Origin of the sequence: Xanthomonas floridensis (assembly GCF_001642575.1) — a bacterium.
GTDB classification, from domain to species: domain Bacteria; phylum Pseudomonadota; class Gammaproteobacteria; order Xanthomonadales; family Xanthomonadaceae; genus Xanthomonas; species Xanthomonas floridensis.
Genome location: NZ_LXNG01000023.1, coordinates 57672 through 173014, shown reverse-complemented (window position 1 = coordinate 173014; position 115343 = coordinate 57672). Strand labels below are relative to the sequence as shown.

Here is a 115343-nt window from a genome sequence, read left to right as displayed (position 1 = left end):
CCGAACTCTCGGGCGGCGAGGCGCAGCGCATCAAGCTGGCCACCGAACTGCAACGCGCCCAACGGCGCGACACCGTCTACGTGCTGGACGAGCCCACCACCGGCTTGCACCCGTCCGACGTGGATACCTTGATGGCGCAGCTGCAGGGGCTGGTGGAGGCAGGCAATACGGTGATCGTGGTCGAACACGATATGCGCGTGGCCGCCAGCAGCGACTGGGTGCTGGACATGGGGCCGGGCGCGGGCGGTGCGGGCGGCAATGTGGTGGTTGCCGGTACGCCGGCTGTGGTCGCGCAACAGCGCGCCAGCCGCACGGCGCCGTTCCTGGCGCAGGCGCTGGCCGGGGAGTAGCACGCAGCGACAGCCGATGCGTGGCGGTTGTCGCGCATTGGCAACATCAGCCAGGCCGGCCGCACTATTCGCATTGCGCATGCACGCCACCGGCTTGCGCGGACGGCGCGAGCCAGAGATCGAACAGGCCCGGCTCCACGATCGGGGTCATCGCCTGTCCGACAAACGTCAGATGCGCGCGACGCAGCTCGAACTGCATGGTGACGCTGCCGCCAGCTGGCACCCTGCGCTTGCGCAAGTCCTTGGGCTCGCGCACCGGACGCACGATGCTGGCAGTGCGGTCGCGCCTCGTCGCAGCTGACGTCGAGTGGTGCACGCAGGCAGACAGAGCCTTGCCGGGCGGAAGATGCGCTCACGCTACATCGGCGCGGTGGCCAGGCATGCGGGTCCGGTTCGCATGCGACGTGGTGGCTTCGGCAGGGTGTGGCGCGTGCTTCGGGCAGAGGTGGCAACGCACGGACGCAATGCCGACACGCGCACAGGCCGCGCCGGCATCGCAGCGAGGCCGGTTACAGGGCCGATGCCTGCATATCGATCACAAAGCGGTAGTGCACGTCGTTGTTATGGATCCGCGCGAAGGCAGCGTTGATGTCCTGCAGCTTGATCACTTCGATATCGGCCACGATGCCGTGCTGTTGGCAGAACGCGAGCATGGTGTGGGTGTCGGCGGTGCCACCGGTGCCGGAGCTGGTGACCTTGCGGCGGCCCATGGCCAGCAGCACCGGGCGGAAATCCAGCTGGTCGGGCAGGCCCAGCGTGCATAGGGTGCCGTCGAGCGTGACCGCCTTGAGCATGTCGTTCATGGGGTAGCTGCGCGAGACGGTGTCCAGGATGAAATCGAAGCGGTAGGCCTGTGCCTGCATCTGCGCCGCATCGGTGGAGACCACCACTTCGTGCGCGCCCAGGCGATGCGCTTCGGCGGCCTTCCTTGGCGAGGTGGTGAAGGCCACGACATGCGCACCCATGGCACGGGCGAACTTGATGCCCAGATGGCCAAGCCCGCCGATGCCAACCACGCCCACGGTATGGCCAGAGCCGATGCCGTAGCGGTGCAATGGCGCAAAGCAGGTGATGCCGGCGCAGAGCAGTGGCGCGGCAGCGGCCGGGTCCAGGCCGTCGGGCAATGGATAGACGAAACGCGCGTCGGACACGTAGTACTGCGAATAGCCACCGCGCGTGCGGCTGCCGTCCACGCGATCCACGCCATCGAAGGTCAGGGTAGGGAAGGCATGGCAATACACTTCGTCGTGCGCCTGGCATGGCGCGCAGTGCCGGCAGGAATCGACGATGGTGCCGATCATCACGCGTTGGCCCAGCGTAAAACCTTCGACATCCGCGCCCAGCTCGATGACTTCGCCAACGATTTCGTGGCCGGGCACCAACGGGTATTCGCTGGCCCACTTGTTTACCGAGTGCAGGTCCGAATGGCAGACGCCGCAGAACAGCACCTTGATTGCGACATCGTTGGCGCGCACCGCGCGGCGTTCGAACTGCCACGGCACCATGGCGCCTTCTTTCTCGAGCGCCGCATAGGCGCGGGTGGTGCGGCTGGCGCCGCCGGAGTGCGGATTGGCAGAGGTCATGGCAGTCGCTGTGCTTTACAATTGGCGGAACGTGTAAGATTTACGTATTTACAGACAATGTCAAGTGTAAAGTCATCGAAAGTGGCTGCTGCGCCTGTCGCCGCGCCCGCCGAACCCAAGCAGACGCGCGTCATGGAGACCGCGCTGCAGCTGTTCTTGCGGCATGGCTATCGCAAGGTGAGCATGAGCGACATCGCCCAGGCTGCGCAGATGTCGCGGCCGTCGCTGTATGCCGCGTTCCCCAACAAGGAGGCGATCTTTACCGCGCAGGTGGTGCGTCAGCGCGACATTTGCATGGCTGCAACGGCGCTGCGCGTGCGCGACACCCAGGATCTGCAGACCCAGCTACGGCATCTGTTCGATATCTGGGTGCTGGAGCCGGTGGCGGCGGTGATCGATTCCGAAAACGGGCTGGATCTGCTCGCCAACTGCGGTGTGTACGCGCCCGACGCGTTGGATGCGCTGTACCAGCAGATGGAAGACACGCTGGTGCAGATGCTGCGCCCGCATGTGGGCGACGACAGTGCCATGTCTGCAGCCGATCTTGCTTACATCCTGCGGCTAGCCACCACCAGCCTCAAGGCATCGGCGGAGAACGAAGCGGTGCTGCGCCGTTTGATCGCCGGTCTGATCACCATGGCCTTGTCCACGGTGCAGGCGGGGAGTGCGCAGACGCCGAGCAAGAAGAAGTCCTTGCGAGGACGCTGATGCCTGGTGTGTGCAGGTGAGATGGTTGCACGCGTCTGCGGTGCGGTGGTTTGGTGCAGTGATGACGTCTGAAAGTCGGTGGCCAGGCGCCGCCGCTGCGCGTGATCAAACGCAAGGCCGGTGATGTCACGCGCCGGATGTCGGCAAGCTGGGTCGCCTATCTCCCCAAACTGGTCCGGCCGCAGTGGTTTGCGGACCCGACATCGTGCGATGCCGGGCCGCTCACCAGATGCCATTGCATCGCGCTGCGGGATCCGCCGATCCCGCCGTCGCGCGCTCAGTCCGCCATCACCGTGTCCGGCGACATCGGCGTGCTGCGGATGCGCTTGCCGGTGGCGTGGAAGATGGCGTTGCAGATGGCTGCCGACACGCCCACCTGGCCGATCTCGCCCACACCTTTGGCCCCCAGGCTGCTGACCACGCGGTCGTCTTCGTCGGCAAAGATCACGTCGATGTCATGGATGTCGGCATTGGCGCAGACGTGGTACTGCGCCAGATCGTGATTCATGAAGCGGCCGAAGCGGTGATCGGCCTGGGTGTGTTCGTGCAGGGCCTGGCCGATCCCCCAGACCACACCGCCCACGATCTGGCTGCGCGCAGTGGTCGGGTTGAGAATGCGCCCCGCGGCAATTGCGCTGACCACACGCGTTACCCGCACGGTGCCCAGTTCTTCGTCCACGCGGACCTCCACAAACACCGCCCCGTGCGTGGCGCGGGTGTATTTGCGCTGCTTGAGCACATTGGGCAGCAACAGGAACTTGTCTTCGATCTGCTCCAGTGCGGCCACGCGCAGCAACTCCGGCAATGCAATGGCGCTGCTGGCATCGGCACGCAACGCAAGCGTGCCGTCGGCAAAGACCACATCGTCCAGTTTGACCCGTGCAAAGCGCGAATCGGGCAAGGCCTGGGCCAGGCGCAGCAGCCGCGTGCGCAATTTGCCGCACACCCCATCCACCGCCGAGCCGATCGTGGCGACATGCGAGGAGCCGCCTTCGATGGGCGCGACAGGCAAGGTGGAGTCGCCGAGCTGGAAGCTCACCTGTTCCAGAGGCAGGCCCAGTGCTTCGGCAGCGATCATCGCCATCACCGTGTAGGTGCCGGTGCCGATATCGCTGGCGGCACTGCTCACCACCAGTCGACCATCGGCATGCAGCACCGCATGGGCGCGCGCAAACATCTGCATCGCATCCCATTGCGCGGTGGCCATGCCCCAGCCGACCCACTCGCGGCCTTCCTTGCGCGCGCGCGGCTGCGGTGGGCGGTTTGCCCAGCCAAAGCGTTCTGCACCTTGTTGGTAACACGCGCGCAAGGCCTTGCTGGAAAACGGCTTGTCGTCGGCAGGATTGACCTCGGCGTAATTCTTCAAGCGCAGCGCCAGCGGATCGATGCCCACCTCGTAGGCCAACTCGTCCATCGCCACTTCCAGCGCATGCATGCCATGGGTCGCGCCGGGCGCGCGCATGTCCATCGGGCTGTACTGGTCCAGGCTGACCAGGTTGTAGCCCAAATGCACGTTGTCGCAGGCATACAGCTGCCCACTCCAGTTGACCACGACCTCGACGTAGTCCTCGATGCGCGAGGTTTCGGCGATGGCCTCGTGCCAGATGGCGCGCAAGCTGCCATCGCGGTCGGCACCGAGCTTGAGCCGCTGCACGGTTTCCGGGCGGTGGCCGAAGGTAAACATCTGTTGCCGCGTCAGCACCACACGCACCGAGCGGTCCAGCAGGATCGAGGCCATCACCGCCAGCGCCAGCTGATATTGCGGGCGCAGGCCCGAGCCGAAGGCGCCGCCGACATACGGGTTACGTACGGTGACCTTGCGCTTGCTCAGGCCGAATACATGCGACACGTACCAGCGGCTGTTCTGCGAGCCCTGGGTCTTGTCGTAGATGGTGAAGTGGCCGTCTTCCTCGCGGATCACGGTCGAGGCGAACAACTCCATCGGATTGTGATGTTCCACGCCGCTGTAGTAGTCGGCCTGTACCTGGCAGGGAGCATCGGCGAAGGCGGTGTCCGGCGTGCCCTTGTCCTTGGGGGGCGGCGTAAAACCGGCCCGCATGCCCTTGGGAGCATGCGCACGGTCCAGGTTGGTCCTCAGGTCGGTGTCGTGCGGTTGCTGGGCATACTCCACCTGCACCAGGTGCGCGGCATGCCGCGCCGCTTCGAACGTGTCGGCCACCACCAGCGCGACGGGCTGGCCGCTGTAGAGAACGACGTTGTCATACAGCGGGCGGAATGGCGAGCCCGGGGGAGCGGTCATGTCCTTGTAGAACAGGTCCATGCCACGCATATGCGGGCGATTTTCGTGGGTGACGATCTCCAGCACACCCGGTACTGCGCGTGCGGCAGCCAGATCGAAGCCGACGATGCTGCCTTTGGCGATCGTGCTGCTGACGACCACGCCAAAGGCCAGGTCCGGCACCGGCCACTCGGCGGCATAGCGCGCCTGGCCGGTGACTTTTGCACGCCCGTCGATACGCGGCACAGCGGTGCCGGTAGGGCGAAAGCCGGTGCCTGGATCGGCGACCGGTGGCGTCAATTGGCGGTTGGGTAGATCCGTGCTGCGTGCGTTCATGGGGATTCCTCCAGCGCAGTGGTGCGCCCGCGGTTGTCGGTGGTGCCCTCGCGCGCGACCTCCAGTGCGCGCACGATGGCGCGGCGTGCCAACGGCAGCTTGAAGGCGTTTTCGCCCTGCGCCTGTGCGCCTTGCAGCAGGGCGTCTGCCAGACGCGCAAAAGTGTCCGCAGTGGCGGGCGACCCCACCAGCTGCGCTTCTGCGTCGGGATTGCGCCACGGCTTGTGCGCCACCCCGCCGAGGGCAACGCGCACCTCGCCGATGCTGCCGTCGTCCTTCAGGTCGAGCGCGGCAGCCACCGACACCAGCGCAAACGCATACGACAGACGCTCGCGGATCTTCAGGTAAGCGCTGTGCGCGACAAACCGCTGCGCGTCGGGCAGATCGATATGCACGATCAGTTCGTCCGGCGCCAGCGTGCTGTCCAGTTCCGGATGATCGCCAGGCAACCGATGAAAATCGGCAAATGCAATGTCGCGCTCGCCTTGCGGGCCCTGCACATGCACCACCGCGTCCAGCGCCGCCAGGGCCACGCACATATCCGACGGATGCGTGGCGATGCAGTGCGCGCTGGTGCCAAGGATGGCGTTGTATTTGGTCAACCCGCCAATGGCCGAACACCCGCTGCCCGGTGCACGCTTGTTGCAAGGTGTGGCGTGGTCGTAGAAGTACATGCAGCGCGTGCGTTGCAACAGGTTGCCGCCGTTGCTGGCCATGTTGCGGATCTGCGGCGAGGCGCCGGCCAGGATCGCCGCGCTCAGCAACGGGTAGCGCATTTCGACGTCCGGGTGATACGCGGTGTCGGCGTTGCGCGCGAGCGCGCCCAGGCGCACGCCGCCCTCCGGCAACGCGCTGATGCTGTCCAGCGGCAGGCGGTTGATGTCGACCAGGCTGCTGGGTCGCATCAGTTGCAGCTTCATCAAATCGGTGAGATTGGTGCCGCCGGCGATCAGCCGCACGGGCGCATCCGACGGTACCGGATGCGGGCCGTTGCCGCGCGATGCGATGGCAGCGAGCGCGGCATCCACGCTGTCCGGGCGCGCGTAGTTGAGCGGGATCATGCCGGCACCGTCCCGGGCGTCCACGGCGTGGCAGCGCTGTCGCTGTTGTCGCCGCGCTTGCCCATCACCTCCATCACCGCATCGGTGATCTGCGGGTAAGCACCGCAGCGGCACAGATTGCCGCTCATCAGTTCGCGCACCTGGTCGCGGTCGTGCGCCTTGCCTTCCTTGAGCAGGCCGACCGCCGAACACAGCTGGCCCGGCGTGCAGTATCCGCACTGGAATGCATCGTGCGCGATGAAGGCGCGCTGTAGGGGATGCAGTTGTTCGCCATCGGCCAGGCCTTCGACGGTGGTGATGTCGGCACCGTCCTGCATGACCGCAAGTGTCAGGCAGCTATTGATGCGGCGGCCATCCACCAGCACCGTGCATGCGCCGCACTGGCCGTGATCGCAGCCTTTCTTGCTGCCGGTGAGATCGAGCCGGTCGCGCAGCAGATCGAGCAGGCTGACCCAGGCTTCCAGTTGCAACTGATAAGGCTGGCCGTTGATGCGCAGGTTGACCGGGTAGGTCGGCGCAGCGGTGGCGGTGGCTGGCGCCGTGTGATCGGCAATGGCGGGCGTGGCATTCATGCGAACCCCGTGGCGATGGCTGGGAGGAGGGCCCTCACCTTGACCCTCGCAGGGTCAAGGTGCGGTGTAGGGACGGTGTAGATGTAGCGATGCTGCGATCGCGCTTGCGCGGGCAAGCAACAGCGCTGTGGCGTTCGCTCGGCTGCATTGCAGTGTCGCGCGATGGCGATCGGTTGCGCGACGCAGCGGCCTGCAGTGCAGGCCGGGATGCGTCGTGCGTCATCGTGGTGTCACCTGAATTGGCCAGGCTAGCGCGCCCAGCGCAAGGGGAGCGCGCACGATGAAAGCCACTGCCACCCGCGCGTGGACCCAGGTGTTCACGCAGCACGGATCGGTGCTGCGCGGTTTCTTTGTGCGCCGCGGCGCCAAGGAAGACGCCGAGGACCTGGTGCAGGAAACCTATCTCCGCCTGTTGCGTGCGCAGCAGGACCAGGGCGAGGGAATCGCCAACCCGGAAGCCTATCTGTACACGGTGGCGCTGAATCTTGCGCGCGAGCAGGCGGTGCGCCGCAAGCAGGCGCCGTTGCAGATCGAAGAAATGGAACAGTTTTCGCAGTTGCTGGCCGCCGGCGAGGATGTGGAAGATGCCGCGCATCGTCAGCAGCGCCAGCAACGTCTGCAGGCCTTGCTGGCGACCTTGCCGGAGCGCACCTGCGCGGTGCTGGTGATGCAGTACCGCGATGGACTCAGCTATAAGCAGATCGCCGAGCGCATGGGCGTGTCTGCGCACATGGTCAAAAAACATGTGGTGCGTGGGTTGTCGGCTTGCAGGCAGGCCGTTGCCGACAGCGGGGAGAGCTGGTGAGCACGCGCATTCTGGCCACCCGTAGTGCTGCCGGCGAAGCCGCGCACTGGCATGCACTGCACCGCATGCAGGCGCTGGATGCGCAGCAGCAAGCCAGCTTCATGCAATGGCTGACCGCATCGCCGCTGCATGTGCGCGAGTACATGGCCGTGCTGCGCGTCGCCGGCGAGCTGGGCGATGTCTTGCGTGGCATGGAGCTGGATGTGGAGGCCTTGCTCGAGGGCGATCGCCGCACGCGTGCGGCTGCAGCGTCGCCCAATGTGATCGCGTTGCCGTTGCCGTCGCGATTGCCGCAACCACGACCGCCTCGGCACGTGGCACCTGCGGGCCGTCACGATGGCCAGCGTGGCGTGCGTGGACGTGGCTGGAGCCTGGGCCTGGCCGCGGCGTTGTGCGGCGTGGCGGTCTTGACCGGCTGGGCCTGGCCGCGCACCCAGACCTATGCCACCGCACATGGCGAGCAGCGCCGCGTGCAACTGGCCGATCGCAGCGTGGTGCATCTGAATGCGCTCAGCAGCGTGCGTGCGACCATGACGCCGTGGAGCCGTCGCCTGCAATTGCTGCACGGTCAGGCCAGCTTTGAGGTGGCCCAGGACCGCCGTCGGTTGCAGGTGTATGCCGGCCGCCTGCGTGTGGAAGATATCGGCACCACCTTCGATATCGCGTTGTATCGGCAGCAGGCACGCATCGAGGTCACCGAGGGGCGCGTGCACGTGTGGCGCGAAGACCGCAAACGGCAGCCGATGCTGGCAAACCTGGGTGCCGGGCAGAGCGCACGGATCGATGCGGTGTCCGGCCGGGTCGACGTGTCCAGCGAGGATGTCGACGCGATGCATGCGTGGTGGCAGCGGCGCATCGTGTTCCGCGATGCGCCGCTGACCACCGTGGCGGAGGATTTCAATCGGCTCAATCGCACCCGCCTGCTCATCGACGATGCCGCCGCCGGCGCGTTGCGGCTCACCGGCAACCTGCGCGGCGACGATGTCGCCTCGCTGCGCGCGTTTCTCGACGACCAACCCAACCTGCGCGTGGTCGATGCGCCGGGCGTGCTGCGCGTGAGCAGCCGGCCAGCGCAGGGCGCCGCCGCGCACTGACGACCGCGGCGTGAATGACACCGTCACTGCCCAGGTGACATCTCCGACATGGGCGCCACCGCCGGGCGGCATCGTGTGCGCCGCGCTCTGCCATCAGCCATGACTCTGTGGCGACCGGCCGACGTGCGCACGCGTGCAGATGCACCCGCATCGTGCAGGCAGCGTGGCACGCCTGCTTGCATGTGCGCTGCCGGCGCCCACGTGTCACAGAAAATTCATCAAAAAACGGTGCCCGATCGTCGCTGTCGTCCCTCGTAGTCCGGGTACACCGCAGCAATGCCGCCCGTGCGTGGCGCTGCGCATTGCTTCCTCCCCTACTGGATTCCACGATGCGTCGTACGTTGGTTCTTTCGATTGCTCTCGCGTTGCATGCCGGTACTGCCGGTGCCCAGACCACGCCTGCGGCGGTGTCGGTCGATGCGATTCCCGCACAACCGCTGGCACGGGCACTCAACGCCTTGTCGCGTCAGACCGGCCTGCAATTCGTGTATGCCGCAGGCGTTGCGGGCAACCCGCAGACCCGCGCCACCACGGCCGGCATCGCACCGGAGCAGGCGTTGCAGCAGTTGCTTGCCGGTACCGGCCTGCGCTATCGCTATCTGAACCCGACCACGGTGACCATCGAAACGGCGCAGGACCCGGCTGGCGCGCAGACCCCGCTTTCCGCGACGTCGGCGGCCGTGGCGAATGCGCCAGTACCGCGCGCAGACGCACCGGTGCAGGAGCTGGACAGCATCCAGGTGCTCGGCAGTTACGCCGGCAGCCTCAGCGCTGCGTTGCGCCAGAAACGCTACGCCGACAGCGTGGTGGATGTGATTGCCGCAGAAGACATCGGCAAGTTGCCGGCACAGAACGTGGCCGAAGCGCTGCAGCGCGTGCCCGGCGTGTCGATCGTGCGCGACCGCGGCGAAGGCGTGTACGTGCGCGTGCGCGGCCTGGGCCCGAACTTCCAGGTCACCACGCTCAACGGCCAGACCATGGCAGTCAACGAGAACGTGCGCACCTCCGGGCAGACCGGGCGGCAGTTTCGCTACGACACGCTGCCGGCCGAGCTGGTTTCCGGGCTGGACGTGATCAAGAGCCCCACCGCCGATCTGGATGAAGGCGCCATCGGCGGCATCGTCAATGTGCGCACGTTCCGCCCACTGGAACTGGGCAAGACCCTGGCCAATGTGTCGCTGGAATCGAGCCAGGCACAACGCACGCATGCCAACGATCCGCGCGTGTCGGGCCTGTTCAACTGGATCAACGCCGAGGGCACCTTCGGCATGCTGATCTCTGGCGCGTATGCGCAACGCAGCTTGCGCCAGGACCGCGTCAACGAGGTGAGCTGGGACTACTACCGCAACGGTGTGCCGGGCGTACCCGGTGCCAGCTATGTGCCGACCGGCCTGCGCCCGACGCTGGAACTGGAAGAGCGCGAACGCACCGGCGTGGCCGCCTCGCTGCAGTGGAAGCCGAGCGCGCAGTGGGAGACCAATCTGGATCTGCTCTACGCCAAGCAGACCGTGCACTACGACGAATACAGCATGGGCGTCGGCTTCGACAGCCTGGCCAAGCTGAGCAATCTGCGGGTGGAAAACGGCGGCATCACCGGCTTCGATTACCGCAACGGCCAGGTGCAGATCTCGCGCGAGACCTCCGGCATCACCGACGACAATCGCAGTGCACGCCTGTCCAGCACCTGGAGCGGCGACCAATGGACGCTGGGCGCGGTGGCATTCCACTCGCAGGCGCACAGCTACGATTCGGCCCCGATCCGGCGCACCCGCCTGCGCAGCGGCACCAACCTGTCGATGCGTGTGGACATGCCGCAAGCCGATGGCGAGAACGTGCCGGACTGGGGCTTCACCAACGGTTTCGATCCGACCAACCCGGCGACCGTGGCGGGGCGCCGGCTGGAATGGCGCGAAATCGATGCGCGCGACAAGGAGGACGCGCTACAGGTCGATGCCAGGCGTACGCTCGACGGCAGCTTCTTCCGCGACCTGAAGGTGGGCGCCAAGTATCGCGAGCGCTCGCGCACCTACGATCGCGCCGACCTGCTGCTCAACAGCATCGCCGGAGTGCGCTTTCCGGGCAGCAACTTTACCGCGCTGCCGGTGAACGACATGCTGGCCGACGCCAACGGCACCATGCCGCGCCAGTGGCTGGCACCGATCGAATCCACGTTCTGGGGCACTTGGCCCACCAGCGCCGACCTGCGCAATACACCCAATAGCGCGGATCTGCAGAATTCCTATGAGGTGCAGGAGAAGATCGCCTCGGCCTATGCCATGACCGATTTCGGCACCGATCTGGCCGGCCGCGAGCTGCGCGGCAACCTGGGTGCGCGCGTGGTGCGCACCGAGCAGGCCACCGATGGTCATGCCGACGTCAACGGCAGCGCGCGGCCAGTCCATTTCGAGCGCAGCTATACCAACGTGCTGCCGTCGTTCAACGTGGCCTGGGATGTACGCGAGGACATGGTGCTGCGGACCTCCGCGGCCAAGGTGATCACGCGTCCGGACCTCACCGACCTGTCGTCCAAGCTCACCTTCAATTCCAGCGGCGAGATCCTCACCGCCAGTGGCGGCAACCCTGCGCTGCAGCCGTTCGAGGCATGGCAATACGACCTGACCTTCGAGTGGTATATCGATGGGACGTCGGCACTGACCGGTGGGCTGTTCTACAAGGATATCTCCAGCTTCATCCAGACCCAGATGTCCAACCTGGTCTACGAAGGCCAGACCTATCTGCTGTCGTCCAAGACCAATGGCAGCAAGGCGATGGTGCAGGGTGCGGAAGTGGCGTATCAGCAGGTGTTCACCGGCCTGCCGTCGCCGCTGGATGGCTTGGGCATGCAACTCAACTACACCTGGACCGACAGCAAGGCGACCTATCACGACGGCACCAGCAGCTTTACCGACAGCCTGGAAGGGGTGGCCAAGAACACCTACAACGCCGTGCTGTTCTACGAGAAGGGGCCGTTGATGGCACGCGTCAGCTACAGCTGGAGCGACGAGATTCTCAACGCGGTGGGCACCGCCAATGTGGCCACGCTCAACAGCGACAAGTTCGGCAGCCTGGATGCCAACGTGGCCTACAAGGTCAACGACACGCTGTCGGTGTTCGTCAATGCGATCAACCTGACCGGCGAAGTGCAGCGCCAGTTCGTCGGCGATCACCTGTTCGGTGGCTATACCGACTACGGCCGCACCTGGTCGCTTGGAGTGCGCGCGCGGTTCTGAGTGGGATCAAGGCAAGCAGGTCGGCGGGGATCCGTCGGTCGAGGACGGTGCGCTCCATCTGGCACGCGTGCAGCGCGGCATGCTGCAACCGCGGTCTTTTGGGAGATGGCCGTTGCGATAGCCGCTCCAACGTTGCCGACAACTGCCAGGGCCACAACCGGGCGCCTTCCAACAGCGCGTCATTTGCACCTGCAACGGCGCCCGCTGTGGCGTTGTTGCCAACTGCCGGTCGCGCCCTGCCGCAATGCAGGGCGACGCCATGATCGAGATCGAATGCATGTCATCACTACCGCGTCTGTGTTTTGGATTTTTCGCTTCTGTCGTTGTTGCGCTGATTCCGCCGGGAACGGCGCGCGCCGCCGCCGCAGTGCCTGACACGCTTGAGAAAGTCGTCATCCTCAAGCGCCACGGCGTGCGTGCGGCGATGTCCAGCCCGGAAGCGCTGGGCAGGTATTCCGCACATCCCTGGCCACGCTTCGGCGTGCCTGCCGGTTACCTCACCGAGAACGGCGCACGTCTGGAGGCCTTGTTCGGCCGCTACTATCGCGCCCATTACGCGCCGCTCGGCCTGTTCGATGGCGATGCGTGCGACAAGGCGTATTACTGGGCCAACCGCACCCAGCGCACCATCGCCTCGGCACAGGCGCTGGCAAGCACGCTCACGCCCGGCTGCGCGAACACGGTGCATCACGTTGCCGACGATGCATCCGATCCACTGTTCGATGGCGCGCCGGCATTGCACCAACCCGCTGCCGCCGCATTGATGCGCGCAGCCATCGCCGGCCGCGTCGGCGGCGATGTTGCGAGCTGGAATGCGGCGCAGCGCGATGCCATCGACAGCTTGCAGCAACTGCTGTTGCAGTGCACGCAACGGCCGTGCCCGGCGCAGGCCGTTGCCGACAAGCAACGCCTGGATGCGGTGCCTGCACGCATGGGCGATGCGCACCACGGCATTGCCGGAGTCGAAGGCCCGGCACCGGCCGCATCGGGCATCAGCGAGAGCCTGCTGATGGGCTGGGCCGACGGCCAGGACTTTGCCGCACTGGGGTGGCAAGGCCTGGACGAAGCCAGCCTGCTGCGCGCGTTCGCACCGCACCAGGCCGAGTTCGCGCTGCGCCTGCGCGCGCCGACGGTGGCGCGGATGGCCAGTTCGCCATTGGCGGCGCAGCTGCTGGCAACCTTGCAGCAAGGCAGCCAGGCCAACGGCAGTGCAAACACCAACGCGGCGCGTGCGATGCCGATCGGTGGGGATGCACGCCTGGTGGTGCTGTCCGGGCACGACGGCACGCTGACCTTGCTGGCCGGCATGTTCGACCTGCACTGGCAGTTGCCCGGTTACCAACCCGACCAGACCGTGCCTGGTGGCGCCTTGGTCTTCGAGCGCTGGCGGCGTGCCGACGGGCAACGCGTGATCCGCCTTCGCTACACCGCGCAGACGCTGGCGCAACTGCGCGAACGCCGCACGCTGACAGCGCAGGCGCCGCCACCGTCATCGCCGGTGTTCATTCCCGGCTGCAGCAGTGCGACCCCGGAGTACGACTGCCCGCTAGCAACCTTGGCGAGCGTGATCGACGCGGCGATCGACACGCATTACCTGAGCGAATGACGCTGCGCGCGCCGGCCGCGGCCGGCGCGTGCGGTTGCATCGGCGCTTGAGCGCCGTCTCCCTGGCCGCCGTGCCAGCCGCTGTTTCCCATCACTGCAAGAGGCGATTTATGCTCCACCAGCCACGTACTCTCGTCAGTCTCGGAACCGCTCTGAGAGCAACTACCAAAACTACTGCGCGTTCGCCAGGCGGGCGCGGCCGGTGCTCGGAATCGGCATGTACCACTCGTACACTGCGGTTCCTCCGCGCCGTCCGCACCCACCTGACAACCGCTCGCTACGTTTTGTTAGCTGCTCTCACACTTGCCTGTGCAGGCAGCGCCCAGGCGCAAACAGACGTCGGTGTACTCGACGTGTTGACCTACAACATCGCCGGTCTACCCGAAGGGCTGTCCAGCGGAACGCCGGCCACCAACACCGCACTGCTGGCGCCGAAACTGGCACCTTATGGCCTGGTCAACGTGCAGGAAGACTTCAACTACCACGCCACGCTGTACGCCGGCGACGCGCATCCCTACCGCACCGCCACCAGCGGCGGTGCCGCGTTCGGCGACGGGCTCAATACGCTCAGCAACTACCCCTTCAGCGACTTCACCCGGATCAAGTGGAACCAGTGCAACGGCACCGACTGCCTGACCCCGAAGGGTTTCAGTTACATGCGCGTGCGCCTGGCCGACGGCGTGTTGCTGGACGTCTACAACGCGCACCCCAATGCCGGGGTCGAAGCGGGCGATCTGTCCGCGCGTCGCGCCAATATCGGTCAGCTCTCGCAATTCATCCAGACCTGGTCGGCCGGCAACGCGGTGCTGGTGATGATGGATTCCAATACGCGCTACACCCGCAGCGACGACAACATCCGCGAGCTGATCGCCTCCAATGGGCTGACCGATCCGTGGGTGGAACTGATCAAGGGCAGCGCACCGGCGGCCGGCGCCGCGCCGCTGCTCTGCGGCACGCCGCCCACCAATAGCTGTGAGGTGGTCGACAAGATCCTGTACCGCGACGCCCCGCAACTGACCCTGGTGGCCAATCGCTATCAGCTCGATGGCGGCGGCTTCTACGACAGCGCCGGCAAGCCCTTGTCCGATCACTACCCGCTGTCCACGCAGTTCGGATGGGCGGTGGGCGATCGCCTGCGTACCAGCGACCAGTTCGGAGGTCCGCATGGCATTCCGTTCAACGATCTGGCCGGCAACCCCGGCGTGCGCCGGTTCAGTGGCGTGACCCTGCGCGGCGGTGCGCGCCTGGATGGCGTCGGTGTGATCCTGGACAGCGGCAAGCTGCTCGCACATGGGGGCAGCGGTGGGCAGGCGACCACACTGTCGCTGGGTGCCAACGAAACGCTGTCCTCGGCCACCTTCAGCGTGGGCAAGTACAACGACCGCACCCGCCTGTTCTCGCTGAGCCTGCGTACCAATACCGGCCGCAGCGTGCAGGTGGGTAGCCCGACCAGCGAGAGCTACACGCTGAGCGCTCCCAGCGGCTGGCACATCGCCGGTTTCACCGGCCGCGCAGGCGATGAGATCGATAAGTTGGGCGTGGTGTATGCGAAGGATTAGGCGCTGGCGCTAAACCTCATGCAGCTTCATCGTCGGTTCGGTGATAGCTGTAGGGCAGCGATGTTGGCCAAGGATGGCCATTGCGCACATTTTTTTCTAGCGTACGAATCACCCATGCGTGGGCGCTGATTCGTGCACGCGATCTGGATGCCGCACTTGCAGGCGTGAGCGCAACCACGCGGCGCAGGCCGCTTCATCGAGTGAGCCATCGGCCAGACCGATGTAGAAGCCGTAGAGTTCCAGATCATCGGCGACCAGGGTCGCACCGTTGAGCACGATGAAGGTTTCGCAGGCAACCGCCGCAGTGCGCTTGTTGCCATCGACAAACGGATGGTTACGGCCCAATCCATAGGCAAGACTTGCCGCCAGCGCAGCCAGGTCCGGTGGTGGCTCGCCGTAGGACAGCAGTTGCTTTGGCCTGGCAAGCGCCGAGTCGAGCAAGGCGTCGTCGCGCACACCGCTGCCGCCGCCGTGTTCGGCCAGTTGACGATCGTGGATGGCCAGGACAAGCGGCCGCTCGATCCAGATGATCATGGGCGAGCCTTATTGCGCCAGTTTATGCAGCAACGTGCGGCGGTTGCGCATCACCTGCTCGGCCACCTCCATCTGCGCGGCCAGAGTGGGGTCGAACGCGGTCAGCTTGATGCCGTCGGGCGTTTCCAGCGCATACAGTTCGTCGCCCTTGCCCAGGCGCAAACGGGCGAGCAGTTCCTTGGGCAGGATGACGCCAGCAGAATTGCCGATGGCGGTGATCTTGAGCTTCATGGTGATGCCTCACGTTAGTACGTAAGTTATAACTCTGTCGTCAGCCGGTCGCAAGCGCTGTGCTGAAGCGACTCAGCAAGCCAGTCTCGTCTGCTGCGATTGAAAAGTGTACAAATGTACACCTCGCCCTGTCGGCCGTCGCATGCTCATGCAACCTCTCTCTTCCAAACGCCTGGCGGTGCTGGCCTTCCTGCAGGAGCAGGCCCGCGCTGGTGTCTCGCCCAGCCTGGCCGAGATCGCGCAGGCGTTTGGGTTCGCCTCGCGCAATGCCGCGCAAAAGCACGTGCAGGCGTTGGCCGAGGCGGGCTTGATCGAACTGCGCCCCAATCAGAAGCGCGGCATCCGCATGCCGGGCGGTGGTGGGCGCGATGCCTTGCTGGCGTTGCCGGTGCTGGGGCGGGTGGCGGCCGGTGTGCCAATCGGCGCCGATATCGGCCTGGACCGGCAACTATGGCTGGACCGCGCGCTGTTTTCGCTGCAGCCGGACTACCTGCTGCAGGTGCAGGGGGATTCGATGATCGACGACGGCATCCTGGACGGCGACCTGGTCGGCGTGCACCGCAGCAACGAGGCGCGCGATGGGCAGATCGTAGTGGCCCGGGTGGATGGCGAAATCACCATCAAGCGGCTGGAGCGTGGTGCCGAGCGTATCCGCCTGCTGCCGCGCAACCGCGCGCATGCGCCGATCGTGGTGGCGGCCGATGCCGACTTCGCGATCGAAGGGCTCTACTGTGGCCTGATCCGGCAGGGCTGAGATGAGCGAGCCGGTGCAACTGCGACAACACGGCAATGCGGCGGTGGCCATGCCGCTGGACGCATTGCTGGCGGCGCGCACGGTGTGGCGGGCCGGTCACGGCACGGCCACCGTCACCGGCGGCGAAGCCACCGGGCATGCCGGGCTGGATGCAGTGCTGCCCGATGGCGGTTGGCCGCGGCGCGCGCTGACCGAACTTTTACTGCCCGCCCACGGCGTAGGCGAGATCGCCTTGCTGCTGCCCACGCTGGCGCGCATGACCGGCGCCGGCAGCCGGGTAGTGCTGGTGGCGCCGCCGTTCATTCCGTATGCGCCGGCCTGGCAGGCAGGTGGAGTGGTGCTGCAGCAGCTGGAGGTGGTGCAGGCCGAGCCACGCGAAGCACTGTGGGCGTTCGAGCAATGCCTGCGCAGTGGTGCCTGTGCGGCGGTGCTGGGGTGGCCGCAGACCGGCGATGCCCGCGCCCTGCGGCGCCTGCAGGTAGCGGCCGACAGCGGCAATTGCTGCGCGTTCGCGTTGCGCGACCGGCGCCACGCGGTGAATGCTTCGCCGGCGGCCCTGCGGCTGGAATTCCTGCCCGAGCGCGATGCCTGGCAGGTGCGCAAGTGCCGCGGCGGCCAGGTGCCGTCGCAGCCGCTGCGGCTGGCGCATTGAGGCGCGCGCATGTTGTGGGCCTGTCTATTGCTGCCGCAGCTGGCGCTGGACGCTGTCCTTCGGCGTCTGGAAGAACCGCAGGCGCCGTTGGTGCTGGTGCAGGGGCCGGCGCAGCTGCGCAACCTGCATTCGGTCAATGCCGAGGCCGCAGCGGCCGGCTTGAAAGCGGGAATGCGGCTGTCGGCGGCGCATGCGCTGATGGCGCAGGTGCGTACGGTCGATTACGACGCGCAGAACGAAGCGCGCACGCAGCGGTTTCTGGCGGCCTGGGCATACCGGCATAGCTCGCTGGTAAGCCAGCAATGGTCGCGCGCCATCGTGCTGGAAGCTGCGGCCAGCTTTCGCCTGTTCGGCCCCTGGCCACGCTTCGAGCGCCGCTTGCGCGATGAACTGCAGGCGTTGGGCTTCCAGCACCGGCTTGCGCTGGCGCCCACGCCGCGCGCGGCGCGCGTGCTGGCCGGCCTGCGCGATGGCATGGTGGTGACCGAACTGCAGGCCTTGCACCGCACGCTGGACAAGGTGCCGGTGCGCCGCGCGGCCTTGCCGGGCGATGCCGGCGAGCGCCTGCAGCACATGGGCGTGCGTACGCTCGCCGCAGTCCGTGCGCTGCCGCGCGACGGACTGCGCCGGCGTTTCGGGGCCGACCTGCTGGAACATCTGGACCGTCTCTACGGCGATGCCGATGACCCGCTGGACTGCTATGCGCCGCCGGACCATTTCGACCAGCGCGTGGAGCTGGGCTACGAGGTGGAAACGCACCCGGCCTTGCTGTTCCCGCTGCGCCGGTTGATCGGTGACCTGTGCACCTATCTGTCGATCCGCGATGGCGGCGTGCAGCGTTTCCTGCTGCGGTTGGAGCACGAAGAAGGCGCCACCGACGTCGAGATCGGCCTGCTCACGCCCGAGCGTGCGCCTACGCTGTTGTTCGAGCTGGCCCGTAACCGGCTGGAACGGGTGGAAATTCCGCGGCCGGTGGTGGCGATGCGCCTGCTGGCCAAGCAGCTGCCGCCGTTCGTGCCGGCCATGCGCGACCTGTTCGATCAACGCGCGCAGCAGTCGGTGGACTGGCCGCAGCTGCGCGAGCGGCTGCGTGCGCGGTTGGGCGATGAGGCCGTCTACCGTGTGTTGCCCGCCGACGACCCGCGCCCGGAGCGTGCCTGGCGCCGTGCCATCGGCGATGCAGTACGCGAAGCCGCAGCGCCGGCGCGTCCGCCGCGGCCCACCTGGCTGCTGCCGCAACCGGTGCCGCTGCACGATCCGCAGCTGCGCATCGTGTCCGGCCCCGAACGCCTGGAAAGCGGTTGGTGGGACGACGACGAGGCGCGCCGCGACTACTACGTGGTGGAAACCGCGCGCGGCCGGCGCGCCTGGGTGTTTGCCGCACCCGGCCACGTGGACGGGTGGATGCTGCACGGGTGGTTTGCGTGAAGTCGGGTACTCCGAGCCCGTGGGCGGTAGTGCATCGCTGCGCCTGTGGCCACGCGGCATACCGGCCGCAGGCGGCGATGCAGGCCTGCGACCAGCGCTTGCCGTCTGCGGCGGGCGATCATGCAAGGCACGCATCTGCCAATGGCCATGGCCAGGGACTGGAAGGCGGCGCATGTCGGTTCGGCATGCCGGCCACCAGCAACCGGCAACGATGCAACCGGCAACACTGCAACCGGAAGGCCGCCCGCTCCGTCGGCGGCCCAATGTCCCGGGTCTTGCTGTCTGCTTCGCCCATGCCGGTGGATCGACAGTGGCCAATGCTCTGCTTGCTTCAGGTGCTGCGCTGCGCGCGATGCTCGGTTCCAGCGCCTGACCGCGCCGCTGCAATGCGCCGCTGCAGTGCCGCGCCTGGCGATGGCCGCGATGCAGGGCACGATCATCCGGCATCCAGGGCAGACGTCCATGAGCTGGGATGACGCCGTCGACGGGGTGGACCGCGATACGCCCGGCGGGCGCATGCCGCGTGCCTGGAATGTGGCTGCACGGCTGCGCGCGGCCAACGACGACATCGCCCACACCCAGGATGCCGATGGCCTGCCGGCGTATGCCGAGCTGCATTGCCTGTCGGACTTTTCGTTTTTGCGCGGTGCGTCCAGTGCCGAGCAGCTGTTTTCCCGCGCGCACCACTGCGGCTACAGCGCGCTGGCGATCACCGACGAATGCTCGCTGGCCGGCATCGTGCGCGGCCTGGAGGCCTCACGTGCCACCGGGGTGCGGCTGATCGTCGGCAGCGAATTCACCCTGGTCGATGGCACCCGCTTCGTGCTGCTGGTGGAACATGCACAAGGCTATCCGCAGCTGTGTGCGCTGATCACCACTGCGCGGCGCGCGGCAGGCAAGGGCGACTATCGATTGGGGCGCGCGGAAGTCCAGGCGCAGTTCCGCGAGGGTGCGCCAGGTGTGTTTGCGCTGTGGTTGCCTGGCGCGCAGCCGCAGGCAGAGCAGGGCGCGTGGTTGCAGCAGGTATTTGGCGAGCGTGCGTTTCTGGCAGTGGAACTGCATCGCGAACAGGACGACGCCGCACGGCTGCAGGCGCTGCAACTGCTGGCCCAGCGGCTGGGCATGACCGCACTGGCCAGCGGCGATGTGCACATGGCGCAGCGCCGCGAGCGCATCGTGCAGGACACCTTGACCGCCATCCGGCATACCCTGCCGCTGGCCGAATGCGGCGCGCACCTGTTCCGCAATGGAGAGCGGCATCTGCGCACGCGACGCGCGCTGGGCAATATCTATCCACCAGCCTTGCTGCAGGCCACAGTGGCGCTGGCGCAGCGCTGCACCTTCGACATTTCCAGGCTTGAATACACCTATCCCAGAGAACTGGTGCCGGAGGGGCACACGCCTGCCAGTTATCTGCGTCAACTCACCGAGCAGGGCATGCGCAAGCGGTGGCCGGAGGGTGCGCCAGAGAAAATTCGCGAAGACATCGAGAAAGAATTGGCACTGATCGCCGAACTGAAATACGAGGCGTTCTTTCTCACGGTGCAGGATGTGGTGCGGTTTGCGCGTTCCAAAGGCATCCTGTGCCAGGGGCGTGGGTCTTCAGCAAATTCGGCAGTGTGCTATGCACTGAACATCACGTCGGTTGATCCAATCAAGACGCGATTGTTGATCTCGCGCTTCTTGTCCAAGGCACGCAACGAGCCGCCGGACATCGACGTCGACTTCGAGCACGAGCGCCGCGAAGAAGTGCTGCAATACGTCTATAACAAGTACGGCCGGGAGCGCGCCGCGTTGGCCGCCACGGTGATCTGCTATCGCGGCAAGAGCGCCGTGCGCGATGTGGCCAAGGCCTTCGGCCTGCCGCCGGATCAGATCGCGCTGCTGGCCAATTGCTACGGCTGGGGCAATGGCGACACGCCGATGGAACAGCGTATCGAAGAAGCCGGGTTCGATCTGGCCAATCCGCTGATCAACAAGATCCTTGCAGTGACCGAGCATCTGCGCGATCACCCGCGCCATCTGTCGCAGCATGTCGGCGGGTTTGTGATCTCCGACGAACCGCTGTCGCTGCTGGTGCCGGTGGAAAACGCGGCCATGGCTAATCGCACCATCATCCAGTGGGACAAGGACGATCTGGAAACCATGAAACTGCTCAAGGTCGATTGCCTGGCACTGGGCATGCTCACCTGCATCCGCAAGACGCTGGATCTGGTACGCGGGCAACGTGGTCGCGATTACACGCTGGCCACGTTGCCGGATGAGGACAAGGCTACCTACAAGATGATCCAGCGTGCCGACACCGTGGGCGTGTTCCAGATCGAGTCGCGCGCACAGATGGCGATGCTGCCGCGGCTCAAACCTGCAGAGTTCTACGACCTAGTGATCGAAGTGGCGATCGTACGCCCAGGCCCCATCCAGGGCGACATGGTGCATCCGTATCTGCAACGTCGCAAAGACAAGAGCCTGATCAGCTATCCCTCCGAAGGCGTAGAGAAGATTCTCGGGCCGACATTGGGGATTCCGCTGTTCCAGGAGCAGGTGATGGAGCTGGTGATCCACGCCGGCTACGACCCCGACGAGGCCGATAAATTACGTCGCTCGATGGCAGCATGGCGCCGCGGTGGCGATATGGAATCGCATCGCGTGCGCATTCGCGCGTTGATGGAAAAGAAAGGCTACGCCGCCACCTTCATCGACCAGATCTTCGAGCAGATCAAGGGCTTCGGCTCCTACGGGTTTCCGCAGAGCCATGCCGCCTCGTTCGCCAAGCTGGTGTATGCCAGCTGCTGGCTCAAGCGTCACGAGCCGGCGGCGTTTGCCTGCGGCCTGCTCAACGCGCAGCCGATGGGGTTTTATTCGGCCAGCCAGATCGTGCAGGACGCGCGCCGCGGCAGCCCGGAGCGCCAGCCGGTGGAGGTGTTGCCGGTGGATGTGCTGCATAGCGACTGGGACAACATCCTGGTCGGCGGGCGGCCGTGGCGCAGTGATGCAGATCCTGGCGAACAACCGGCGATCCGCCTTGGCATGCGCCAGGTCAGCGGCTTGTCGGAACAGGCCGCCCTACGCATCGTCGCCGCACGCGCGCAGCGCGCCTTGGCCGATATCGGCGATCTCTGCCTGCGCGCCGCACTCGATGAAAAAGCCCGCCTGGCACTGGCTGAAGCCGGGGCGCTGCAGTCGATGGTGGGTAACCGCAATGCCGCGCGCTGGGCCATGGCCGGCGTGGAGGCGCGGCGCCCGCTGTTGCCGGGCAGCCCGGCCGAACGCCTGGTGGAGTTCGAAGCACCGCGCGCGGGCGAAGAAATCCTGGCCGATTACCGCGCGGTCGGCCTGAGCCTGCGCCAGCACCCGATGGCGCTGCTGCGCCCGCAGATGCTGCAGCGGCGCATCCTGGGCCTGCGCGAGCTGCAGGGGCGCCGCCACGGCAGCGGCGTGCACGTGGCCGGGCTGGTCACCCAGCGCCAGCGGCCGGCCACCGCCAAGGGCACCATCTTCGTCACCCTGGAAGACGAACACGGCATGATCAACGTCATCGTCTGGGCCCATCTGGCGCTGCGCCGCCGCCGCGCGCTGCTGGAATCGCGCCTGCTCGCGGTGCGCGGCCGTTGGGAACGCGTGGACGGCGTGGAGCACCTGATCGCCGGTGATCTGTACGACCTCAGCGACTTGCTCGGCCAGATGCAGCTGCCCTCGCGCGATTTCCACTAACCACAACCAACCCGATCGCTCTCTCCTGCTGCATGGGCGGCGAGGGCTGACGCAGCCCGTGCCCCGAGTCGGCATGCAACACCTGACGACCAAGGTGACTGCACGCTACGCGCATCCACCGGTGGCCGCTTGCAAGCCGTTATTCGCCGCTCTAATCCCAACCACCAGCAGTCAGGCGCGGCCAGTGCGCCGACTCCGCAGGTTTTGCTCGTGCCTTCTCCATAGACCGGCTTGTTCCAGCGAGCCTGCACGCAGCGCCCCGGCACCGGGCAGCGGCGATCACGCACAGGCCGGTAATCGGTCAGCCCGTGCGCCCGTTCCGCACTGGCGCGGTGCGTCGCGCATTGCCGCCGATCGCACGCCGCAGCAGCACCGACCCCACTGGCCATGCGCCTGTGCGCTCCGGTCCTGGGTAGTGGGTGCCACATTCGCACACCAGGCAGCGCGAGCATTTCGCGCCAACGCGGTGCGGTGCGGCATTGCCGCCAGTGACCCAGCGCGCCATCATCGAGTGTCGGTGCCGATGACTTCCGGCTTTCCATAGACGGCCGAGCTCGCCAATGGGAGGACTCTCGGCACATCCGCCTGACAATGCCTCGATCGCGCCCCTGCGCCTCACGCGCAGGTGAATCCGGCCATGCCCGAGTCACCGGGAACCAACCGGTCTGTGCTACACCATGCACTCCCGCGCGCCCGCGCGGCCTGTTCCTTCACCCACGAGGCGATCATGAAGTTGGAGGCGTTGTTCGACCAGTTGCACACCTTGCCCACCGTGCCCAAGGTGGCGCAGGACCTGATCCGTCAGTTCGACGATCCGGACACCAATATCGATACGCTGGCGCACACCATCGAGCGCGATCCGGTGATCGCCGCCAAGGTGCTGCGGCTGGCCAATTCGGCGCGCTTCCATGGCCTGCGCGATTCCACCAGCGTGGAAGATGCCGCCATGCGCCTGGGCTTCAATACGCTGCGCACGCTGGTGCTGGCCTCTGCGATGACCGGTGCCTTCCGTGCCGGCCCGGGTTTCGACCTCAAGGCATTCTGGCGCCACAGTTTCGAAGTGGCCGGCATCTGTCGCCTGCTGGCGCGCCAGCACGGGCTGGATCCGGAGACCGCCTTCACCTGCGGCATGATGCACAACATCGGCGAGCTGCTGATCCAGTCCGGCGCACCGGATTACGCCAGCCGCATCAACCACGACAGCTCCTCGGCCGGCCATGCTGCCGAAGAGACCCTGCAACTTGGCTTCGGCTATCCGGAGGTGGGTGCGGAGCTGGCGCGCCGCTGGCAGTTGCCGACCGTGATCCAGGACGCCATCGCCTACCAGGTGCGCCCCGCGGCCGCGCCCGACGGCGCGCGGATGCCGTTGCTGGTCGCCCAGGCGGTGCAGGTCTCCGATGCGCTACACGCGCACGGCGGCGCCACCCCGCAGGCATTGGACGCGCTGCGCGGACCGCTGATGGACGGTGTGGACCTGGATGCCTTGTTCGCGGCGCTGCCGGATGTGATCGAGGCCGATCGCGCCTTTGCCGAGTTGCTGCACTGAGCAGGGCTTGCCGCTGCGTCACTCCAGACGCAGCGGCTCGAACGCGCAGTCCGCCGCGCTCCGGATGTCCTCGTTCCGGGAACAGGCATAGAACTGATCCTGCCCGTGGGCTGGCGCTTGGTCGAGCTGCCAGCGGGATGGGCCCTGCAGGGTGACGATCAGGTTGCGTTGCATATCCGGGGTCTGGCGATCGAAGTAGGCCAGATCCACCTCCGTACCACCGCGTAACGCGTAGCTGCAATTGACCAGCACTCCGGTGCTGGGCGCCGCCACGGCGAGGGTGCCGTAGTAGAGCGCTGATGAAAAATGCCGTGGACTGCCCGCGTTGGGTTGCAGCGTACTGGCCCACACGCCGCTTCTGGAGCCGACGTCGAGCCGGACAGGGGCGCGATAGCGCCCGGCCTCGTCGTGCACCGTTTCAGGTGCTGGGCATCGTGCCATGTCCTGAGCAGGCTGCCTGCCGGATGCATCGACGGCAGCAGGCGGCAGCAGCATGCCGGCCAGAATCAACGGTGTCAGTGGACGGATCATGCGTCTGACCTTCGGCACGCGGCCGCGGTATGCGATGGAAGGGCGATGAGAGAGGCTTGGCGGTCAGCGCACGCCGCATCGGCCGGAGCGGGGCACACAGGCTCTTGTCGACGCTACTGTGCAGGACGATAACGAGCCCCGCGCCCTGACCGGCGCCGTGTGCGAATCCGTGACGGCGGGGGCGCACCAATCCACGCGGGCTGCCGCCAGTTGACGTCGCCATCGCGCCACGCAAGTCTTGCCGCGATGTTGTTTGCGCCACACGCCATACCTTGCACACTGTCACGCCGCGCCGCAGCTGGACTCAGCTGGGCGCAGGCGCTAGCGTGGTGCGGATTTTTTGCCTACAGGGGAATGCCCAATGAGCCACGACGCGCAACCGCGCCAGCTCACCTTCCGCGCCGTTGTGCTGGCCATCGTGCTGGCGGTGGTGCTCTCGGCTGCCAATGCCTATCTCGGCCTGTTCGCAGGCCTGACCATCGCCACCGCCATTCCGGCGGCCGTGGTGTCGATGGGCGTGCTGCGCCTGCTCGGCGGCGGCACCATCCTGGAGAACAACATCGTCCAGACCGGCGCCTCGGCCGGGTCGTCGATCGCCGCCGGGGTCATCTTCACCATCCCCGCGCTGGTGATCATGGGCTACTGGCCGGACTTCAAGTACTGGTGGGTGTTGGGCATTGCCGGCATGGGCGGGCTGCTGGGCGTGCTGTTCTCGGTGCCGTTGCGGCGCTCGATGATCGTCGAAGACCCGCTGCCGTTCCCCGAGGGCAAGGCGGCGGCCGAGGTGCTCAAGGCCGGTGAAAATCCCGGGCCGGGCCTGAAGATCCTGGCGGTGTCCGGTGCCATCGGCGCGCTGGTCAAACTGGGTGCAGCCAGCGGCCTGCGCGTGATCCCCGATACCTGGGCGCAGGCCACCTACCTGGGCAGCAGCCGTCTGGTGGGTTACATCGGCACCAACCTGTCGCCGGCACTGCTGGGCGTGGGCTATATCGTCGGCCTGAATGTGGGCATCGTGGTGCTGTCCGGCTCGATCCTGTCCTGGCACATCGCCATTCCGCTCTACCAGCAGTTCTTCATGGGCAGCGATCCGGCATTGGCGCAGAGTCTGGCTGGTGCGCCGGCGGCCGATGCCGCGTTCGGCATCTGGGGCGCGAAGATCCGCTACCTGGGCGTGGGCGCGATGTTGATCGGTGGCGTGTGGACGCTGTTCTCGCTGCGCAAATCGCTGTTTTCTGGGGTCAAGAGCGGCTTTGCCGCCGCGCGCAAGAGCGGTGGCGGCGTGGTGGCCGACACCGAACGCGACCTGCCGATGAAGTGGATGCTGGTGGCACTGGTGCTGTGCACCTTGCCGCTGCTGGGTCTGTACCAGGCCATCGTGCAGCAGTGGCATGTGTCGATCCCGATGACCATCATCATGATCGTGGCCGGCTTTTTGTTCGTGTCGGTGTCTGGCTATCTGGCCGGGTTGATCGGCTCGTCGAACAACCCGGTCTCCGGCATCACCATCTCCACCATCCTGTTCGCCTCGGCGGTGCTGGTGCTGCTGCTGGGCAAGAGCGGCCTGGTACCGGTGGGCATCGGTGCCGCGCCGCTGGGCGCAGTGGCGGCGATCATGATCGGCGCGGTGGTGTGCTGCGCGGCGGCGGTGGGCGGCGACAACCTGCAGGATCTCAAGGCCGGCTATCTGGTCGGTGCCACACCGTGGAAGCAGCAGCTGATGCTGGGCATCGGTGCGTTTTCGTGCGCATTGATCATGGCGCCGGTGCTGAATTTGCTGGCCCAGGCCTACGGCATCGGCCCGGCCACGCCACAACATCCCAATTCGCTGGGCGCGCCGCAGGCCACCCTGATGGCATCGGTGGCCAAGGGCCTGTTCGGCGGCCAACTGCCGTGGAGCATGATCGCCATCGGTGCGGTGGTGGGTGCAGCCATCATCGCGCTGGACGAATGGTTGAAGGCCACCGGCAAGCGTTTCCGCGTGCCGGTGCTGGCCGCGGCGATCGGTATCTATCTGCCGCTGGAGCTGATGGTGCCGATCTTCCTGGGTGGGCTGATCGCGCATCTGGTCGAGCGCTTCCACAACATCCGCGCTGACGACGAAGACGGCCGCGATCGCGTGCATCGCCCAGGCGTGCTGTTTGCGGCTGGCCTGATCACCGGCGAGGCACTGATGGGCATCGCCATCGCGGTGCCGATCGTGCTGTCCAGCCGTGCCGATGTGCTGGCGTTGCCGGCCGCGCTGCAGCTCAACCAGTGGTTCGGCCTGGCCATCCTGGCGCTGGTTGGCTGGCTGCTGTACCGCGTGGGCAAGCGCGGCGAAAAGGCCGCCTGAGGCCAGCAGCGGCCAACGGTATAGAGCGGGCAGCTGTCAGGTTGGTAGGACGGCGCGCCCGGAATCGGCGTGGACGCGTGTTGTCCATGCCGATTCCGGGCACCGGCCGCGCTCGACTGGCGCCCGCGCAGTCGAGCGCGGGCGCTGAGCTGGAGATGGCGTGCGCGGATTGCATGCGCCATCTCGCTGCGGAAACCGATGCAGGCATGTGGGTCTGCTATGGGGGCAGGGGCGGGCGGTCTCTGCGTTGCTGCGATGTTGAGGTTTGCGGCAGCATGCGTTGGGTGGGTAATGGCACCGCCATCAGACGGCGTCTGCGGCCCATAAACACTCGGCAGTATCTGCCTCACCTTGCGCATGCAAAACGCCACGTTGCGTAGTCATGAGCATGGTGCGTATCGCAAAGGTTCTCATCGTGCTCATCTGTGCTGGCGCGGTTGCGAGTGCTGCTTCATGCGGTCCGCCTTGACGGCGCGATCCATCCAGCGTGACGGGAAAGAATGTTGATCGTGGCCGTCACCTGGTTGCAGGCGGCGCGCTATAACCGCCGTGCGCGCTTGGGTCCTGCCGCCCACTGGCTGCCCGACACTCGGGCAATAAGCTACCAGTCGCTTCAAGAAAAACGCACGCGGCAATAGCGCGCTGCGCGCCGTGCGTTGGCACCTCCACACCGGCAAGCTGAGATCCACCGGCATCTCCGCGCGCAATGCGATGCGGCGGCAGTCGTTGCGGCTTTCATGGTGCCACCTGTGCGCCGTCACGACACTTTGCGCCGGCTTTACGCCAAGCACCGCCGCTGCGGATAGCGACTTTATGCCCCCGCTCCTTATCGTGCCGTCTCTCGCACGGATGGTGCGCCAAGGGGGCTGCATGCTTCGATCAACCCGATGACACAACCCGACGCAGGCCGTCGTTTTCGCTAGCAAAGACTCGTTTGCATATCGCGCATTCCCATCGCACGCCGATTTGCGCGCGACAAACCCGCGACATGCACGATGCGATGCACCCCCGGCCTGCGCGTATGCCGTTTGCCCATCACGGCGGCGGCGCTGCCTTGCGCCGCGATGCACCTTATTTTCCTACTCATTCAAACCCTGGCCGATCTTTCGATCTTCCAGCGGTTCACCCTGGATCACCGTCATGCAAACCCTCGCTTCACGCGCTTCCACCGTAACTCGCCGCCCATTGCTCGCCCTCGCCATCGCCGGCCTGCTGGGCAGTCTTGCCTGTCAGGCCCAGGCGCAGGACGCCACCGAGGCGGCGCTGTGCACCGACCGCCCGACCAAGGCCAACGCCACCTGCACGGTGCCAGCCGGCGATTGGCAGCTGGAAACCGATATCGGCAACTACACCCGCGATACCCAGCCCGGCACGCGCACGGAAACGTCGTATTTCACCAATCCCACGCTCAAGGTTGGCGTAAGCGACCGCATCGATCTGCAGCTCAACTGGGCTCCGCAGCTGCAGGTCAAGAGCGCCGATCGTGCAACCGGCGAGCGCAGCAGCCTCAGTGGCGGTGGCGATATCTACCTGCGCATGAAGGCGCGCGTCTACCAGAGCGAGACCGCCAGCGTGGCGCTGTTGCCGTTCGTGAAGGCACCCACTGCGCGCACCGGGCTGGGCAACGACACCTGGGAAGGCGGACTTGCGGTGCCGATCAACTTCGCGCTGCCGAGCAGCTTCTCGCTGACCTTCGGCCCGGAACTGGACTGGCTGGCCGACAGCGATGGCAGCGGCAAGCACGTGGCCATCGTCAACGTCATCAACCTGGCGCGTCCGCTCACGCCCAGGTTGTCGATGGCGGTGGAGCTGTGGTCCTCGATCAATCGCGACCCTGCGCAGACGATCGAACAATACTCGGCCGACATCGCCGCGGCGTATCTGATCAACCCGCTGCTGCAACTGGACGTGGGCGCCAATGTTGGCCTCAACGACCGTACCCCCGACACCCAGGTGTACGTGGGTCTGTCGCACCGGTTTTGAATCGCCCAGCTTCCCCTGCCGCGTCGAGGCGGCAGGGGAAGCAAGCGATGCGCAGCGTGCATGACCTCAGGCCTTTGCGCGTGCGCCGCAGCAACGCCTACCATCGACGTTTTGCCGTTGCCGGAGATGTCGATGAAGCTGCGTCACGCCGTATTGCTCCTGTGTTTGTTGGCCGCCTTGCCAAGCCTTGCCGCTGCGCGCGGTTTCGATGTGCGCGACATGGTGGCGCTGGACCGGGTGTCCTCGCCCACGCTCAGCCCCGATGGCAGCGTGGTGCTGTTCGCCAAGCGCCAGGCCAAGACCGCCAATGGCAAGCCGGCCACCAGCCTGTGGGTGCGCAATCTGCGCACCCGCGACCTGGCGCCGCCCAAGCGGCTCACCCCGGACGGCTGGAACGTCAACAGCCCGGCGTTGTCGCCGGATGGCAAGACGGTGTACTTCCTCAGCAGCAAGTCCGGCAGCCAGCAGCTATACGCGCAGCCGTTGGCCGGCGGTACCCCGCAGCAGCTCACCGCGTTTGCGGTGGATGTGGACAGCTACAAGCTCTCCCCTGACGGCAAGCGCATCGCCTTCAGTGCGGGCGTGTTCCAGGACTGCGGTTCGGACCTGGGTTGCACCAAGAAAAAGCTCGCCAGCGTCAAGAATGCCAAGGCCAGCGGCGTGGTGTATGACCAGCTGTTCGTGCGCCATTGGGATACCTGGAACGATGGTCGCCGTAACACCTTGTTCGTCTCCGACCTGCCGGCGGCAGGCGCCAAGGCAGTGGTCGGGGCGTCGGCAATCAGCGCCACGTTGGCGGGCGATGCGCCGTCCAAGCCGTTCGGTGGCAACGACGACTACACCTGGTCGCCCGATGGCAGCAGCGTGGTGGCCAGCGTGCGCATCCCGCAGCCGCATGGCCCGGAAGCGGGCAAGAACGCCAAGGCCGGCGCCAAGCCCACCGGCAACGACGAGCCCTGGCAGACCAACTTCGACCTGTACCGCCTGGATGCCAGCGGCAAGTCCGCACCGGTCAATCTGACTGCGTCCAACCCGGCCTGGGATGCCGGCCCGGTGTTCAGTGCCGATGGCAAGACGCTGTACTACCGCGCCATGAAGCGCCCCGGCTTCGAGGCCGACCGCTTCGGCTTGATGGCGATGGACGTGGCCAGCGGCAAGACGCGCGAGATTGCGCCGAAGTGGGATCGCTCGGCCGGCGAAATCGTCCTTGCCGATGACGGCAGCAGCATCTACACCAGCGCCGACGACCTGGGCGAACATCCGCTGTTCAAGATCGACATCGCCAGCGGCGAAGCGACCAAAGTGGTGGGCGAGGGCAGCGTGCATGCGCCGACCTTGGCCGGCAGCACGCTGGCATTCACCCGCAGCTCGCTCAAGAGTGGCGATCAGGTCTTCGTCAGCGACACGCAAGGCCAGGGTCTGCGCGCGATCAGCCAGAGCGCTGGCGAACAGCTGCCGGACGTGCAGTTCGGCGACTACGAGCAGTTCCAGTTCAAGGGCTGGAACAACGACACCGTGCACGGCTACGTGGTCAAGCCGTACAACTACCAGGAAGGCAAGACCTACCCGGTGGCATTCCTGATCCATGGCGGCCCGCAGGGCAGCTTCGGCAATGGCTGGAGCAACCGCTGGAATCCGCAGACCTACGCCGGCCAGGGCTATGCGGTGGTGATGATCGACTTCCACGGCTCCACCGGCTACGGCCAGGAGTTCACCGGTGCGATCAGCCAGCACTGGGGCGACCGCCCGCTGGAAGACCTGCAGAAGGGCTGGGCCGCTGCGCAGAAGCAGTACGGCTTCCTCGACGGCGACAAGGCCTGCGCGCTGGGTGCCAGCTACGGCGGCTATATGGTCTATTGGATGGCGGGGACGTGGCTTGATAAAGACGGGAACCACCCGTGGAAGTGCCTGGTCGACCACGACGGCGTGTTCGACAACCGCACCATGGGCTACGCCACCGAGGAACTGTGGTTCAGCGAATGGGAAAACGGTGGCACGCCATGGCAGAACCCGGCCGGCTACGAGAAGTTCAACCCGGTGCTGCACGTGGACAAATGGAAGGTGCCGATGCTGGTGATCCACGGCCAGCAGGATTTCCGCATTCCGGTCGAACAGGGCCTGGCCGCGTTCACCGCGCTGCAGCGCAAGGGCATCGATTCCAAGTTCCTCTACTTCCCGGATGAGAATCACTGGGTGCTCAAGCCGGACAACAGCATCCTGTGGCACGACACGGTCAATGCCTGGTTGAAGCAGCATATCGGCCAGTAATGCTGTAAAAAAACCGGCATGCCGCCTTGCTGCGGCGTGCCGGTTTTTTGTGTCGCGAGCATCGACCTGCAGCAGGCGGATGCTGCTGGCGATCGACGATTGGGCAACTGCGGATCGTCCGGAAATGCGTCGTCTCGAGTTAGAGCAGCTAATAAAGCGGCCGTGCTCACCGCCAGGCGGACGCGGCCGTTGCCAGGTGTCCGGTGCGGCATGTCCCCCTCGTCCACTCCGGTACTTGCGCCGTCCACACCCGCCTGACGGCTGCGCGCTCCACCTTGTTTGCCGCGCTTAGACAGCTGGAAATGCGGGTTGCTGCAGCGCTCGCTCAAGCAATACGGTGCGCTGCCGATAAGTCCTCAGTCGAGCGCGCTTGTGAGCTGCCGTTGGATAACCGGCGATGAAATGGCCGCTGATCGCGCGCGGGCACCATCGCCCTGTCGTCCTGTCGGCGTGTCAAAATAGCGCTTCTTTAACTTTTCCAATCCCTGCCAGGATCGCAAGGATCTTTTGCATGCGCATAGTCGTCCGCCCTGCTGTCCTGGGGCTTGCTTTGATTTTCAGCCCTGCCTGGAGTGCCGCACCGCGGCCTGCGGCGGCTGTGCCTGCGCGCGCGCCGGTGGCAGCTGCGCCCGTCGCTGCCAACGCGACAGACGCCGACAACAGCGAGCTGCTGGTGCCGTTGCCGACGACCCTCAAGCCGGGCATGAGCTATCGCGCGTTTGCGCAGGCGATTGCCGCGCAGGGCTGGCAGCCGGTCGACCCGCTGGCGGCAGATAGCTGCATGGCCGCGGGCGATTGCGCAATCGAATTCGTGGCGCCCACTGCCGGTGCGCGTCTGCGCGTGCAGGTGGGCTCGCAATCGGGTGCGGCAGTGGTGCAGGCCTGGGCAGCGCGGCGGACGCCGGCCGATCGCATGGGCGCCACCAGCGCGTCCATCGACGCTTCGAAGGCTGCTCCGGCTGCAGTCAGTGGCGCTGTGGCCGAACAGCCGCGCTGAGCGTCTGCAAGCCGAGCGACAGGCGCGGCGTATCATGGGATTGCGTAGCGGTGGTGCGTGCAGACGCCGGTGCGTCACTGCACCGCTGCGCCTCTCCTGGCCCCGAGTCCTTCGTACCGCATGAATCCTCCCGCATGAAGAGCATCGATCCTGCCGATCTGGAAGCGTTGTTCGATGCCGTGCCGGACGTGCTGTTCTTCGTCAAGGATCGCGAGGGCCGCTACACCCACGTCAACCAGACCATGCTGCGGCGGCTGGGGCTGAAGTCGCGCAAGGACCTGATCGGCAAGCGCGTTGCCGAGGTCTACCCGAGCGGGCTTGGGGCCAACTACGCCAATCAGGACGAGCAGGTGCTGGCCGGTGAGGTGATCGACAACCTGCTGGAACTGCATTTGTTCGCCAATCGCGAGCCGGGCTGGTGCCTCACCTGCAAGCGTCCCTTGCTGGTGGAGGGCAAGGTGCAGGGCATCATCGGCATCTCGCGCGACCTGGGCCCGCAGGACGGGCACGAATCGCAGTACGAAAAGCTGCGCCTGGCGCTGGCCTACCTCAACGCCAACTACGCGCAGAACGTGCGCATGCAGGCGCTGGTGGAGATCACCGGGTTTTCGATGTCCAAGCTGCAGCGTTCGTTTCGCAAGGTGTTCCAGCTCACCCCGCAGCAGGTGCTGACCAAGTTGCGTCTGCAGATGGCCATGCATTTGCTGCACGGAAGCAAGAGCCTGACCGAAATCGGCCATGCCTGCGGTTTCAGCGACCAGAGCGCGTTTGCCCGGCAGTTCAAGCAAGCAGTGGGCATGACCCCGCGCGAGTACCGCGCGCTGGCGAATGCGCAGCAACACGTACCATTGCATGCGATCGAATGATGGGTTACGCCGTTGCACGCATGCGCTATCGAGGGAAAAGATGACGCATCTGCAATGGATGGAGTCAGGGGGCGGGCCGCTTGTTCTCCTGCATGCGGCGTCTTTGTCCGACTGGTCGGGAACTTGGCCTTCCTCAAGCCACAGCGGCACGACCGACTACGTGCGTGCCTGCGCGATCGATGACGAACTCGGTCTGGTGACGGCCGGCTGGGGGGACGCGTTGGTATTGGGCGATGAGCCCGATCGGACGTCGCTGCTCGAACGCGATGGAACGGTATTCCTTGTCCGATGGCGCTGGGCGCCGTCGGAAGATGCCTTGCTGTCAGCGTTGTACAGCGCGTTGACTACGCTGGAATTCGCAGCCCTAGGCATGTTTTCCACGCGTCCTGGCGTGCACGTTCTGTTCGATTCCGCGCTGCCTGGTGCGCATGTGGATGCGGACAAGTCCAACGCGCTGGCTGTCAGCCTGGCGGTGCCGCGGCTTTCACTGGCAAGCGCAGCCTTTCAGCCATCCTCCAACATCTGCGCTCTGGTTCATCGCCTCGCGCCCGGCGACACCGGCGCAGCCGGCTGAGGTCGGTCGGGGCGCCTGCTGCGACTGATCGTTCCCGATCGTTCTCAGGTTCCGGATGCGGCATCGATGCCCGAAGAACCCGGTTCCATGCAGTCATACGAACTGCCTGGCGGTTGAATCGTACCGAACACGTCGCACTCTCTGCCGGCTGCCACCAGCTCCTGGACACATGGTGCAGGCTAGCGAAACGGCGATAGATATTTTTCGGCAATACGTCATTGGCGCGAGCGACATCGATGACGTCGCTTGCGCCCAGGGGCGCTATGTGCGCTGGCCCGGTCAAGCCAACATGCGCACCTTCGGCTCGCGCGCCCATTGGCGGGTCTTGGCTGCGGCGATGAAGGCCTTGGTGTCGGCAGCCGGGACGATACCGGCATCCTTGCCGACATTGCCTGCCTTGAGCAGCAGCTGCGCGCCATCGTCGAAGGCAATCGCCTTCAGATGCGCCCAGGCATTGCTGACGAAGTCCAATGCCGCAGATTCGTTGGTCAGCAACTTTGCCGCTTCCGACGACAGCAACACGGCCACGGCATCGAACACGATCGACGGTGTGCCGGCCAACTGGCCATCGGCAGCCAGCTGCTTGCCATCGCTGAGTTTGGCGCCGCCGAGTTTGGGTGCCACGATCTTCACTGTTGCACCGGCTGCTTCGGCGGCCTTGCGCACGGCCTTGATCGCGGCGGCATCGGACCCGTCGTGGATCAGGATGCCTACCGTGCGCCCCTGCAAGGTATCTTTCATCTTGCCGATCAGCTGCAGAGCGGGCGACAGCGGCATGTCGGTGGGCGCGATAGCGGCAGGCGGGGCAGGCGGCAGGCGGGTCATGCCCATCCCGTCGGCCACACGCTTGGCCAGGCTTTCATCGATGTGTCGCAGATGACCGACGATGGCCTCACGCACGTGCGCGGTTTCCACCTTGGACAGTTCGAACACCAGGGCCGAGGCGATATGGGCCTGTTCCGGTGCAGTCTGGCTGCGGAAAAACAGCCGCGCCTGGCTGTAATGGTCCGCAAAGCTCTCCGCGCGCACGCGGCCCTTCGCGCCATCCTCTGCGGGCGTGGCGTGGCTGGGGAAGCCACGCAGCGCTTCGCGCGGCGCATCTGCCTGCAACGAGCTCGGTTCATAGGCCACGCGACCCTTCGGCACGCCCATCTGCATATGCCCATCGCGCTGGTTGTTGGCGAACGGGCACTTGGGTGCGTTGATCGGAATCTGGTGGAAGTTTGGCCCGCCCAGGCGGCTCAACTGTGTATCCAGATACGAGAACAGCCGGCCTTGCAGCAGCGGATCGTTGCTGAAGTCGATGCCGGGCACGATGTTGGCCGGGCAGTAGGCAACCTGCTCGGTTTCTGCAAAGAAGTTGTCCGGCCAGCGGTCGAGCACCATGCGCCCGACAATCTGCAGCGGCACCAGTTCTTCCGGGATGACCTTGGTGGAATCCAGATGATCGAACGGGAAGGCATCGGCCTGCGCTTCGGTGAAGAGCTGCACGCCCAATTCCCATTCCGGGAAGTCGCCGTTCTGGATGGCTTCGAACAGGTCGCGGCGCTGGAAGTCCGGGTCGGCGCCGGCGATCTTTACCGCCTCGTCCCAGATGGTCGACTGCAGGCCAAGCTTGGGGCGCCAATGGAATTTGACGAACGTGCTGTCGCCGGCTTCGTTGAAGAAGCGGAAGCTGTGGATGCCGAAGCCTTCGATCATGCGCAGCGAGCGCGGAATGGTGCGGTCGCTCATCGCCCACATGATCATGTGCATGGATTCGGGCGACAGCGAAATGAAGTCCCAGAACGTGTCGTGCGCGCTGGCCGCCTGCGGGAAGCCGCGATCCGGTTCCATCTTCACTGCATGGATCAGATCCGGGAACTTCATCGCGTCCTGGATGAAGAACACCGGGATGTTGTTGCCCACCAGATCCCAGTTGCCTTCCTTGGTGTAGAACTTCACCGCAAAGCCGCGCACATCGCGCGGCGTATCCACCGAGCCGGCGCCGCCTGCCACCGTGGAAAAGCGCGTGAACAATGGCGTCTTCTCGCCCACTTCGGTGAAGATCTTGGCGGTGGTGTACTGGCTCAACGACTTGGTCAACTCGAAGTAGCCATGTGCGGCACTGCCGCGCGCATGCACGATGCGCTCGGGGATACGTTCGTGATCGAAATGGGTGATCTTCTCGCGCAGGATGAAGTCTTCCAGCAACGTCGGCCCGCGCGGGGTGGCGCGCAGCGAGTTCTGGTTGTCGCCAACGGGAATGCCTTGGTTGGTGGTCAGCTGCGGATGCGTACCGCCGGCTTTCTGGTGCAACTCGTCGCCGGTGCCGCGCACATCATGCGCAGTTGCGGAATTGCCGACAGCGGGCGGCTGTACGGATTTGGGGGACTTGGCCATGGGGACTCCACGTTGGCGGGCTTGAGAGGCGAGCTATCTCGTCGAGCCTGGGAGTGCCGCCGTTAATTGCGCGTGTCTGCATGCGAACGAATACTCACGCGCATGCAGTGCACCGATGCAAAGCGTGCGCTACCGCACGTTGGGTACTCTGCAGACCGTCACAAAGTTGCCAACGAGGCAGCAGCACATCCTGGACTAGGGCGCGAACGGTTTACAACAAATCCAGCGCCTGCTTGCGCGTAGGAGGAGGAAATGCGCGATCCAGTTCTTCCAGATCCTGCGCCTCCAGGTGCAGGCTACAGGCCGCTGCATTTGCATGAACATGCTCGGGCGTTCCGGACTCCGGAATGGCGATCACCTTGCCACTGCGGATTGCCCAGGCCAGCGCGACGGCGGTCGCGGCCACGCCGCGCCGCTGGCCGATGGCGTGCAGCACCGAGTGATCCAATAGGGCACGGCTGCCTAGTGGCGAATACGCCATCACGGTCACCGCCTGCTCCGCGCACCATGGCAACAGGTCGAATTCGATCCCGCGGCTGCCGGCGTGGTACAGCACCTGGTTGACCAGGCAACGCTGGCCACCATCGATGGCCCAGAGGTCTTCCATGTCGTCGACGTCGAAATTCGACACGCCCCAGTCGCGGATCTTGCCAGCATCGCGCAGCGCTTCGAACGCATCCACCACCTCGGCCAAATCGCTGCCACCTCGCCAGTGCAACAGGTAAAGATCCAGGCTGCGCACGCCCAAGCGCTGCAGGCTGGCCTCGCAGGCCCGTGCGATACCGCGTGCGCTGGCGTTGCTCGGCAGCACCTTGGACACCAGGTACGGCGGCTGCGCGGTATCGATGGCCTGGCTGATCAATTGCTCGGAGCGGCCATTGCCATACATCTCCGCGGTATCGATCAGGCGCATGCCCAGCTGCTGGCCGGCCTGCAAGGCGTCGATCTCCTGCTGCGGCGGATGCCGGCCCTGGCCCAGATTCCAGGAACCCAGGCCCAGTGCCGGAGCCTGCCGCCCGTTGCGTAGTTGCACGGTGGGGAAGGGGGATGACGTGGCGGTGGTCATGGAATGCTCCTGTAACGTTGAATGCGATGCACGAATGACAGCCCGTACGAGACACGGACCGAACCGTGCAAACTCCCTGGTCGAACAAATACCATTGCCCATGGCGTGTTATGTGCGGCTGATCCTGATGCGAAGGTCACGGCATTGCCGGTGAGGGCGCGGCCGTGTGCGCATCCCAGAACGCACAGCGGTGACGCTGCACGAAATCCGTGGCGGGCCCGATTCCTTGCGGCGACAATATCAACGGAGCGTCGCCATCGAAGCGCGGCCACGGCGCACGACCACCGCCATTCGGGTCGCCGGTACGCGCAAACGCACCCCAATAGTCCTGCAGGGTCGTAGAGAACGCCTGCTGCTCGGCACTGAACCGCGGGGTGCCGCTCAGCACCCAGGGGCGCTGGAACAGGTACACCAGCTCGGAGGCGTGATAAGCGCCCAGCGGCGGCGAGAACGGCAGGCGGAGCAGGCCGTAGGGCGTCTGTGGATCATCGAACTCATAGGCATACACCGGCGCCTGCGTGCGCAATGCACGCCCCAGTCGGCGGGTGGGGCAGGCGAAGCCGCCATCGGTAACGATGTCGGCATACGCATTCCAGCGCGACTGCGCGGCGATGTCCGCGTACTGCGTCATCACGGAGGTGGAGTCAGGGTGCATGCGCTCCACGCGGGAAGCATAACTGCGACGCAGAGTGAGCCCGCCAACATAGGACAGCAGCTGTGCAAACAGCCGTCCTTCATTGCGATTGGTACCGATCATGACCGGCACCTGCAGCTGTTGCGCGCTGGAGATGGCGGCAGCAGGCGGCATGGGCAGCACGTCGCCACCGCTCATCGGTGCCCAGGAATCACGCCCGGTCAGACCGCGCCGCTGCGGCTTGGCATCGGCCAGGGCTTCGGCCGGCAGTGCGCGCAGGCATGTCGCCGCATCTGCGTTGCCGGCGCATCCCAGCGCTTGCGCCATGCGTGTGCCGCCGTCCTCGGCCGCGTTGCGCGCGACGCTGGAATCGGCAGCCAGGCAGCTGCCGCTTTGCAGGATGGCGCGCTGGAACAGGCCCTTCGCCCCTGGCGACACCAGCTGGTAACAGATGCTCCAGGCCCCGGCCGACTCGCCGAACACGGTGACGTTGTGCGCATCGCCCCCGAAGGCACCGATATTGCGTTGCACCCAGCGCAGGGCCGCCTGCTGATCGAGCAGGGCGTAGGCGCCTTCGCCATCGCCATGCAGCGCCGGGTGCGCAAGAAACCCGAACACGCCCAGCCGGTAGTTGGGCGCCACCACGATCACATCCTGGCGCGCCGCCAATGCACTCAGGTCGTAATCGACATTGCTGCCCAACTGCAGCGCGCCGCCATAGATCCATACCATCACCGCGCGCGAATGCGCAGGGCCGGGCGGAGCATAGAGATTGAGCGTGAGGCAGTCCTCGGAGACATGCTTTTGCCCGAAACGGTAGCGCGGCAGGCAGGCGGGACCGGCCTGCCTGGCATCGCGCACGTCCTTCCATGCCGCCACGGGCTGCGGCGCGCGGAAGCGCAGCGCGCCCACCGGCGGCGCCGCAAACGGCACGCCGAGAAAGACCCGCCCCTGCGCGCTGGCCACGCCGCGCACGGCACCTGCCTCCGTCACGACCACCTCCGGCCGTGCATCCGGCGCGTGCACCAGCGCAGGTACCGTGCCGGGCCGGCGTGGGGCGCAGCCGGTCATCAGGCACGTCGCCAATAGCAGGCCAGTCACCACGGGTGGCCAGAGTGTCTTGTTGAAGTCGATCACGGTTGCTGCGCTTTGCCTTGTGGGTCGGCACATCATCGCGAACCTACGTGTAGGGAAGGCAAACATGCCGCTGGCGGTATGGCGGAGATGGAAGGCATCGCGTTATTGCCGTCACCCTGCTGACGCAATCGCGCGAATGTCGGCCGCCGCGCGTCCGGGTCCCTGCATAGCGATGCAGCAGGACGACGAGGTAAAGCAGAAGCATGAGCGACGATGCGATGAGGGTGGAGCTGCAGCGCTACGGCGGATTGGCGTCATTCCGTCGACGCCGGGCACACCAGAGCCAGCCACGGTCGCGATGGACAGCCTGATCGGCGACAGGCTCAGCTCGACCGCTGATTGAATCCCCTATAGCGTTGGGTGGGATCGATTTTGTCGCGCTGCAAGCTGCGTGGGTGAGGGCTTGATCGTGCCCATCATCGACAGCATCAGCATTGCAGTGCCGAACACCACCACATATTCGCCGGTGTTGCACATCAGCGCACCGGCGGCTTCCGTCGAAGGAACCACGCGTTCACTGCGTGTTGGGCGATCTTTGCGCGCGTGGCGCGTGCGGGCCCCTGATGGCAGCTCAGCGCACAGAAGTTGTAGCGATCTGTCTCCTGCAAGACATCGCAAGCGACGCGATGACTCAGGGGCGCGGTAACGCCTGTGTGCACACCTGGGCATGCCAATAAAAAACCCGGCCACGCTGCACGCGGCCGGGTTTGCGTCGAGCGAGGAGCGCGTTGCGGTGCTTACGCCACCACATCGTCCTTGTACGCATCCACCGGGATGCACGCGCACATCACGTTCTTGTCGCCGTAGACATTGTCAACGCGGCCTACCGGCGGCCAGTACTTCTGCTGCTTGAGGCTGGGCAGCGGGAAGGCGGCCAGTTCGCGCGGGTAGGCGTGGGTCCACTCGCTGGCCGACACCTGGGTTGCAGTGTGCGGGGCGTGCTTGAGCGGGTTGTCCTCGCGGTCCAGGCGGCCATCTTCGATGGCGCGAATCTCTTCGCGGATCTGGATCATCGCGTCGATGAAGCGGTCCAGTTCATGCTGCGATTCGCTTTCGGTCGGCTCCACCATCAAGGTGCCGGCCACCGGGAAGCTCAGCGTCGGCGCGTGGAAGCCGAAGTCGATCAGGCGCTTGGCGATATCCTCCGCACCAATGCCGCTGGTCTTCTCCAGCGGGCGGATGTCGAGGATGCACTCGTGCGCCACCAGGCCGTTGCGGCCGGTGTACAGCGTCTTGTAGTGCGGCGCCAAGCGCTTGGCGATGTAGTTGGCATTGAGCAGGGCCACCTGGGTCGCCTTGCGCAACCCGCCACTGCCCATCATGGTCACGTACATCCAGCTGATCGGCAGGATCGAGGCAGAGCCGTAGGCCGCCGCGCTGACCATGCCGCCGATGCGCGAGGAGTGTCCACTCCCGCTTTCGGAGTTGAGTCCGCCGCCATGGATGGCGGCAGTTTGACCTTCGCCGGCATGGATGCCGGCACGAGGCAGGTATGGCGCCAGATGCGACTTCACCGCGCACGGGCCCACACCCGGGCCACCGCCGCCATGCGGAATGCAGAAGGTCTTGTGCAGGTTCAGATGCGACACGTCCGAGCCCCACTTGCCTGGCTTGGCCACGCCGACCAGGGCATTCATGTTGGCGCCGTCGGTGTAGACCTGGCCGCCATGCGCATGCACCGCTTCGCAGATCGCCACCACGTCTTCTTCGAACACGCCGTGGGTGGATGGGTAGGTGATCATCAGTGCGGCCAGACGCTCGGAATACTTTTCCGCCTTGGCGCGGATGTCATCCACGTCCACGTTGCCGTTGGCATCGCACTTGGTGACCACCACCGTCATGCCGCACATCTGCGCGGAGGCCGGGTTGGTGCCGTGCGCGGATTCGGGAATCAGGCAGATATCGCGATGCGCTTCACCGCGGGCGCGGTGATAGGCGCGGATCGCCAGCAGGCCGGCGTATTCGCCCTGCGCACCGGAATTGGGCTGCAGGCTCACCGCATCGTAGCCGGTGCATTCGACCAGCATCGCTTCCAGCTCGTCGATCAGCTGCGCGTAGCCGGCCGACTGCTCGGCCGGGGCCAGCGGATGGATCGCGCCGAACTCGGGCCAGGTCACCGGGATCATTTCGGCGGTGGCGTTGAGCTTCATGGTGCAGCTGCCCAGCGGGATCATGGTGCGATCCATCGCCAGGTCCTTGTCGGCCAGCGAGCGCATGTAGCGCAGCAGTTCGTGCTCGCTGTGGTGGGTATTGAACACCGGGTGTGTCAGGAACGCGCTGCTGCGCAGCAGGCCGTGCGGCAAAGCGTCGGCGGTGGCGGCATCGAGTGCGTCCACGTCCGCCTGCGCACCGAACAACGCGGCCAGCGCGACCACATCGGCGCGCGTGCTGGTTTCATCCAGGCTGATGCCGACCGCTTCGCTGTCGATCGCGCGCAGGTTGATGCCGGCGGCGCGGGCCTTGGCGTGGATGGCCTCGGCATCGATCGCCTTGACGTGCAAGGTGTCGAAGAACTGCTCGCCCACGGTCACGCCGGCGCCGCGCAGTGCGGCGGCCAGGATCGCGGCCAGCCGATGGGTGCGGCGCGCGATGCGGGTCAGACCCTCGGGGCCGTGGTAGACCGCGTACATCGAGGCCATCACCGCCAGCAGCACCTGCGCGGTGCAGATGTTGGAGGTGGCCTTTTCGCGGCGGATATGCTGCTCGCGCGTCTGCAGCGTCAAACGGTAGGCAGGATTGCCGGCAGCATCGATCGACACGCCGATCAACCGGCCCGGCATCGAGCGCTTGTACGCATCGCGGCAAGCCATGAAGGCGGCATGCGGGCCGCCGAAACCGAACGGCACGCCAAAGCGCTGCGAGTTGCCGACCACGATGTCCGCGCCCCATTCGCCGGGCGCGGCGATCAGGGTCAGTGCGAGCAGATCGGTGGCCACCGCGACCAGCCCGCCTTGCGCGTGCACCGCATCGGCCAGCGCGGCGTGGTCGCCGATGTGACCGAAGCTGTCCGGGTATTGCAGCAGCACGCCGAAGCATTCGGCCTGCTGCGCTTCGTCCGGAGTGCCGACGCGCAACACGATGCCCAGCGGCTCGGCGCGGGTACGCAGCAGTTCCAGCGTTTGCGGATGCACGGCGTCGTGCACGAAGAAGGTGTCGGACTTGGACTTGGCCGAACGCTTGGCCAGCGTCATCGCTTCGGCCGCAGCGGTGGCTTCGTCCAGCAGCGAGGCGTTGGCGATCTGCATGCCGGTAAGGTCGGCGCACAGGGTCTGGAAGTTGATCAACGCCTCCATGCGGCCCTGCGAGATCTCTGCCTGGTACGGCGTGTAGGCGGTGTACCAGGCCGGGTTTTCCAGGATGTTGCGCAGAATGACCTTGGGCGTGTGCGTGCCGTAATAGCCCTGGCCGATGAAGCTACGCTGCACCTGGTTCTTGCTGGCGATGGCGCGGATCTTGGCCAGCGCCTCTTCTTCGGTGATCGCCTCGGGCAGCGCGAGTGCGGCTGGCGACTTGATGTTGCCCGGCACGATGGCGTCGGTCAGCACATCCAGCGAGGCGTGGCCGACCACCTCCAGCATCTGCGCGATTTCTGCGTCGTTGGGGCCGATATGGCGTTCGACGAACGCGCTGTGGTGTTCGAGGTCGCGCAGGGAAGACGTGGTCTGGGACATGGCAGGCATCCGGGGCAGGGGGCAGACGAATGGTTGACAGCCACCGGACCGGCGTGACGCGCGCAGCGCATCACCTCCTGTCGCAGCGACAGTCTTCCTCGCGCCCCTCTGTCCTTTTGCCTGAGAGTTTAAAAACGCGGCCTGGCGCTGGGCCTGCCTGCGTTCCGTGCCCCTTCGGCGCCGGCATCGGCCGGTCTCTCCAGAGTTGTGTTGAAGATGGTATCGGGCCTGAGCGATTACGGGCTGTTGCGCCTTCGGCAGCGGCAGTGCCGCTTCTCCCACCGTGTTGCCGGGGCGATTATAGCGTGGCTGCGCGCCGTGGGGCGGGCCGGCAGGCGCGGCCCTGATCCGGGACCGCACTCGCGTTTGCTTAACCTTGGCACCGCAAGCGCCTATCATCGGCGTCCTTGTGCTCATCCCGGCATTGCGACAGGCGGGTGCCGGCGTGCCTCCCCCGATGCACCACGTTTCGGATCCCTGCATGACCCCCACCACGCCTTCCACCCGACGCATGGCGCTGCTGCTGGCCGGGCTGGCGATGTTCGGCCCGTTTTCCATCGACACCATCTTCCCGGCGTTCTCGCGGCTCAGCCGCAGCCTGGCAGTGGACCAGGTAGCGATCCAGCAAACGATCAGCGTCTATCTGCTGGCTTACGGGGCGATGAGCATCGCGCACGGGCCGCTGTCCGACGCCTGGGGCCGCAAGCGGGTGATCCTGGGTGGGCTGGTGCTGTTCATCGCCGGCTCGATCGGCTGCGCGCTGTCGCAGGACCTGCCCACGCTGCTGGCGTTCCGCGCGCTGCAGGGTCTGTCGGCGGGCGTGGGCATGATCGTCGGGCGGGCAGTGATCCGCGACCTGTTCCATGGCCCGGATGCGCAGCGGCTGATGAGCCAGGTGTCGATGATCTTCGGTATTGCGCCGGCCATCGCGCCCATCATCGGCGGCTGGATCCTGCTCAGCGGCGCCGGCTGGCCGCTGATCTTCTGGTTCCTGGTGGCGTTCGGGCTGGTGCTGTTGGTGGCCACCCTGGTCTGGCTGCCGGAAACCCATCCGGTGGAGGCGCGCACCCCGCTGCAGTTCAAGCGCCTGCTGCAGGACTACGTGCGGATCGGCTTCAATCCGCGGTTCCAGCGGCTGGCTGCGGCCGGGGCGTTCAATTTCGCCGGCATCTTCCTGTACATCGCTTCGGCGCCGGTGCTGATCATGCAGCACCTGCGGTTAGGCGAGGGCGACTTTGCCTGGCTGTTCATCCCCACCATCGGCGGCATGACGCTTGGCTCGTTTCTGTCCGGGCGCATGGCCGGACGGATGGAGCCGGTGCGGCAGATCCGCATCGGGTTCATCTGCTGCGGCGTGGCCGCGTTGGCCAACCTGGGCTACACCATGACGGTGGCGCAGATCGCCCTGCCATGGGCGGTGCTGCCGATCTTCCTGGCCGGCGTGGGCATGGCGTTGATTTTCCCGATCCTGGCGCTGGCGGTGCTGGACATGTACCCGCACCAGCGCGGCCTGGCGTCCTCGCTGCAGGCCTTCACCCAATTGATGACCAACACGCTGGTGGCCGGGGTGCTGTCGCCGCTGCTGAGCGAACATCCGCGGCATCTGGCGATCGGGATGACCGGTTTTTTCTTGCTGGGCTGGCTATTCTGGCGCTGGGAGCGCCGCAGCGGCCGCCGCCTGCGTCGCCGCCAGGCGACCGAGGCGGTCCCGCTGGAACCGGCCGACCACCTTTGACCTGACAGGAGCCTGCATGTCCACCGATTCCAAGCTGCGCCGTGATGCCCGCAAACGCGCCGCCGAGCGCCAGCGCAACCAGGCTGCCGCCAATCCCGCGCCGGTCTCCCCGATCGAGCCGCACGCCGAACTCCGCGACCAGCAACGCACCCTGCTGGCCGGCATCGTCCGCCGCGACGGTGAATGGGTATTGGGTATGGACGGCCGTATTGCCGGTGAGAGCACCAGCGCCGCGCAGGTGCTGGCCTTGATCATGCGCGCGGCCGAGTTGCACGAACGCCAGGGCACGCCGGTGCGGCTGACCTATTCGGACGCGCTCAAGGACGCCGCGCATGCCGAAGCCCAGGCCGACGGCATGGAGTTCGAGCAGTTCAAGACCAAATTGAGCGAGCGCTTGCAGGCAGGTGCCAAGCTCAATTGAGTCACTCTTCTGCGTGCCGTCGCGGGCGCATGAGATGCGCAGCGTTCAGGGCCGATCACAGGCTTGCCGCGCCTGCTGCCAGGGTGTGCAGCAGGCGCTCCTCAGATCTGCTGCACAGGTAGCGCTTTTCAGGGGCGAGGCGCGGCGTCACCGGCTGACCAGCCGACCATCGTTCCCGATCCAGTGCACGCGGCCAACACCGTGGTTGGCCATCCCTGTGATCGAACTCTGCTAATGGAAATTCAGCTGCGACCCCGTGGCGCGTGTTCTCAGCGCGCCTGTCCCTGTCGTTGCGTTTCCTGCTGAGTCTGCTGCGCCTGCGTCGCGGCATCGCGCTCCGTACCGGGTTCCAGGCCGTGGTCCAGCGCCTGCAGGCGCTGCAAGCTGGCCGCCACAGGCGCCTCCTGCACAGCCTTGGCATCAAAGCTGCCCCGCAGATGCGCGGGCGAGTCGAGTGCGCCCTGCACCACGAAGCCACGCGCAGGATCGTTGCCGAGCAGCACGTGATCGACCCGCTGCAAGCCATTCTCGCGTGCGGCCACCACCGAGCCCAAGGCCAGGCGTTCGCTGTCCATCCCGGCTGCCGGGCCCGGTGCCGCTTGCAGGCGCTCCACTGCCGCAGTGCATTGCTGCAGCAGGGCGTGATCCGGGTGCGTTGCATCGCGCGGGTCCGGGAGCGCCGCGGCGGCGTCGGTCGGCCGCGGCAGTACGGTGGCATCGATACGCTGCAGCTGGCCGTCGTAGTTTCCGTCCGCACCGTCGGCGATGTGCTGCAGCCGTTCGGCGAACGCATAAGGCGATCCACCTACGTTGCGGGCCATCGCGATCGCAAACTGCTCGGGCGACTGCGTCGCGGCATTGCGGTCACCCACCAGCGAGGTCAGCGTGCTGCCGCCGATCTTGCTGGCGTCGACGCTGGCGCGGGTCTGTTCCAGCAGCGCCTGCATCTGCGCCTCGTTCAATTCCAGCGTGGTCTTCTGTCCTGGCGCGATTCCGCCGGTACCCGTCATCTCGCCGCGCAACGCGCTGTTGAGGGTCTGCGCGATCGCTTTTTCCTCGCTGGCCTCGTTGCGCCCGCCCAGGCGCTGCAACAAGCCCGGCGCGGCCACGTCGCCATCGATCTCGAAACGGTAGCTGCGCTGCTCCACGCGTTCGGTCTGATTACCGTCGTACTGGCGCACGATCGTCAGCGGCACGTTGTCGCCGTATTGCAGCTGCTGCACCAGGGTGTAGCCCTCCTGGCCCGGCGTGCTGATGCGCACCTGGCTGCCTTGGTTGCGGTTGCCGGCGACATCGGCGCTGAGCGGGCCCAGTTCCAGCTGCAGACGCTGCTGCGAGCTGAAATTGATCCGCTCCAGCGTCTGCATCTCATCGACGCCGGGCACGTCCGCTGCAAGCCTGCCCTCGCGCACGAATTCGCTCATCGCCGCGCGTGCGCGCGGATCGGCCAGGTCGAACTGCGCGCTGTGTACCTGCGACTGGCCCAGGGAGTCGGCGCGTCCGAGCAGGGCCTGCGCCGGTCCGGCCTTGACGCCAAGCGCATTCACCGCCTCGATGGCCGTGTTTGGCCCGGTCACCACGCGCACGTGGCGATCGTCGACGCGTTCAATCATGTAGCTGCGGCCGCTGGCTTCGGTGGTCTCGCTTTGCGCGGTCAGCGAGCGCAGGCTCGCCGAGGATTCGCGCTGCACGAACGTTTGAGTGTCCATTACCGCGCGTGCACCGATCGGCAGACTCTCAGGCTGCAGTGGATTGACCTGTCTGGCGGCCTCAAACGGTTGATCGACACCGGGCAGCGTCAGGACGTAGCGCATGCGCTGCCCGGCATTGGCACCGGCCTCGATGCTCAGCTTGCTGTCGCCGAGCTTGGACTGCAGGCTTTGTTGCTGTCCGGTGTGCGCGTCGGCTTCAAGGCTGAAGGTGGTGGTTTTTGCGTCGGCATCGCTGAGAATGCCTGCGCTCAGCGAGCCGCCGCGACGCAGGCTGGTTTCGCCCAGTGGCTGCGTCGGGCTGCCGCTGCTCTGCTCGCTGGTCTGCGAATACTTGGCCGACTGCTCTGCAGGGGTGGCAGAGACCGTGCCGCTTCCCATCGTTGCGGCGTATTCGCTGTTGGAGCTGCTGTAGGTTGGATCGAACGCACGATCATTCGCATCATCGATGGACTGCGTGTTGCGGTCTGCATCGGGCGCGTTCGGGCCGGTGGAGGCGTTGCTCATCAAGATGCTTCCTGCATGCTGCGCCTGTGCAGCGGGCGCGCAGTATATCGCCGGCGTTTTAGGCGTTTATCAACGGAATGTTATGCGGCAACCTGAGGGATGGCTGCCGCATGCCGCAGCGAGAGCGGCGCGTCACTGCGGCGCTGCAGGCGCCGACGCGTCGCTTGCGGCAGCAGGCGCAGACGCCGACTGCCACCCGCACATCTGCCCCTGGTTCTGCTGCTTGAGCCATTCGCTCATCGGTGCGAAATACTCCAGCATCGGGCCGGCGTCGAGTTTCTCGCTGCCGGTGAGTTCCTTCAGCGTGGTCTGCCATGGTTGGCTGGAGCCGCGTTGCAACATCGACCAGAATTTTTGTCCTGCATCCTTGTTGCCGTAGAAGCTGCACTCGTACAGCGGGCCCTGGTGGCCGGCCGCCTGGCACAGGCCCTTGTAGAACTGGAATTGCAGAATGTGCGCAAGGAAGTACCGCGTATAGGGCGTATTGCCCGGAACATGGTATTTGGCGCCGGGATCGAAGAACTCCTCGCCGCGCGCGCTGACCGGCGCCACGCCCTGGTACTTGGCCTTCAGGTCCCACCAGGCCTGGTTGTAGTGCTCCGGCGTGATCGAACCATCGAACACGCCCCAGCGCCAGCGGTCGATCATCAGGCCGAATGGCAGGAATGCCACCTTGCTCAAGGCCATGCGCATCTGCGAGTTGATCAATGCTTCGCGGCCGGCTTGCTGCTCGCCCACCAGACCGATCGACTGCAGATACTTCGGCGTCATCGCCAGCACGATGGTGTCGCCGATCGCTTCGTGGAAGCCGTCGTTGGCGCCGTTCTGGAACAGCGGCGGCAGCGGGTTGTAGGCCAGGTCGTAATAGATGTGGCCGAGCTCGTGATAGATGGTGGTGAAGTCTTCTTCGGTGGGCTTGATGCACATCTTGGTACGCACATCGGCACCGATGTTCTGATTCGGCTCGCCGCCCATGTTCATGTCCCAGGCGCTGGCATGACAGACCACGTCGCGGTCCAGCGGCTTGATGAACTGCGAGCGCTGCCAATAGGTATCCGGCAGCTTGGGCATGCCCAGCGAGGTGTAGAACTCCTGCGCGCGCTCGGTCATCTGCTTGGCAGTGCGCAGCTGTGCCTCGCGCTCGGCGTTGAAGCGTGCGGCGCTACCGCCATCGCCACCGGTGTTGCGTGCCAGCACTGCGCTCAGATTGCCCTGGTACTGTTTTTCCAGGGCGGAGGTGATATCCAGATCGCCGGCACCGGGGTAGGGCTGCAGCAGATCCCACAGGTTGCTCCAGTCCTGCTGCCACATATTGCCCATCAGGTGCGCGGGCAACAGCCCGCCTGGCAGCTCGCCCTTGTCCTTGCCGTACTGGGTATCCAGCTTGCCGCGCGCGTAGCATTGCAGCTGCGCGTACAGCGGTTTGACCTGTTCCCACAGCCGATCGGTTTCGCTCGCCAGTTGCGCCGGCGGCATGTCGTAGCCACTGCGCCACATCACCCCGACATCGGCAAAGCCCAGGCCGCGCGCGCCTTCGTTGGCCAGCTCGACAAAGCGCTGGTAGTCCTTGCGCATCGGCTGCGTGGTGCCATGCCAGCCCTGCCAGGCATCGAGTTGTTCGTTGTAGTCGCGGCTGCTGGCCATTACCTGTTCCAGCTCGCCGAGTTGGCGGCAGCGGCGTTGTTCGCCATCGCCCACGCAGTAGCTTCCCGCGCCGTAGTCGCCTTCCATCTTGGCGGCGATGCGGGTGAGTTCGGCCAGCTTGGCCGGGTCGCGCGGTGCGGGCAGGGCGCTCATCAGTTTGAGCAGCTGCAGTGCGCGTGCGCTGTCGGCGGACATCGGCGTGCCGACATAGCGCTTGGATTGTTCGATCCAGCGATCCAGTTGCGCCAGCGAGCGCTCGTTGGCCTTGGCCGCCAGCAGCTGCGAATCGCCATTGATGTAGGTCGACGACAGCCACTGCGCGGCGGTGACCTCCGGATAGGCGGCCTTGTATTCGGCATTGATGCGCGCAACGAAGGCATCGGCGCTTTCGGCGGGCACGGGTTTGGTTGCAGCGGGTGTGCTTGGCGGTGCGGCGTCCCGGCGGCAGGCCGACAGCGATACGGTGCCGGCGGCCACGGCCAGTGCCAGCAACAGTAGACGAGGATTCACGGGTGGTCCTTGCGGTGAAGTCCGGGCAAAGGCTAGAGCGCGCCAAGCGTCAGGGCAAGCAGTACAACTGTTTCAGGCACGGTAGCGGCGACCCGGCAAGCGCGTTGTCGCTATGCAGGTCGGTTCGGAAAGTCGTAGCCCGCAGGGCTGCGCGATCCCGGGAGCGGACCGCCGCCGGGATCGCGGCATGTCTCCCTCCCTAACGCTTCCGGCACGCTCGCGGTATCGCCTTGTCAGCCGGACTTCGTCGTGCATTGCGCGAACACATCGCGCTCGCGCGCATAGATGCTGGTCCTGACCTGCATCAGGCCCAGCACCGAGGGGAACAGCGCGTCCTGGTCGGTGTACTGGCCGGCACGGTGACGCAGGCAGGTCTCGTCCAGGCCGCGGTCGCGCGCGAATTCGGGCGAGAACCACATCACCATCGGCACGTGGGTCTGCTCTTTCGGCGCAATGGCGTACGGCACGCCATGCAGGTACAGGCCTTTTTCGCCCAGCGATTCGCCGTGATCGGAGAGATAGATCATGGCGGTGTCGTAGTCGGGCAGGCCGCGCAATGTATGGATGGCCTGACTGAGAAAATGATCGGTATAGCTGATGGAATTGTCGTAGGCGTTGACGATGTCCTGGCGGCTGCAGCTGCCCAGGTCGGCGGTCTTGCAGACCGGTTTGTAGCGTTCGAATTGCGTCGGGTAGCGTTCGAAATAGCTGGGGCCGTGGCTACCGAGTTGATGCAGCACCACCACGCGATCGCCCGGCCTGGCGCGCACCTGCACGGCCAGGTCGCTCAACAGGATTTCGTCCATGCATCGGCCATCGGCGCACAGCCCCGGCGTGGTGGCGTCATCGAGTTTCTGCAGTTGCAGGCCATCGCAGACGCCTTTGCAACCGGATTGGTTGTCGCGCCACAGGGTCGAAATGCCGGCGTGCTCGAGCACGTGCAGCAGCGACTGGTGGCCACGGATCTTGTCTTCGTTGTAATCGCGGCGGCCGAACGGCGAGAACATGCAAGGCACCGAGACCTCGGTGCTGGTACCGCAGGAGTGCATGTCCGGAAAATTGATCACTCCGGCCTGCGCCAGCTCCGGCGTGGTCTGCCGCGCATAGCCATTGAGGCCCCAGTTCTGCGCACGCGCGGTTTCGCCCAGCACTACCAGCAACAGGCGCGGGCGGCTACCTGCCGCGCGCGGGGTGGCCATGGCATCGTGTTCAACCGGCTGCTTGGGTGCGTGCTTGATCGGTGACTCGGACTTCAGGTTCTGGCGCAGCGCGACGATGTAATTGATCGGCGTGGCCAGGTAGCGCACCTCGCGGTGATTGCGCATCAGGGCGGAGATGTCCTGGAACGACAACATGGCACCGCCTGCACCCACTACGGCCACCGCCAGCAGGAAGCCGCCCCGCCACAGCAGCGACTTGCCGACGCTGCGCACGCGCAGGCGGATGCGCCACAGCAGCGCGGTCGGAATCAGGAAATAGCACAGCAGCGGAACAATCAGGCCGGGTGTGAGCAGCTCGCGCGATTCCTTGTGATCGGTATGCAGCACGTTGCGCAGCATGTCCGCATCCAGATAGACGTTGTAGCTGTCCATGTAGTGCGCGGCCAACGCGGTGGTGAACAGCAACAATGTCAGCAGTGGTTTGGCGTTCCAGCGCCAGACCAGCAGCCCCAGCAGCAACGCATGCACTGCGACCAGCAACGCCATCAGCGAAAGCGCAAATCCAAGACTTCCCGGATGCGTAGCCATCGCCGTGCGCCAGAACAACTGGTTGCATACCAGCGCAAAGAACAGGCTCGATAGCAGGATCAGTGTCTCGGTGGACACCGTGGGGCGAATGCTCCACGTCAGCGCACGCGAGCTGATCCGCCCGCGCGGTTCCGGTAGCCAGGTACTCATGCTGCATCCCCCGATGGCAACATCGAACTAAGCACGCCGCGTGGCCGAGCCAGCATCACGCAGTACAGGGTGAGTGCGGTGAACCAGCACACCGCCAGCGACCACAGGTCGTGCGACAGAAAATGCGCGCCGCGCAGTTGTTGCGCAACACCAAAAGTGAGACCTGCCGCCAGACCGATGAACAAGCCGGGCAAGCGCCATGCAGGACGCAGGGCCAGCGCACAGAAATACAGCGCCACCCACGCGTAACCGGCACTCGCGTGACCTGCAGGAAAGCAACCGGACGCAGCCATGCCGTGGCGTGATTCGAACAGCCCAATCATCGCTTGCGTACCGCCATAGCGGCTCAGGTCCCATGGGCAATCCATCGCGGTCCACGACTTGAGTAGCGAGACCAGCGAGGTCGACAGTGCAATCGAGGCACCCAGATACGTGAGTGGCCAGCGCAGCACGCGCAGGCGCGGCTTGCACCACGCCGCCACGGCCAGGATCACCACGCTGACGCCGGCTGCCGTACTCAACCATTTGCCGACGCGATGCACCACGCCGCTGGTGACCCAATGGTCCTTGAGCAGCCAATGCCCGCCTTCCAGCCGATACAACGCGTCGGCCACCCATTGGTCGCCACCGGCGCCCATCAGCAAGGCACTGGCCACCAGCACGCCTGCCAGGGGCATCCACAGATGGCGGGCGAGAAAGCGCGTGTGCGCAATGATGGCGGTGCGTGCCAGGGCAGGCGAAAAAACCGGGAGCGTGGTCATCGAAGCGTGGGCCTGTGTCAATGCCCGGCATCTTCGAAACCCGGATGTCGGAGAGCGGTCGGACCGGAGTTGCTCAGGCGTTAACCCAACACCTGGCGTTCAGTCTGCGTCGCTGTCGCCGCCGGCTTGTTCGGTGTCGGACGCATTGCCCTTGCACCCGGCATGCCACGCCGTGCCCGGCATCAGCTGCCATTGATTGCGATTGGATTCGCCGATGTCGATGCGTTGCGCCGGATCGATGCAGGCCGGTACCGCCTGCTTGAGCACGAACAGCCAGCGCTTCTCCGGCGCTTGCGCCAGCCACGGGCCAGCCTTGGCCCACTGCGCCTGCCAACTCGCCTTGAAGCCGAAGTCGGTCACCGGCCGGTCGGCCTGCAGCAGGTTCTGCTCGCGCCAGGCCAGCATGCCGAGTTCGGCATCGGGCCCGATGCGCTGCCCGACGCGTTGCATCAGCCGTGCAGAGGAACTGTACGGATCCAGCGCCGGCATCAGGCCCAGGCCATAGACCATCCATAGCGCGGCGGTCATCGCCACCACTGCCATCCCGGCACGCTTGCCGCGCGACCAGACCACCGCGCCGGCACCGATCACGCCCAGGCCGAGGAGCCAGAATCCCACCGACTGCAGCGAGGCAAGTTCCATCCCGCGTTTCAAGGCAGTGGTTTCCGCCCAGGGCAGATGCAGCGCGATCCCGCCGCCCAGCACCAGCCCGGCGAGCGCCAGCACCACCACGTAGCCGGTGAGCACCGCGCGCACGCCGCGCCTGCGCAACAGCCCGGCCAGCAACGGCGCTGCCGCCATGCACAGCGCGGGCAGCATCGGAAAGATATAGACCTCGCGCTTGCCCGGGCTGGCGCTGAAGAACAGCAGGACCAGCACGCTCCACGCCAGCAGCAACACATAGCGCGGATCGCCGCGGCGCAACCGGCGCCACCACGCCGGCAACAGCCAGGGCAGCAACAGGCAGCCCGGCAGCCACAAGGTGGCAATCACCTGCAGGTAGTACCAGGCCGGTTTGACGTGATGCCAGGCGTGCGCGTAGCGGGTTCCGGTCTGCTTGAACAGCAACTCGTGCGCGTAGGCATGCAACTGCGGGTCCTGGCTATGCAACAGCGCGATGCCCAACGGCCCCAGCCACACCGCGGTGCCGGCCAAGAACGCCGGCAGTACCAGCAACCAGGTGCGGCCGGCCTGCGCGCGCGCAGGCAGCACGCTCCACTGCCTGCGCGGCAGCGCCATCCACGGCAGCAACACCAGCAGCGGTAAGAAGCCCACGCCCTTGGTGACCGTGCCGACGCCGGCGGCGAACAGGCCCAGTGACCACGCGCGCCAATCTGGGCCGCGCAGCAGATGCCGCAGCATGCCCCACAACGCCAGCGTGGTCAGCGCCACCAGCACCATGTCGATCTGCGCACGCTTGGCCATCAGGCCGAACTGCAGCACCGCGAACAAGGCCAGCACCGCATAGCCAGCCACGCGCCGGTTCCACAGCCGGCGCGTCAGATCCCAGGTCAGCCACAGCGTGGCCAGTGCGGCCAGCAGCGAGGGCAACAGAAACGCCACCGTCCAGTGTGGCACCAGCTCATAGGTTGCTGCCTGCAGCCACATGAACACCGGCGGCTTTTCCGCGTACAGCTCGCTGCCACGGTGCGGCAGCAACCACTGGCCGCTTTCGACCATGGTGCGCGCAGCCAGCACGAAGCGCGGCTCATCCGGCGGATTGGGTTGGCGCAGCCCCAGGCCGGCCAGCAGGCTGACAAGGATCAGCAGGAATGCGACCAGCAGCGCGGGGCGGCGGGGCAGGAAGGCAGAGGTGGCAGGCGACACGCGCACGCCCTGATGAAAAGGGGCGAAACGATAGCCGGCACCCTTGTCGGAAATTTGTCGGACACCTTGCCGGCACGCGCGCGGAGCGCCCGGGGCGGTCGGGTTCGGCTGGCCTCGGGTAGGATGCGCACAGCGTCCCTGTCGGACCGTTCTGGAATCGCGCGCATGCGGCTGCTGGTCATCGAAGATAACCGCAACATGGTTGCCAATCTGTTCGATTATTTTGAAGCCCGCGGCCACACCCTGGACGCCGCGCCGGACGGCATCACCGGCCTGCACCTGGCCACCACCCAGCAGTACGACGTGCTGGTGCTGGACTGGATGATGCCGCGCATGGACGGCCCGGAGGTGTTGCGCCGCCTGCGCGAGCAGCATCACTCCGAACTGCCGGTGATCATGCTCACTGCGCGCGACGAATTGCCCGACAAGATTGCCGGCTTTCGCGCCGGGGCCGACGATTACCTGACCAAGCCGTTCGCGCTGCCCGAGCTGGAAGTGCGCATCGACGCCTTGCTCGCGCGTGCGCATGGTCGGCGCCGCGGCAAATTACTGCAGGTGGCCGACCTGCGGCTGGACCTGGCCACCCTGGAAGCTACCCGGTCCGGCCAGGTGCTGCATCTGTATCCGGCCTGCCGCAAGTTGCTGGAAGTGCTGATGCAGGCCAGCCCGGCAGCGGTCACCCGGCAACGCCTGGAGCAGGCGCTCTGGGGCGACGACCCGCCCGATGGCGACATGCTGCGTTCGCATATTTACGAACTGCGCCGCAGCGTGGATGGTCCGTTCGCGCAGAAGTTGATCCACACCCTGCCGCGGCTCGGCTATCGCCTGGCGGAGCTGGATGCCGCTGGCGAAGCGGCAGGCAACGAGTGCGTCGATGGCTAAGCAGCGCCCGCTGGGCCGCCGGGTCATGCTGTGGCTGTTCGGCTATACCTTGCTGATGACCCTGGCGGTGTTCGGCACTGCGCAGTATCTGCACGAGCGTGCCGAACACGGCGTGTGGCGCTCGCTGTTGAATTCCGAACTGGACAGCATCCTGGAGCGCAGTGCGCGCAATCCGGACTACCACTGGCAAGACTCGGACACCTTGCGGCTGTACCGCATCGATGGCTCGGCCGGCGTGCCGCCGGTGCTGCGCACGCTGCACCCGGGCCTGCATGACGAGCTGGATATCGCCGGCCGCCAGAGCGCGGTGATGGTGCGCGACACGCCGCAGGCAGGCCGCCTGGCGCTGGTGCTGGACATCACCGATTTCGAGGCGCTGGAGAAATTTCTCACCCGCTGGATGCTGGCGGCCGGGGTCGCGTTGATCGGCATCACCTTGCTGATGGGCACCTACGCGATGGCGCGGCTGGTGCACCCGCTGGTGGAGCTGGCCCGCGACATCGGCGCATTGCGTCCTGGGCGGCGTGCGCAGCAGATCACCGTGGGCGCGCAGGGGAGTGCCGAGCTCTACGTCATCGCCGATGCGCTCAACGACTACCTGGAGCGCAACAGCCAATTCGTCGAGCGCGAACGCGCCTTCATCGATAGCGCCAGCCACGAGTTGCGCACGCCGATCGCGGTGATCGGCAATGCGGTGGAACTGGCGCTGGAACAGCCGGGCACGCCGCCGGCGGTGCGCCACCAGCTCAGGCGCATCGCGCAGACCAGCGCTTCGGTGGAGCAGCTGATCACCTTGCTGCTGGTGCTTGCAAAGGATCCGGGGCGGTTGGTGCGCAGCAGCGATGCCGTGCGGCTGGATCAACTGCTGCCGGAGATCGTTGCCGACCATGCGCATCTATGTGCCGACAAGGACTTGCAGGTGGTCATCGATCCGCTCCCGTCGTGCACCCTGACCGCGCCGGTGGCCATCGTGCAGACCGCCATCGGCAACTTGCTGCGTAACGCAATCGAGAACAGCGACCGCGGCGTCATCCGCGTCGGCCTGACCGCGCCGGGCGTGGTGCGCATCGCCGACCCGGGGCATGGAATGACGCCGGAGGAAATCAGCGCCATCTACGCGCGACTGGCGCGCGGCAATGCACGGCAGGGCAACGGCATCGGCCTGGAACTGATCGGCCGGCTCTGCGAGCACCTGGGCTGGCACCTGCAACTCGAGTCCGATGCGGGGCAGGGCACCGTGGCAACGCTGGACCTGTCCGGTGCGACCGCCACGAGCGAATCTGGGGCGACATAGAGTGGCTATCAATCGGTATCGGCAGGGCCATGCGGGTCCTGTTCGCCGTCCAGACCGCGCCGACAGCCGCTGACGGCGCTGTGCCGGTCGCCGCTCTTAGGCTGGCAGCAACCCACGCGCATCCAGCCAGCTGCGCGCGTTTTCCGCATCCTGCTCGAACCAGGCGCGGGTAGAGCCCAGGCGATAGGTATACCCCCAGGCATCCATGTCGGCCATCAGCCGTGCGCTGCCCACGCCGGGCAATTGCGCGGCCAGCAGGATTTGCAGGTAACAGGTGGCGTCTTCTTCATCCACCGAATCGGTGGCGTCGGTATGCACTGCGGCACGTTTGTCGGCAGGTAGTACGATCAGATGTCCGGCCTCGTGCAGCATCGAATGCACCGGCGTGTCGTCGCGCACATACACATCGCAACCGATGATGCCGGCCTCCGGTTCGCCCCAGAAACTGCCCGGTATTGCCGCGCCGGCAGCCACCCGATGCAGGCGCAGCCCGTAGCGGGCGAGCAGGGCGGCCGGTGCATCCAGGCCGATATCGGCCACGCGCAGCACGCCGGACGTGTCGGGGGCGGAATGAGGATGAGGGGTCACGCTCAGTGGCTCATGGTCAGGTGCGCGGCAAGCGCGCAGTGGGCAGAAACCAAAACGGCACCGTGCTGCCACGGTACCGTCGGGAGGGATGGCGTGGCCGTTGCCACGCAGCGCGCCTGCTTGTGCAAAGGACGCGCCGGCATCCATGGCCGCGCTTACTTGTCGCCGTCTTCCGGCAGCGCGACCGAAATATCCAGCACGTCGTGCTCGCCGTCCTTGACCAGGTCAACCCGCACCGCATCGGCGTCGATGTTGACGTACTTCTTGATCACTTCCAGCAATTCGCGCTGCATCAGCGGCAGGTAATCCGGCCCGCCGCGGTGGTTGCGCTCCTGCGCAATGATGATCTGCAGGCGGTTCTTGGCCGTCTCGGCGGTGTTCTTCTTGCTCTTGAGAAAATCGAGCAGGCCCATGCTTACCCTCCGAACAGCTTGCTGAAGAAGCCTTTCTTCTCCACGGATGTGAATCGCATCGGGCGCTCCTCGCCCATGATGCGGGCGACTGCGTCGTCATACGCCTGGCCGGCCGGGGACTCGGCATCCAGGATCACCGGCTCGCCCTTGTTGGAGGCGTTGAGCACATCGCCGGATTCGGGAATGACGCCGATCGCCTTCAGGCCCAGCACTTCTTCCACATCGGTGATGCTGAGCATCTCGCCGCCTTCCACGCGGCCCGGGCTGTAGCGGGTCAGCAGCAGGAACGCCGGCACCGTCTTGCCTTCCTCGGCCTTGCGGGTCTTGGAATCGAGCAGGCCGATGATGCGGTCGGAGTCGCGCACCGAGGACACTTCCGGGTTCACCACCACCACCGCGCGGTCGGCGAAGTACATCGCCAGGAACGCGCCTTTTTCGATACCGGCCGGCGAGTCGCAGACGATGTAGTCGAAGCCGTCGGCGGCAAGGTCCTTGAGCACCTTCTCCACGCCTTCCTGGGTCAATGCGTCCTTGTCGCGGGTCTGCGAGGCCGCCAGCACGTACAGGTTGTCGAAGCGCTTGTCCTTGATCAGCGACTGCTTGAGCGTGGCCTCGCCGTGCACGACGTTGACGAAGTCGTACACCACGCGCCGCTCGCAGCCCATGATCAGGTCCAGGTTGCGCAGGCCGACGTCGAAGTCGATGACGGCGACCTTCTTGCCGCGCCGCGCCAGCCCGCAGGCCAGGCTCGCGCTGGTGGTGGTCTTGCCGACGCCGCCCTTGCCGGAGGTGACTACGATGATTTCAGCCAAAGGATTTCTCCGAATATTTCTGTGGTTGGGCCGCGTCAATCAAGCGCAGCGATCTTGATCTGATCCTGCTCCAGCCAGACCTGGACGGCCTTGCCACGCAGGTCCATGGGAACATCGTCCAGCACCTTGTAGTGGCCAGCGATGGCGACCAGTTCGGCGTGGAAGTCGCGGCAGAAGATGCGCGCGTCCGGGTTGCCCTGCGCGCCGGCCAAAGCGCGGCCACGCAGGGTACCGTAGATATGGATGCTGCCGTCGGCGATGACCTCCGCCCCGGCGCCCACCGTATTGAGTACGGTCAGGTCGCAGTGTTCCGCATACAGCTGCTGGCCCGAGCGCACCGCGGTGCGTTGCATGCGGCCAGGTGCCGGGCGCGCGGCCGGCGGCGCCGGTTCGGCGCGCGCAGGGGGCGGTGGCGGTGGCGGTGGGCTGACCGCGGTCGGCTCGTACTGGGCACGGAACTTGGCCAGCAACGGCACACCGAGTTGCTGCGACAGCAGGTCGATCTCGCTGGTGCCGTAGGCCAGCGCCACCGGCAGCACGCCGGCATCGCGCAGGCCATCCAGCAGCGCCTTGGCGGTGGCCATGTCCGGCACCTGCGACAGCCCGCCGAAATCCAGAATCACCGCCGCACGTCCGAACAGCTTGGGCGCGCGGGTCACGCGCTCACGCATTTCCTGTACCAGCCGCGGTACGTCCAGGGTGCGCACGCGCAAATTGGCGATGCCCACCTGGCCGATCTTCAGTTCGCCGGCCTGTTCAAAATCCACATTCACACTCGACACGCCTCAGGTCCCCGTCGATGGATTGGCGGTGGCAGCGGCATGACGCGGCCGGCCCACCCACGGCAATTCTTCGGGCAACTTGCCGCCGTAGGTCTCCTTGACCCAGGAATAGCTGCACATGTCCTTCATCAGCATGCTGGCGCGCACGTCCACGTCCGGCATGGTGTTCTGGCCCACTTCGCGGAAACCGAAGCTGCCATGGAAGAGCAGCGCCGCGTCGGCGCCATGGTCCAGGAACACCTCGCAGGCCAGTTGCGGGTAACGCAGCTCGGTATAGCTCTGCACGTCGGCGTAGAACGCCCGCCCGACGCCGCCGCCGCGACGGCGGCTGGCAACCACGATGCGGTCGATATAGAAGAATTCCGGATGACGGTCCCGGAACCAGGCGAAATTGCTGCTGTCATGGGCACTGCCGCTGCCGAACCCGACCAGGAACCCGGCCAGGTTGCCGTCGCGCTCGGCGACGCGGAAATATTCGGCCTGGGCGTAGAACCGTTGCAGCTTGGTTGAATCCAGCGGCAGGATCGCCAGTCCGGCATTGTTGTTCAGGGCCAGGACGGAATCGAGCTCGTGCTCGCGCACGTCGCGGATGACGATCGACATTAGGACTCCGTGGGGTAACGCTCTCGACCCGAAATCGGATCTGCGTCGGATTATTACATGCGTGGCCTGAAGCGGCGACCCGGCGCGTGCTCGGCGGCCGGCACCCGTCCCGGCGATGGGCCGACACGCAGCGCCCGACGCATGCTGCCGTCACCCGTGCGCCGCCGGATCGGCCGCTGGCCCGAAGGCGCGGGCAGGCGCATGCATGACTTCCGGCAAGAGGGCAGCGGCGGCGCTTGGGCCTAAGATGCGGACATGTTGGGATACCTCAGTCATACGCGCGTCCTGCGCTTCGCCGGCCTGTTCACCTGGGCGATGATCGCCATGCCGTTGGTGTACATCTACTGGGCGCCCGCCGAGGACGGCGACCACCGCAGTGTGATGGAGGCGGCGATGATGTCGGCGTTCTTCGTCGGCTTCGGGGCCAGCTATTTCTGGTTGACGCGCGGCCTGAGCAGCGGCGGCCATGCCCATTGGTACGACCGGCTGATCCTGCTGCTGCTCACGGTGTGCGCGCTTGCGGTGAGCTACCTCACCCGGACCGGGCTCGGCAGCATCCTCATGATGGTGGCGGCCGGGGTGATCCCCTGGTTGTTGCCACTGCGCGTTGGCGTGGTCTGGCTGGTGCTGAGCCAGTTGGCCGTGCTTCCGGTCTACCACCTGTTGCTGGGGTTTCCGGTTTCCGGCGCGCTGATGCAGTCGCTGCTCTACGGCGGCTTTTCGATGTTCATCTTCGTCACCAGCCTAGTGGCCCGCCAGCAGGCCGAGGCCCGCGAGGAACAGCGCCGGCTCAACGCCGAACTGCGCGCCACCCGTGCGCTGCTGGCCGAAAGCGCGCGCATCAACGAGCGCACCCGCATCTCGCGCGAGCTGCACGACCTGCTGGGGCATCACCTGACCGCGCTCAGCCTCAACCTGGAAGTGGCCGGCCACATCACCGAAGGCCAGGCCCAGGAGCACGTGCGCCAGGCGCATACCCTGGCCAAGCTGCTGCTCACCGACGTGCGCGAAGCGGTCAGCCAGTTGCGCGACAGCGGCGCGATCGACCTGGAAGCGGCGCTGCGGCCGCTGGTCACCCAGGTACCGTCGCTGGATATCCACCTGGACATCGCCCAGCCGCTAACCCTGGACAACCCCGAGCGCGCCCATGTGCTGCTGCGTTGCACCCAGGAAATCATCACCAACGCGGTGCGCCACGCCGGCGCGCGTAACCTGTGGATCCAGGTGCGGCGCGACGCGGAGACGGTGTTGATCGATGCCCGCGACGATGGCCATGGCGCCGATGCGGTGGCGCCCGGCAACGGCCTGCGCGGCATGCGTGAGCGGCTCAACCAGTATGGTGGGCAGCTGGAAATCCAAACCCGGCGGGGTGACGGCTTCGGCCTGCGCATCTCCGTTCCAGGCGCGCCGGCACTGATGCCTGCGGCCGTGACTCAAGGAGTGTTTTGATGATCCGTGTGTGCCTGGTAGACGACCAAACCCTGGTGCGCCAGGGGATCCGCTCGCTGTTGGCGCTGGATAACGGCATCGAGGTGGTGGCCGAGGCCTCGGACGGAAAGCAGGCGGTGGAGCAGATCCCGCAGATCCAGCCCGACGTGGTGCTGATGGACATGCGCATGCCGGTGATGTCCGGCCTGGAAGCGCTGCAGATGCTCTCGCGCAACGGCACGCTGCCGCCGACCATCATCCTGACCACCTTCGACGACGACCAGCTGGTGCTGGCCGGGCTCAAGGCCGGCGCCAAGGGCTACCTGCTCAAGGATGTCTCGCTGGAGCAGCTGGTCGGGGCCATCCGCACCGTGGCCGATGGCGGCTCGCTGGTGCAGCCGGCGGTCACCCAGCGCCTGCTGTCGGGCCTGGAGCACATGCGCAACGAGTTCGTCAGCCTGGACCGGCCCGATCCGCTCACCGACCGCGAGACCGAAATCCTGCGATTGATGGCCAGCGGCTTTTCCAACAAGGAGATCGCCAATTCGCTGGGCGTTGCCGAGGGCACCATCAAGAATCATGTGTCCAACATCCTGTCCAAACTGGGCGTGCGCGACCGTACCCGCGCGGTACTCAAGGCGTTCGAGCTGCAATTGGTCTGACGGCAGGATGCCCGGCCCGGCGCAGCGCGCCGTGCGTTCGCGGGCGCGCAAGCCTGCGGCTTGCAGGCGGCGCCCGCTCACCCTGTCCAAACTGGGCGTGCGCGACCGTACCCGCGCGGTACTCAAGGCGTTCGAGCTGCAGCTGGTCTGACGGCAGGATGTCCGGCCCGGCGCAGCACCCGGGCGTTTGCGGGCGCACAAGCCTGCGGCTTGCAGGCGGCGCCCGCTCACCCTGTCCATGCTGGGCGTACGCGGCTGCAGCCGCGCGGCGCTGAAGGCGTCTGAGCCCCCGCCTGGGTGGGCGATCGGCCGACGCATCCGTGGGCGATCGCACGCAAAGGCCGTTCACCGAGTGCGGTGGCGCCGGCTTGCCTGCAGCCTGCATCGTCTGCGTCCTCGCGACAGCCCGCATCGCTCCGATCAGGCCCCACGTCCTGGCGGCATCACACGCCGGCAGCGTGGGATGTGCATGATGGCTGCGCGCGCGGCGCAAACCCTTGCAACGGCAGGGATTGCGCAGCTCCACCGCGACGTTGCACGCGCCGAATGACACCGCAAGACCGCGCTACCCGTCGCACAACTGAACATCTTTCTCGAAGCCTGCTAGGATGGTGGCTTCGCTTCACTCAACCCGGCCGTGGGATCGGCCCCGGAGACCTCCTGAATGACCCGTATTATCGAGTTCCTGATCGCCTTGGGGATCGTGGCTGGCTTGTTTGTCGTGGTGGGCTTGGTGTTGCCCTCGGAGCGGCAGATGTCCGAGAGTGTTGAGACCAACCGCAGAATGACGATTGTTTACGACACCGTGAACAGCTTCCGTCGTTTCAAGGATTGGAACCCGCTTGTGCTGCGTGACCCGAAGATCCAGCTGAAGCTGGCCGGCCCGGAAGAGGGCAAGGGTGCACGCGTCGAATACAGCTCCACCGAGGGCTATATCGGCAACGGCAGCTGGGAAATCAAAAACACCGTCAAGAACGAGCGTGTTGAGATCGCGATCGAAGATCCCACCAAGGGCTACGACAAGGTCACCAATTTCACTCTGGCTCCGACCGGCAAGAACAACAAGAACGTCAAGATCACGCAGGACTACAGCGTCAAGTACGGCTGGAACCTGTTCGGTCGCTATGCCGGCCTGTATGTCAGCCGCCACGTGGGCGATGACCTGAAGCTGGGTCTGTCGCGTCTGACCACCGCACTGGCCACCGTGCCGAACTTCGACTACCGCGCGCAACTGGATGGCAAGCCGGTGTTGAGCGATCTCAAGATCGTCGATGTGCCGGCCGAGGACCTGCTGGTCGTCACCGCGGGCAACATCGACCGTGACAACGAGACGATCAAGAAGTCGATCAAGGACAACCAGGAGTGGATCAAGCGCGTGATGGACGCCAATGGTCTGGAAGCTGCTGGTCCGGTCCGTATCGTCACCACCGACTTCGCCAGTGACAAGTACGCGTTCGACGTCGTGCAGCCGGTCCGCAAGCGTGCCGGTGGCGCGCCGAAGGCCGATGCCAAGACCGACACCGCCAAGGCCGACGCCAAGAAGGATGACGCGGCCGCCGCTGCTCCGGTCGATGCGACTCCGGTTGCTGCGACCGGCGAAGAGCTGAAGCTCAACATCCCGTCCGAGGCACCGGTGAAGTACCAGCGCACTCCGGCGCACCGTTCGGCATTTGCGACCTATGCAGGTCACATGGCCGGCCTGGATGCCGTGCGTAACTCGCTGCGCGCCTGGGCGGCCACCAGCGGCATGGATGTGACCGAGCGTCCCTACGAAGCCTGGAAGGGCGGCGTGGACAAGTCGTTCACGCAGGACGGTACCTACGATGTCTACTGGGCCATCAAGTAATCGTCTTACCGCGATGACCTGATCCAGACCAAAGCGCGCCGCAGTCCTGCGGCGCGCTTTTTTTTTGCGCTACGGCGCTGCCAGGGAAGTTGCCTGCATGTCTTTGCTCGACCGTCGTAAGAAGCACCCCTCATTGCTGGCGTTCTGCGGCGGCCTGCTGGCCGCCATGGCCGTCGGGTTGTCGGCCTACGCCTCGCACGGCGTGGCCGATGCGCTGGTGCAGTCGCGGCTGCAGTTGGCGTCGCTGTATGCGTTCGGTCATGGCGCGGTACTGACTGTGCTGGGTGCTACTGAAACGCGTGTCTTCGGGCGGGTTGGCCTGTACCTGCTGCTGCTCGGCACGCTGCTGTTTGCCGGCAGCCTGGTCGGCGGCGCGTTGCTGCATTGGCCGACCAGCCTGGCACCGGTGGGCGGCGTCAGCCTGATGCTGGGCTGGGTGGTGCTGGCCATCGGCGCGTTGAGGCGCTGAGATGCCGCGGCATGCTCGCGGGTTCGATGTAGCGGCCGCCTTTGCGCATCTGGCCCGGCGCGATCGCGCGCTGGGTGCGTGGATGAAACGCATCGGCCCCATCGCGCCGCAGCCGGGCTGGCGCAAACCGTTCGACCCGGTGGATGCCTTGGCACGCGCGATCCTGTTCCAGCAGCTCAGTGGCAAGGCCGCGTCCACCATCGTGGCACGGGTGGAGGTGGCAATCTGCTCGAGCCGGTTGCATGCCGACACGCTTGCGCGCGTGGACGATGCCGCGCTGCGCGCCTGCGGTGTGTCCGGCAACAAGGCATTGGCGCTACGCGATCTGGCGCAGCGCGAACTGGCCGGTGAGATTCCTTCGCTGCGCAGACTGGCCTTCATGCCTGACGAAGCCATTGTCGACGCGCTGGTACCGGTCCGCGGCATCGGTCGCTGGACGGTGGAGATGATGCTGATGTTCCGCCTGGGCCGCCCGGACCTGCTGCCCATCGACGACCTGGGTGTGCGCAAGGGCGCCCAGCGCGTGGACAAACAGGAGCAGATGCCCACCCCCAAGGCGCTGGCCGTCCGTGGCGAACACTGGGGCCCATACCGCACCTACGCCGCACTCTACCTGTGGAAGATCGCCGACTTCAGCGTGGCGACCAGGGTGCCGACACCGCGTTCGCAGGAGTAGCTGCCCCGCGCGGCTATACAAGTGCACGCATGCCGGCGCGTGGGGTAGGAAGGGCGTTATCAAAGTGCGGCCAGAGCGCCGGCACTTGGCCGGTTCCCGGTGTCGCTCATGCAGGTAGGTACTTGTCCCACAGCAGGTTGCGGAAGCGATATCGTGGGTCGATGCTGCTCTTGAGGCCCGCAAAATGACGGGCGTTCGGGTAGGCGGCGGAAAATTGCTGCTGGCTGGCATGCAGTCGGTAGGGTAGGTAGTAGCTGCCGCCGTGTGCTAGTGCCGCATCGATCAACTGTTGGGTCCAGGCCACCGTAGCCCTGTCAGTCACGATGCCGCTGCGCTGCTTGTAATAGAGCGCAAAGGAAAACACCGGCTGTGGTGCCCAGCGTAACAGTGACACCGTATCGGCAGGCGAGTGGCGGATCGAGATATTGAGCGCGTTTACATTGTGGTGGCGCAGGATTGCGGCCATTTCGCGCGCGAATGCGGTAAATGCAGCTTCCGGCACGAAGTATTCCTGCAGCAGGTAGGTGAACATGCGCCGCGGGTGCGGTTCCAGCGCACGCGCGTCCAGACTCGCCTGGCAATTGCGACGCATCACCACTGGCGCCTGTAGCAGTGGCGAGGTTTGATAACGGTCGCGCAGCGGCTTGGCCAGCGGCAGTTCCGATGCAGCCCGGATCAGATTCTGTTCGCGGGAGTAGTCCTGGTCGCGGGGAATCAGACGCCTTGCATCGGTTGGCGGGGCACTGGTGCTGACCCAGGTCACCGCCAATGGGCGATCGAAACGCGGCGGCGTCAGTTCGGCATTGTGCATCACCGCCAGTGGGTCGGCGGCGATGCGGTCGGCGAAGAAGGCGGGGTAGTCGGCCAACGCGACTTGTTGTACCCGCCGCTCCAGCATGTCGTTGAGTGCGAGCGACAACTCCACTTCGGTGACCACACCTAGCCCGCCGTAGCCGCCAATGACAGCAGAGAACAGCTCCGGAGTTCTGGTGCGGTCGAGTTCTTCTATCTGGCCTTGTGCATCTACCAGCTGCAATGCGTGCACTGTATGGGCGATGGGCCCGGCATGCAGGTAGCGGCTATGGCAATTTACCCCGATGGAGCCGCCGACGCTGAAGTTGCTGTAGCTCTGCATCACCGCAATCGAAAGATCATGCGGATCGATCAGGTCCTGCACATCGCGCCAACGCATACCGGCGCGTACCCGGATGCGTCGGGCCGCGACATCCAGATGCACTAGGCCAACCAATCCACGCATGTCCAGATGCAGCGAAGACTGCGCGCTGATCTGCCCGCCCATGCTGTAGCGTTCGCCGCCGACCGACACCGTGCCGTTGCTGTCGCGTATCAGGCTGGCCACTTCGTCCACACTGCGCGGCCGGGCAATGCGTGCCACGGTGGTGCGATCGATGCCGGCCATGTCGGTCACTCGCAGGGAATGCTCGGCGTCATGACAGCATCCCGGGATGAGGAGTGCGGTGCCAGCGCCCAGCATCGCGGCGGTGGCGGCGCGACGCTGCACATTGATGTGCTCGTCCATAAGCGATGTCCTCAATGAGTGGGAATCTGGAATCAATCAACAATGATCGAGCGTGCTCGCCGCTTCAGACAAAATTGCGTGTACTGGCAGGCGGCGCAGGCGACAGCAGTGCGGAGCTTCATGCCGGATTGCCGACCTGTAGCAGCGCAGATGCGGGTCTTGGTTCTTATGTCGACTTCACCGCATGCCAGCGCCAATGCCACGGCTCGTAGACGATACCGTGCGGGTTGTCGCGGGGGTAGCTCAGGTGATAGCCGAAATGCGGCGCATGCTGGCTTAGCCAGGCAAACGCAGCGGTGGACTCGAACGATTCTTCGGCCGGCGGTTCGCCCGGGGTGCCAATATCCAGCGCGTCGCCGCTGTGGTGCTCGCTGAAACCAGGGGCGGCGTTGACTGCCAGGATCTGTTCCAGGGTGAGCCCGCGCCCGAACTTGCGTTCGAAAATGCCCAGCTGGTAATCGTGGCTGCGATAGCCGGAGATGGCATCCAGCACGATGTTCGCACGCAGCGCGGCCGCACGCATCTGCCTCCATGCACGCGCGGCGCCTGCGCTGAGCCAGAGCGGCCGGCCGAAGCGATCGCGCCCGGAAAAGTGCAAGGTCGCCGGCTCGGCAATCAGCTGCAGGCCAGTCCGTTGCACATAGCCATCTGCATCCAGCCCGAGTTGGCTCAGGCGGCGCTGCAGGCCGTCGACCATCAGCGTCATGCCGTGCGGCTGGTGCGTGCGGGCGGCGGCGGCCTGTAGCCGGTCCAGCGCCTCGTCCAGCCCGGGCTCGCGTGCCAGCCGCGGCATCAGCGGCATGAGGCCCTGTGCCAGCTGTGCGGCCAGATAACGTCCGTCGCACTTGCGCCGCAGCAGCCAGTCGGCCTGCGCCAGCACGCGGGCATCGGCGTTGCTGTGGGCGCGCATCAAGGCGGCGGGCAGCAACTCGATGGCGGTGGTGTTGAGTAACAGGGTCGGGGTCGGGCGCATCGCAACAGGGTAGGGCCAAGCGTGGCGTACGGCCAGCTGGCGTGAAAGCAGCCAACAAAAACGACCGCGTCGCGGCCGGGCCTGCACGGCCGGTGCTGGGAGTCGGCACGTGCCACTGGTAAATCGCGGTTCGTCTACGTCCGCTTGACGACTGCGCGCTACGTTTTGTCAGTCGTTCTTAAATCCCCGAGCAATTGGTGTGGCTGCTCAGGGCTGAGCACCACCAGGCTGTTGTCGCGCAACGGCAGAATCAGCACACGCCTGGAGTGGGTCAATAGATAAAAGCCCCTGACTGCGGACTTGCTGCGGTAATGCCCCGATTTGAAACCCGGGTAGCCGAAGCCAAGCAACTGCAGGCCGGGTTTGAACGCAGTATGTTCGGCCAGGTCGACAACGCGTGCGCTGTCCAGGCGCAGTGCGCTTAGCGGCACACGCTTGGTGAAGAAGGTCGAGCGGACGACCAGGCGAGCGTCGTCCAGCTGGATGCTGCGTCGCGCGTGCGCAACGGTGCACGCCACCGCCACTGCCAGCAGGATGCCCAGATGCACCACCAGCGTACCGGAATGGTCATGACTGCTTGCGTGCGCAATGCTGATGAGGCCGGCAGTGATCGACAGCGGTAGCCAAAGCCAGACTGCCAGGCCCCAGCGCGTCGCCGGCGCCGCGGCGTAGTCGCGTCGGCGCCGCTGCGGGTGTTGCCCGGTGTGCGCTTTGGGCGCTGTGTCGGTGCGTTTGGGTTGGTCCGAGCGGCTCGCCATCTCAGAGTTTCTTCTTCATCGCCACGGATGCCGGCAGCGCCATACCCGGCGCCGGATGCATGACGAGCGTGGTCGTCTCCTCACCCAAGTAGCTCCGAGCGATTGATTCGTCCCGGCGGTTATTACGTGAGATGTCGCCGACCAACGCGTGTGCCAGCGCGATGATGGCTGAGCCCACACGCCTGGTCATGCCGAGGGTTCCTTGTCGCCCTGCGGCTTCGGTAGCCGCCCGGCCTTGCGCAGCGCGTCGCGCAGCACGTATTCGATCTGCGCGTTGAGGCTGCGCAGTTCGTCGTCGGCCCAGCGTTGCGCGGCGGCCAGGACATCGGCGTTGATGCGCAGTGGATAGGCCTTTTTTTCGCTCATTCGCCGTTCCTGCGACTGCCATGGCGGCGCAGGTGCATGACCATCGACACGATCAGCGTATTGACGCCGATGATCATGCCGATCACCACCGCATAGATGCCGGCGCGGTTGTCGCCCACCCAATACAGGCACGCGGCGCCGACCAGGATCACCAGGCTGATCAACGCCCAGCGCAGGCCCAGGCCGCGCGCGCGGTCATCGTCGTCCGCCCCGATCGAGGCGGCAATCGCCAACGCAGGCAACCCCGAAAGCGCAACCACCAGCGGCACCATCACATTCATTGCATCACCTCAATACAGCGAGCCGGCGTTGACCACCGGTTGGGTCCCGCGATCAGAACACAGCACGGTAAGCAGGTTGCTGACCATGTGCGCCTTGCGCTCTTCGTCCAGCTGCACCACGCCGTTCTTCTGCAGCTCGGCCAGCGCCATTTCGACCATGCCCACCGCGCCCGCCACGATGCGTGTGCGTGCGGCAATCACCGCGTTGGCCTGCTGGCGCTGCAGCATGGCCTGGGCGATTTCCGGTGCATAGGCCAGATGGCTGATGCGTGCCTCGATCACGTCCACCCCGGCCTGGGTGAGCCGTTCGTCCAGGTGCCGCTTGAGCTGTTCGCTGATTTCAGCCGGGTGGCTGCGCAGCGAAATCTGGCCTTCCTCGTGCTGGTCATAAGGGTAGCTGGTGGCCATCGCGCGCAGCGCGGCTTCGGACTGGATATGCACGAAGCTTTCGTAGTCGTCCACGTTGTACACGGCCTCGGAGGCGTCCAGCACCTGCCACACGATCACTGCGGCGATCTCGATCGGGCTGCCGTCCAGTTCATTGACCTTGAGCCGTCCGCTTTCGAAATTGCGCACGCGCTGGCTGACCCGGCGCTTGGCGTAGAAGGGGCTGTTCCAGCGCATCCCCTGGTCCTTGACCGTACCGACGTACTTGCCGAACAGGCTCAGGACGGCTGCCTGGTTCGGCTCCAGCGTGTACAGGCCGACTAAGACGAACACATTGCCGGCAGCGACCAGAATGGCCGGCAGCATGGACAGGACCGGCAGGTAGCCCATGCCCGCGGCGATCAGCACGGTGGCAGCCAGTAGCAGGACGACGACACTCGCAGCGATCACTGGAATGCCGGGAAAAGAACCAAGCGACTTCTCTTTCATGGCTGGAGCGTCCTTGTGGTTTTAGAAAAAGATATCAAATTGATATCAAGTGTGGGCGGATTTCCGACCGGCGGTCGTGGCATCGGCCCGCTAAAATGGCGTCCCCCTTCGATCTGGATGACGCCTCATGACCACCCTCGGCACTCCGCTGTCGCCTTCCGCCACCCGCGTGCTGCTGCTGGGCTCGGGCGAACTGGGCAAGGAAGTGGCGATCGAACTGCAGCGCTTCGGTGTGGAAGTGATCGCGGCTGATCGCTATGCCAATGCACCGGCAATGCAGGTGGCGCATCGCTCGCACGTGCTGGACATGCTCGACCCCGCCGCGCTGCGCGCGCTGATTGCCAGCGAGCAGCCGCATTTGATCGTGCCGGAGATCGAGGCCATCCATACCGAAACCCTGGTGGCGCTGGAACGCGAGCAGGGCCAGAAAGTCATCCCCACTGCGCGCGCCGCACGCCTGACCATGGACCGCGAAGGCATCCGCCGTCTGGCTGCCGAAACGCTGGGGCTGCCGACCTCGCCATACCGCTTCGTCGACACCGCCGCGCAATACCGCGAGGCGATCGCTGCAGTTGGGCTGCCCTGCGTGGTCAAGCCGGTGATGTCTTCCTCCGGCAAGGGCCAGAGCACGCTGCGCAGCGAGGCCGATATCGATGCCGCGTGGGAGTACGCGCAGACCGGTGGGCGTGCCGGGGCCGGCCGTTGCATCGTCGAAGGCTTCATCGATTTTGATTACGAAATCACCTTGCTCACCGTGCGGCATGCCGGCGGCACCTCCTACTGCGACCCCATCGGTCACTGGCAGCAGGACGGCGATTACCGCGAAAGCTGGCAGCCGCAGCCGATGTCGGAAGCCGCATTGCGTCGCTCGCAGCAGATCGCAAAAGCCATCACCGACGATCTCGGCGGCTGGGGCCTGTTCGGCGTAGAGCTGTTCGTCAAGGGCGACGAGGTGTGGTTCAGCGAAGTGTCGCCGCGTCCGCACGACACCGGTCTGGTCACGCTGGTTTCGCAGGACCTGAGCGAATTCGCGCTGCACGCGCGCGCCATTCTCGGCCTGCCGGTCGGTGCCGAGAACGGTGGAGTGATCCGCCAGAGCGGCCCGTCGGCGTCGAGTGCGCTACTAGCGCACGGCACTGGCGTGCCGGTGTTCGACAACGTTGCCGCTGCATTGTGCGACCCGGACACCGCCCTGCGCCTGTTCGGCAAACCGCGCGTGGACGGCCACCGCCGTGTCGGCGTCACCCTGGCGCGCGCAGAGAGTATCGATGCGGCACGCGAGAAAGCGCGCGTGGCGGCTGCGGCGCTGACGATTCAGCTTCGCGACTAAATAACGTAGTTCTTACGGTATTTTGTGGGCATCGGCCTGACCGTTGCCCACGATTTTCAAGACTGCCTTGCTTCCAGATGGCGAGATTGGCATGCAGCCAACGAGCGGCAATCATGAAGCATTGCTTCGTGAGCCATGGTGGCTACACCTGCATTGCATCAGTTGCTGGTGAGACAAAACCACTATCAGACAGTGATCTGATAGGCATCCGTCTGCTCCATCGAACGCGTCGGACGCAGGGGCATGTATACGCCTAACTGCAAGTTTCAGGTCAAGGCCCTTGCAGGGTGTGGTTGGCTCTGCTCTTGCTGTATCTGCCTTTGCTGTTCGCCGTGCGCGCGTTCCGCCGCAGCCTGGACCCAGCTCTGACTGCTCTGCTCCAGCGGTGTATTGAGTGCAGCGACAGTATCCACATGGGCAAGCAACTGGTCGTGCGGTCCCAGTGAGTTGGGATTGTTCTGTACCGCAAACGCACGTGAGGCGTCCTCGCTTAGACGTACGTCGTCGATGCGGTCCATGCCCATTTTGCAGGATTGCACGGCCAGGCAACCAGCCAGGTTGTCACTGCGTACGTCCGATTGTCGGTTATTTGCTTGATCCAGGGCTTGCACATGGGACTGAGCTTGTGCAAACAGCGGGTGCCCGGGATAATCGGGATTACGCAGTGAGGGCGGTTGCCGCTCATCACTCAAAATCTGTTGTTGGATCGATCTGTCTGCGGGAAGCGGATGCCGAACTTCCTTGTTCAGTGGGCTTTCTGGAAACGGTGCTTCAATGCTTTCCACACCATGGATATTGCGTAAGGGGCGGTAAGCATCTTTCCCCTGGCCTTCTAGCGGTAAAGGGATGCGAACATCGGGAAGCAGTTGCCCGACTCCAGCGGGACCAAGCAGCCCATTTACATCGATGCTCTTGTTGCGATGCAGACCGGCATGATTGAGTGCAGCCCAGGTAAAGTCGACACAGTTGTTGCGCACGTCCTTGTACTCTTTGTCGAAGCCTAGCTTTTCCGGTTCTTCACCGAATTTTTGCAGTTTTTCATATTGCTCCTTGCTTATTTCGATTGTTCTTGAGTAGGCTGGATTATGATATTCCTTGGAGTCCGAGTTATATATATTTTTCCTGGCCCGTTCATCTCACCGTGGTTGATAGGGGCGAATCCGTAACTAGTTGGTTTTCCTATGCCGTCATCAATTATAAAAACATGTGCCCTGGCGCAGAGCTGGCCGGTTCGCCATTCACTATTTGCTGCTTGCCGTCCTTATATAACGGCGTGCCGGGTGCCGCGATAACAATTGTTACAGTGTAGTTCTGCTTATCCATCTTTTGCTCCATGCGAGATATTGAGATTACTTGGAGGATGTCCATCTCTTCTGGATCGAAATTTGCGCGGTAGGGTCTTTCAACTCTGGATTGCCTGGCTGCGCTGAAATATCAATGCGATAACGGCCGTAGCTTTCTAGGGGTAGCCTGCAGACCACCCATTCGCTTAATTCTGAAGTGTGGGCACCAATGTCGATATATTTAATATCATCTTTTCCTTTTCTCCATTCAAAGAATTTTCTTCTGCTTGGTTCTTTCCTCATGTATTCTTGAAAGGCGTCCTCTGTTTTTATTTTGAGGCACTTGTCTCCGGTCCACTTGCATGCATCGACCTTGAGCGCATACCGCAATGGAGGTTCACCGTGATTTAACGTGATGACCGGGTCGAATTGGCCTTTGCGACTCAGGGTTAATCCTACAATGTAAGATTGGGTAAAATTCACGTTATCCGGCGTTGCTTCGAATTCAAAGCGCACATGTTCGTCAGCACCATCAACCCGGAATGGTTGGCTAAGAAAGAGCTCTTTTTTATCGGTAGGCGGTGGTGCGCTTGCGCTACAGGCAGACAGCATCGGGGCGATGACGATTGATAGCCATAAGCCTCGGAAGATCAAACGCAGATCCTTCAGATTTGGTCTCATCCGCATTTCCTTGCATTACTGGGGCTGCATCGGAGTGTAAGCCCACGGGATGAAGCCGGACTAGTCCGGCCCTACCGGTCCCTTATCAATCGACTCCGGCATCTATACCAGCTGAAAAAGCATTGTTGCTGCTGGTTTGCGGGCGGTACACCATCAATCCACCACTTTCTTGCTATCAGACAGCGAGAACGTTGAGCTATCGTCGGCGGGCCACCATAAGCTTATCCGCCGATAACTGACTATTGGCCGCTTACTTAACGGCTACATTCACCCACACCGCATGATGGTCGCTGCCATCGGCAATCGCTGCCTCCGGGACGGTGCTGGCCGGCCAGAAGATGCCGCTGCCGATCAGGGTGAACCGGTGCGATGGCAGCACGTAGTCCAGGCGCATGGTGCCGGCCTGCGGGCCGAAGTCGCCGGTGACCTGGTGCGGGTCGCCGGTGTGCACGAGGCCTTGCGCGGCGTATTCGGCGGTCTTTTCCGGGCCGCCGTCGCTGCGCGGGGTGGGGTATTGCAGCACGCGCGGATGATGGATCAATGCGCTGATCGCTTCGTGGCGGCCGGCGCCATCGATCGGGTCGTTGTTCAGATCGCCCAGGATCACAAAGTGCGCATCGGCCGCCAGGCCGCCGCAGATTCCCTTGTCATCGCACAACCAGCGTTTGCTGTCGGCCGCGTTGTCGAGGTACGCACGCCATAGCGCGAGCTCGTCGTGGTTGCGGGCGGCGTTGCGTTTTTCCGCGCCATCGAACACCGGTGGGGTGGGGTGCGACACCAGTGCGTGCACCACGCCCAACGGCGTGCGCACCGGCACGTCCCAGTGCGACTTGGACGACAGCCGCAGCTGCGCCCAGACCGCGTCGCTATAAAACGAGGTTCGCGTGGTCGGATCGATCGGCCGCAGTGCGCCCGGCAGCGTGCTCCACTTCAGCAGCTGGAAACTGCGCACGGCCTGCGCATCGATCGGATACCGCGACAGGACCAGCATGCCGTACTGGCCTGGATGCAGGCCAAAGCCCCAGGCATCGTTGCCGCGGTTGCGGCCATTGGCGCCGACACTGCCGCTGTTGTCCAGATCCAGCCCGCTCGGAACGCCAGTGTTGACCGGCGCCAGATACCGATACGGATAACGCAGCGGCTCGCCGCCCCCCGGCTGTGCCACCTGCAGGTAGCGCTGCTGGAACAGATCGGCGGCGCGGTGGCCCGGATCGAAATCGAATTCGTTGAGCAGCACCAGATCCGGGCGCACGCGCTGCAGCACCGCGGCGATCTTGCGCGCATGCGCGCTGTCGCCCTGCAGTTCGGCTATCAAGCCGCCCGCTTCGTCGGAATACAGCGAGGTGTTGTAGGTGGCGATGCGCAGTGGCGCTGCAACAGGCTTGGCAGGCGAGGGGTCGGATGCGGTGGTGGTGGGCGGCATGCGATGGGTGCAGGCGGTGCACAGCGCGGTGAGCGCGAGCAGCAGGAGAGGTTTGATCATCGCGGAATTCTCGCATGGCCGATGCGACAGGCCGTTGTCGCCGTTTGGCAGCTCACGGGGCTGGCGCGCTGGCGGGCAGTCCACGCCAGTGGCGGCCATCGTAGGCCTCCAGTGCGTTGAAGCGGCGCTTGTAGTTCATCTTGGCGTGGCCATCGATCCAGTAGCCCAGATAGACATGCGCCCGTCGCTCGCGCCGTGCCCATTGGATCTGCTGCAGGATCGCGAAGGTCCCCAGGCTGCGTGCAGCCGCCTCGGGCGCATAGAACGTGTATACGGCCGACAATGCATGTTCGGTGACATCGGTGACCGCCACGGCGAGCAAGTCCCCCGGGCCGTGCGCGACAGGTGCCTGGCGGATTTCCAGAAAGCGCCCGTGAGACCAGCCGCCGATCAGGAACTGGTCGAACTCGGTAGCGCCATGCTCGTCCATGCCGCCGCCGGGATGCCGGTGCTTGAGATAGCGACGGTACAGCGCAAGTTGCTCGTCGGTGCGTTCGGCGGCGACCACGCGCACCACCAGGTCCTGGTTACGCGCCAGGCAACGGCGTTGGCTGCGATCGGGATGAAACGCGTCCACTGCGATGCGTACCGGCACGCAGGCGCGGCAGCGTTCGCAATGCGGGCGGTAGACCAGATCGCCGGAGCGGCGGAATCCCCACGCCAGGGCCTGCGGATAGATCGTTCCCAGGCGCGGGTCGTGTGGATCCAGTACCAGGTCGCGCGCCTGGCGGTCCGACCAGTAGCCACAGGGATGCTCGCCGGTCTGGAACAGGCGCAGGTCGTCGTGGGTGTCGGCGTGGATGGCCATGCGCGCAGGATAGCGCCTGCGCGTCGCAACAGCGGCGACTGTCCGCCGGATGAATACGGCCCGTGCGCGCGTCAACGCATGCGCCGGCGGCTCGTTGATGTGGATGTTGGTGGCAGCGCACGGCGGATCCGGATGCGCCACCCACGCGATGCGGCCCATGCAGGTGCCGCGTGTGGTTCCCACAGATCAGGAGTTTCTCATGACGTCCCGCAAACCCTTTCTTGCCCTGGCCATGCTGGCCGCGCTGTCCACCGGCGCAGTCGTTGCCGCCACCCCGCCGGCATCCGGCGATGCGCCGCGTCCCGCCAAGCTCGACAGCAACGGCGATGGCGTGATCGACCGCAGCGAAGCGGCCGCCAACCCGAAGCTGGCTGCGCAGTTCGATACGCTGGACACCAACAAGGATGGCAAGCTCTCGCGCGATGAGCGTCCGCGCCATCGTGGCCCGGGCCGCGAAGGTCGCGGCGAGTGGCTGGCCAAATTCGACACCAACAAGGACGGGCGCATCAGCCGCGAGGAGGCCAAGGCCGATCCGAAATTCGCTGCACGCTTCGACCAGATGGACGTCAACAAGGATGGCTTTATCGATCGTGCCGACCGTGAGTTGCGCATGCAGCAGCATCGCGATGCGTGGTTTGCCAAGGCCGATACCGACAAGGACGGCAAGCTGAGCAAGGCCGAGTTCGATGCGGCATCGAAGCTGCGCAACGAGCACGACCCGCGTGGTCCGGGCGAGCGCAGTGACCACGGCAAGCATCCGATGCCGCCCAGGCCAGCTGCCGGTAACTGATCGAGGGGCGCGCATGCCCCGTCGGAAGGGCACGGCGAGGGCATGCGCTCGCCGTGCACCACGCTCCACGCAAGTGCTAGTGGTAGTCAGCAACACGTAACAAGGCGCCGATCGACCGACGGCCTCCTGCGCAAGCAGGGGGCCGTTTTGTTGCTCGCAAGGGTCTGTCATGGGCGGTGCAGCAGTGACGCCACGCCGGCTTTAAAGCATTCCCAGTTGCATGTAGTGACGCACGATAGGCAGCATGACCGCTGCCACGCTTGCCAGCACTGCGCCCGGACTGAACATGCAGCGGTACAGCAGCGGTGCGTGCGTGGCGCCGCGTCTGCGTGCATCGCGTTCCAGCATAGGGCGCATGACGCGTGGTAGCACCCGGATGGACTGGTAGCTGAGCACCGCCATACCGGTGCAGAGCATCAGCAGCGATGCCCACGCGCCGGCATCCAGCTGTTTCAGCAGGAGCGTGCTGCCGACCACCAGCACCGAGGTCAGCGTGGTGCTGTGCATGAAGCGACGAACCGCGGCTGCCTCAGCGGCGGTCTGCGTAAAGCGCAACAGATACCAGCACGACCAGTACGTGCCGAATCCGGCAACCAGCACGGCACCGGCGGCGAACAGCGCCGGCATGCCGAGCCAGAGGCTCAGCGCACCAGCGGCCCCACCTCCGCCGAGTGCCGAACCGGTCAATCCGCCGGCCCCCAACTTGCCTGCACCACCGAGGCTGCCGAGTACGATCGCCGCGCTTGCGGTGCCTGGTGCTGCCAGCAAGGTTGCCGAGGTCACCGCCGTGGCAAAGGCAACGCTGGGTGCACTGCTGCGTGCGAATTCGCCGAATCTGCGGAGTAACTCGCTGCGCACGCTGGCACGTGCGCGCGACAGCCGCTTGCGCACCGCCGCATCGCTCAGGCCCAGCAGCGACGCAACCTGTTGCGAGCTCTGGCCTTCGCGGTAATACAGCAGCAGCGTCTCGCGACTTTCTTCCGGTAGCGCGGAAATGATGTCGAATGCGGCGATCTCTTCCTCGGCCTGCAACAGATGGTCGGTGGGCGAGGGCGCCGGATCGGAGGCCATGGCGATCGCCAGTTCGGCGGCTTGCCCGCTGAGCGCGCGGTGGCGGTTGGTGCGCAGCCAGTCACGCGCCAGATTGCGGGTGATCTGGCGTAGCCACGGCAGGAAGCTGGCGGGCTGATGCAGCTGCGCCAGGCGCTGCCAGGCGCGCAGGAAGGCTTCCTGCGCGATGTCCTCGCTGGCGGCGATATCGCGCGTAATGGCCAGTGCGATGGCGGTGACCGTGTTCTGGCAGGCCATCACGATCCGTCCGTATGCCTGCTGACAGCCGGATGCGGCGTGAGGCAGCTCGCGTTGCAGCATCAGATCCAGCGTGTCGGCGTTCATCGGCGCAGTCCTTGTCCTGTTGCCAGCATGACGCATGGCGGCAGCAGATGTGACAGACCCAGTTGCAGGCTTTTGAAAAGTCGCTGCACGACGACTGCCGAGGCAGCTTGCCCGCTCGCCTTCGGGCTGAGCGGGTTGCCTAAAGGGCGGGCGGCATGCGCAGCAGCAGGCAGGTGCTATGCCAGCCGCAAGCGGCCAGCAGCAAACGCGTCTTCTGTCCGGGCCCGAAACAACGCTGCGCGCATGCTCTGTTGGATGCGTTGCGGTCAGGCGTGACTCAGACCCGCTGCACCAAGAGCAGCTGATGAACACCCGCGCAGCCGTCAGGCGGGCGCGGACGATGCTCGGCATCGACAGACAGCACGTAGACACTCTGGTTCCGGGCGCGCCGTCCACATCCGGCGGCTAGGTGCTGTCAGCCGCTGTGAAGCGGCGTGACAGGCCGATGTGCTACCCCGGAGCAGGCTCTGCGCCTCGACAGCCATGGCGTGGCAGCGGTTCGAAGCCTGGCGCCTTTGCGCTGCAACCGAGTCCCAGGCGAACCGTCTCGGTTCAACGGCTGTAGATGGCCTCCCTGGCCTGGCTCAGCGCGCCGGCTGGATCCGCACGCGCACCTCGTCGTCTTCTGCCGGTGGCGTTGCATCCGGCGAGGGCTGCGATGCAGCGGGAGGTGTCTGTGCCGCTGGCACGGGCGTACTGCGATGACGCATCACCACCACCATGGCCACGGCGCCGATGACCAGCAACAGGACCAGGCGGATCCGCCAGGCCCAGCTGCGTGCGCTGGCACTGGAGCCGTTCTCGCCGTCGCGGAAGGTGTACTCCACGTTCGGCAGGTCGCGGCGGGTGGTGTCGAGCAGGCGCGCGTCGCGCAGCAGATCGCGCGCACGCGGCTGGTCGTTGGCATGCACGATCCACACGGTGGGCTGCGCCTGCGCGTTGCTTTGCTCCAGATAGCTGAACTGGCCGCCGCGCTTGCTCTGGTAGGAGCGGCCATTGCTGATGCGGATTTCGATTCCCGCATCGCGCAACAGATTGGCGACGCCCTCGGCGGTTTCGATACGTTGACTGCTGAAGATCTTGCGCATGGTGGAAAAACGCCGTTAGGTCCGGAACAGATGGCGCCGCTGAGGCACCGGTTCAAGATGAAGTGTCGGGATGCGGTTGCTGCAGTCCGGTGGCGACATCGCACGGCACGGGAGCATGCCAGTTTGCAGCCTCTGCAGCGTGCGAGGGAATGTCGCGACACGCTCAACCAGCGGCCGGAGGGCGCTGGGGTGATCAACCAACGCATCCTGGCCACGCCGCCGCGCGCTACTCCTTGGCCGGCACCGCGCTCGCGCTGCCGTCGGGTACCACACGGATCAAGCCTTCCTGGGTGGTGCTGGCAACCAATACGCCGTCGCGGGTGAAGAACTGCCCGCGTGCCAGGCCACGCGCGCCTTGCGCGGTTGGGCTGTCCAGCGAGTACAGCAGCCAGTCGTCAGTGCGGAACGGGCGATGGAACCACAGCGCATGATCCAGCGAGGCCATCTGCACGTTCGGCGTGTAATAACTGATGCCGTGCGGAAACGTCGAGGTGCCCAGTAACTGGAAGTCCGAGGCATAGGCCAGCAGTGCCTGATGCAGGCCAACGTCGTCGCCGATGGGGTCGGTCAGGCGCAGCCACATCTGCTGGAATGGCGGGCGCTTGGGCGGCTTGAGTTCGTCGCGCGGAAACACATGACGAAACTCGAACGGCCCGCCGCGCGAGAGCCAGCGTTGCACCTTGGCCGGCAGGTTCGCCAACACATCCGGTGCCAGTGGGGCGGCCGGTTCGATGTCTTCCGGCGGCGGCACCACCGGCATTGCCGATTGATGTTCGGCGCCGTCTTCGCGCTCCTGGAACGAGGCCGCGCAGAAGAAGATCACCTTGCCGTGCTGGATCGCAGTGACGCGCCGTACCGAAAAGCTGCCGCCATCACGGGTGCGATCGACGTCGTAGACGATGGGGTGATCGATATTGCCGGCACGCAGGAAATAGGCATGCAGCGAATGCGCCTGGCGGCCGTTTTCCACCGTGGCCTGCGCCGCCGACAGCGCCTGCCCCAATACCTGGCCGCCGAACACGTACTTGGTGCCGATGTCGCGGCTCTGGCCGCGGAACAGGTTGTCTTCCAGGCGCTCCAGCGACAGCAGGCTGATCAGTTCGGAGACCACGGGTTCGGCATTGGCGGACAAGAGGCTGGCCTGGGCGTGAAGGATAGCGATTATACCGGGCCGCCCGAGGGGCGCCGTGCCGCGGCTGGCTCAGGCCTTGTGCAGGCGCGCCACCAGGCCTTGCAGTGCAGCCTGGGCGTCCGGCGCGTACCAGCCATCGACGAAGCGCTCCAACTGGATCAGTTCCGGGGCCAGGGCCGCGCGCAGGTCGGCGCGTGCCACCGCGCGCGTGGCCAGCATCGGTTGACGCGGCAGCTGCTGCAGTTCGTGCAGCCAGGCCACTGCGCGCGCGGTGACCAGCTCGCCATCGACCAACTCATCCACCAGGCCGATCTGTACCGCCTGTTCGGCCGGCAATAGCTGCCCGGCGATCAACAGGCGCTCGGCGCGGTGCGCGCCGACCACGCGGCGCAACAGCCGCTGGATGCCTTCCGGTGCGGCCAGGCCGACCTGCACTTCGTTCAAACCGATCGCATACGGTTTTGCGGTGTCGGCACTGCGCGCCATTACCCGGTAATCGCAGCACAGTGCCAAAACGCAGCCGCCGGCCGGCGCATGCCCGCCGATCGCCGCCACCACCGGTATGCGGCTGTTTGCCAGCGCCTGCGCGGCCTGGAAGAACGCCGTCCAGCTGGCCAGCAGTGCGGCACGGTCGGTGCCATGCGCGAGCAGCTGCGGCACATCCATGCCGCCGGAAAAGATCCGCTCGCTACCAGACAGCACGATGCCGTCGGCCTCATCGCCGGCCTGCTGCACCGCAGCGCTCAGGGCCTGGCACAGGGCGCTGTCCAGCGCGTTGACCGGCGGGCGCGCCAGACGGATTTCGCGAACTCGGCCATGGTCTAAGATCTGGATGCTCATGCGGGGCTCCTGGAGGTCGGGTCATGATAGACGGCAGTCCAAGCAGGCGGCACCTGCGTGCGCGTGTGCTGCTCTGTGCGGTGGTGATGGTGGGCAGTGCAGGTGTTGCCGCGCAGTGCCTGCCGGAGTTCAAACAGGGCTGGGTCCGCATTCCGCCGCCCGGTGGCATGGGGATGGCGGCCGGCTTCGGGCAGTTCCACAACGGCTGTGCGCAGCCGCTGAAGGTCACCGCGGTCAGCAGCAGTGCGTTCGCCGATGTGTCACTGCACGAAACCACGCAAAGCAATGGCGTCAGCCGCATGCGCGCGGTGCCCGAGCTGGCGTTGCCGGCCGGTGGTGCGGTGCCATTGGCGCCGGGTGGCTTGCACCTGATGCTGATGGAGGCCCGCGCGCCATTGCCCGAAGGCGCACAGGTGCCGGTGACGTTCACCTTGCAGGATGGTCGCCAGATCAAGGCCACGCTTCAGGCCCGCAAGCGCGCGCCTGGGTCGTAAGGTCGCAGCGTCGGCGCTGCCTGCCGTCCCCGGACAGTGGGCGCTCGCGGTGTCTGCGCGCTTGGCCAGCACTGCCATGGACGGGCGAACCAAGACGATGCGGCTGGGCATGGCGCCGACGTGCATTGCCGGTGGCAAAGCCACTGAAGCGGTATAAAAAACGGCGACTCCCGGGAGAGCCGCCGCCGTTGTCACGATTTAGCATGTGGGCCGCGCCGCGTCGGCTCAGCTGCTGGCGATCCGTACCGCGTCCGGGAGCGCAGCGCTCTTGCCGGTCTGCGTGTCGATCCACACCACCACCACGTTGCCGTCCGAATACAGCTTGCTATCGTCCTTCTGATCGAAGATGCGGTGGCCGATGGTCACGCTGCTGGTGCCCAGGCGCTCGACGAACAGCTCCACGGTGATGTCGTTTGGCCAGATCAGCGGCTGCTTGTAGTTGACGTTGGTGGCGGCCACCACCGGGGCGATGCGATCGGTCATCGATACGCCTTGCACGCCCAGCATCCAGCGCACGCGTGCCTCTTCCAGGTAGGAAATGTACTTGGCGTTGTTGACGTGGCCCATGCTGTCCATGTCGCGCCAGCGCACGCTGATCGGGATGCGTGCCAGAACCTTGTGTTCGCTCATCAGCTTGCCTTCTTTTTCGCAGTCTTCTTGGTGGCGGATTTGGCGGCCTTGGCCGCCTTCTCCGGTTTGACCTTGCGCGGCGGACGCGCGTCGGGCTTGTTGGCCGTCGCGGCAGGGCGCGTTTCGCGCGCCTTCACCGACGGAAGCATCTTGGCCAGGAACTGCCCGGTGTAGGACGTCGGTTCGGCGGCCACCTCTTCCGGGGTGCCGCACACCAGGATGGTGCCGCCGCGATGACCACCTTCCGGGCCCAGATCCACGATCCAGTCGGCGGTCTTGATCACGTCCAGATTGTGTTCGATCACCACCACCGTGTTGCCCTCGTCGCGCAGCTTGTGCAGCACGCCGAGCAAGGCTTCGATATCGTGGAAGTGCAGGCCGGTGGTCGGCTCGTCGAGGATGTACAGCGTGCGCCCGGTATCGCGGCGCGACAGTTCCTTGGACAGTTTGACGCGCTGCGCCTCACCACCGGACAAGGTGGTCGCGCTCTGACCCAGCTTGATATAGCTCAGGCCCACGTCCACGAGTGTTTCCAGCTTGCGTGCGATCGACGGCACCGGCTCGAACAGCTGCAGCGCATCTTCCACGGTCATCTGCAGCACATCGCTGATGTTGAAGCCCTTGTAGCGGATCTCCAGCGTCTCGCGGTTATAGCGCTTGCCATGGCAGACATCGCAGGGCACATACACGTCCGGCAGGAAGTGCATCTCCACCTTGATCATGCCGTCGCCCTGGCAGGCCTCGCAGCGGCCGCCACGCACGTTGAAGCTGAAGCGGCCCGGCGAATAGCCGCGTGCGCGCGCCTCGGGCACCTGGGCGAACAGCTCGCGCAGCGGGGTGAACATGCCGGTGTAGGTGGCCGGGTTGGAACGCGGCGTGCGGCCGATCGGCGACTGGTCGATATCCACTACCTTGTCGAACAGGTCCAGGTTCTCGACGTCGCGATGCGGCGCCACCGTGTGCGAGGCGCCGTTGATCTCGTTGGCCGCCAGCGTGAACAACGTATCGTTGATCAGCGTCGACTTGCCCGAGCCGGACACGCCGGTGATGCAGGTCAGCAGCCCGGCCGGAATGTCCAGGTCGACGTTCTTGAGGTTGTTACCGGTCGCCCCGCGCAGATGCAGCATCATCTTCGGGTTGGGCTTGTGGCGCTGCTTGGGAATCTCGATACGGCGCTTGCCCGACAGGTATTGCCCGGTCAGCGAGCGCGGCGATTCCAGGATGTCCTGCAGCGTGCCTTGTGCGCAGATTTCGCCGCCATGCACGCCCGCGCCGGGGCCGATGTCCAGCACGTGGTCGGCCAGGCGGATCGCATCTTCGTCGTGCTCGACCACGATCACGGTGTTGCCCAGATCGCGCAACCGCGTCAGCGTGCCGAGCAGGCGCTCGTTGTCGCGCTGATGCAAACCGATCGATGGCTCGTCCAGTACGTACATCACGCCCACCAGGCCGGCACCGATCTGGCTGGCCAGGCGGATGCGCTGTGCTTCACCACCGGACAAGGTGTCGGCCTTGCGCTCCAGGGTCAGGTAATCCAGGCCCACATCGACCAGGAAGCCCAGCCGCTCGCCGATCTCCTTGACGATCTTGGCCGCGATCTCGCCACGCCAGCCCGGCAGCGACAGGCCACGGAAGAAGTTCAGCGCCTCGTTGACCGGCAGCACCACCAGCTCGGGCAGCGGGCGATCGGCCACAAATACGTTGCGCGCAGCGCGGTTCAAGCGCGTGCCGTTGCAGGCCGGGCAGGGTTGCTGGCTGACGTACTTGGTCAGTTCTTCGCGCACCGCCGGCGATTCGGTTTCGCGGTAGCGCCGTTCCAGGTTCGGCAGGATGCCTTCGAAGCGGTGCTTGCGCGTGGTGCGACCGCCCGCATCGGTGAAGTAGGTGAAGTTGATCACCTCATCGCCGCTGCCGAACAGCACCGCCTGGCGCACCTTGGCCGGCAGCGTATTCCACACCGCATCCACGTCGAACTTGTAGTGCTTGGCCAGCGAGGCGATCAGCTGGAAGTAGTAGGCATTGCGCCGGTCCCAGCCGCGCACTGCGCCGGCCGACAACGACAGTTCCGGATGCACCACCACCCGGTCCGGGTCGAAGAATTCGGCCACGCCCAGGCCATCGCAGCTCGGGCAGGCGCCCACCGGTGCATTGAACGAAAACAGCCGCGGTTCCAGCTCCGGCAGCGAGTAATCGCAGACCGGGCAGCTGTACTTGGATGAGAACAGATGCGGGGCGGCGGCCGGGTCGTCCAGCGACTGCACCGCGACCATGCCTTCGCCGAGCTTGAGCGCGGTCTCGAAACTTTCCGCAAGACGCTGCTTGATGTCCTCGCGCGGACGGAAGCGGTCGATCACCGCTTCGATGGTGTGCTTCTGGCGCAGCGCCAGCGGCGGCACCGCATCGATTTCATAAAGTTCGCCGTCCACGCGCACGCGCACGAAGCCCTGTGCACGCAGCTGCTCGAACACCTGCGCATGTTCGCCCTTGCGGTCACGGATCACCGGCGCCAGCAGCATGTAACGCTGTTCCTGGTCCTGGGTGAGCATGTGGTCAACCATCTGGCTGACGGTCTGCGCTTCCAGCGGGAAGCCGTGATCCGGGCAGCGCGGCTGGCCCACACGTGCATAGAGCAGGCGCAGGTAGTCGTAGATCTCGGTGATCGTGCCTACGGTGGAGCGCGGGTTGTGCGAGGTCGATTTCTGTTCGATCGAAATCGCCGGGGACAGGCCTTCGATGTGGTCCAGGTCCGGCTTTTCCATCACGCTGAGGAACTGGCGCGCATACGCCGACAGCGACTCGACGTAGCGGCGCTGGCCTTCTGCATAGATGGTGTCGAACGCCAGCGACGACTTGCCCGAGCCGGACAGGCCGGTGATCACGATCAATTTGTCGCGGGGCAGGTCGAGGTCGATGTTCTTGAGGTTGTGCGTCCGCGCGCCGCGGATGCGGATGAAATCCATCGCCATGGGGGATCCGATGTCGGGCCGGCGAACCGGCGGTGGTGCGAGCGTGCTCAGCAGGAATGAGTGGCAGTCGATCAGCCTACCCGCCGACCTAGGTGAGGGCAATTGCCCCAAATGCCAGTCTGCCGGGGCCGTTGTGGCGGCCGGATGATGCGTTCCGCCTGCCCGACTCGGGTGCGCGTCGGCAGACCTGCTTGCGAGTTGACCCGAAACCTGCCAAGCCAGTACAATCCCGCTCCTGTCTGCCCCATGGGCAAGTCAGGCGACCATAATAACTACAGAGGAACACCTGGTCATGTACGCAGTTCTGGTAACCGGCGGTAAGCAATACCGCGTCGCGCAGGGCGAAACGCTCCGCGTGGAAAAGCTCGAAGTCGAAGCTGGCAACGAGATCAAGTTCGACACCATCCTGATGCTGGGCGATAGCGATGGCATCAAGCTGGGCGATGCGCTGAAGGGCGCCTCGGTCACCGCCAAGGTCGTGGCCCATGGCCGCGCCGACAAGGTGCGCATCATCAAGTTCCGTCGCCGCAAGCACCACATGAAGCGTCAGGGACACCGTCAGCACTACACCGAAATCGAGATCACCGGCATCGCCGGTGGCGACAAGAAGTAAGGAGAACCAGTCATGGCACATAAAAAGGGCGTAGGTTCCTCGCGCAACGGTCGCGATTCCAACCCGAAGTACCTGGGCGTGAAGATTTTTGGTGGCCAGGCCATCGATGCCGGCAACATCATCGTGCGCCAGCGCGGCACCCAGTTCCATCCGGGCGCCGGCGTCGGCCTGGGTCGTGACCACACGCTGTTTGCGTTGGTCGACGGCAAGGTGGAGTTCTCCACCAAGGGTCCGAAGAAGCGTCGTACCGTTAGCGTGGTTGCCGAGGCGTAATCGCCCGCTCCATGCAGGCCAGTCCGTCGGGCATCGCTGCCCGGCGGACGAGACGGAAAGCCCCGCTTTTGCGGGGTTTTTCGTTTGACGGCCGGGAGTGGAGAATCGGGAATCGGGAATCGGAAAAGCCGGCTCCTGGTTTCTTCTCGCTTTTTGCTGTCTTGCTGGTGAGTGCGCTCGCCCGCAGGGGACAGGCTGCTTTTTTGGCCGATTCCCTATTCCCCCATTCTCCATTCCCGGTTGTCATCCCATGAAATTAGTCGACGAAGCAGAAATCCTGGTCACCGCCGGTAATGGCGGCAATGGCTGTGTCGGCTTTCGCCGCGAGAAGTTCATTCCGCTGGGTGGGCCGGACGGTGGCGATGGTGGTGCCGGTGGCAGCGTGTGGATCGTGGCCGATGAGAACGTCAATACCCTGGTCGACTTCCGTCATGAGCGCACCTTCAAGGCGCAGCGCGGCGAGAACGGCATGGGGCGCCAGGCCTACGGCAAGGGTGGCGAGGATCGCGTCATCGTGGTGCCGGTCGGCACCGTGGTGATCAATGTGCAGACCGACGAGGTGATCGGCGACCTGATCCAGCACGGCGATCGCCTGCTGGTGGCCAAGGGCGGCAAGGGCGGTCTGGGCAATATGCATTTCAAGAGCTCGGTTAACCGCGCGCCGCGCCAGTCCACCACCGGCGAAGAGGGCGAAGAGCGTCTGCTCAAGCTGGAACTGAAGCTGCTGGCCGACGTTGGCCTGCTGGGTTTCCCCAATGCCGGCAAGAGCACCCTGATCCGCGCGGTGTCCTCGGCCACGCCCAAGGTGGCCGACTACCCGTTCACGACTCTGTATCCGAATCTGGGCGTAGTCAGCGTCGAGGCCTACCGCAGCTTCGTGATTGCCGACGTGCCGGGCCTGATCGAGGGCGCCGCCGATGGCGCCGGCCTGGGCACGCAGTTCCTGCGCCATCTGCAGCGCACCCGCCTGCTGCTGCATCTGGTGGATATGGCGCCGATGGATGGTGGCGTGGACGGTGTGTCGCCGGCCGACCAGGTGCGCACGCTTGAGCGCGAGCTCGAACGGCATGATCCGGAGTTGCTGAAGAAGCCGCGCTGGCTGGTGCTCAACAAGGCCGACCTGATGTTCGAAGACGAGGCGCGTGCCGCTGCCGAGGCCATCGTGGCCGAGCTGGGCTGGACGGCGCCCTGGTACCTGGTTTCGGCGCTGGGCCGCGACGGCACCTTTCCGATCATGAAGGACGTGATGGCGTTCTTCGATCGCCAGCGCGAGGACGAGCTCGAGGCACGCAATGCAGGTTGAGTGCGCACACGCACACACAAAAAACCCGGCCGAGGCCGGGTTTTTCTGTGCCACCGGAAGCCAGACTTCCGGCGACGTTGCAGCTGATCGCTTACGCGGCCTTGATGGCCTTGATGCGCGCGGTCAGGCGGCTCTTGTGACGGGCGGCCTTGTTCTTGTGAATCAGGCCACGGGCGCTGAAACGGTCGAGGATCGGCTGTGCAACGGCGAAAGCAGCTTCGGCGCCTGCAGCATCGTTGGCGTCAAGGGCCTTGATCACCTTCTTGACGGCGGTGCGCAGCATCGAACGCTGACCGGTGTTGCGCTCATTGCGCACAATGGTCTGCTTGGCGCGCTTCTTGGCGGACTTGATATTGGCCACGGTGGTGGGTTCCTGAAAAATCGGTATGGTGGAAAAAGCAAGCGCGAAAGTATGATGGACCCAGATATGTACGTCAAGTCAGTTGTCAAGAGGGATCGCCCATGAGCACACCCCGCATGGTGAGGGGCCTGCTCTCGTTCAGCAGTATGACCATGGTGTCGCGGGTGTTGGGGCTGGTGCGCGACCAGGTCATCACCACCACCTTCGGCAGCAATGCGGTGACCGATGCGTTCTGGGTAGCTTTCCGGGTTCCCAACTTCCTGCGGCGGCTATTTGCCGAAGGCTCCTTCGCCACCGCCTTCGTGCCGGTGTTTACCGAAGTCAAGGAAACCCGCTCGCATGCCGAGCTGCGCGAGCTGATGGCGCGCGTGGCCGGTACCCTCGGCGGGGTGCTGCTGCTGGTCACCGCACTGGCGCTGATCTTCGCCCCGCAGCTGGCCACGCTGTTTTCCAGCGGGGTGGACACCGACCCGGCCAAGCATGGCCTGCTGGTGGACCTGTTTCGTCTGACCTTCCCGTTCCTGTTGTTTGTCTCGCTGACCGCGCTGGCGGGCGGGGCGCTGAACAGCTTCCAGAAGTTCGCCATGCCGGCGCTGACTCCGGTGATCCTCAATCTGTGCATGATCGCCGGGGCGGTGTGGCTGGCCCCGCGGCTGGGCGGGACACCGGAAAGGCAGATCCTCGCGCTGGGCTGGGCGGTGCTGGCGGCGGGCATGCTGCAGTTGCTGTTCCAGCTGCCTTCGCTGAAAGGCATCAATCTGTTGACCCTGCCACGCTGGGGTTGGCGACATCCGGGTGTGCGCAAGGTGCTGACCCTGATGGTGCCGACCCTGTTCGGCTCCTCGGTGGCGCAGATCAACCTGCTGCTGGACACCGTGATCGCCGCCAAGCTAACCGATGGCTCGCAGTCGTGGTTGTCGTTGGCCGACCGGTTCCTGGAATTGCCGCTGGGTGTCTTTGGCGTGGCGCTGGGCACGGTGATCCTGCCGGCGCTGGCGCGCCATCACGTCAAGACCGACCGCGCCGCATTTTCCAGTGCGCTGGACTGGGGCTTTCGGACCACCTTGCTGATCGCAATGCCCGCGATGCTGGGGTTGTTGTTGCTGGCCGAGCCGCTGGTGGCAACGTTGTTCCAGTATCACAAGTTCACCGCCTTCGACACCCGCATGACGGCGTTGTCGGTGTACGGGCTGAGCTTCGGTCTGCCGGCCTACGCAATGCTCAAGGTAGTGCTGCCGGCCTTCTATGCGCGCCAGGACACCCGCACCCCGGTGCGCGCCGGCGTGGCGGCGTTGGTGGCCAATATGGTGTTCAACTTTGCATTCCTGGCGGTGCTGTATCACCTCATGGTGCCGCCCGAGCTCAAGGCGCAGGGCGTGATGCAGGCGCTGGGCAAGCAGCCCGGACTGCATCTGGCGCTGGGCATCGCCAGTGCGCTGTCGAGTTATCTCAATCTCGGGCTGCTGTGGTACTGGCTGGGCAAGTCCGGCGTATATCAGCGCCGGCCCGGCTGGAGCGGCTATGCGCTGCGCCTGCTGCTGGCGTGTGCGGCAATGGCCGTGGTGCTGCTGGGCCTGCTGTGGTGGCTGCCGTCTTTCACCGGAATGGACAAGTGGCAGCGGATCGGCTGGCTGGCGGTGCTGGTCGGCAGTGGCGGGCTTACCTACGTGGTGGCCCAGCTGGCGCTGGGCTTGCGGCCGCGGGATCTGCGCGAGAGCTGAGTCTGGGGCGGGGCTCTGTGGCGCTTGCGGGCGCGCGTTGCCGCTGTCTGGAATCGGTAAGGGCAGGCGGCACAAGGTGTGTGTCGCGGCTCGTGGTGGCCGGCGGTTGGTTGCCGGCCGCGGCCTGTCCGGGCGGGCGTGCCTGACGCTGGCGCGGCATCGTGCCGGTGGGCGTTTGCGTGATCGATGCGGGTCATGCGGGTTGACAGGCACGGCTATACTCACAAGTTATGCATCAGCGAGGGTCGGCCGCAGGCCGGCATCTGTTTGGATCGAGGAATGAGCAGGCTGTTTAGAGACGTCGAGGGCGGGACGCTGTTCCCGCGCGGAAGCGTGGTCTGCATCGGCGCTTTCGATGGCCTGCACCTGGGGCATCGGGCATTGGTGCAGCACGCGGTTGACCGCGCGCGCGCGCTTGGCGTGCCGGCGGTGGCGTTGAGCTTCGAGCCATTGCCGCGCGAGTTCTTCGCCCCGGCCGCCCCACCGCCGCGGCTGACCCTGGCACGCGCCAAGATCGAAGGGCTGCTCGGCTTCGGTGCCGACAGCGTGGGCCTGATCCGTTTCGATGGCCGCCTGTCGGCGATGCGTGCCGAGGACTTCGTGCGCCTGGCGCTGGTCGGCCGGCTCTGCGCCCGCGAGGTATGGATCGGCCCGGAGTTCCGTTTCGGCCATCGCCGTGGCGGCGACATCGCCTTGCTGCGCACCCTGGGCGAACAGCATGGATTTGCGGCCGGGGAGATCGCGCCGGTGCATCTGCATGGCGAGCGCATTTCCGCCACACGCATCCGTGAGTTGTTGGTGGCAGGCGAGTTTGCGCATGCCGCCGATCTGCTCGGCCGCCCGTACGCCATCGGAGGACGGGTGGTGCGCGGCAAGCAGCTGGGGCGCACGCTGGGGTATCCCACCGCGAACCTGCGATTTTCTCGCACGCCGGCGCTGTCGGGCATCTATGCAACCTGGGTGCATGGCGTGGCCGCGCAGCCATGGCCATCGGTGTCCAGCTTCGGCACTCGGCCGACCGTGGCTGGCGTGGAGCCGCTGCTGGAGGCGCACCTGTTCGATTTCCAGGGTGACCTGTATGGCCGGCACCTGGAGGTCGAATTCGTCGCCAAGCTGCGCGACGAGGAAAAGTTCGATGGCCTTCATGCGCTGACCGTGCAGATGCATCGCGATGCCGAGCAGGCCCGCGCGGTGCTTCAGGGCAGTCCGTCGCGCATGCTGGTGGGCGCCGGACGTAGTGGCGGCCTGCAGCAGGCTCACGATGTGTTCGCGGGGACCGAAAACAGTCACGCGCAAGGTGCTGCGGCTCCCGGAGCAGGCGAAATCCATGCGAGTTCCTCGCAACAGCCCACCTATGATGCGAGTCCTTCGCAACAGCCCGCACCTCCGTGTGCGGACGCCAATAGTGCGAGTCCCTCGCAACGGCCCGCACCTCCGTGTGCGGACGCCAATAGTGCGAGTCCCTCGCAACAGCCTGCACCTCCGTGTGCGGACGCCAATAGTGCGAGTCCTTCGCAACAGCCCGCACGTCCTTGTGCGGACTCTTCAATGAAAGCAGCGCAACGGTAGATTCCTGTGACCCAAGACTACAAAGCCACTCTTCATCTGCCTGCGACGGAATTTCCGATGCGCGGCGACCTGCCCAAGCGCGAGCCGGCGATGCTGGAGCGCTGGGAGCGCGAGGGGCTGTATGCGCAGCTGCGCGCCAACGCGGCCGGGCGCCCGCTGTTCGTGCTGCACGATGGCCCGCCGTATGCCAACGGCCAGATCCACCTTGGCCATGCGGTCAACAAGATCCTCAAGGACATCATCGTCAAGTCGAAGTATCTGGCTGGCTTCGATGCGCCGTACATCCCGGGTTGGGACTGCCACGGTCTGCCGATCGAGATCGCGATCGAAAAGAAATACGGCAAGGTCGGCGTCAAGCTCGATGCCGCGCAGTTCCGCCAGAAGTGCCGCGAATACGCGACCGAGCAGATCGATCTGCAGCGCCGCGATTTCAAGCGCCTGGGTGTGATCGGCGACTGGGACAACCCGTACAAGACGCTGGATTTCCGTTTCGAGGCCAACGAGATCCGTGCGCTGGCGAAGATCGTCGACAACGGCCACCTCACCCGTGGCGTGAAGCCGGTGCACTGGTGCTTCGACTGCGGTTCGGCGCTGGCCGAGGCTGAGATCGAATACGCCGACAAGCTGTCGCCGACGGTGGATATCGCCTATCCGGCCCGTGACCCGGCGGCGATGGCTGCTGCCTTCGGCGCCAGCTTGCCGGCCGGCATGGGCGTGGCGGTGCCGATCTGGACCACCACGCCGTGGACGCTGCCGGCCTCGCTGGCGGTGAGCTTGGGCGCGGACCTGGACTACGTGCTGGCCGAAGGCCCGGCCGATCGCGACCAGCCGCGCTGGCTGGTGGTGGCCGAGGCGCTGGCGGCCAAGGTATTGGCCCGTTACGGCGTGGACGAGGTCGTGGTGCATGGCCATGCCAAGGGTGCGGCGCTGGAGCAGATGCTGCTGAATCACCCGTTCTATGCCGAGCGCGAGATCCCGCTGCTGCTGGGCGACCACGTGTCGGCCGAGGACGGTACTGGCGCCGTGCACACCGCGCCTGGCCATGGCCAGGAGGACTACCAGGTTTCCAAGCACTACGGGCTGCTGGAGCGCTATGGCGCCGCGCAGATCAACCCGGTGGATGGCCGCGGCGTGTACCTGCCGTCGACGCCGCCGCTGGGCGACACCGTGCTGGCCGGACTGCATATCTGGAAGGCGAACGACATCATCATCGAGGCGCTGCGCGATACCGGCGTGCTGCTGGCGGCCAGCAAGATGGAGCACAGCTACCCGCACTGCTGGCGCCACAAGACGCCGATTGCCTTCCGCGCCACGCCGCAGTGGTTCTTCTCGATGGAAAAGGCCGGTTTGCGCGCCGATGCACTCAAGGCAATCGAGCAGGTGACCTGGTACCCGGCATGGGGCCAGGCGCGCATCGCCGGCATGGTGGAAGGCCGCCCGGACTGGACCATCTCGCGCCAGCGCACCTGGGGCGTGCCGATCGCCCTGTTCGTGCACCGCGAAACCGGCGAGCCGCATCCGCGCAGCACCGAGTTGCTGCGGCAGGTCGCCGACCGGGTGGAGCAGGGTGGCGTGGACGTGTGGTACACGCTGGATGCGGCCGAGCTGCTGGGCGAGGAGGCTGCCGACTACGACAAGATCACCGACATCCTGGATGTGTGGTTCGACTCTGGCGTGACGCACGAAGCGGTGCTGGTGGACCGCGGCCTGCCCAAGCCGGCCGACCTGTACCTGGAAGGCTCCGATCAACATCGCGGCTGGTTCCAGTCCTCGCTGCTGACCGGCGTGGCGATGGACAAGGTGGCGCCGTACAAGCAATGCCTCACCCACGGCTTCACCGTGGACGAGCATGGCCGCAAGATGTCCAAGTCCGAAAAGAACGGCATCGAGCCGCAGGACATCATGAAGACCCTGGGTGCGGACATCCTGCGCCTGTGGATCGCCTCGGCCGACTATAGCAACGAGATGTCGCTGTCGCAGGAGATCCTCAAGCGTAATGCCGACGCCTACCGCCGCCTGCGCAATACCGCGCGCTTCCTGCTCGGCAATCTGCATGGCTTCGATCCACGGCAGCATCTGGTGGCGCTGGAGGACATGGTGCTGCTGGACCGCTGGATCGTGCATCGCGCGCACGAGCTGCAGGAAAAGATCGTGGCCGCCTACGCGCGTTACGACTTCGCCGAGATCGTGCAGGCGCTGCTGAACTTCTGCAGCGTGGACCTGGGCTCGCTGTACCTGGATGTCACCAAGGACCGTCTGTACACGATGGCCGAGGATTCGCGCGGACGGCGTTCGGCGCAGAGCGCGATGTATCACGTGGCCGAGGCGTTCGTGCGCTGGGTGGCGCCGGTGCTGAGCTTCACCGCTGACGAGCTATGGGCCTATCTGCCGGGCGAGCATGCCGGCAACGTGCTGTTCGCCACCTGGTATGACGGCCTGGCGCCCCTGCCAGCCGATGCGGCGTTGACCAGTGCCGATGTCGACAAGTTGCTTGCCCTGCGCGAGCAGGTCGCCAAGGTGCTGGAACCGATGCGTGCCAATGGCGCCATCGGCGCGGCGCTGGAAGCGGAAATCACCGTGGCCGCGGATGCGCAGACCGCCGCGCGCTGGCAGCCGCTTAGCCAGGAGCTGCGCTTTCTGTTCATCAGTGGCGATGTGACCGTGACCGCGGCCAGCACCGACGACATCTTCGTCAGTGCGCAACCGACCAGCAAGGCCAAGTGCGTGCGTTGCTGGCACCACCAGGCCAGCGTGGGCAGCGATCCGCGTCACCCGGAACTGTGCAGCCGCTGCGTCAGCAATATCGAAGGCCCCGGCGAGCAACGCCGCTGGTTCTGACGGGGGTGCATGAAGGCGCGTGGCGGGCAGGTCCTGTCACGCGTTATCGAGACCCCGTACGGGCTGGCGTGCGCCTCTGTCGCGGCATCATGGGCAGGCGCTGGTGCCGGATGACGAGTGCCCCGGCGCTGCATGCACGCCCTTGCTGAAGCGTGGCGCATGCGGCACGGCGGGGCAGGGTAGCCGGCTCCGGTGCCCATGCCATCCTTGCCTGCCTGTCATCCCGCTTTCGTCAGCTTCATCTGCCACCGCCATCACCTATCGCCATCCAGGCATCTTCTCCGACGTCGGAGAAGTCACCACCAACTGCGACCTTCCGACATGAGTCAACGCCCCAAACCCTCCGCCCTGATCTGGTTGCTGCTGTCGGCACTCGTGGTCGGGCTGGACCAGTGGAGCAAGGCCTGGGTGCTGTCCAGCCTGCCCGAATACACCCCGGTGCCGGTCATCGACGGCTTCTGGAACTGGTACCGCACCTACAACACCGGCGCAGCCTTCAGTTTCCTGAGCGATGCTGGTGGCTGGCAGCTGTGGTTCTTCACCGCGTTGGCGGTGGGTATCAGCGGTCTGCTGGCATTCTGGCTGTCGCGCACCGCGCGCGGGGACTGGCGCAGCGCGCTGCCGTACGCGCTGGTGATCGGCGGGGCGATCGGTAACGTGATCGACCGCCTGATGCACGGCCACGTGGTCGATTTCATCCAGTGGTACATCGGCAGCCATACCTGGCCGTCCTTCAATATTGCCGATTCGGCGATCGTGGGGGGCGCCATCGGGATCGCACTGTTCGGTCTGTTCGACGGCAAGCGCAGCCGAAAAGCGGGATAATCCTGCTTACAAGCCGTGACGCGCCCGTCCCGCAAGGCCGGTCGCCGCACCCGCCGAAGACGCAGCTTCGCGTGCATCGGCTGGTGCACCCCCTGAAATGTCCGTCCACCCTGGCCGGGCCGTCGAAGAGAACAAGCGTATGGATGTCCTGCTCGCCAATCCCCGCGGTTTCTGCGCCGGTGTCGACCGCGCAATCGAGATCGTCAAGCGTGCGATCGAGACGCTGGGCGCGCCGATCTATGTGCGTCACGAAGTGGTGCACAACCGCTTCGTGGTCGACGATCTCAAGGAGCGCGGCGCCATCTTCGTCGAGGAACTGGACGAAGTGCCGGATGCGGCCACGGTGATCTTCAGTGCGCACGGCGTCTCGCAGGCCGTGCGCCAGGAAGCCGAGCGGCGTGGGCTGAAGGTGTTCGACGCCACCTGCCCGTTGGTGACCAAGGTGCATTTCGAGGTGGCGCGGCATTGCCGGGCCGGCCGCGACGTGGTGCTGATCGGCCATGCCGGGCATCCGGAAGTGGAAGGCACCATGGGGCAATGGAACCGCGAACGTGGCGCCGGCAGGATCTACCTGGTGGAAGACATCGAGCAGGTCGCCACGCTGCAGATCGATCAGCCGGACAATCTTGCCTACACCACCCAGACCACGCTCTCGGTGGACGACACCATGGGCATCATCGAGGCCTTGCGTGCGCGCTACCCGGCGATGCAGGGGCCGCGCCATGACGATATCTGCTACGCCACCCAGAACCGCCAGGATGCGGTGCGCGATCTCGCCCGGCAGTGCGATCTGGTGCTGGTGGTGGGGTCGCCCAACAGTTCCAATTCCAACCGCCTGAGCGAGCTGGCCCGGCGCGACGGGGTGGAGTCCTACCTGATCGACAACGCCAGCGAAATCGATCCGGCCTGGATCGTCGGCAAGCAGCACATCGGCCTGACCGCCGGCGCCTCGGCGCCGCAGGTGTTGGTCGATGGCGTGCTGGCGCGGCTGCGCGAGCTCGGCGCGGCGGGCGTCTCCGAACTGGAAGGCGAGCCGGAATCGATGGTGTTCGCGCTGCCCAAGGAACTGCGGCTGCGCCTGGTCGGCTGATTTGACGTCTGCAGCCAAGGCTGCTGGGCAGGGCGGAGTGAGCAACGTCCGGATGTCGGCACGTCGGGGAGACCATTCGCGCAGCTGGCCGCCACGGCGGCGATTGACCAGCCCCTGGCTCCGCTCCTACAATGCACGGCTCGCCGGAATAGCTCAGTTGGTAGAGCGGCGCATTCGTAATGCGTAGGTCGTAGGTTCGATTCCTATTTCCGGCACCATCGCTTCAGCACTGGGTCGGCCTTTGGCCGATCCAGTCGCGTTTTTGGCGTTCGCAAGCGTGTTCCACGCGTTTTTCGTATCAGTTGCACTGTAGATCGCACGCTGCGACGACGGTCGTCATGGCCTGCCTTTTGCTTGCGCTGCGCTGCGACAACATGTCGCACGGTCTTGCGCGCATTTATTGCGCCAGATCATTGCCAATGGGTTTCGTGCAGGTGCAGCAAAGCTTAAAATTGGCGCGCTAACCTGCGACTTCGGTCTGCGTGGGCCCTCCCTCAAAACGAAGGGCATCGCCGGACATCTCCCTTGCGGGAGACGATGCGCGGCTGGCGTTCCTTCGCACTTGGATCGACCGATGATTCCGCTGAAACATCTCGGGCGTTTACTTCGTCCAGGTCTGATGTTGCCGTTCCTGCTGTTGGCAGGCTGCAACTCGGCCATCCTCAATCCGAAAGGCCAGATCGGCCACGACGAGAAGCAACTGCTGATCACCTCCGTGGTGCTGATGCTGATCGTGGTCATCCCGGTGATCGTGATGACGATTGCGTTCGCGTGGAAGTATCGCGCCTCCAACACCACGGCCCGCTATGAGCCGGATTGGTCGCACTCCACCGCGATCGAAGTGGTGGTGTGGTCGATCCCGTGCGTGATCATCCTGGTGCTGGCGGTGCTGACCTGGCGCTCTTCGCATGCGCTGGACCCGTACCGGCCGCTGGATTCGGACGTCAAGCCGATCAACATCGAAGCGGTGTCGCTGGACTGGAAGTGGATGTTCATCTACCCCGATCAGAACATCGCCACGGTCAATGAGATCGCGTTCCCGGTGCACACGCCGCTGAACTTCAAGATCACCTCCGACACGGTGATGAACTCGTTCTTCATTCCGCACCTGGGCACCATGATCTACGCGATGGCGGGCATGGAAACCAAGCTGCATCTGGTGGCCAACGAGCCGGGTGAATACTTCGGCCTGTCGACCAACTACAGCGGTCACGGCTTCTCGAAGATGAGCTTCAAGGCGCATGCCGTCGACCAGGCCGGTTTCGATGCATGGGTGGCCAAGGTCAAGGCATCGCAGACGTCCTTGAATGCCGCCGAATATCAGGTGCTGGCTGCCAATCGCAACGACAAGGAACAGTATCCGGTCACCTACTACTCGTCGGTGCAGGACGGCATGTTCCGCTCACTGGTCGACAAATACATGAATGGTCCGGGCCATAGCAAAGGCCACGGGGACCAGGAGGCATCGGCTGCAGAGCCGGTCGCCATGTGCACTTCTGGAGACAAGTGATGCTAGGCAAACTTACGATCGAGGCGGTTCCGTACCACGAGCCGATCATCATGGTCGCGCTGGGTGGTGCCGGCTTGCTCGGCCTGCTGATTGCGGGCGCCATCACCAAGTACAAGCTGTGGGGCTATCTCTGGAATGAGTGGTTCACCTCGGTGGATCACAAGCGCATCGGCGTGATGTACATCATCGTGGCGCTGGTCATGCTGCTGCGCGGTTTCGCCGATGCGGCGATGATGCGCACCCAGCAGGCCCTGGCCGGCGGTGGCGGTGAGGGCGTGTTGCCTCCGCATCACTACGACCAGATCTTCACCGCGCACGGCGTGATCATGATCTTCTTCATGGCCATGCCGTTCATGACCGGCCTGTTGAACCTGATCGTGCCGCTGCAGATCGGTGCGCGCGACGTGGCGTTCCCGTTCCTGAACTCGCTGAGCTTCTGGCTGTTCGTGGCCGGCGCGGCGCTGATCAACATTTCGCTGGGCGTTGGTGAATTCGCGCAGACCGGCTGGTTGGCGTATCCGCCGTTGTCGGGGCTGGAATACAGTCCGGGGGTCGGCGTCGATTACTACATCTGGGCGTTGCAGATCTCCGGACTGGGCACCTTGCTGACCGGTGTGAACTTCTTCGTGACGATCATGCGGATGCGCGCGCCGGGCATGACCCTGATGCGCATGCCGATCTTCACCTGGACCGCGCTGATCACCAACATCCTGATCATCGCTGCGTTCCCGATCCTGACCGTGGCGCTGGCGTTGCTGGGTGCCGACCGTTACCTGGGCACGCACTTCTTCACCAACGACGGTGGCGGCAACGCCATGATGTACGTCAACCTGATCTGGATCTGGGGTCACCCGGAGGTCTACATCCTGATCCTGCCGGCGTTCGGCATCTTCTCCGAGTTGATCGCCACCTATAGCCGTAAGCGCCTGTTCGGCTACACCTCGATGGTGTATGCCACCTCGTGCATCGGCGTGCTGTCGTTCGTGGTGTGGTTGCACCACTTCTTCACCATGGGCTCGGGTGCCAACGTCAATGCCTTCTTCGGCATCACGACGATGATCATCTCGATCCCGACCGGCGTGAAAATCTTCAACTGGCTGTTCACCATGTTCCGCGGTCGCGTGCACATGACCTCGCCGGTGCTGTGGACGATCGGCTTCATCATCACCTTCACCATCGGCGGCATGACCGGCGTGATGCTGGCGATTCCGGCCGTGGACTTCGTGCTGCACAACAGCCTGTTCCTGATCGCCCACTTCCATAACGTGATCATCGGCGGCGTGGTGTTCGGTTACCTGGCGGGCCTGACCTACTGGTTCCCGAAGGCGTTCGGTTTCAAGCTCAACGAAAAGCTGGGCAAGGCTTCGTTCTGGTGCTGGATCATTGGCTTCTTCGTGGCCTTCATGCCGCTGTACGTGCTCGGCTTCATGGGCATGACGCGTCGCATGAACACCTACAACCATCCCGAGTGGGCGCCGTGGCTGTATGTCGCCGCGGTGGGCGCTGCGATCATTGGCCTGGGTATCTTCCTGAACCTGGTGCAGATCGGTTACAGCGTGTGGAAGCGCAAGGAACACATGGACTACACCGGCGATCCGTGGGATGGCCGCACGCTGGAGTGGGCTACCTCCTCGCCGCCGCCGTTCTATAACTTCGCCGTGCTGCCGCACATCGACGACCGCGATCAGTTCTGGGCCGACAAGCAGAATGGCAAGGGCTGGGTGCGTCCATCCAGGTACGAAGCCATCCACATGCCGCGCAATACCGGTGCCGGCGTTTACATGGGTGCCTTCAGCGTGCTGCTGGGCTTTGGTCTGATCTGGCACATCTGGTGGCTGGCCATCATCGGCCTGGTGGGCATGATCGGCAGCTTCATCGCGCGTACCTTCGATAACGACATCGATTACTGGGTGCCGGCAGAAGAAGTGGAGCGCATCGAAAACGCACGCTTTGCCCTGCTCGAACAGCAACAGGCGGCGCAGGCCGCGAAGGTGGTATGACCATGGCTTCTTCGACCACGCTTGACCACGCCGCCCACGCGGGCGGCCACGATCACGACCACGCGCATCACGACGCCGGTGGCAACACCGTCTTCGGGTTCTGGGTCTACCTGATGAGCGACTGCCTGCTGTTCGCCGGACTGTTCGCCACCTATGCGGTGCTTTCCGGCGCCACGGTGGATGGGCCGACCGCCAAGGAGCTGTTCGATCTGAAGTTCGTGCTGGTGGAAACCTTCCTGCTGTTGTTCAGCAGCCTGAGCTTTGGCTTTGCGATGATTGCCGCACACAAGCGCAAGATGGGCGGCTTGTACGGCTGGCTGGCCGTCACCGCGCTGCTGGGTATCGGCTTCCTGTGCATGGAAGTGTGGGAGTTCAACCACCTGATCCATGAAGGCGCTGGCCCGGGACGCAGCGCGTTCCTGTCGGCATTCTTCACCCTGGTGGGTACCCACGGCCTGCACGTGGCCTCGGGCCTGCTGTGGATGGCGGTGCTGGTGATCCAGATCTCCAAGCATGGCCTGACCGCGCGCAACAGCACGCGTCTGGCGTGCCTGAGCCTGTTCTGGCACTTCCTGGACATCATCTGGATCGGTGTGTTCACCGTCGTCTATCTGTTGGGAGCGCTGTAATGGCCAATCACCACCACCCCGAAAATGCCGCCGACGCGCACGCCGGCGGTTTGAAGTCCTACCTGATCGGCTTCGTCATGGCCGTGATCCTCACCGTCATCCCGTTTGCGATGGTGATGAGTGGCGCGTTCTCCAAGGGCGTGACCGTTATCGTGATCTCGCTGATGGCTGCCGTGCAGATGCTGGTGCACATGGTGTACTTCCTGCACATGGACCGCTCGCCGGAGCAGCGCTCCAACGTGCAGGTGGGCCTGTTCTCGTTGCTGATCATCGGCATCGTGATCGTCGGTTCGCTGTGGGTGCTGCACAACATGAACGTCAACATGATGCATTGAGACGGCCGCAGGCCGGATCGAAGGAAGCCGCCAGTCACTGGCGGCTTTTTTTTGCCCGTCCATGGCCTGTGGCATGACCAATGGCATACGGGTAACGCCCGGTTGGCGCTTAGCATCGTGGCTTGCCTGTTCCAGGTCACCTGCGGAGTTGCGATGAAGATGCCCACCTTGTTGTCCGTGTCGCTGCTGGCAGCGCTGTCCTTGCCCGCCGCAGCGCAAACCGCGCAGCCGCAGGACGTGCCGTTCGAGGGCACGCTGAAGATCGACGTCGATGCCACCGACCTGGCCCACCGCATCTTCAAGGTCAAGACCAGCATGCCGGCCAAGCCGGGCCCGATGACGCTGCTCTACCCGCAGTGGATTCCCGGCAACCATTCGCCGACCGGACCGATCGACAAACTGGCCGGGCTGGTGGTCAAGGTCGACGGCAAGGTAGTGCCATGGACTCGCGATCAATTCGACGTCTATGCGTTCAAGGTGGATGTGCCCCAGGGCGCGACCGAGCTGACGGCCGAGTTCAAGTTCCTTTCGCCGCAGGCCGGCAACCAGGGCCGGGTGATGATGACCCCGGAAATGCTCAACCTGCAGTGGAACACCACGGCGATCTATCCGGCCGGATATTTCGCGCGCAACATCAAGGCGCAGGCCAGCGTCACCCTGCCGGCTGGCTGGAGCTATGCCACCGCGCTTGAAACCGATCGCCGCGTGGGCGACACGGTTACCTTCAAACCGATCGACTTCGACGACCTGGTCGACTCGCCGATGTTTGCCGGCAAGTACTACAAGCGGGTGGAGCTGAGCACCGGCAAGCAGCCGGTCTACCTCAACGTGTTTGCCGACGAGGCCAAGGCGCTGGAGGCCAAGCCCGAGCAGATCAAGGCGCATGCGGCGCTGGTGCAGCAGATGGACAAACTGTACGGCGCACGGCATTTCGATCATTACGAATTCCTGCTGGCGCTGACCAAGAAGCTGGGCGGCATCGGCCTGGAGCATCACCGTTCCAGCGAGAACAGCGGCCCGACCAACTACTTCACCGAGTGGGACAAGAGCTGGATCATGCGCGACCTGCTGGCGCACGAATACAACCACTCCTGGAACGGCAAATATCGCCGCGGCGCCGACTTGGCCACGCCCAACTTCAATGTGCCCATGGGCGACAGCCTGCTGTGGCTGTACGAAGGCCAGACCCAGTTCTGGGGCGAGGTGATGGCGGCACGTTCGGGATTGTGGACGCAGGACCAGGCCCGCGACATGCTGGCCGGCGTTGCAGCCACCTACGAGCGTGGTCGCCCGGGCATGGCCTGGCGCACGGTGCAGGACACCACCAATGACCCCACCATGTCGATGCGCCGGCCCAAGGCCTACCGTAGCTATCAAATGAGCGAGGACTATTATTCCGGCGGCCAGATGATGTGGCTGGAAGTGGACAGCAAGCTGCGCGAGCTGACCAACAACAAACGCTCGATCGACGACTTCGGCAAGGCCTTCTTCGGCATGAAGAATGGCGACTGGGACGTCAATCCGTACACATTCGACGACATCGTCGCCACCCTCAATGGCGTGGCCGCCTACGACTGGGCCAGCCTGTTGCGCAGCCGCATGGACGGGCATGGCTCGTTGAACGGCGGCATCGAGGCCAATGGCTGGAAGCTGGTCTACACCGACCAACCGAACCTGGCCACCAAGACCTACGAGAGCAACGAAAACGACGTCAGCCTGACCTATTCGCTGGGTCTGTCGCTGGAAGGGTCCGGCGAAATCAACGAGGTGTTGTGGGACGGCCCGGCATTCAATGCAGGCCTGATCAACGGCAACACGATCGTTGCCGTCAACGGCCGCGCGTTCAGCGGTGAAGTGATCAAGGACGCCATCAAGGCGGCCAAGGGCGCAACGGCCCCGATCGACTTGCTGGTCAAGCGCGGCGACCGTTACGACACCGTGCGCCTCGACTACCACGGCGGTCTGTTGTATCCGCACCTGGAGCGTATTGCCGGCAAGCCTGACCGCTTGAGCGAGTTGTATAAGGCGCGCTGAGCGCGACGTGCCACGTCGTCATCCGTTGGCTCGGTGTTGCGTCTTGCGTCGCCGGGCCAACGGGTGATTCATTCGGACAGGCGACGCTGGCACGCCGCCTGCCCGTCCTGGTTTGCCATAGAAGCGTTCTCGCCCGCTATCGGTAATCGATAACGTCGCCGTTATTACATGTAGCGCTCGTGCCGCGAGGGGGGCTCTGCTAGCGACAATGCACGCCGGAGACGGCAACTCCGGTTTGTCCCTTGTAGTCCAGGTATCCCATTGCCTGTACGCATTTGTCGCGTCCGTCGATGCGTACCGGGCCTGCCTGATAGGCATAGGTTCCATCGTCGCGATCCCACCACGGATCCCACTGCCACACACCGCAATTGGTACGGTTGGGCTTGCAGACGTACACCTCCACGCTGGTGACCAACGGCTTCCCACGCGTGGAACCCAGATGCGCGAAAACCGCGCAATTTTTGCCATTGCCGCTGTTGTAGTACAGCTGTAGTTCGCCGACTCTTTCGCCTGCGATGCTCACCGGCTTTTGGTCGATGAGGTTGCCGCCGCACCCATCGGCGCGCGCCGCGCCCGCATGGGCAAGCCCGAATAATCCGAACAGCATAATGATGAGGAGTTTCATGATGGCCTCGTCCGTTGATTGCTGACTTGCAGTGGTTTGCCAACCTGCAGTGAAGAGGTCGACCCTCTCATGCGCGATGCCGCCAATCCACGAGCGCGCGGTCGATCTCCGCAACGACGCTACAAGCGATTCAAGCAGGGGGATGTGAAGCGCCCAGAACGACCACAAGCGTTGCAAGGTGGGTCCACGTGCATGCGCGAGCTCCATTGATGGGCCTGCAGCAGTCGAAAAAAGTAGCTGGCTGCGTCGCGTTGTGATGACTGCAGGATCCCTCGCTTCGTAACGCACTCAAAGTGCTCGAGTGCAGGCATGCAGCGCCCATGTACGCGTGGCAGTGGCCTAGGGTGTCAGTGAGTCGCCCGCGCGACGATGGTGAATCGCAGGCGCACTGCGGGTGCTGCGCGCGTTGGTGCAGGCAGTGTGCTTCCGCACAGCCACGTGGTCGCGTCTTTTGAGACGGCCAGCCACTATGCTGGCAGCTTCCGGAAACAGGCAATAGCGAAATGGCGAAGGCGAAGACGGCCTATGTCTGCGGCGAATGCGGCGCCGAGTACACCAAATGGCAGGGGCAGTGCACCGAATGCGGGGTGTGGAATACGCTCAGCGAAATCGTGCTGGAAAGCGCGACCCCTGGCGGCAAGGCGTCGCCGGCTGCCTCGCGGCGGAGCGGGTGGGCCGGCAAGGCCGAAGCGCCCAAGATCATGGCACTCAAGGATGTGCAGCAGACCGAGCAGGCGCGCGTGTCCACCGGCATCGGCGAGTTCGACCGGGTGTTGGGCGGCGGGTTGGTCGAGGGGGCCGTGGTGCTGATTGGCGGCGACCCCGGAATCGGCAAGTCGACCCTGCTGCTGCAAGCGCTGGCCAGCATGGCGGGCACGTTGCCGGTGCTCTACGTCACCGGTGAGGAGTCGTTGGCCCAGGTTGCCGGGCGCGCGGTGCGCCTGGATCTGCCGCTGGAAGGCTTGAATGCGCTGGCCGAAACCGGCATCGAACACATCCTGCAGCATGCAAGCGTGGCGCGGCCGAAGCTGATCGTGGCCGATTCGGTGCAGACGCTGTGGACCGAGTCGCTGACCGCAGCGCCGGGATCGGTCAGCCAGGTACGCGAGAGCGCGGCGCGGCTGGTGCGGTTTGCCAAGGAAACCGGTACGGCGGTGTTCCTGGTGGGCCATGTCACCAAGGAAGGCGGCATCGCCGGCCCCCGTGTGCTCGAACACATGGTCGATGCGGTGCTGTACTTCGAAGGGGAGAGCGGTAGCCGGTTCCGCCTGCTGCGCGCGTTCAAGAACCGCTTCGGCGCGGTCAACGAGCTCGGCGTGTTCGCGATGGGCGAGAAGGGGCTTAAAGAGGTCTCCAACCCCTCGGCAATCTTCCTGTCCGGCGGCAGCACCCAGCAGCCGGGCAGCTGCGTGATGGTGACCCGCGAGGGCACCCGGCCATTGATGGTGGAAGTGCAGGCGCTGGTGGACGCCTCACCGTTGTCCAACCCGCGCCGGGTGGCGGTGGGGCTGGAACAGAACCGGCTGGCGATGTTGCTGGCGGTGCTGCATCGCCATGGCGGCATCGTGGTCGGCGACCAGGACGTGTTCGTCAACGTGGTCGGCGGCATCCGCGTGCAGGAGACCGCAGCCGACCTGCCGGTGCTGCTGGCGGTACTGTCCTCGCTGCGCGACCGGCCGTTGTCCGAGAAAACCATCGCGTTCGGCGAAGTAGGGCTGTCCGGCGAGATACGGCCGGTGCCCAACGGCGAGGACCGCTTGAAGGAGGCCGCCACGCATGGCTTCAAGCGCGCGATCGTGCCCCGCGCCAATGCGCCGAAGACGGCCAGCATCAAGGGCATGGAGATCATCGCGGTGGAGCGGTTGAGCCAGGCGCTGGAGGCGGCGGCGGATTAAGTGAACGCTGCCGATGGGCAGGTTGAGCCACATCGTTCCGCCTGACAGATCGCGCCCAGCGTAGCTGGCGCGACCTGATCGGTGCCTGTGACCGTCTGTCGGCTGGCCGCTCGTAGCTGCGTTTTGGGTATGAAGAAACCGTTTTCACCAGACAGCGGCTATGGCACCATGCGCGGCCCGTTGCACTGTGCACCGGATCACAAAGACCGCTGACTGCTCGAACTGGAGAACCACGATGGAATGGATGTTGTTGCCGCTCAAGCGCTATGCCGACTTTCAAGGTCGCTCGCGTCGCAAGGAATATTGGATGTTCATGCTGTTGCAGGTGATCATCCTGGCCGTGTTGGTCACCCTGTTTGCCATCGCAGCAGCGGTGATGGGCAACGATAGCGGTCCCGGTCCGCTGGCATGGTTGGTGGGAGCCGTGATCGGTATCGCCGTGCTGGCACTGATCGTGCCAAGCATTGCCGTGACCGTTCGCCGCCTGCACGACCAGAACAAGTCCGGCTGGTTCTATCTGATCAGCTTCGTGCCCTACATCGGTGGGTTTATCGTACTGGTTTTCATGTGCCTGGAAGGCACCCCCGGCCCGAACCAGTATGGCGAGAGCCCGAAGTAATCCGCGTTACGCATCAGGTTCGATCCAAGCAATGGCGCAGGGCTTCCCTGCGCCATTGTCGTTTATGCGATCGCTGGCGGCAGAGCGCGAGATGCGAATGCCATGGCATGGCCGCTCCCACCATCGATAGCGTGCCGCAGCTTCCTGCATTGCAGCTGGCTGCACGAGTGCGGCGAACATAACGCCATCTTCAGGCACGGCACACCTGTGCTGCAGCGACGTAGTGCCGATGCGTTGCGCCGACGTTGGATTGATCCTTGACCTGGCCGTTAGCAAGGCCGGATGCAAGTTTGTCGCTGTTCGCTTCAATCGTATGCCGCGCTGGACCAAGGCGCCTGGCGCTCGGATGGCCTGCAACTTCGATTGAGCGAACGGCTCTGCTGGCGCGGTGACGCCGAAACACCCAATCAGGCTGCTACATCGCCACTGGGCGAAGCTCACGGCATTACGGCAGGCAGGCGATGTAACGCGTGGCCAGCGCCCAACGTGCGAAAGCGTCGTTAGCAGGCAGCCGCATGATGGGCGGTGCTTGGGCTGCTGCTCTTGTCTGGTATCAGTGGATCCCTGTCCTGCGAGGCGAGTTCCAGCTTGTAGCCGTGCGAGTACACGGTCCTGATGCGGACGACCCCGCTGTGGTTGCACAGCTGCAGTTTCTTGCGCAGCTTGTAGATGTGCTGCTCCATCGTGCGATCGGTGAACTCGGTATGGCTGCCCCAGACGGCTTTGGCCAACTGGCAGCGACGGAAACAGACGCCGGGGCTGGAGAACAGCAGCCAGGCAATCGAAAACTCGCGTGCCGTCAGCACAATCGGCTTGCCGTGCAGATAGACGGTGTTCTCTTCGCGGATCAGGTGATACGGGCCGACACTGAGATGTTGCGATTCCTGGCAGGTGTGGGCCACCGGCGAGATCGCCAGCGCCGAGCGAACCTGCAGCTCATGCGAGTTGAATGGGAGCGCTAACACTTCCTGAGCGCCGGCACGATACCAGGCCAGGATATCGTCGGGACTGTCGAAGCGTCCCAGCACGATCAACGGGGTGGGCTGGCCGCTATGGCAGCGCTGCCAGGCGAGCACCGAGCTGTCGTCCGAAGTGACACAGGTCGCATCAAAGATCAGCAGCTCGCAAGGCGAATGCCGCAAGGAGCGCAGCAGCTCAAGCTCGTCGGAGAACACCGCAAACTGTGGACCCAGCGGGGCAAGGCTCGCATTGACCTGCGAGGCCAGACGCGCGTCCTGCGTCAACAGGAACGCCGATCCTTGCGTGCCGAGCGGAGGATTGCCGTGCATCAGCCGGCCTTCCCATGACGGCACACGTACCAGTCGTGCGTGGGATGCCGGCGACGGACCGCAGGCGCCAAGGTGAAACCCACATGTATAGAGAGGTGCATCGCCAGACCATCCGGGCTGCCAGGGGGGGGGCGTCCGACCGAGGTCAGACGAATGGTATGTACCATTCCAAAGGCAAAAAGTTTCACTGCTGCGCACTTTTCTTCGGGTTTGGGTAGGCGCGCTTTAACCTGCGCTCATCTACGCGTGCAGCTGCTCTTACGGTTAGGGCATGGGCTGAACAAAGTAGCGGTACAAGCGGCTATCGCGGCGTTGTTTGGATCTCAAGCCTGTTCGCAGATCCGGGCAAAGGGGGCCCAAATTGGTCTGCAGAGGTCTAGACCAAGGTATTGCGATTCGGATGGTCCCGCCGCCTGTATGGAATAGCTGCATGCGGTGGATGGCCAGCCGCACGGTCCCAGCCCATCGCCCGCGGCGCGGGCGCCCCGCCCCGTATCTGGCGCCGCATGCAAGACGCTTGGCGATCGGCAACGCAGGGATATCCGCCTCGAAGCGGCGCGTTGGCAGACGTTGCCGGAACACCGCGCAGCGCGCAGTCATCGCGCTTATTCAATACCCACTCGAATGATGAGTGATGTCCAGCGCTGGACATTATGTTCCTCGCTCGCGAAAGACTTCGGCATATGCAAGAACGCACGGCCGACGTGCAGGAAGACAGAGTGAGATTTTTTGATTTTTGCGGTGCTCTCGGGTGAGAAATTCCATTGGATCCCCTGCATACAATCGTTTGCGCCAGCGAGACCGGCGCGTTGTTGTCTTTTGCTCATCCCCCTATGAGAGAGCCCGGCATGATCCTTTCCACCTACTTCGCAGCGATCTCCGCGTTGTCCTATGCAGATCGTCTTCCTACCTATACAAGCAGGATGCTGGTTGGTGCCTGGCCGCAAGGTCTGCAACATCTTCAACAACGCCGTGACGGCCAGGGAACGCCCGAAGGGACTGACGATGAAGTCAGCCTGCTCGGTGCCAGTGGCGATGCGTTGTTGATACTCGAATATCAAGAAGAAGCTGAAGACGCCTACCGGCATGCCTTGAAGGCGATGCGCGGGCATCAGCGCCAGCTACGCCTGCTGTCGTGCCGCAATACTGCCTGGCTGATGCTGAGCCAGCGCAGGCTGAGCGCCGCGTTGAACTGCTTTGCGCAGCTTGCGATGGACCGCGACACGCCGGCCTGCCTGGGTGGCGAAGGCTTGCTCGGCAAGGCCTTGACCCATTTCCACCTCGGGCAGAGCACCTTGGCCCTGCAAACGCTCGAGCGTGCCCACGAAGTGCTGTCGGAGCTGGAAAGCGGTGCATCCGACTGGCTGCGGATCGCCACGGCGCTACGCCTGGACATGATCGCGCAGTTGCGTATCCGCCGCGCTGACCGCATGAGCGACCACGTGTTCTGGCAGGCCACGCTGCGCCAGGAAGACGCCGCCCATGCGTTCGAACCGAGCGAGCTGCGCGCCTGCATCGCCGATCTGGCCGAAAGCATGCCGGTGCTTGCGCAGCGGATGCGGCATGTCCGCAACCTGCTGCGGATTGCCGGCGGCGACACCTTTGGTTTCGACGCACAGATCGATGCCCTGCCGGCGGCAGCCAACGGTTGCCCACCGTGCGCGCGGCAGGATGCGCAGGTGGAACTGGCACTGGCCGCCCTGGCGGTGGGTCGTGCCGACCTGGCCGAGCGTGCCCTGGCCGGTGCCGGCCGTCACCACGCACCGCGCTGGAATCTGGAGTTCGAGTATTGCCAGGCCAAGATCAGCCAGGCGCTGGGACGTACCGAACAGGCCTTGCTGCTGTACAACCGCTACGCGCTGGGTGCGGTGCAATGCCTGCGCAGCGAAGTGCAGGCGCCGCGCTTGCTGGAGAGCGGCACGCCGGCGCATGTCAGCGACGATATCTCCGCGCGCCTGCCGGCCAAGTACCGCCGTGCCTATAGCTACATGATCACCAATGCGCATCGCTCGGATCTGTCGATCAATGAAGTGGCCGCGCAGATCGGGGTGACCGGGCGTGCACTGCAGCAGGCATTCAAGTCGGCCACCGGGCTGTCGCCGACCCAGGTGTTGCGGCGTTACCGCATGCAGAGCATCCGCGACGAACTGCTGGCCGAGGGCGGTTGCGGCAGTGTGCTGCAGGCGGCCAGCCGCTGGGGCGTTGGCAGTCGTTCAGCGCTCGCCAAGGGGTATCGCCAGCATTTCAATGAGGCGCCGATGGAAACCCTGCAACGGTAGTCGGCCGCGCACGGCCGGGCGGCAGCGCCTGGCCGTGGTGCGCGGCATTTCCTGCAATAAGAGCGGCTAACCAAGCGTAGCGGGCGGTCGTCAGGCGGGTGCGGACGGCGCGGAGGAACCGGGGTGTACGCCGTGGTACATGCCGATTCCGGACACCGGCCACGCCTGCCTGGCGGCCGCGCAGTAGTTTTTTTCGCTGCTCTGATGCAGGCGCCGTCGTCGGCACGCAACGTAGGGCAGGAGCCCAAGTGAGACGTGCGTGCAAGATGGCTTGCGGCTATCCTTGCCGGCTCGCACTGCCACTCAGGAGGCGCGTCCGAGGATGGGCGTGGCCGCCAAGGAAACGACGACGATCATGCAAGATCCTATCTCCGAGGCGACGGACGCCTCACAGATCCGCCGCGCAGGCGTCGACCTCAATGGATTGATGTCCGTCCTGAGCAAGCATCTGTATTCCACGCCGGTGGTCGCATTGCGCGAGCTGGTGCAGAACGCGCACGACTCGATCCTGCGGCGCCGCCTGGAACAGCCGCAGTGGCAGGGGGAATCGCGCATCCACGTGCAGGCCGATCCGGCACAAGGGGTCGTGCGCATCGTCGATACCGGCGCCGGGCTCACCCAGCAGGAAATCCATGATTACCTGGCCACCGTGGGCGTGGGCTATACCCGCGGGCTGCGCCAGGGTGGGCACGAAGACAGCGGGCTGATCGGCATGTTCGGGCTGGGCTTCCTGTCGGCCTTCGTGCTGGCACGCCGTGTCACCGTGCGTACCACGTCCTACCAGACGCCGACCCTGGGCCATTGCTACATCTCCAGCAATGCCGAGCACTACACGGTGAGCCCGATACCGGCACGTGCGCAGGTGGGCACCGAGGTGGTGCTGGAGCTGCACGACCAATACCTGGCATTGGCGCAGGACGGGCGCCTGCACGAGATCCTGGCGCGCTATTGCGCCTTGTTGCGCGAGCCGATCTGGGTTGGCGCCAATACGCAGCCGATCAATCCCGAATCGCCGCCGTGGCGCACCCATGACGCGGTGCCGCTGCATCCGGTACAGGCCTGGCGCCGGCAGCGCGAGTTCGCTGCGCGCTTCGAGCGCAACTTCGAACCCTTGTGCTGCATGCCGGTACGTGCGGACGAGGGGAGCGATGCGGTGGGCCTGTTGTGGGTGCAGGACGGTGCCACTTACGGCACCAGCGATAACCGCAATCTGTCGGTGTTTCTGCGCGGCATGCTGTTGGATGACAACGCGCGCGAATTGCTGCCGCCGTGGGCCGGTTTCATCGGCGGGGTGATCGAATCCAATCGCCTGACGCCGACGGCAAGCCGCGAGGACCTGCAGCGCGATGCGGTCTACAGCTCGGTGCAACATGCGCTGTCCGAGGCTCTGGTGCAGGGGCTGGCGGATGTGGCGCGGCAGCAGCCGGAGGCGTGGCGTCGCATCCTGCTGCGGCATAACGAGGCCTTGCTGGGCGCGGCACTGTGCGACGAGCGCCTGTTCGAATTGCTGCTGGAACATGTGCGGGTACCGACCTCGCAGGGCGACCTGCCGGCGCAGCAGTTGCCGGCGCGTGGCGCGGTGCACGTGATCCTGGACAGCGACAGCGGCTTCGAAGAGATGCTGTTCCGTGCCATGGGCGTGCCGGTGGCCTATGGCAACCGCTATGCGGTGGTGCCGTTCCTGCGCCGGTGGGCGCAGGCCAAGGGGGTGCGCCTGGTTGAGTTGGGAACCGAGCATGGCAACCGTCAGTTGTTCCATCTGGATCGTCTGCCGGCCGATGAACTGGCGTGGCTGGAACAGCACCTGGGCGATGGCGAAGCGCTGGTGCCGGCACGCTTCAGCCCTGCGGAATTGCCGCTGGTGGTGGTGCCTGATCGCGAGGCCGAGCTCAAGCGCCGGCTGGAACAGGACGAAAACGACAAGCGGGTGTCGACGGCTGCATTGCGGCTGGCGCGGCAGTTCACCGCGCGCATCGAAGCGCGTCAGACCCAGCGGCTGTATCTCAATCTGGACAACCCCGCGCTGCAGGCCTTGCTGGCCGCACAGCGCGATGGCAACCCGCAAGCCGAGGTCGCCGCGCGCTTGCTGCGCTCATTGAAGGTGATCGTCGCGGCACAGGGGCGCGCGCAACCGCAGCCCGGTGGCGCCGAATCGGGCGGGTCCGATCTCAACAAGGCCTTCGGCGATCTTGCCGAGGCCGTGAGCCAACTGCTGGCGCGCTGAGCGCCGCACCGAAGGACGTACGATGGAAATCTGGAACTGGGTGGAAAAACTGCAGGACGACCTGGGCGAAGCCGGGCAGCCGCAGAACGCGCAGCTGCTGACGCGCCTGACCGACCATATCTGCGACCTGCAGATCGAACGTGCCGAAGCCTTGCTGCCTGAGGCGCGTGCGCTGGGCAAGACGCTGGCCAATCCGTGGCTGGACGTGTTTGTCGGCCATTGGGAAATGCGCAACCGGGTCGGCAACCTGTGCGAAGGCGAACGCGCGCTGGGCGATGCGGTGGCGCTGTTCGAGCGGGCGCACCGTGCCGACGCAGTGGAATGCCCGCAGTCGGTCTGCGTCACCCAGGATCTTGCGGCGTGCTACGCCAACATCGATGGACCGGGCTGGGTGCAGGAGCGCATCGAGGTCTGCGATGAGACGTTGGGCCGTATCGACCCGAGCTGGTCGTGCTACCAGTGCCTGAGCTGCGAAAAGGCCGATGCCTTGCTCGACGATGGCCGCGGCGATGCGGCACTGAGCTATCTGGACCAGCAGTCGCACACCATCGTGGCCCACGGTGGCCAGATCTACGACGGCGTGCCGGACATGCGGATCTCGATCCTGCTGTCGCTGGGGCGCGCAGACGAGGCGCTGGCACTGATCGAACAGCGCGAGCGCGAGGCAGCGCGCGAGGGTGCAGAGTGGGCCAATTGCAGTCAGCCGCGCCGTCTGCAGAAAGCGCGTGCGCTGGCGCTGCTCAACCGCGACGACGAGGCCATGGACGCCTTGCTGCCCTGGCGCGAGGTGGCGCCACGCTATCGCCTGCACTGGTTGCGGGCAGTGGCGGTGCTGGTGACACGTGCGCCCGAACGTAATACCTGGGACCTGGGGAGCCGCGTCCAGCTGATGCTCGATCATTACGCGCAGGTGGGTGCACATCGCATTTTGATCGAGGCGGCGGAACTTGCGATCGATCTGGCCCTGCAACGGGGTGCGGTGTGGACGGCACGTCGGCATCTGGCGCTCGCCCGCGCGCACCTGCCCAAGTTGCGGCAGGACCGGGGTGCCACGCAGGCGCTCGACCGTTGGGGTGCCCGAATCGCGCCGGCGGCCACGGGCGAGGCGGCGCCGGTGCCGGCCGATCAACTGCTGGAATGGTTGAACGCGCAGGGCGAAGACGTGGTGCGCAACCCTGAGCGGGAGGCGCAGTGGTTGCTGCAGGCCGTGACCGAGCGTCCCGACGATGCGGAGCTGGTCGATACCGCGGCATCGGCCTTGAGCGCTTGCGCGGCGGACGAGCAGGCGATCGCGCTGCTGTGGGAATTCGTGCAGCGGCACGCCGACCGCGAAACCAGCCCGACCTTCCGGCTAATGAATTTGTTGCTGGGCCGTGGCGACGACGCCGGCGTGCGCAAGCTGGCGCAGCTCTATCGCCCGCAGGTACCGGTGGCCGCGCTGTGGTGCGAGGCGCAGCTTGCCCAGCGGCTGGCCGACTGGCCTGCGCTGGAACAGGCGTGCACGGCCTTGCTGGACTTGTCGCCCGGCTCGCACGGGGCGCGCGGGTTGCTGGCGCGCATGTATCTCAACACCGGGCGCTTTGCCGAGGCCGCCGAGGTCTACCGCACATTGATCGCGGTGATGGAGGAGCCACGCTCCGCGCACTGGGACCATATGACCGCCGCCAGCGCCGCACAGGACTGGGATGCGGTGCGGGCCTCGGCTGCGGCGATCGGCATGGAACTGAGCAGCACCAGCGGGGTTGTCGAGGAAGACTGGGGCTGGGTGATCGTGCGTTGCGTGGACGATGGCGAGGCAGCCGACTACTACGCGCGCCGCACCGGCCCGGTGACCGCACGCATCATCGAGAACGCGCCTGCGCACCGGCGCCAGCATGTCGGTGACTGGGTGGTGTTCGATGCGGACCTGCTGTATCCGGCGCCGGAAGATGAGGCCGAACGCGAGCGCTTCGTGCCGACGTATGCGCAGGTGCATGTGCTGGAGAGCGGCGGCTATGGCAGCAGCTGGCTGGTGGATGGCGTGCATCCGGGTGACGAGGTGGTCGAGGCCATGCGTGCGGACATGGAAACGCGCGGCTGGAAGATGTGGGTGCACAGTCGCGGCGACTACCGTGTCATGGATCCGGATCAGCCGGACGCCTTCGACCCGGACGATGCGACCTCGGGCCTGCCGGGCGTGCTGTTCACCGTGGCGCTCCCGGACAACGTGTCGCCGCAGGAATTGCATCGCGTCCTGCGCTGCACCACCTCGCGCTGGTCGCACCCGATGTGCTGGCTGCGCCTGGCCGAGGCCTGCGACCAGGATCCGCGCCCGCATCTGGAAGCGGTGGAGCGTTACGGGCTGTAAGACCGTGGTCCCTGGGGGGCGTGCAACTTGGATCGGCCAGGGTGGTGACGGGCGATTGAAGCGTCAGGGCGGCGGGCAGGGGGTGTCGTGCGCCCGCACTGCGTAGTCGCGCCTCCGCTGCCGGCTTGGCGCGGCTGTGCGCTGTTCCCGCACGTGCGGCCACGCGATGGCCTTGCACAGTGGGGCCACGATGCTCGGCAACCCGGCTGGTCCGTCGATCAGTTGCGCGCGCCGCAGCGCGCCGGCCAATGCGCGTACAACGCCGGCAGCTGCCAGGACAGACGTACCTCGCCCAGTGCCAGTGCTGCCTGCTATGGGCAATGCGGGTTGGCCAGGTACGCGCGGCCCACCGTCCCCCGCGCCAGGTGCCCGTCGGCGACCATGCGGTAGGCTTCACGCGGATCGTCGATGGTCCAGGACGAGGCCACCGGCAACTGCGCTCACAGCTGCCCTGCGTGGCGATCGGCGCCTGCAACGCCGGTTCCCCGGGAATCTGCGCAATGGACCTGCTGAAGCCCGTGCCGACATTCCTCCCGGTGGGTGTCACAGCTCGAACGGTGAGGGGGTTCAGAGCGGGCCCTTGTGGCGCATGTCCGCAGGCGTGGGCCGGCGCACGTTCGCCGTCGTCGCCGCAATGTCAAACTGCAGGAGCCTGCCGCCCATGACCGCTACAGGTTGGGTCGCTGGTTGCCGAAACTGAATTGCTTTACTCTGCTGCGCTTCGGCGTGGGGGCGCCGCGTCGATCCGGGCGCAGTCCAGCCCGCATGCCCAGCCTCTCTTTCTTTCTTGGCGGGTGATCTCATGGTGGCACTGCAGCAGCGCTCGATCGATGCGATTCGTGGCCAGGAGCCGGCCTTGTTGGCCGCCTGGCTTGCATCCAATGTCGGTCACGACGCACGCCTGTCCCGGCAGGAGCTGGAAACCCAGAGCGCGCAATTCCTGAATCTGCTGGTGGCGGCGTTGAAGGACGATGGCAGCAGCCTGGACAGCGCCGAGTGGAGCGAGGTACGCCGCTTCCTGGAAACCCTCTCGCGCGACCGCGCCACCCGCGGGTTCGATTCGCAGGAAACTGCCAACTTCATCTTCTCGCTCAAGCGCGTGTTGTTCGCGCTGGTGCAGCGCGAATACGCCAGTGCCCCGGACGAACTGGGCCAGCAGCTATGGGCACTGTCCGAGCTGCTCGACCGCCTCGGCCTGTACACCGTCAAGGCGTTCCAGAAGACCCGCGAAGACATCATCGTGCGCCAGCAGGAAGAAATGCTGGAGCTGTCCACGCCGGTGGTAAAGCTGTGGGAAGGGGTGCTGGCGCTGCCGATGATCGGTACGCTGGATTCGCAGCGTACCCAGGTGGTGATGGAATCGCTGCTGCAGCGCATCGTCGACACCGGCTCGGAGATCGCCATCATCGACATCACCGGCGTGCCCACCGTGGACACCCTGGTGGCGCAGCACCTGCTCAAGACCGTCACCGCGATCCGGCTGATGGGCGCCGATGCCATCATCAGCGGCGTGCGCCCGCAGATCGCGCAGACCATCGTGCATCTGGGGCTGGACCTGCAGGGCATCGTGACCAAGGCCAATCTGGCCGATGCGCTGGCCCTGGCGCTCAAGCGCACCGGTGTGACCGTGAGCAAGGCAGACTGACATGGAGCGCATCCCGATCCTGCGCATGGGTCACCTGCTGCTGGTCACCATCCAGGTGGATATGCACGACCAGCTGGCGCTGCAACTGCAGGAAGACCTGTCGGAAAAAATCAGCGCCACCTCCGCGCGCGGCGTGCTGATCGATATTTCTGCACTGGATATCGTCGATTCGTTCATCGGCCGCATGATCAGCACCATCTCCGGGCTGGCGGCGCTGATGGGCGCGCGGACCGTGGTGGTGGGCATGCAGCCGGCAGTGGCGATCACCCTGGTCGAACTGGGGCTGACCCTGCCGTCGGTGCGCACGGCGCTCGATGTCGAACGTGGCATGCGCCTGCTGCAACAACCCGACCCGCAGTCATGAGCGCCGGTTCGCAACCGGTCCGCACCGAGCAGGATGTGGTGCTGGCGCGGCAGACCGTGCGCAAGCTGGTGGTGCAATGCGGCTTGCGGCTGGTCGACCAGACCAAGCTGGTCACTGCGGCTAGCGAACTGGCGCGCAATACCGTGATCTACGGTGGTGGCGGCGACATGGACTGGGCGCTGGTCGAAAGCGGTATCCGCAAGGGCGTGCAGCTGACCTTTCGCGACGAAGGCCCGGGCATTGCGGACCTGGATCTGGCGCTCACCGACGGCTGGACCTCCGGCAGTGGCTTGGGGCTGGGCCTGTCCGGCAGCCGACGGCTGGTGGACGATTTCGTACTCGATAGTGCAGCCGGCAAGGGCACCCGTATCACCATCACCAAATGGAAGTGACGGTTGCCGGCGCGCTCACCCAGGTGATCCGCGTCGAGGAGTCCACCCAGGTGGGACAGGTGCGCCGCGACGCGGTGGCGCTGGCCCAGGCCTGCGGATTTGACGAAGACGCCTGCGGGCGCGTGGCACTGGTGGCCACCGAGCTGTGCACCAACCTGCTCAACCATGCCGGTGGCGGGCAGATGCAGTTGTGCAGCGTGGCCGGCCGCAACGGTCCTGGCGTCGAGTTGTGTTCGCTCGATCACGGCCCTGGCTTCGTCCTCGCCGACTGCCTGCCGGATGGCTATTCCACCGGCAGCACGCCGGGTAATGGACTGGGCGCCGTGCAGCGGCATGCCGCGCTGCTGGATGCGTATTCGGATGCGACCGGTGCGGTGGTACTGGCGCGCGTGTACGCCACGCAGGAGATGGCGGCGGACCTGCCCTATGGTGCGATCCGCCTGCCGTTGCACAGCGAAACCGTCTGCGGCGACGCCTGGCAGCTGTGCATCGATGCGCAGCGCGCCACCGTCACCGTGATCGATGGCCTGGGCCACGGGCCCGGCGCCGCCGATGCCGCCGATGCGGGTGCCCGCGCCGCCGCAGTGGCCAGCGGCGAGCCCGGCGAGCGTCTCGCACGGCTGCATGCCGCCATGTCCGGCACCCGTGGAGGCGCCGCGGCAGTGATGCAGTTCGACGGTGAAACCGGCCGGGTGCGCTTTGCCGGCGTGGGCAACATCGCCGCGACGCTGTGCGATGGCGACGGCGTGCGCGGCATGCCGTCGCATCCCGGCATCGTCGGCGTGCAGTTTCGCAAGGCGCAACCCTTCGACTTTCCACAGGCCGCCGGCAAGGTGTTGGTGATGCACAGCGACGGCCTGCAATCGCGTTGGAATCTGCGCGACCACCCGGGCGTGCTGTCGCGCCATCCACGCATCATTGCCGCGGTGCTGGCGCGCGATTA

95 protein-coding genes, 1 tRNA gene, 4 other RNA genes, 1 pseudogene and 1 riboswitch (2 of these 102 cut by a window edge) are annotated in these 115343 nt (G+C 65.3%); of the genes and pseudogenes, 56 read left to right on the top strand and 45 right to left on the bottom strand.

Annotation, left to right across the window (positions count from 1 at the left end):
- On the top strand, positions 1-350 hold the 3' portion of the coding sequence (locus A7D17_RS14310) for an excinuclease ABC subunit UvrA (RefSeq protein WP_064509682.1). It extends 2185 nt beyond the left edge of the window; the window shows 350 of its 2535 coding nt (coding positions 2186-2535); its start codon lies beyond the left edge, outside the window; the stop codon is at positions 348-350.
- A gap of 64 nt (positions 351-414) precedes the next feature.
- Here A7D17_RS14310 and A7D17_RS14305 read toward each other — a convergent pair whose 3' ends face one another.
- Together A7D17_RS14305 and A7D17_RS14300 are read right to left on the bottom strand one after the other, a co-directional pair.
- Entirely contained in the window at positions 415-666 is a 252-nt protein-coding gene (locus A7D17_RS14305) for a fibronectin type III-like domain-contianing protein (RefSeq protein ID WP_275655083.1), read from the bottom strand.
- A 193-nt stretch (positions 667-859) separates the two neighbouring features.
- Positions 860-1933: an alcohol dehydrogenase catalytic domain-containing protein gene (locus A7D17_RS14300; protein WP_082861993.1), complete on the bottom strand. Its 1074-nt coding sequence runs from the start codon at positions 1931-1933 to the stop codon at positions 860-862.
- 132 nt (positions 1934-2065) lie between these two features.
- On the opposite strand from A7D17_RS14300, the gene A7D17_RS14295 reads away from it, so the two are divergent.
- Positions 2066-2641 (top strand): TetR/AcrR family transcriptional regulator, encoded by a 576-nt coding sequence (locus tag A7D17_RS14295; protein ID WP_239692195.1) that lies wholly within the window; start codon positions 2066-2068, stop codon positions 2639-2641.
- A 277-nt stretch (positions 2642-2918) separates the two neighbouring features.
- On the opposite strand, the gene A7D17_RS14290 is transcribed toward A7D17_RS14295, so the two are convergent.
- The 3 genes from A7D17_RS14290 to A7D17_RS14280 are packed head-to-tail and all read right to left on the bottom strand — an operon-like array spanning position 2919 to position 6849.
- Positions 2919-5216, bottom strand: coding sequence for a xanthine dehydrogenase family protein molybdopterin-binding subunit (locus tag A7D17_RS14290; RefSeq protein WP_064509679.1), 2298 nt, complete (start codon positions 5214-5216; stop codon positions 2919-2921).
- Complete coding sequence (locus A7D17_RS14285; protein ID WP_064509678.1) at positions 5213-6301, bottom strand: FAD binding domain-containing protein; 1089 nt, start codon at positions 6299-6301, stop codon at positions 5213-5215. Before A7D17_RS14285 ends, A7D17_RS14290 begins: the two co-directional genes overlap by 4 nt.
- Positions 6274-6849 (bottom strand): (2Fe-2S)-binding protein, encoded by a 576-nt coding sequence (locus A7D17_RS14280; RefSeq protein ID WP_064509677.1) that lies wholly within the window; start codon positions 6847-6849, stop codon positions 6274-6276. Before A7D17_RS14280 ends, A7D17_RS14285 begins: the two co-directional genes overlap by 28 nt.
- A 280-nt stretch (positions 6850-7129) precedes the next feature.
- Between A7D17_RS14280 and A7D17_RS14275 the strand changes: the two genes are divergently transcribed.
- From A7D17_RS14275 to A7D17_RS14250, 6 genes are all read left to right on the top strand, one after another.
- The gene (locus tag A7D17_RS14275; protein ID WP_064509676.1) at positions 7130-7654 is read left to right on the top strand and encodes an RNA polymerase sigma factor; all 525 of its coding nucleotides are present in this window, start codon (positions 7130-7132) and stop codon (positions 7652-7654) included.
- Positions 7655-7719: 65 nt separating this feature from the next.
- Positions 7720-8748 (top strand): FecR family protein, encoded by a 1029-nt coding sequence (locus A7D17_RS14270; protein WP_064509787.1) that lies wholly within the window; start codon positions 7720-7722, stop codon positions 8746-8748.
- Between the two features lie 329 nt (positions 8749-9077).
- Positions 9078-11978 (top strand): TonB-dependent receptor, encoded by a 2901-nt coding sequence (locus tag A7D17_RS14265; RefSeq protein WP_064509675.1) that lies wholly within the window; start codon positions 9078-9080, stop codon positions 11976-11978.
- A 277-nt stretch (positions 11979-12255) separates the two neighbouring features.
- A complete protein-coding gene (locus A7D17_RS14260; protein WP_064509786.1) occupies positions 12256-13584 on the top strand; it encodes a histidine-type phosphatase in 1329 nt (442 codons plus the stop codon).
- Positions 13585-13800: 216 nt separating this feature from the next.
- Positions 13801-13876: non-coding RNA, sX9 sRNA (locus tag A7D17_RS14255), on the top strand.
- A complete protein-coding gene (locus A7D17_RS14250; protein WP_064509674.1) occupies positions 13868-15142 on the top strand; it encodes a jacalin-like lectin in 1275 nt (424 codons plus the stop codon). Before A7D17_RS14255 ends, A7D17_RS14250 begins: the two co-directional genes overlap by 9 nt.
- A 108-nt stretch (positions 15143-15250) precedes the next feature.
- Here the strand turns inward: A7D17_RS14250 and A7D17_RS14245 are convergent, their stop codons facing one another.
- Positions 15251-15676 (bottom strand): type II toxin-antitoxin system death-on-curing family toxin, encoded by a 426-nt coding sequence (locus A7D17_RS14245; protein ID WP_064509673.1) that lies wholly within the window; start codon positions 15674-15676, stop codon positions 15251-15253.
- 9 nt (positions 15677-15685) lie between these two features.
- Positions 15686-15907, bottom strand: coding sequence for an AbrB/MazE/SpoVT family DNA-binding domain-containing protein (locus tag A7D17_RS14240; protein WP_064509672.1), 222 nt, complete (start codon positions 15905-15907; stop codon positions 15686-15688).
- A 148-nt stretch (positions 15908-16055) separates the two neighbouring features.
- Between A7D17_RS14240 and lexA the strand changes: the two genes are divergently transcribed.
- The 5 genes from lexA to A7D17_RS14210 all read left to right on the top strand — a co-directional run bounded on the left by lexA (position 16056) and on the right by A7D17_RS14210 (position 23998).
- On the top strand, positions 16056-16661 hold the full coding sequence (gene lexA / locus A7D17_RS14235; RefSeq protein ID WP_064509785.1) for a transcriptional repressor LexA: 606 nt from the start codon (positions 16056-16058) through the stop codon (positions 16659-16661).
- A gap of 1 nt (position 16662) precedes the next feature.
- The gene (gene imuA / locus A7D17_RS14230; RefSeq protein ID WP_064509671.1) at positions 16663-17313 is read left to right on the top strand and encodes a translesion DNA synthesis-associated protein ImuA; all 651 of its coding nucleotides are present in this window, start codon (positions 16663-16665) and stop codon (positions 17311-17313) included.
- Positions 17314-17322: 9 nt separating this feature from the next.
- Positions 17323-18741, top strand: a complete 1419-nt coding sequence (locus A7D17_RS14225) for a Y-family DNA polymerase (protein ID WP_064509670.1) — start codon at positions 17323-17325, stop codon at positions 18739-18741.
- A 462-nt stretch (positions 18742-19203) separates the two neighbouring features.
- Positions 19204-22452, top strand: a complete 3249-nt coding sequence (locus tag A7D17_RS14220) for an error-prone DNA polymerase (RefSeq protein WP_064509784.1) — start codon at positions 19204-19206, stop codon at positions 22450-22452.
- Positions 22453-23179: 727 nt separating this feature from the next.
- Positions 23180-23998 (top strand): HDOD domain-containing protein, encoded by an 819-nt coding sequence (locus A7D17_RS14210; RefSeq protein ID WP_064509668.1) that lies wholly within the window; start codon positions 23180-23182, stop codon positions 23996-23998.
- Positions 23999-24016: 18 nt separating this feature from the next.
- Here the strand turns inward: A7D17_RS14210 and A7D17_RS14205 are convergent, their stop codons facing one another.
- Positions 24017-24529 (bottom strand): DUF3757 domain-containing protein, encoded by a 513-nt coding sequence (locus A7D17_RS14205; protein WP_064509667.1) that lies wholly within the window; start codon positions 24527-24529, stop codon positions 24017-24019.
- A gap of 361 nt (positions 24530-24890) precedes the next feature.
- Between A7D17_RS14205 and A7D17_RS14200 the strand changes: the two genes are divergently transcribed.
- Positions 24891-26861, top strand: coding sequence for an OPT family oligopeptide transporter (locus A7D17_RS14200; protein WP_064509666.1), 1971 nt, complete (start codon positions 24891-24893; stop codon positions 26859-26861).
- Positions 26862-26871: 10 nt separating this feature from the next.
- Here A7D17_RS14200 and A7D17_RS14195 read toward each other — a convergent pair.
- A non-coding RNA gene (locus tag A7D17_RS14195) (sX9 sRNA) lies at positions 26872-26949 on the bottom strand.
- 1052 nt (positions 26950-28001) lie between these two features.
- Between A7D17_RS14195 and A7D17_RS14190 the strand changes: the two genes are divergently transcribed.
- The 6 genes from A7D17_RS14190 to A7D17_RS14165 all read left to right on the top strand — a co-directional run bounded on the left by A7D17_RS14190 (position 28002) and on the right by A7D17_RS14165 (position 33549).
- Positions 28002-28844 (top strand): transporter, encoded by an 843-nt coding sequence (locus A7D17_RS14190; RefSeq protein ID WP_064509665.1) that lies wholly within the window; start codon positions 28002-28004, stop codon positions 28842-28844.
- Positions 28845-28976: 132 nt separating this feature from the next.
- Positions 28977-31112 carry a S9 family peptidase gene (locus tag A7D17_RS14185; protein WP_064509664.1) on the top strand — a complete coding sequence of 712 codons (2136 nt, stop codon included), beginning with the start codon at positions 28977-28979 and terminating at the stop codon, positions 31110-31112.
- 210 nt (positions 31113-31322) lie between these two features.
- Positions 31323-31396: non-coding RNA, sX9 sRNA (locus tag A7D17_RS14180), on the top strand.
- A gap of 227 nt (positions 31397-31623) precedes the next feature.
- Positions 31624-32109: a hypothetical protein gene (locus A7D17_RS14175; RefSeq protein ID WP_064509663.1), complete on the top strand. Its 486-nt coding sequence runs from the start codon at positions 31624-31626 to the stop codon at positions 32107-32109.
- A 134-nt stretch (positions 32110-32243) separates the two neighbouring features.
- Positions 32244-32975 carry an AraC family transcriptional regulator gene (locus A7D17_RS14170; RefSeq protein ID WP_064509662.1) on the top strand — a complete coding sequence of 244 codons (732 nt, stop codon included), beginning with the start codon at positions 32244-32246 and terminating at the stop codon, positions 32973-32975.
- Between the two features lie 40 nt (positions 32976-33015).
- On the top strand, positions 33016-33549 hold the full coding sequence (locus A7D17_RS14165; RefSeq protein ID WP_161946551.1) for an Imm21 family immunity protein: 534 nt from the start codon (positions 33016-33018) through the stop codon (positions 33547-33549).
- Positions 33550-33828: 279 nt separating this feature from the next.
- Here the strand turns inward: A7D17_RS14165 and A7D17_RS14160 are convergent, their stop codons facing one another.
- The 4 genes from A7D17_RS14160 to gcvP form a co-directional block, all read right to left on the bottom strand.
- Positions 33829-35931 carry a catalase gene (locus A7D17_RS14160; protein ID WP_064509660.1) on the bottom strand — a complete coding sequence of 701 codons (2103 nt, stop codon included), beginning with the start codon at positions 35929-35931 and terminating at the stop codon, positions 33829-33831.
- Between the two features lie 211 nt (positions 35932-36142).
- Positions 36143-36997 (bottom strand): aldo/keto reductase, encoded by an 855-nt coding sequence (locus A7D17_RS14155; protein ID WP_064509659.1) that lies wholly within the window; start codon positions 36995-36997, stop codon positions 36143-36145.
- A 136-nt stretch (positions 36998-37133) separates the two neighbouring features.
- Positions 37134-38702 carry a carboxylesterase/lipase family protein gene (locus A7D17_RS14150; protein WP_064509783.1) on the bottom strand — a complete coding sequence of 523 codons (1569 nt, stop codon included), beginning with the start codon at positions 38700-38702 and terminating at the stop codon, positions 37134-37136.
- 803 nt (positions 38703-39505) lie between these two features.
- Positions 39506-42439: an aminomethyl-transferring glycine dehydrogenase gene (gene gcvP, locus A7D17_RS14145; protein ID WP_064509782.1), complete on the bottom strand. Its 2934-nt coding sequence runs from the start codon at positions 42437-42439 to the stop codon at positions 39506-39508.
- Between the two features lie 98 nt (positions 42440-42537).
- Positions 42538-42652, bottom strand: a riboswitch (glycine riboswitch).
- A 268-nt stretch (positions 42653-42920) separates the two neighbouring features.
- On the opposite strand from gcvP, the gene A7D17_RS14140 reads away from it, so the two are divergent.
- Positions 42921-44174 (top strand): multidrug effflux MFS transporter, encoded by a 1254-nt coding sequence (locus A7D17_RS14140; protein ID WP_064509658.1) that lies wholly within the window; start codon positions 42921-42923, stop codon positions 44172-44174.
- A gap of 16 nt (positions 44175-44190) precedes the next feature.
- Positions 44191-44595 carry a hypothetical protein gene (locus tag A7D17_RS14135; RefSeq protein WP_064509657.1) on the top strand — a complete coding sequence of 135 codons (405 nt, stop codon included), beginning with the start codon at positions 44191-44193 and terminating at the stop codon, positions 44593-44595.
- 269 nt (positions 44596-44864) lie between these two features.
- On the opposite strand, the gene A7D17_RS14130 is transcribed toward A7D17_RS14135, so the two are convergent.
- The 5 genes from A7D17_RS14130 to A7D17_RS14110 all read right to left on the bottom strand — a co-directional run bounded on the left by A7D17_RS14130 (position 44865) and on the right by A7D17_RS14110 (position 53457).
- Positions 44865-46811: an XVIPCD domain-containing protein gene (locus tag A7D17_RS14130; RefSeq protein ID WP_064509656.1), complete on the bottom strand. Its 1947-nt coding sequence runs from the start codon at positions 46809-46811 to the stop codon at positions 44865-44867.
- A gap of 132 nt (positions 46812-46943) precedes the next feature.
- Positions 46944-48965 (bottom strand): M2 family metallopeptidase, encoded by a 2022-nt coding sequence (locus A7D17_RS14125; RefSeq protein ID WP_064509655.1) that lies wholly within the window; start codon positions 48963-48965, stop codon positions 46944-46946.
- Between the two features lie 233 nt (positions 48966-49198).
- Entirely contained in the window at positions 49199-50863 is a 1665-nt protein-coding gene (locus tag A7D17_RS14120; protein WP_064509654.1) for a phosphoethanolamine transferase, read from the bottom strand.
- Positions 50860-51624, bottom strand: coding sequence for a phosphatase PAP2 family protein (locus A7D17_RS14115; RefSeq protein WP_064509653.1), 765 nt, complete (start codon positions 51622-51624; stop codon positions 50860-50862). Before A7D17_RS14115 ends, A7D17_RS14120 begins: the two co-directional genes overlap by 4 nt.
- 99 nt (positions 51625-51723) lie before the next feature.
- Complete coding sequence (locus A7D17_RS14110) at positions 51724-53457, bottom strand: ArnT family glycosyltransferase (protein ID WP_064509652.1); 1734 nt, start codon at positions 53455-53457, stop codon at positions 51724-51726.
- A gap of 159 nt (positions 53458-53616) precedes the next feature.
- On the opposite strand from A7D17_RS14110, the gene A7D17_RS14105 reads away from it, so the two are divergent.
- The gene (locus A7D17_RS14105) at positions 53617-54333 is read left to right on the top strand and encodes a response regulator transcription factor (protein ID WP_064509651.1); all 717 of its coding nucleotides are present in this window, start codon (positions 53617-53619) and stop codon (positions 54331-54333) included.
- A complete protein-coding gene (locus A7D17_RS14100) occupies positions 54326-55627 on the top strand; it encodes an ATP-binding protein (RefSeq protein WP_082861991.1) in 1302 nt (433 codons plus the stop codon). Before A7D17_RS14105 ends, A7D17_RS14100 begins: the two co-directional genes overlap by 8 nt.
- Positions 55628-55723: 96 nt before the next feature.
- Here the strand turns inward: A7D17_RS14100 and A7D17_RS14095 are convergent, their stop codons facing one another.
- From A7D17_RS14095 to A7D17_RS14075, 5 genes are all read right to left on the bottom strand, one after another.
- Entirely contained in the window at positions 55724-56215 is a 492-nt protein-coding gene (locus A7D17_RS14095; RefSeq protein ID WP_095522611.1) for a hypothetical protein, read from the bottom strand.
- Between the two features lie 155 nt (positions 56216-56370).
- Positions 56371-56628: a cell division topological specificity factor MinE gene (minE, locus tag A7D17_RS14090; protein WP_003484370.1), complete on the bottom strand. Its 258-nt coding sequence runs from the start codon at positions 56626-56628 to the stop codon at positions 56371-56373.
- Positions 56629-56630: 2 nt separating this feature from the next.
- Positions 56631-57440 carry a septum site-determining protein MinD gene (gene minD, locus A7D17_RS14085; protein ID WP_064509649.1) on the bottom strand — a complete coding sequence of 270 codons (810 nt, stop codon included), beginning with the start codon at positions 57438-57440 and terminating at the stop codon, positions 56631-56633.
- Positions 57441-57475: 35 nt separating this feature from the next.
- Positions 57476-58222: a septum site-determining protein MinC gene (gene minC / locus A7D17_RS14080; RefSeq protein WP_064509648.1), complete on the bottom strand. Its 747-nt coding sequence runs from the start codon at positions 58220-58222 to the stop codon at positions 57476-57478.
- Positions 58223-58225: 3 nt separating this feature from the next.
- Positions 58226-58825: a GNAT family N-acetyltransferase gene (locus A7D17_RS14075; RefSeq protein ID WP_064509647.1), complete on the bottom strand. Its 600-nt coding sequence runs from the start codon at positions 58823-58825 to the stop codon at positions 58226-58228.
- A 255-nt stretch (positions 58826-59080) separates the two neighbouring features.
- On the opposite strand from A7D17_RS14075, the gene A7D17_RS14070 reads away from it, so the two are divergent.
- The 6 genes and pseudogenes from A7D17_RS14070 (at position 59081) to A7D17_RS14045 (ending at position 63906) form a co-directional block, all read left to right on the top strand.
- A complete protein-coding gene (locus A7D17_RS14070) occupies positions 59081-60274 on the top strand; it encodes a sensor histidine kinase (RefSeq protein WP_064509646.1) in 1194 nt (397 codons plus the stop codon).
- Entirely contained in the window at positions 60274-60915 is a 642-nt protein-coding gene (locus tag A7D17_RS14065; RefSeq protein ID WP_005990002.1) for a response regulator, read from the top strand. The genes A7D17_RS14070 and A7D17_RS14065 overlap by 1 nt, the downstream gene beginning before the upstream one ends.
- An 82-nt stretch (positions 60916-60997) precedes the next feature.
- Positions 60998-61066, top strand: a pseudogene (locus A7D17_RS24895) (DNA-binding response regulator); the annotation flags it as partial.
- Positions 61067-61579: 513 nt separating this feature from the next.
- Positions 61580-62761: a polyketide cyclase gene (locus tag A7D17_RS14055; RefSeq protein ID WP_064509644.1), complete on the top strand. Its 1182-nt coding sequence runs from the start codon at positions 61580-61582 to the stop codon at positions 62759-62761.
- A 97-nt stretch (positions 62762-62858) separates the two neighbouring features.
- Complete coding sequence (locus A7D17_RS14050) at positions 62859-63230, top strand: DUF423 domain-containing protein (protein WP_064509643.1); 372 nt, start codon at positions 62859-62861, stop codon at positions 63228-63230.
- A gap of 1 nt (position 63231) precedes the next feature.
- Positions 63232-63906 (top strand): DNA-3-methyladenine glycosylase family protein, encoded by a 675-nt coding sequence (locus tag A7D17_RS14045; RefSeq protein WP_064509642.1) that lies wholly within the window; start codon positions 63232-63234, stop codon positions 63904-63906.
- Between the two features lie 106 nt (positions 63907-64012).
- Here the strand turns inward: A7D17_RS14045 and A7D17_RS14040 are convergent, their stop codons facing one another.
- From A7D17_RS14040 to A7D17_RS14010, 7 genes are all read right to left on the bottom strand, one after another.
- The gene (locus tag A7D17_RS14040) at positions 64013-65446 is read right to left on the bottom strand and encodes an FAD-binding protein (protein WP_082861989.1); all 1434 of its coding nucleotides are present in this window, start codon (positions 65444-65446) and stop codon (positions 64013-64015) included.
- Positions 65447-65612: 166 nt separating this feature from the next.
- Entirely contained in the window at positions 65613-66419 is an 807-nt protein-coding gene (locus tag A7D17_RS14035; protein ID WP_064509641.1) for a M15 family metallopeptidase, read from the bottom strand.
- Between the two features lie 158 nt (positions 66420-66577).
- On the bottom strand, positions 66578-67177 hold the full coding sequence (locus tag A7D17_RS14030; protein WP_064509640.1) for a PH domain-containing protein: 600 nt from the start codon (positions 67175-67177) through the stop codon (positions 66578-66580).
- 1 nt (position 67178) lies between these two features.
- Entirely contained in the window at positions 67179-67367 is a 189-nt protein-coding gene (locus tag A7D17_RS14025; RefSeq protein WP_064509639.1) for a hypothetical protein, read from the bottom strand.
- Entirely contained in the window at positions 67364-67543 is a 180-nt protein-coding gene (locus tag A7D17_RS14020) for a type II toxin-antitoxin system antitoxin (RefSeq protein WP_064509638.1), read from the bottom strand. The genes A7D17_RS14025 and A7D17_RS14020 overlap by 4 nt, the downstream gene beginning before the upstream one ends.
- Positions 67540-67824: a hypothetical protein gene (locus A7D17_RS14015; protein ID WP_029219409.1), complete on the bottom strand. Its 285-nt coding sequence runs from the start codon at positions 67822-67824 to the stop codon at positions 67540-67542. The genes A7D17_RS14020 and A7D17_RS14015 overlap by 4 nt, the downstream gene beginning before the upstream one ends.
- Positions 67825-67833: 9 nt before the next feature.
- The gene (locus A7D17_RS14010) at positions 67834-68700 is read right to left on the bottom strand and encodes an SPFH domain-containing protein (protein ID WP_064509637.1); all 867 of its coding nucleotides are present in this window, start codon (positions 68698-68700) and stop codon (positions 67834-67836) included.
- 127 nt (positions 68701-68827) lie between these two features.
- Here A7D17_RS14010 and purT point away from each other — a divergent pair, with 127 nt between their 5' ends.
- Positions 68828-70030, top strand: coding sequence for a formate-dependent phosphoribosylglycinamide formyltransferase (gene purT / locus A7D17_RS14005; protein ID WP_064509636.1), 1203 nt, complete (start codon positions 68828-68830; stop codon positions 70028-70030).
- Positions 70031-70296: 266 nt separating this feature from the next.
- On the opposite strand, the gene A7D17_RS24890 is transcribed toward purT, so the two are convergent.
- The 5 genes from A7D17_RS24890 to A7D17_RS13990 all read right to left on the bottom strand — a co-directional run bounded on the left by A7D17_RS24890 (position 70297) and on the right by A7D17_RS13990 (position 74444).
- Positions 70297-71007, bottom strand: coding sequence for an XVIPCD domain-containing protein (locus tag A7D17_RS24890; RefSeq protein WP_239692194.1), 711 nt, complete (start codon positions 71005-71007; stop codon positions 70297-70299).
- Between the two features lie 217 nt (positions 71008-71224).
- On the bottom strand, positions 71225-71353 hold the full coding sequence (locus A7D17_RS25040; protein WP_275655082.1) for a hypothetical protein: 129 nt from the start codon (positions 71351-71353) through the stop codon (positions 71225-71227).
- 26 nt (positions 71354-71379) lie between these two features.
- On the bottom strand, positions 71380-71994 hold the full coding sequence (locus A7D17_RS22940) for a hypothetical protein (protein ID WP_239692193.1): 615 nt from the start codon (positions 71992-71994) through the stop codon (positions 71380-71382).
- A 250-nt stretch (positions 71995-72244) separates the two neighbouring features.
- Positions 72245-73576, bottom strand: coding sequence for an endonuclease/exonuclease/phosphatase family protein (locus A7D17_RS13995; RefSeq protein WP_064509635.1), 1332 nt, complete (start codon positions 73574-73576; stop codon positions 72245-72247).
- Positions 73530-74444 carry an arginyltransferase gene (locus tag A7D17_RS13990; protein WP_064509634.1) on the bottom strand — a complete coding sequence of 305 codons (915 nt, stop codon included), beginning with the start codon at positions 74442-74444 and terminating at the stop codon, positions 73530-73532. The genes A7D17_RS13995 and A7D17_RS13990 overlap by 47 nt, the downstream gene beginning before the upstream one ends.
- On the opposite strand from A7D17_RS13990, the gene A7D17_RS13985 reads away from it, so the two are divergent.
- Positions 74335-75075 carry an EF-hand domain-containing protein gene (locus A7D17_RS13985; RefSeq protein ID WP_161946550.1) on the top strand — a complete coding sequence of 247 codons (741 nt, stop codon included), beginning with the start codon at positions 74335-74337 and terminating at the stop codon, positions 75073-75075. The genes A7D17_RS13990 and A7D17_RS13985 overlap by 110 nt on opposite strands.
- Before the next feature lie 201 nt (positions 75076-75276).
- Here the strand turns inward: A7D17_RS13985 and A7D17_RS13980 are convergent, their stop codons facing one another.
- The 4 genes from A7D17_RS13980 to A7D17_RS13965 form a co-directional block, all read right to left on the bottom strand.
- Positions 75277-76470, bottom strand: a complete 1194-nt coding sequence (locus tag A7D17_RS13980; protein WP_064509633.1) for an RNA polymerase sigma factor — start codon at positions 76468-76470, stop codon at positions 75277-75279.
- 584 nt (positions 76471-77054) lie between these two features.
- Positions 77055-77558, bottom strand: coding sequence for a putative signal transducing protein (locus tag A7D17_RS13975; protein ID WP_064509632.1), 504 nt, complete (start codon positions 77556-77558; stop codon positions 77055-77057).
- 226 nt (positions 77559-77784) lie between these two features.
- Positions 77785-78690, bottom strand: a complete 906-nt coding sequence (gene tesB, locus A7D17_RS13970; protein WP_064509631.1) for an acyl-CoA thioesterase II — start codon at positions 78688-78690, stop codon at positions 77785-77787.
- A 69-nt stretch (positions 78691-78759) separates the two neighbouring features.
- Complete coding sequence (locus A7D17_RS13965) at positions 78760-79530, bottom strand: enoyl-CoA hydratase/isomerase family protein (protein ID WP_064509630.1); 771 nt, start codon at positions 79528-79530, stop codon at positions 78760-78762.
- 86 nt (positions 79531-79616) lie between these two features.
- Between A7D17_RS13965 and A7D17_RS13960 the strand changes: the two genes are divergently transcribed.
- Positions 79617-80024, top strand: coding sequence for a copper chaperone PCu(A)C (locus A7D17_RS13960; protein WP_425479602.1), 408 nt, complete (start codon positions 79617-79619; stop codon positions 80022-80024).
- Positions 80025-80249: 225 nt separating this feature from the next.
- Here the strand turns inward: A7D17_RS13960 and A7D17_RS13955 are convergent, their stop codons facing one another.
- Positions 80250-80654 (bottom strand): acyl-CoA thioesterase, encoded by a 405-nt coding sequence (locus A7D17_RS13955; RefSeq protein WP_064509628.1) that lies wholly within the window; start codon positions 80652-80654, stop codon positions 80250-80252.
- Positions 80654-83620 carry an excinuclease ABC subunit UvrA gene (gene uvrA, locus A7D17_RS13950; RefSeq protein WP_064509627.1) on the bottom strand — a complete coding sequence of 989 codons (2967 nt, stop codon included), beginning with the start codon at positions 83618-83620 and terminating at the stop codon, positions 80654-80656. The genes A7D17_RS13955 and uvrA overlap by 1 nt, the downstream gene beginning before the upstream one ends.
- A gap of 292 nt (positions 83621-83912) precedes the next feature.
- Here uvrA and rplU point away from each other — a divergent pair, with 292 nt between their 5' ends.
- From rplU to obgE, 3 genes are all read left to right on the top strand, one after another.
- The gene (gene rplU, locus A7D17_RS13945) at positions 83913-84233 is read left to right on the top strand and encodes a 50S ribosomal protein L21 (protein WP_003484328.1); all 321 of its coding nucleotides are present in this window, start codon (positions 83913-83915) and stop codon (positions 84231-84233) included.
- A 12-nt stretch (positions 84234-84245) separates the two neighbouring features.
- Positions 84246-84506, top strand: a complete 261-nt coding sequence (gene rpmA, locus A7D17_RS13940) for a 50S ribosomal protein L27 (protein WP_003484326.1) — start codon at positions 84246-84248, stop codon at positions 84504-84506.
- Between the two features lie 250 nt (positions 84507-84756).
- Positions 84757-85809: a GTPase ObgE gene (gene obgE / locus A7D17_RS13935; protein ID WP_064509626.1), complete on the top strand. Its 1053-nt coding sequence runs from the start codon at positions 84757-84759 to the stop codon at positions 85807-85809.
- 91 nt (positions 85810-85900) lie between these two features.
- On the opposite strand, the gene rpsT is transcribed toward obgE, so the two are convergent.
- Positions 85901-86170, bottom strand: coding sequence for a 30S ribosomal protein S20 (gene rpsT, locus A7D17_RS13930; protein WP_003484323.1), 270 nt, complete (start codon positions 86168-86170; stop codon positions 85901-85903).
- Between the two features lie 116 nt (positions 86171-86286).
- Between rpsT and murJ the strand changes: the two genes are divergently transcribed.
- The 11 genes from murJ (at position 86287) to A7D17_RS13875 (ending at position 100721) form a co-directional block, all read left to right on the top strand.
- Positions 86287-87891 (top strand): murein biosynthesis integral membrane protein MurJ, encoded by a 1605-nt coding sequence (murJ, locus tag A7D17_RS13925; RefSeq protein ID WP_082861987.1) that lies wholly within the window; start codon positions 86287-86289, stop codon positions 87889-87891.
- Positions 87892-88170: 279 nt separating this feature from the next.
- Positions 88171-89460 carry a bifunctional riboflavin kinase/FAD synthetase gene (locus A7D17_RS13920; RefSeq protein WP_425479600.1) on the top strand — a complete coding sequence of 430 codons (1290 nt, stop codon included), beginning with the start codon at positions 88171-88173 and terminating at the stop codon, positions 89458-89460.
- A gap of 6 nt (positions 89461-89466) precedes the next feature.
- Positions 89467-92298, top strand: coding sequence for an isoleucine--tRNA ligase (gene ileS / locus A7D17_RS13915; protein ID WP_064509624.1), 2832 nt, complete (start codon positions 89467-89469; stop codon positions 92296-92298).
- A gap of 321 nt (positions 92299-92619) precedes the next feature.
- Positions 92620-93123: a signal peptidase II gene (gene lspA, locus A7D17_RS13910; protein WP_064509623.1), complete on the top strand. Its 504-nt coding sequence runs from the start codon at positions 92620-92622 to the stop codon at positions 93121-93123.
- 139 nt (positions 93124-93262) lie between these two features.
- Positions 93263-94213, top strand: coding sequence for a 4-hydroxy-3-methylbut-2-enyl diphosphate reductase (gene ispH, locus A7D17_RS13905; protein WP_064509778.1), 951 nt, complete (start codon positions 93263-93265; stop codon positions 94211-94213).
- Positions 94214-94355: 142 nt separating this feature from the next.
- Positions 94356-94431 (top strand) — tRNA-Thr (locus A7D17_RS13900).
- A 356-nt stretch (positions 94432-94787) separates the two neighbouring features.
- Positions 94788-95723, top strand: a complete 936-nt coding sequence (cyoA, locus tag A7D17_RS13895; protein WP_064509622.1) for a ubiquinol oxidase subunit II — start codon at positions 94788-94790, stop codon at positions 95721-95723.
- Entirely contained in the window at positions 95723-97723 is a 2001-nt protein-coding gene (gene cyoB, locus A7D17_RS13890) for a cytochrome o ubiquinol oxidase subunit I (protein ID WP_064509777.1), read from the top strand. Before cyoA ends, cyoB begins: the two co-directional genes overlap by 1 nt.
- Positions 97720-98352, top strand: coding sequence for a cytochrome o ubiquinol oxidase subunit III (gene cyoC / locus A7D17_RS13885; RefSeq protein WP_193395344.1), 633 nt, complete (start codon positions 97720-97722; stop codon positions 98350-98352). The genes cyoB and cyoC overlap by 4 nt, the downstream gene beginning before the upstream one ends.
- Complete coding sequence (cyoD, locus tag A7D17_RS13880) at positions 98352-98687, top strand: cytochrome o ubiquinol oxidase subunit IV (RefSeq protein WP_064509621.1); 336 nt, start codon at positions 98352-98354, stop codon at positions 98685-98687. Before cyoC ends, cyoD begins: the two co-directional genes overlap by 1 nt.
- A 153-nt stretch (positions 98688-98840) precedes the next feature.
- Positions 98841-100721, top strand: coding sequence for a M61 family metallopeptidase (locus A7D17_RS13875; RefSeq protein WP_161946549.1), 1881 nt, complete (start codon positions 98841-98843; stop codon positions 100719-100721).
- A 199-nt stretch (positions 100722-100920) separates the two neighbouring features.
- Here the strand turns inward: A7D17_RS13875 and A7D17_RS13870 are convergent, their stop codons facing one another.
- Entirely contained in the window at positions 100921-101346 is a 426-nt protein-coding gene (locus A7D17_RS13870; protein WP_153041948.1) for a hypothetical protein, read from the bottom strand.
- Between the two features lie 503 nt (positions 101347-101849).
- Between A7D17_RS13870 and radA the strand changes: the two genes are divergently transcribed.
- Together radA and A7D17_RS13860 are read left to right on the top strand one after the other, a co-directional pair.
- On the top strand, positions 101850-103241 hold the full coding sequence (radA, locus tag A7D17_RS13865) for a DNA repair protein RadA (protein WP_064509619.1): 1392 nt from the start codon (positions 101850-101852) through the stop codon (positions 103239-103241).
- Between the two features lie 235 nt (positions 103242-103476).
- The gene (locus A7D17_RS13860) at positions 103477-103860 is read left to right on the top strand and encodes a DUF805 domain-containing protein (protein WP_064509618.1); all 384 of its coding nucleotides are present in this window, start codon (positions 103477-103479) and stop codon (positions 103858-103860) included.
- 500 nt (positions 103861-104360) lie between these two features.
- On the opposite strand, the gene A7D17_RS13855 is transcribed toward A7D17_RS13860, so the two are convergent.
- A complete protein-coding gene (locus A7D17_RS13855) occupies positions 104361-105149 on the bottom strand; it encodes a winged helix-turn-helix transcriptional regulator (protein ID WP_064509617.1) in 789 nt (262 codons plus the stop codon).
- 923 nt (positions 105150-106072) lie between these two features.
- Here A7D17_RS13855 and A7D17_RS13850 point away from each other — a divergent pair.
- A complete protein-coding gene (locus tag A7D17_RS13850) occupies positions 106073-107428 on the top strand; it encodes a helix-turn-helix domain-containing protein (protein WP_193395350.1) in 1356 nt (451 codons plus the stop codon).
- Positions 107429-107492: 64 nt separating this feature from the next.
- On the opposite strand, the gene A7D17_RS13845 is transcribed toward A7D17_RS13850, so the two are convergent.
- Positions 107493-107569: non-coding RNA, sX9 sRNA (locus A7D17_RS13845), on the bottom strand.
- Between the two features lie 214 nt (positions 107570-107783).
- Between A7D17_RS13845 and A7D17_RS13840 the strand changes: the two genes are divergently transcribed.
- From A7D17_RS13840 to A7D17_RS13815, 6 genes are all read left to right on the top strand, one after another.
- Complete coding sequence (locus A7D17_RS13840) at positions 107784-109652, top strand: ATP-binding protein (protein WP_064509774.1); 1869 nt, start codon at positions 107784-107786, stop codon at positions 109650-109652.
- A 22-nt stretch (positions 109653-109674) separates the two neighbouring features.
- The gene (locus A7D17_RS13835; RefSeq protein ID WP_064509615.1) at positions 109675-111999 is read left to right on the top strand and encodes a tetratricopeptide repeat protein; all 2325 of its coding nucleotides are present in this window, start codon (positions 109675-109677) and stop codon (positions 111997-111999) included.
- 802 nt (positions 112000-112801) lie between these two features.
- Positions 112802-113644 carry an STAS domain-containing protein gene (locus A7D17_RS13830; RefSeq protein WP_064509614.1) on the top strand — a complete coding sequence of 281 codons (843 nt, stop codon included), beginning with the start codon at positions 112802-112804 and terminating at the stop codon, positions 113642-113644.
- Position 113645: 1 nt separating this feature from the next.
- On the top strand, positions 113646-114008 hold the full coding sequence (locus tag A7D17_RS13825) for an STAS domain-containing protein (RefSeq protein WP_064509613.1): 363 nt from the start codon (positions 113646-113648) through the stop codon (positions 114006-114008).
- Positions 114005-114400 carry an ATP-binding protein gene (locus tag A7D17_RS13820; RefSeq protein WP_064509612.1) on the top strand — a complete coding sequence of 132 codons (396 nt, stop codon included), beginning with the start codon at positions 114005-114007 and terminating at the stop codon, positions 114398-114400. Before A7D17_RS13825 ends, A7D17_RS13820 begins: the two co-directional genes overlap by 4 nt.
- Positions 114391-115343, top strand: the 5' portion of a protein-coding gene (locus A7D17_RS13815) for an ATP-binding protein (protein ID WP_064509611.1). It continues 58 nt past the right edge of the window; only the first 953 of its 1011 coding nucleotides appear in the window; the start codon lies at positions 114391-114393; its stop codon lies beyond the right edge, outside the window. Before A7D17_RS13820 ends, A7D17_RS13815 begins: the two co-directional genes overlap by 10 nt.

Coding starts and splice junctions, on each gene's coding strand:
- radA (WP_064509619.1), top strand. CDS start 101,850: ATGGCGAAGGCGAAGACGGCCTATGTCTGCGGCGAATGCGGCGCCGAG.
- A7D17_RS13960 (WP_425479602.1), top strand. CDS start 79,617: ATGGTGGGCAGTGCAGGTGTTGCCGCGCAGTGCCTGCCGGAGTTCAAA.
- A7D17_RS14245 (WP_064509673.1), bottom strand. CDS start 15,676: ATGATCATCTGGATCGAGCGGCCGCTTGTCCTGGCCATCCACGATCGT.
- A7D17_RS13985 (WP_161946550.1), top strand. CDS start 74,335: ATGAATACGGCCCGTGCGCGCGTCAACGCATGCGCCGGCGGCTCGTTG.
- A7D17_RS13830 (WP_064509614.1), top strand. CDS start 112,802: ATGGTGGCACTGCAGCAGCGCTCGATCGATGCGATTCGTGGCCAGGAG.
- rpmA (WP_003484326.1), top strand. CDS start 84,246: ATGGCACATAAAAAGGGCGTAGGTTCCTCGCGCAACGGTCGCGATTCC.
- A7D17_RS14150 (WP_064509783.1), bottom strand. CDS start 38,702: ATGACCGGCTGCGCCCCACGCCGGCCCGGCACGGTACCTGCGCTGGTG.
- A7D17_RS14295 (WP_239692195.1), top strand. CDS start 2,066: ATGGAGACCGCGCTGCAGCTGTTCTTGCGGCATGGCTATCGCAAGGTG.
- A7D17_RS14075 (WP_064509647.1), bottom strand. CDS start 58,825: ATGTCGATCGTCATCCGCGACGTGCGCGAGCACGAGCTCGATTCCGTC.
- A7D17_RS13850 (WP_193395350.1), top strand. CDS start 106,073: ATGCTGGTTGGTGCCTGGCCGCAAGGTCTGCAACATCTTCAACAACGC.
- A7D17_RS14065 (WP_005990002.1), top strand. CDS start 60,274: ATGATCCGTGTGTGCCTGGTAGACGACCAAACCCTGGTGCGCCAGGGG.
- A7D17_RS13965 (WP_064509630.1), bottom strand. CDS start 79,530: ATGAGCATCCAGATCTTAGACCATGGCCGAGTTCGCGAAATCCGTCTG.
- A7D17_RS14165 (WP_161946551.1), top strand. CDS start 33,016: ATGACGCATCTGCAATGGATGGAGTCAGGGGGCGGGCCGCTTGTTCTC.
- ispH (WP_064509778.1), top strand. CDS start 93,263: ATGGATGTCCTGCTCGCCAATCCCCGCGGTTTCTGCGCCGGTGTCGAC.
- A7D17_RS14055 (WP_064509644.1), top strand. CDS start 61,580: ATGACCCGTATTATCGAGTTCCTGATCGCCTTGGGGATCGTGGCTGGC.
- A7D17_RS14155 (WP_064509659.1), bottom strand. CDS start 36,997: ATGACCACCGCCACGTCATCCCCCTTCCCCACCGTGCAACTACGCAAC.
- gcvP (WP_064509782.1), bottom strand. CDS start 42,439: ATGTCCCAGACCACGTCTTCCCTGCGCGACCTCGAACACCACAGCGCG.
- A7D17_RS14010 (WP_064509637.1), bottom strand. CDS start 68,700: ATGAAAGAGAAGTCGCTTGGTTCTTTTCCCGGCATTCCAGTGATCGCT.
- A7D17_RS14070 (WP_064509646.1), top strand. CDS start 59,081: ATGTTGGGATACCTCAGTCATACGCGCGTCCTGCGCTTCGCCGGCCTG.
- A7D17_RS13870 (WP_153041948.1), bottom strand. CDS start 101,346: ATGAAACTCCTCATCATTATGCTGTTCGGATTATTCGGGCTTGCCCAT.
- A7D17_RS14175 (WP_064509663.1), top strand. CDS start 31,624: ATGCGCATAGTCGTCCGCCCTGCTGTCCTGGGGCTTGCTTTGATTTTC.
- A7D17_RS14115 (WP_064509653.1), bottom strand. CDS start 51,624: ATGACCACGCTCCCGGTTTTTTCGCCTGCCCTGGCACGCACCGCCATC.
- A7D17_RS14035 (WP_064509641.1), bottom strand. CDS start 66,419: ATGCGCCCGACCCCGACCCTGTTACTCAACACCACCGCCATCGAGTTG.
- cyoD (WP_064509621.1), top strand. CDS start 98,352: ATGGCCAATCACCACCACCCCGAAAATGCCGCCGACGCGCACGCCGGC.
- imuA (WP_064509671.1), top strand. CDS start 16,663: ATGAGCGAGCCGGTGCAACTGCGACAACACGGCAATGCGGCGGTGGCC.
- A7D17_RS14015 (WP_029219409.1), bottom strand. CDS start 67,824: ATGAATGTGATGGTGCCGCTGGTGGTTGCGCTTTCGGGGTTGCCTGCG.
- A7D17_RS14030 (WP_064509640.1), bottom strand. CDS start 67,177: ATGGCGAGCCGCTCGGACCAACCCAAACGCACCGACACAGCGCCCAAA.
- A7D17_RS13990 (WP_064509634.1), bottom strand. CDS start 74,444: ATGGGCCGCATCGCGTGGGTGGCGCATCCGGATCCGCCGTGCGCTGCC.
- lspA (WP_064509623.1), top strand. CDS start 92,620: ATGAGTCAACGCCCCAAACCCTCCGCCCTGATCTGGTTGCTGCTGTCG.
- A7D17_RS13995 (WP_064509635.1), bottom strand. CDS start 73,576: ATGGCCGCCACTGGCGTGGACTGCCCGCCAGCGCGCCAGCCCCGTGAG.
- A7D17_RS14275 (WP_064509676.1), top strand. CDS start 7,130: ATGAAAGCCACTGCCACCCGCGCGTGGACCCAGGTGTTCACGCAGCAC.
- A7D17_RS14100 (WP_082861991.1), top strand. CDS start 54,326: ATGGCTAAGCAGCGCCCGCTGGGCCGCCGGGTCATGCTGTGGCTGTTC.
- A7D17_RS14240 (WP_064509672.1), bottom strand. CDS start 15,907: ATGAAGCTCAAGATCACCGCCATCGGCAATTCTGCTGGCGTCATCCTG.
- purT (WP_064509636.1), top strand. CDS start 68,828: ATGACCACCCTCGGCACTCCGCTGTCGCCTTCCGCCACCCGCGTGCTG.
- A7D17_RS14280 (WP_064509677.1), bottom strand. CDS start 6,849: ATGAATGCCACGCCCGCCATTGCCGATCACACGGCGCCAGCCACCGCC.
- A7D17_RS14290 (WP_064509679.1), bottom strand. CDS start 5,216: ATGAACGCACGCAGCACGGATCTACCCAACCGCCAATTGACGCCACCG.
- A7D17_RS14135 (WP_064509657.1), top strand. CDS start 44,191: ATGTCCACCGATTCCAAGCTGCGCCGTGATGCCCGCAAACGCGCCGCC.
- cyoC (WP_193395344.1), top strand. CDS start 97,720: ATGACCATGGCTTCTTCGACCACGCTTGACCACGCCGCCCACGCGGGC.
- A7D17_RS14210 (WP_064509668.1), top strand. CDS start 23,180: ATGAAGTTGGAGGCGTTGTTCGACCAGTTGCACACCTTGCCCACCGTG.
- A7D17_RS14270 (WP_064509787.1), top strand. CDS start 7,720: ATGCAGGCGCTGGATGCGCAGCAGCAAGCCAGCTTCATGCAATGGCTG.
- A7D17_RS22940 (WP_239692193.1), bottom strand. CDS start 71,994: ATGAGACCAAATCTGAAGGATCTGCGTTTGATCTTCCGAGGCTTATGG.
- A7D17_RS14140 (WP_064509658.1), top strand. CDS start 42,921: ATGACCCCCACCACGCCTTCCACCCGACGCATGGCGCTGCTGCTGGCC.
- A7D17_RS14130 (WP_064509656.1), bottom strand. CDS start 46,811: ATGAGCAACGCCTCCACCGGCCCGAACGCGCCCGATGCAGACCGCAAC.
- A7D17_RS13875 (WP_161946549.1), top strand. CDS start 98,841: ATGAAGATGCCCACCTTGTTGTCCGTGTCGCTGCTGGCAGCGCTGTCC.
- A7D17_RS14265 (WP_064509675.1), top strand. CDS start 9,078: ATGCGTCGTACGTTGGTTCTTTCGATTGCTCTCGCGTTGCATGCCGGT.
- A7D17_RS13975 (WP_064509632.1), bottom strand. CDS start 77,558: ATGCGCAAGATCTTCAGCAGTCAACGTATCGAAACCGCCGAGGGCGTC.
- A7D17_RS14260 (WP_064509786.1), top strand. CDS start 12,256: ATGTCATCACTACCGCGTCTGTGTTTTGGATTTTTCGCTTCTGTCGTT.
- A7D17_RS13825 (WP_064509613.1), top strand. CDS start 113,646: ATGGAGCGCATCCCGATCCTGCGCATGGGTCACCTGCTGCTGGTCACC.
- A7D17_RS14220 (WP_064509784.1), top strand. CDS start 19,204: ATGAGCTGGGATGACGCCGTCGACGGGGTGGACCGCGATACGCCCGGC.
- A7D17_RS14050 (WP_064509643.1), top strand. CDS start 62,859: ATGTCTTTGCTCGACCGTCGTAAGAAGCACCCCTCATTGCTGGCGTTC.
- A7D17_RS25040 (WP_275655082.1), bottom strand. CDS start 71,353: ATGGATAAGCAGAACTACACTGTAACAATTGTTATCGCGGCACCCGGC.
- A7D17_RS13835 (WP_064509615.1), top strand. CDS start 109,675: ATGGAAATCTGGAACTGGGTGGAAAAACTGCAGGACGACCTGGGCGAA.
- A7D17_RS14120 (WP_064509654.1), bottom strand. CDS start 50,863: ATGAGTACCTGGCTACCGGAACCGCGCGGGCGGATCAGCTCGCGTGCG.
- A7D17_RS14040 (WP_082861989.1), bottom strand. CDS start 65,446: ATGGACGAGCACATCAATGTGCAGCGTCGCGCCGCCACCGCCGCGATG.
- A7D17_RS13840 (WP_064509774.1), top strand. CDS start 107,784: ATGCAAGATCCTATCTCCGAGGCGACGGACGCCTCACAGATCCGCCGC.
- A7D17_RS14160 (WP_064509660.1), bottom strand. CDS start 35,931: ATGGCCAAGTCCCCCAAATCCGTACAGCCGCCCGCTGTCGGCAATTCC.
- A7D17_RS14190 (WP_064509665.1), top strand. CDS start 28,002: ATGCAAACCCTCGCTTCACGCGCTTCCACCGTAACTCGCCGCCCATTG.
- A7D17_RS13860 (WP_064509618.1), top strand. CDS start 103,477: ATGGAATGGATGTTGTTGCCGCTCAAGCGCTATGCCGACTTTCAAGGT.
- A7D17_RS14205 (WP_064509667.1), bottom strand. CDS start 24,529: ATGATCCGTCCACTGACACCGTTGATTCTGGCCGGCATGCTGCTGCCG.
- minE (WP_003484370.1), bottom strand. CDS start 56,628: ATGGGCCTGCTCGATTTTCTCAAGAGCAAGAAGAACACCGCCGAGACG.
- A7D17_RS14200 (WP_064509666.1), top strand. CDS start 24,891: ATGAGCCACGACGCGCAACCGCGCCAGCTCACCTTCCGCGCCGTTGTG.
- A7D17_RS14020 (WP_064509638.1), bottom strand. CDS start 67,543: ATGAGCGAAAAAAAGGCCTATCCACTGCGCATCAACGCCGATGTCCTG.
- A7D17_RS13920 (WP_425479600.1), top strand. CDS start 88,171: ATGAGCAGGCTGTTTAGAGACGTCGAGGGCGGGACGCTGTTCCCGCGC.
- A7D17_RS14185 (WP_064509664.1), top strand. CDS start 28,977: ATGAAGCTGCGTCACGCCGTATTGCTCCTGTGTTTGTTGGCCGCCTTG.
- cyoA (WP_064509622.1), top strand. CDS start 94,788: ATGATTCCGCTGAAACATCTCGGGCGTTTACTTCGTCCAGGTCTGATG.
- cyoB (WP_064509777.1), top strand. CDS start 95,723: ATGCTAGGCAAACTTACGATCGAGGCGGTTCCGTACCACGAGCCGATC.
- A7D17_RS14105 (WP_064509651.1), top strand. CDS start 53,617: ATGCGGCTGCTGGTCATCGAAGATAACCGCAACATGGTTGCCAATCTG.
- A7D17_RS13980 (WP_064509633.1), bottom strand. CDS start 76,470: ATGAACGCCGACACGCTGGATCTGATGCTGCAACGCGAGCTGCCTCAC.
- obgE (WP_064509626.1), top strand. CDS start 84,757: ATGAAATTAGTCGACGAAGCAGAAATCCTGGTCACCGCCGGTAATGGC.
- rplU (WP_003484328.1), top strand. CDS start 83,913: ATGTACGCAGTTCTGGTAACCGGCGGTAAGCAATACCGCGTCGCGCAG.
- A7D17_RS14170 (WP_064509662.1), top strand. CDS start 32,244: ATGAAGAGCATCGATCCTGCCGATCTGGAAGCGTTGTTCGATGCCGTG.
- A7D17_RS14025 (WP_064509639.1), bottom strand. CDS start 67,367: ATGACCAGGCGTGTGGGCTCAGCCATCATCGCGCTGGCACACGCGTTG.
- A7D17_RS13820 (WP_064509612.1), top strand. CDS start 114,005: ATGAGCGCCGGTTCGCAACCGGTCCGCACCGAGCAGGATGTGGTGCTG.
- lexA (WP_064509785.1), top strand. CDS start 16,056: ATGCAACCTCTCTCTTCCAAACGCCTGGCGGTGCTGGCCTTCCTGCAG.
- A7D17_RS13855 (WP_064509617.1), bottom strand. CDS start 105,149: ATGCACGGCAATCCTCCGCTCGGCACGCAAGGATCGGCGTTCCTGTTG.
- uvrA (WP_064509627.1), bottom strand. CDS start 83,620: ATGGCGATGGATTTCATCCGCATCCGCGGCGCGCGGACGCACAACCTC.
- A7D17_RS14225 (WP_064509670.1), top strand. CDS start 17,323: ATGTTGTGGGCCTGTCTATTGCTGCCGCAGCTGGCGCTGGACGCTGTC.
- A7D17_RS14300 (WP_082861993.1), bottom strand. CDS start 1,933: ATGACCTCTGCCAATCCGCACTCCGGCGGCGCCAGCCGCACCACCCGC.
- A7D17_RS13955 (WP_064509628.1), bottom strand. CDS start 80,654: ATGAGCGAACACAAGGTTCTGGCACGCATCCCGATCAGCGTGCGCTGG.
- murJ (WP_082861987.1), top strand. CDS start 86,287: ATGGTGAGGGGCCTGCTCTCGTTCAGCAGTATGACCATGGTGTCGCGG.
- A7D17_RS14045 (WP_064509642.1), top strand. CDS start 63,232: ATGCCGCGGCATGCTCGCGGGTTCGATGTAGCGGCCGCCTTTGCGCAT.